This window comes from Cobetia sp. PS-4MA, from assembly GCF_057670765.1.
In genome coordinates this window covers 2820437-2934973 of the sequence record NZ_CM173107.1, presented here as the reverse complement: position 1 = coordinate 2934973, position 114537 = coordinate 2820437, and the positions used below count along the sequence as shown (strand labels likewise).

Sequence of the window (114537 nt, the reverse complement as noted above, 5' to 3'; positions counted from 1 at the left end):
ATGATGAGGGAGGCTTTCAACCCGCGCGGGAAAATCTTTTACCGATTCGAGACATGGCCTTGACTTTACTTGTATTGATTACCATCTTCACATGGACAAGGTGATCAAGCGGTCTGTCGTGACTCCGCCCTCTGGCAATCACGTCAGCAGCCACACCTGATGAGCGAAGGGCGAGCGCGTCGAATGAGGCGCCACATGCAGAGGCAGTCGTCGTGCCGCTGCGGTCGTCGCCCACTACCGGTTCTCCATGACATAAGGAATTGCCATGCTCAACTATGCCATCATCTTTCTGATCGTTGCCGTGATTGCCGCCGTACTCGGCTTTGGCGGTATCGCAGGTACTGCGGCCACCATCGCCAAGGTACTGTTCGTCGTCTTCCTGGTGTTGTTCCTGGTGTCGTTCTTCAAGGGGCGTCGCAAGCCCTGATATGGACGGCTTTCATCACGACGCAAACGCCCGCAGACGGTAGCGACCGCTGCGGGCGTTTGCGTGTCACCAGGCCATCAGGCCTTCAGGTCAGCAAGCCATCAAGTCATCAGGCCAGCAGCAAGTCATCAGGCCAGCACGTCACCACGGGGTACCTGGCAGCGTCAGACGATGATGCCCGGCCTTGAGGCCCTGCTCGATGAAGCGCCTGTCCACCTCGAACTGTGCCTGGGCAAGGATGGCCTCCACCACCTTGTCGGCATGTTGTTGCAGCAATGCCAGTTGCGCGTCATCGCTGCCCAGCAGTGACAGTGTCTTGAGCAGCGAGAGCAGCGCCAGACAGATCGAGAGGTCATCACGACCATAGTGCAGGATGGGGGAGATGCTGCGGTAGAGCAGACTGTCGAAGCTCTCCATCTCCCAGCTGACCCGTATGTGATCTTCCTCATCCACGCAGCAGTTGCACAGGGGCAGCTGCATGCGCTCACTGAGCAGTTCGGTGAGTTGATGCAGGCACAGGCGTGCGGTGCCCGGATCATTGATGCCGGGGGACAGCGCCTTGATGGCGACTTCCATCAGCTGGGTCAGGCCGTGCTCGTGAAGGTCATCGACGGATTCCCCATCCAGATAGCCCAGTGCCGCGCGCAGCTTCTTGATCAGTCCTGCCTGATGATGCTCATCGAGCTCATCACCCGCCGAGACGCCTTCGGGCAGGCCCGCAGGCCATTCGATGCGCATCAGCGGCATGCCACTGACGATGAAGGCCCCGAGCGCGAAGTCCAGGTGCACGATCATGTCGTGGTCGATGGCCAGCTGGCGAAGGGCCGCGAAATCGACCTGCTGCACATAGCCGCGTCGCTTTGCTCTCAGCAGCTGGCAGCGTGACGTGTCGCGAGTGATCTGGCGCTCGCCGAAACCGTCATGGCGATTGCGCTCTCGCAGTCGTTCAAGCGAGACCCGCGTGCGCCCGGACAGGCGGCGAGCCACGGCATTGATCTGCACGGACTGTGATGCCTGGTGGATGAAGTAGATGAACATCCCCAGGCAATTGACCATCATCAACACGCCCAGATAGACCGCGATGGAGCGCCATAGCGTTGGCGAATCGCCGGTATTGGGTACCATCAGGTTGATGAGCAGGAACAGCAGACTGCCCAGATAATGTCCCAGCACCAGCTGATGGTGACGCTCGGTCACCAGCCCCAGCAGCAGCTTGTGGGAGAACTGTGCGCCCGCCTGGGTCAGCACGCTCATCACCATGGTGAAACTGAAGACCATCAGCGAAATGAGCCCGCCGACCAGTGCCGCCAGCAGAGTGCGCGGCGTGTCGTGCTCCTTGAAGGTCAGGGCATTCAGCATCTCGCTGGCTGGCAGTTCATGTGGCTCGGGGAGGCCGGAAGGCAGCACCGAGATCAAGCCAAGCAGGATATAGAGCGTCGCCAGCAGGCTTGGCAGATAGGCGATGCTGGTGGTGAAGGTGCGTAACCACATCAGCGGCTGTTGCAGCCAGCGATTCATGGGCAATTCCTGATCCTGTGAGTGGCGCGACGGCGTGTGCGACGGACGGCCGTGAGTGACGGCAAGCATTCGCTCCGTTATCTCCCGTGTTCGGCCTGACTGCAAGTGCCAGAGGCGACGCGGGAGCGCCCTTGTGAGGCTTGCCTCAAACGCAGGACGCCCTTGCGGCGTCAGCGGCAAGGGCGTCCTGGTCAATCCAGCGGTTCAGATCACCGGATCAGGCATCGATACGCTTGTACTTCATGCGCTTGGGCGCATCGTTGCCGACACGCGCATGGTAATCCTCTTCGTACTCGCTGTAGCTGCCCTCGAAGAACACCACGTTGGAGTCCCCTTCGTAGGCGAGGATGTGGGTCGCGATGCGATCCAGGAACCAGCGGTCGTGCGAGATGACCAGTGCACAGCCCGGGAAGGCGAGCAGCGCCTCTTCCAGTGCACGCAGGGTCTCGATGTCCAGATCGTTGGACGGCTCATCCAGCAGCAGCACGTTGGCGGCCTGCTTGAGCGTCTGCGCCAGCTGCAGACGACCACGCTCACCACCGGACAGATCAGACAGACGCTTCTGCTGATCCGTGCCCTTGAAGTTGAAGCGGCCGACATAGGCGCGTGACGAGACTTCATGGCCATTGATGTTGAGCATGTCCTGGCCACCGGAGACGGCTTCCCAGACAGTCTGATTGTCTTCCAGGCCATCACGCAGCTGCTCGACGTAGGCGATCTTGACGGTCTCGCCCAGCACCACTTCGCCGCTGTCCGGGGTTTCCTTGCCGGTCACCAGCTTGAACAGCGTGGACTTGCCCGCACCGTTGCCGCCGACGATACCGACGATGGCACCCTGGGGAATGGTGAAGGACAGGTCGTCGAACAGCAGCTTGTCCTCGAAACGCTTGGTGACGTTGTGCAGCTCGATGACCTTGTCGCCCAGACGCGGTCCCGGCGGAATGTAGATCTCGTTGGTCTCGTTGCGCTTCTGGAAATCACCGGACTGCATTTCCTCGAAGCGGTTGAGACGCGCCTTGCTCTTGGCCTGACGGCCCTTGGGATTCTGGCGAACCCACTCCAGCTCTTGCTGGATGGCCTTGTTGCGTGAGGCTTCCTGCTTGGCTTCCTGCTGCAGGCGAGCGTCCTTCTGCTCCAGCCACGAGGAATAGTTGCCTTCGAAGGGAATGCCCTGGCCACGGTCGAGCTCGAGAATCCAGCCCGCGACATTGTCGAGGAAGTAACGGTCGTGGGTGATGGCGACCACGGTGCCGGCGTAATCGTGCAGGAAGCGCTCCAGCCAGGCGACGGACTCGGCGTCCAGGTGGTTGGTCGGCTCATCCAGCAGCAGCATGTCGGGGCTCGAGAGCAGCAGGCGGCAGAGGGCGACACGGCGGCGTTCACCACCGGACAGCACGCCGACATTGGCATCCCACGGCGGCAGGCGCAGCGCTTCGGCGGCCACTTCCAGCTTGCGCTCGAGGTTGTGGGCGTCGGAGGCCTGGATCAGGTCCTCGAGCTTGGCCTGACGCGCGGCGAGGGCGTCGAAATCGGCGTCCGGCTCGGCGTAGGCGGCATAGACTTCATCCAGCTCCGCCTGGGCATTCTTGATGTGGGCCAGAGATTCCTCGACGCACTCGCGCACGTTCTTGGAATCATCGAGCTCCGGCTCCTGGGGCAGGTAGCCGACATTGAGGCCCGGCATGGGACGCGCTTCGCCGTTGTAGTCCTGATCCACGCCGGCCATGATGCGCAGCAGCGAGGACTTGCCCGAGCCGTTGAGACCGAGCACACCGATCTTGGCACCCGGGAAGAAGGACAGCGAGATGTCCTTGAGAATCTCGCGCTTCGGGGGGACGACCTTGCCCACCCGGTTCATGGTATAGACGTATTGCGCCATGGAATCCCAATTTGGTTGGAGAATGGAATGACGCGCTGATGATAGTGCCCGTGGTCACGCTTGACCAGTCAGGGCCATCGTTGGCGTGACGGCGGCCATTCCATGGCCGGTTCGCTGACGGGGCTGCAACCCCCTGGCCTTCACCGGGAAGCGGTGTGGCGAACCTTCCCTGAAGGGGCATCTCGAGGCTAGCCCCGGCCTCATCGCGAGGCGCTCACTCCTCCTCTCCCCAGTCACTGGCGTCCAGCAGGTCATCATCATCCGCTTCATCGTCCCAGCCTTCACGGATGGAGCGTGCCAGCGCACGTTCTTCCAGCAGGGCTTCGAGACGCTGGCGCGAGTCGCTGCGCTGGGGCCTGGCGGGGGTGGAGCTGGAAGACAGTTCGAAGTCCACGTCGTTGGTGGCTTCCTCCGCCAGGGCGGTAGCATCGATATCGTCGAGGAATTGTTCGCGGGCCATGGGCGGACCTCCCGATCATGAATCAGTCTGCCAGACGCGAGGCGTCAGACACCGCCTGCGGCGACCTGCCGAAGGCTCCTTCGCTATATAGCGCTGGAGAAGTTCGATGACAAGTCCTGTGTGCGTGGAAGCATGCTCTGGTGGGTCGCGGGGAAGTTTTCGTCTGCGCACGAACGCCAACGCCCACCGGGTGGTGGGCGTTGGCGAGTGGTTCATGGCCGAAAGGAGGGGAGCGTGTCAGTGATCACTCGACATCGCTCTTGCGGGCTTCCCGCAGGCGCTCCAGCTCCTCATGCGCGGTCATCAGGCTGGTGACATCCTTCTGGACACCGACGAAGTACTGGAGATTGTCGTGCTCGTCGAAGACCGGTGTCATGGAGAGTTCGTTCCAGAACAGGCTGCCATCCTTGCGATAGTTGCGCAGTATCTCGCGGCACGGGCGCTTGTCGCGCAGCGCGGCACGGATGTTGTCCAGCTGTGGCTGGTCACGGTCGTCATTCTGCAGAAAACGGCAATCGCGGTAGAGAATCTCGTCGGCGCTGTAACCGGTAAGGCGCTCGAAGCCCTGATTCACGTAGATCAGGATGTTCTCGTCACCTTCCTGTTCGGCCACCACGATGCCATCGTCCGAGGCATTCACCACTCTCTCGAGCAGCTCGGGGCTGATCATGTGGGGTCTTTTCATCTGGCACTGATCCTTGCGGCTAAAGAACCCGGCCCTTGTGACCGAGCCCGAGAGTACGGGTATCGGGTGCCTGTCCGTGTGCCCGGACATTCCAGCACCATCATCGGTTTCACTATGGCGGGGAGACGCGGCTTATGCAATCGCAGCCGCTAATGTGTCGGGGGTTAGCGCCTGTCCCGGGCCCCCGTCGCGAGGTTTGGCAGACCGCTCTGTCCGGTATCAGTCGTCTTCCACTTCCGGCAGACGTTGCGCACACAGGGCGGCCGCCGTGGCGACACCAGCCAGAATCAGCAGCAGCCACTCGCTGCCCAGCCATTGGGCCAGACCGCCGATGGCCAGACCCAGCACCAGCATCAGCACGCCGGTGAGGGTGTTGGACAGAGCCACGTAGAGCGCGCGATTGTCAGCGCTGGCGAGATCCACCACGTAGGTCTTGCGTCCCAGACGAATGCCGGAATGTGCGATCACCAGCAACCCGTAGACCACGGCATAACTCCAGACGCTGTCGGAAAGCGCTCCGGGCCACCACACCATGCTGCCGGCCAGCGCGCAGCACACGGCGGCACCGGCGCCGGCGTTGCGCATCACGCGCCGACTCGATGTATCGGCAAGCTTGCCCCAGATGGGGCTGGCGACCATGCCCGCCAGGCCTGACACGACCACCAGTACCCCGAGTCCGCCGAGGCTTTCGCCACTCTGCTGCTGGCCCAGCAGCGCGATGTAGGGGAGGGCCAGGGCACTTGAGAGCAACAGCGCACGCGCCAGATTGAAATTGCGGAAGGCGGCGTCATGGCGCAGCTGGCTGAACCCCTGGCGCACGGTGTTCCAGGCATTGGCACCGCCGCTGGTGGCGCCGCGATCTTCCTTGATCAGCGCCGCGCAGAAAGCATTCAGACTCCAGCCCAGTGCCGCAATCGCCATCAGGGTGGCAAGCACCTGTTGACCGGGCTGCTCGCCCAGCAGCATCAGAACACCCCCCGCGAGCAACGTCATGGCGCCGGCCAGGCTGCCACTCCATCCCATCAGGCGGCCACGGCGCTGCTTGGCGATCGTCTTGCCCAGCACGTCCTTGGTGGCGATGGAGGCCACGCCACGCCCCAGTGACAGCACGACCAGACACCCCAGCACCAGGCCACCGGCCAGGCTGCCGCCCAGGCCACTGTCACCGTCGCCTCGAGAGAGCAGCGTGATGATCACCAGGCTGAAGGCCATCAGCGCTTGCAGCACGGACCCCGCGACCCAGACCCATTTGCGCCGCGGGAGCGGGCGGATGAAGCCCGCCACCACCAGTTGCGGCAGCAGGGCGCCGGCTTCACGAATCGGCACCAGAAGCCCCACCATCCACACCGGGGCGCCGATCAATCCCAGCAGCCACGGCAGCACCAGGCGTGCACTTGCCAGCTCGTCGGCCAGCTTGGTCCCCAGCGAGGCCAGCAGATGGCGCCAGACATTGCCGGGCTGCTGATGGCAGGCATCCTCGGAGATATCCTTGCACATGCGCGAGTCTTCATCGCCGGTCATGCGCTCGAAGAAGCGGCTCTGGGCGCCGCTGGTGGTGTCCTTGTCCTGGTCCTGCTCCGGGCGTTGTCCCGTGGCGTGCTCCTTCTGGGGGTCAGGCGTCCCTGTCGTCGTGGCCTCCGTCGAGGCATCTGACGAGGGGCTTGAGGCCGAGCGTGAGGCCGAGCGCGAGGAGGGAGACGATGGGGACGAGGACGATGACGGGTCTGACATGCATGGCTCCGAAGGTCAGCGGCTGAATCCTCATTATTCCGTGCCCGTGCGGGGATGCCCAGTGCCAGTTGTCGACGCTCTCATCCCTGCACGCATTTCGGCATTGACCCGGACGCCTCGCTGCAGTGAAGTGGGAACGGAAACTCATCATTCACGATTGGAACGCTCGCTCTCATGGATCAACCGTCCACGCTCAAGATTCGCATTCACTATTGCACCGGCTGCAACTGGCTGCTGCGCGCGGCCTGGTATGCCCAGGAACTGCTCTCCACCTTCGGGGAAGCGCTGGATGAGGTCGCTCTCGCGCCCAGTCACGGCGGGCACTTCGAGGTGCTCTGCCAGCCTGCGCCTGACGCCGAATGGCAGGTGCTCTGGGAGCGCAAGCGGGATGGCGGCTTCCCGGACAGCCGTGACCTCAAGCAACGCGTGCGTGATGTGCTCGACCCGGAGCGCGATCTCGGCCATATCGACCGCGCCAGCCGCGAACAGGGCTCGTAAACAGCCCACCTGCGCCATGAGTGCGCTCACCACCATTTCTTGCGCTTGAGCAGCCACATCTGCATCGCCACCACGCCCAGCGTGATTCCGACGAAGGCAGCGAAGCCCCACTGGCTGTCGCTGCCGGGAATCCCGCCGACATTGACGCCCAGCAGGCCGGTGAGGAAGCCCAGCGGCAGGAAGACGGCGGTGATGACCGACAGCAGATACATGCGCTGGTTGAGCTGTTCGTTGTGCTCGCTCATGCGCTGCTCGTGAAGGATCAGGGCGCGTTCCTGCATGGCCTGAAAGTCCTCCACGTAACGCGACAGCTGGTTGGCGATCTCGCGCAGGTCCAGTCGCGCCTGCTCATCGATCCACAAGGGCCCCTGAGCCAGCTGGGCCAGGCAGTCGCGCTGAGGCCCCATGAAGCGCCGCAGGGTGATCAACGGGCGGCGCAGCCGCGTGATGTCGTCGGGATCGATCTCCACGTCATTGAGCTGATCCTCCTCGAGGATCGCCAGTTGATCGTCAAGACGGTGGCTGAGCTCGGCGACGCGATCGACCAGCGCATCGCTGATCATCGCCAGCAGCCAGGAGATGTTTTCGGCTCCCTGGCCGGCTTCCAGCAGCTCGCGTACCTGGGTGATCGACTGGAAGGGGCGTCGGCGCAGGGTGATCAGGCGAGTCGGGCTCATCCACAGGCGCAGGGACAGCAGGTCTTCCGGCGCGGCACCCGGGTTGAGATTGATGCCGCGCAGGGTGGTGACGATGCCGCCGCCGAAACGTGCGACGCGTGGGCGTGTGTCCAGCTCGGTGAGGGCCTCGATGCTGGGATCATCCAGCTGCGCGATGCCGGCGAGATAATCATTGACGTCGCCTCGCGTGTAATCGAGGTGCATCCAGATCAAGGCCTCCGGCTCCTGCCAGGCCTGGCGCAGCTCATCATCGCTCAAGAGGGTCGCGCTGCCCTTGCCGTCGAGACGGTAGGCGCTGACCAGCGCCGTGGAGGGGGGATCGGGCTGCGGGTTGGCGTGCGGTAGCTGCGAGGAGGGGCTGGTGGTCATCGTAAAGCGTCCTTTGCGTACACGGGCTTGCAGCTGCACGCCACGCGCGCGATGCTCAAGCCTGCGACGCGCATGGCGGGCATGGGCGTCAGGTCGACACCGCCAGGATGGCGGTGTCCGAATTGCGAGGAAGCATGCCATGAGTCAGGACAGGGAGGCCATGCTCTATGGTCTGGGAGCGGTCGGGTTGTGGTCGACCGTGGCAACGGCCTTCAAGCTGGCGCTGGCGCAGATGTCGCCGCTGGAGCTGGTGTGGCTGGCAGCGCTGGTCTCCTGGCTGTTGATCGGCGTGCTGATGTGGCGTCAGGGTCGGCTGCGCGAGGCGCTCGCCAGCGGCTGGAAAGGCGGCTGGCGGACAGCGGCCTGGGCCGGACTGATGAACCCGGTCGGCTACTATCTGGTGCTGTTCGGCGCCTATGCACGTCTGCCGGGGCAGGAGGCCATGGCGCTCAACTATACCTGGGCACTGGCGATGGCCTTTCTTGCCGTGCCGATCCTCGCGCAGCGCCTGACGCGCATCGATGTCGCGGCAGGGCTGATCGCCTACGCCGGGGTGTGGACCATCGCCACCCGCGGGCAGGTGTTCGATGTCGCCTTCGCCGACCCCCTCGGCGTCGGACTGGCGCTGGGCTCGACCCTGCTGTGGGCCCTCTACTGGCTGCTGAACGCGCGGGATGCCCGCGCCCCGCTGGTCGCCCAGTGGCAGAACTTCAGCGTCGCCTTGCCGGTCCTGACCTTGCTGGTGGCCATCGGGCCGGGGTTTGGCAACTTCATCGGGGACAACGCCAATCCTCAGGCGCTGATGGCCGGGCTCTATGTCGGCCTGTGCGAGATGGGCATCGCCTTCGTGCTCTGGCAGCTGGCGGTCCACAAGGTGTCGCGTACCGCCAAGGTCTCCAATCTGATCTTCCTGTCTCCCCCCGTGTCGTTGACGCTGCTGCACTTCATCGTCGGCGAGCCGATCCTGACCTCGACACTCGCGGGGCTGGTGCTGATTCTGGCAGGCCTGGGCCTGCAGCAGCTGCAGAAGGCGCCGGAGGCACTGTCACACACGACATGAGCGCGCTCCGCCCGCGTCTGCATCCTCAGGGCGTGCTAGTCCGTGGGCAGGATCAGACGGCCGGCATCCACCACGATCAATGGGTCCGGCGTGCCGATCAGCCGTGTGTCCTTGCCGGGGTAATCGAGCTGGCTGAGCACATGGCGCAGTGCGCCGATGCGAGCGCGACGCTTGTCATCGGAGCGAATCAGCGTCCAGGGCGCGTGGCGACTGTGGGTACGCGCGAACATCGCCTCGGCCGCGGTGGTGTAGTCGTCCCACTTCTCCTGGGCCACGGCATCCATCGGTGACAGTTTCCAGCGCGTCAGCGGGTCGGCGGCGCGCTTGGCGAAACGATTGGACTGCTCTTCCCGGGAGACCGAGAAATAGAGCTTGACCAGATGCAGGCCATCCTCGACCCACAGGCGCTCCTGCTGTGGCACCTGGATGAGAAACCGCTCGACCTCGCCAGGGCTGGCGAAGCCCATCACCGCCTCGACTCCTGCACGGTTGTACCAGCTGCGATCGAACAGCACGACCTCACCACTGGTGGGAAAGCGCGAGACGTAGCGCTGGAAGTACCACTGTCCCTTCTCCGTCTCGTTGGGCTTGTCCAGTGCCACGATGCGCGCGAAACGCGGGTTGAGATATTCCATGAAACGCTTGATGGTGCCGCCCTTGCCGGCGGCGTCACGCCCCTCGAACACGATGGCCAGCCGCTCGCCACTGTCACGCAGCCAATGCTGGACCTTGAGCAGCTCGATCTGCAGGGCCCGCTTCTCGGCCTCGTAGACCTTGCGCTTGAGCCGCTTGTCGTAAGGGTAGGCGTCGCTGGAGACCGGCCCGAGCGTCATGTGGGGAGTCTCGGGGGCCGACGGGGGCTGCCCGGTTGCCGCATGCGCGGGTGTCGCTGTGGGGGCGGACTTGCCGGGGACTACCTTGCGGGACTGGCTCATGGTGGAATCCTCAGTGCTCTGAAGGGCGAAGCGCCCCGGGCGGGGCACGATGGACGAGCGTGATGAAAAGCGTGGCGGCAGGGCATGACAAGAGGGCTTGTCGGGAGGACGTATCGAGAGGGCGTATCGAGAGGACACGCCCTTCGGGAAACCACCGTCACCTTTGATTCTGACCGGGATGCCCCATGTCATGTTCAGGCAAGGTAGACACGTGCAGGGTCATTGTGTGGCAGGTAGCGCGAGTGGCTCGAGCGTCGGCCAGATGTTGTCCAGCAACCTCGGCTGGGCCTTGGCCGTCGGGTGGATACGGTCCTGTTGCATCAGTTTCTGGCCGGCCGGTGCCGTGGCGATGCCCTCGAGAATGAAGGGCACCAACGGCACGGAGTATTCGTCGGCCAGCGCCCGATAGACCTGGCGGAAGGCGTCGGTATAGGCCGGGCCATAGTTGGGCGGGATCTCGATCCCCAGCAGCACGGGCTGGGCGCCGGCATCTTCCACGGCATCGATCATGCTGGCCAGATTGGATTGCATGCGCGCAGGTGGAAGGCCGCGCAGGCCATCGTTGCCGCCCAGTTCGATCATCACCAGCGAAGGGTCGTGTCGGTCGAGCAGTGCCGGCAGGCGATTCAGGCCGCCTTCGGTGGTATCGCCGCTGATGCTGGCATTGATGACCTCCGGCGCATCGTTGCCCAGGGTGTCCTCGAGGCGCTCGTCGAGCAACGCGACCCAACCCCGGCTGCTGTCGATGCCGTAGCCGGCCGAGAGGGAGTCGCCGACCACCAGCCAGGGAGCCGGCGCATCTGCCAGCGCCACCTGAGGCGCCAGCACGGCCACGAGGGTCAGTGCCGTACTGGCAAGCGCATTGCGCAGCCGCGTGAGTCCGGCAGTCTTGCGCGTGACGCGCGGTTCGGCGACTCGGGACAGACGTTGCGTTTCACGGCGATTCACCAGCCATCTCTGCATTCCTCATCTCCATCATCTGCACACGTTTCACATCCGTTTCGGGGACTGGCGTTCATGGCCATCCCGTTCACTACCATAAGCGAGCAGACACGATGTCACATAACGCCTCCATTAACGACGCCCCCTTTGCGTCGGATCATGCGTCAGTCGCGGCACCGTCAGCAGCGAATCCGCAGGCGCCGACGGCAGTCCTCAATGTCACGGGTCTGACCCAGCGTGTCGCCAGCGGTGACGGCCAGTTGACCATTCTTGAAGATCTAGAGCTTGCCGTGGCAGCTGGCGAGAGCGTGGCGATCATCGGGGCCAGCGGTTCCGGAAAATCCACGCTGCTGGGGTTGCTGGCGGGGCTGGACAGTCCGACCCAAGGCGATATTCGCCTGTTCGGCACCTCGCTTGCCGGATTGGATGAAGACGGGCGTGCGGCGCTGCGCGCGGGGCAGGTGGGCTTCGTGTTCCAGAACTTCCAGCTGCTGCCGACCCTGACGGCGTTGGAGAACGTGCTGATGCCGCTGGAGCTGGCGCCCCGGGGCGATATCGAGGCCAAGGCACGTGACTGGCTGGCGCGGGTCGGGCTGGGAGAGCGTCTTGATCACCTGCCGCGTCATCTGTCTGGCGGCGAGCAGCAGCGGGTGGCGATCGCCCGCGCCTTCGTGGCGGGACCGGGGCTGGTGTTCGCCGATGAGCCCACCGGCAATCTGGATACCGCTACCGGTGATCGCATCGCGGAGCTGCTGTTCACCCTCAACCGTGAGCGCGGCACCACGCTGATTCTGGTCACCCATGATCTGACCCTGGCCAGGCGCTGTGATCGCTGTCTGACGCTGGAAGCCGGCAAGCTGGTCGAATGGCAGGACGATGCCTCGGCACCTGCGGTGGCCACACCGCAAGGAGGGCAGCATGACTGATGCCAGCATGACATCTGACGCGCGATCGCCGCGCGGGGGCGCCATGCGTCTGCCGCTTGCGTTGCGTGGCCTGCTGCGGGACCTGCGTGCCAGTGATGTGCGGGCGCTGTTTCTGGCGTTGATGCTGGCGGTGGCCGCGACCACCATGATCGGTTTCTTTCTGGATCGTCTGGATCGTGGTCTCACGCGCCAGGCGGGACAGCTGCTGGGGGGAGATCTGGTGCTGGAGTCCAGCAACCCACTGGACCCGCGTTTCCGGCAGGCCTTCGAGGAGGCCGGGCTCGAGATGTCGCCGCAGCTGGGCATGGTCTCGATGGCCTCGCATGGCGACAGCTTCGTGCTCTCGAGCCTCAAGGCAGTCTCGCCGGGGTATCCGCTGATGGGGCAGGTCGAGCTTGCCTCCGATACGCCCGAGACCCGAATCGCGGGGGCGGACGGCAAGCCTGCCGACGGCGGGTCGGCTGACGGTGAGAGAGCCGCCACGCGCCCCGCCATCCCGCCACCCGGGGAGGCCTGGCTGGTGCCACGCCTAGCCACGGCGCTGGGAGTGTCGCCGGGGGATACCCTCACCGTGGGACGCAAGACCCTGACCCTGAGCGGCCTGATCACTCGTGAGCCGGACCAGCAGGGCGGTTTCTCCGAATTCAGCCCGCGCCTGATGTTCAACATGGCGGATCTCGAGGCGACCGGTCTGATCCAGCCCGGTTCACGCATGGAATATCGCCTGCTGGCCGCTGGCGATCCGGCGGCGGTGCAGCAGGCGCGCGATGCCATCGCGCCGCTGCTGGCGAGTGCCGACAATGCCGAGGTGCGCCTCAAGGACGTGCGTGAGGATCGCCCGCGACTGGGGCGCTCACTGGAGCGTGCCGACAAGTATCTGAGTCTGGCCGGGCTGGTGGCGGTGCTGCTGGCCGGGGTCGCGGTGGCGATGTCGACGCGCCGCTATGTGGAACGCCATCTGGACAGTGCCGCGCTATGGCGCTGCTTCGGGGCTTCCCAGCGTCAGCTGTCACGGTTGTTTGCCGCTCAGCTTGGCTGGCTGGCGCTGCTGGCCAGCACCCTGGGGGCCGTGTTGGGGCTGCTGGGGCAGATGGGGCTGGTGGCACTGCTGGAGCGCTTCCTGCCGCTGGAGCTGCCGGCGCCGGGCCCCTTGCCGCTGGCATTGGGGATTCTGACGGCACTGGCGGTGCTGGCCGGCTTCGCCGGTCCGATGCTGCTGCGCCTGCGTCAGGTCAGTGCGCTCAAGGTGCTGCGGCGTGAACTGGCCCCGCTGCCGGCCTCGGCCTGGGTGGTGGTGGCGATGGCCAGTCTGGTGTTCGGCGCCTTGATGTGGCTCTACTCGGGCGATCTCATGCTGGCGGCCGGGTTGCTGGTCGGCGGCATCATCGGGCTGGGTCTGTTGCTGGTGGTGGGGCAGCTGCTGCTGTCACTGATGGTCAAGGTGGTGGCGCGTACGCGGGGACAGGGCGGTTGGAGTCGCCCGGTCCGTCTGGCGGGCGGGCTGCTGGCGAGGCGTCGCGGCGCCAGTCTCGGTCAGCTGGTGGCCTTCGCCGTCACCTTCGCGGCCGTGGCACTGATCGCGCTGGTGCGTGGTGATCTGATCAGCCGCTGGCAGGCGCAGATTCCGGCCAATGCCCCCAACCACTTTGCCATCAACATCCAGCCGGGCCAGCAGCAGGCCTTCGGCGAGGAGCTGTCGGCCATCGTGGAGGCGCAAGGGGCGGAGTCGACCCAAGACGGCCTGAGTGAGCTCTATCCGATGGTGCGGGGGCGCATCACCGCCCTGAAAGGCGAATCCTTGCTGGGTCGCTCACAGCAGCGGGCGCTGGAAAATGCCGCTACCCGTGAACGTCAGCCGGACACGGAACAGGCGGCCGGTGGCATGCAGGAAGGCACCGGGGAGGCTGAATCCTCACGCGGCGTGCCCCAGCGTGAGCTCAATCTCACCTGGCATCGTGATCTGCCTGATCACAACCGCGTGACGGCAGGTGACTGGGCGCCGCTTGAGGACTTCGCGGATGCCGAACCCTCGCGCCGTCAGGCCATCGCCGAGGCGCAGGGGGTGCCGGTCTCGATGGAGGAAGACCTGGCGCAGCGCATGGGACTGTCCATCGGCGATAGCCTGTCGTTCACCATCGGCAGCGAGACCCTCAAGGCGCAGGTGGTCAATCTGCGCCATGTGGACTGGGACAGCTTCATGCCCAACTTCTATGTGATCTTCCCGCCCGGGGCGCTCGAGAGCTTCGCCCACAGCTACATGACGGCGTTTCATCTCGAGGATGAGGGAGCGCTGGCACCGCTGGTGCGCGATTACCCCAGCGTGTCCCTGATCAACATCGACGCGATTCTCACGCGGGTGCAGGAGCTGATCGCCCAGGTCTCGCGGGCCGTCGAGCTGATTCTCGGTCTGGTACTGCTGGCCGGTGCCAGCGTGCTCTACGCGGCCCTGGTGGCCAGCCGCCCCGCACGAGAACACGAAGGCGCGCTCTACAAGGTATTCGGTGCCGGGCAGAGCCTGCTGGCCCGCCTGCAGGCTGCCGAGTTCGTGCTGCTGGGGGCGTTGAGCGGTCTGCTGGGTGCGATGCTGGCGGAAGGCGCGGCGGTCGGGCTCTATTCCGGCTGGCTGGGCCTGCCGGTGGTGCTGCATCCTTGGCTGTGGCTCGGCCTGCCGCTGATCGGCGCTTTGCTGGTCGGCGGGCTGGGCTTCTGGCTGTCGCGGGAAGTGCGCCGCCAGCCGCCCATGGCAGGGCTGCGCGCCCTGCAGTGAGCATGGAAAGGCAGCGTCAGCGCAGTGCATGACGCCGCCGCAGGATGGCCTCGGGATCGTCGTGTCGATCGTGAGGCCATCTTGCGTTAACAATGATGCTGATTCATGTGAATCGGACCGCCGGCTGAGGTATCATGCTGGTCCTGATCTTACCCCTAGATGGCGATCCGGCCGCGCCGGAATTCGCTGTCGTCATCACCCTTCAGGCGAGGACACCCGATGTTCACCCGTGACATGCAGATTGCCGGTTTTGATGATGCGCTCCTGAGCGCCATGGACGACGAAGTCGTTCGCCAGGAAGCTCACATCGAGCTGATCGCCTCCGAGAACTACGCCAGCCCCCACGTCATGCAGGCGCAAGGTTCCCAGCTGACCAACAAGTACGCGGAAGGCTACCCGGGCAAGCGTTACTACGGCGGTTGCGAGTTCGTCGACAAGGTCGAGCAGCTGGCCATCGATCGTGCCTGCGAACTGTTCGGTGCCACCTACGCCAACGTTCAGCCGCACGCCGGTTCCCAGGCCAACAGCGCTGTCTTCCAGGCGCTGGTCTCGCCGGGCGACACCATTCTGGGCATGAGCCTGGACGCGGGTGGCCACCTGACTCACGGTGCACGTCCGAACTTCTCCGGCAAGCACTACAACGCCGTGCAGTACGGTCTGGGCGAAAACGGCCTGATCGACTACGCCGAAGTCGCGCGTCTGGCGCGTGAGCACAAGCCGAAGATGATCATCGCCGGCTTCTCCGCCTACTCCCAGATCATCGACTGGGCCGAGTTCCGCAAGATCGCCGACGAAGTCGGTGCCTACCTGCTGGTCGACATGGCCCACGTGGCCGGTCTGGTCGCCGCCGGTGTCTACCCGAGCCCGCTGCCCCACGCCCACGTCGTCACCACCACCACGCACAAGACCCTGCGCGGTCCGCGTGGCGGCCTGATCCTGTCTGCCGAAGGCAATGCCGACATCGAGAAGAAGCTGAACTCCGCCGTCTTCCCGGGTGGTCAGGGTGGCCCGCTGATGCACGTCATCGCGGCCAAGGCGATCTGCTTCAAGGAAGCGATGGATCCGTCCTTCAAGACCTACCAGCAGCAGGTCGTCAAGAACGCCCAGGCCATGGCGTCCGTGTTCCTGGAACGTGGCTTCGAAGTCGTCTCCGGCGGCACCGAGGATCACTTGTTCCTGCTGTCACTGGTCAAGCAGGGCCTGACCGGCAAGGACGCTGACGCTGCCCTGGGCCGTGCCCACATCACCGTCAACAAGAATGCCGTGCCGGGCGACCCGCAGTCGCCGTTCGTCACCTCCGGTCTGCGTATCGGCACCCCGGCCGTCACCACGCGCGGCTTCAAGGAGCAGGAGTGTCTGGATCTGGCGGGCTGGATCTGCGACATCCTCGAGGCGATGGTCGCCGGCGATTCCGCCGCTGCCGAAGCCGAGGTACAGGCCAAGGTCTCCGAGGTCTGTGCACGTCTGCCGGTCTACGCCTGAGTTCCTGACGGATGGCGCTCGCCGACACATGATGTTCGCATCATGAGGGAGCTGGCCATCGGTTCGGAGTGAGGTGCTCGAGAACGCCTGTCGCGAAAGCGGCAGGCGTTTTTTTGTGCCCGGCTCACGTCCAGACGGGGCGACATGTCGTTGATCCGTGGTCCACAAGCGCTCAGAAAGATCAGTCCTGATGCTCGCGGGGACACGCTAGGCTTCTTGATGCGTGATCCATCTCGTGGTGAGGAGACTTTCATGGCCGTGAAGACGCACGACGTTATGCACCATGCCTTCCTGATTCTGGTCGAGCACAGTGGCAATACCTCGCTGAGCAGCCAGGGGAGCGGGGAGATGCGACTCTCCGTCGCGACACTGGGCTCGCTCAAGGCGGCCGAGCGACTGGTCAGTGAGCTGATCGCCCAGGGGGTCAGTCAGATCGAGCTCTCGGCAAGCTTCGGCGCGGCAGGCGAGGCCGCGGTGAGAACGGTGGTGGCCGACAGCGGCGCCGAGCGAACGGTGATGATCGGTCGTGTCCGGTTCGCGACATGAGCGAAGATGGCGCGAAGTCTGGTGAAGTTGAATAATCCTTGCGCAACATGGAGTTGCGTAAAGGTGTGACCAAAGTCGGGTCTCACCCTTGGTCTAAGGTGTCTTGTTGGCATGTCTGACATGGGCTATTCCTTGACGGACAAGAGCGCACCGCGACCCATCCTGCGAGGGAGGTGAGCGAGCCACAATTGACGCGCCACGCCATCAAGGAACGTTCGATCATGCCCACGCCCCCCAGGAGTGCTGCAGGCGGCCACCCGCGCGCCGGCACGTCATCCCCTACGTCAGCGACCGCCAGTGAATCGTCGACCACCTCCCGTGTCGATGTGGCGGAATGGCTGGCGCAGGCCATCTTCGAGAATCGTTATCCGCCGGGCAGCCTGATCCCTCGTGAGCTGGATCTCTGCGATCAGCACGCCCAGAGCCGTGCCACCGTACGCACCGCGATCCAGAGTCTGGTCAATGCCGGCATCCTGACCCGCACCACCGGGCAGGGCACGCGCGTCAATCCGCTCAGCGAGTGGCATCTGCTCGACCCACGCGTCACCGGCTGGATGACACGCTATGCGATGCCGCATCCGCAGCTGGCACGGGATATCTACGCCTTCCGCATTTCCATCGAACCCTTCGTTGCCGCACTGGCGGCCACCGAGGCCACCGCCCAGGACCTGTCCGCCATCGAGCAGGCCTACGACGGCATGGCGGCGGCGGTGCATGGCGGCAGCGCCATGGAAGAATTCGATCGTGCCGATATCGCCTTCCATGACGCCATCTTCGCCGCGACCCACAACGTCATCTGGGCGCAGCTCGGCCATGTGCTCAAGCCCTCGATCAGCCTGCTGGTGGCGACTTCCAATCACAATGCCTCGGAGCTGGGCGACAGTCTCGGTCGCCATCGTGCGGTGATGGAGGCGATTCGTCTGCGCCAGCCGGAGGCGGCCCATGCCGCGACCCTGCATGTGCTGGATCGCACCGGGCGCGATCTCGGACTCGCCATGCCCGAGGTGGCTGATGGGCCGCACGGTGTCGGGCGTGCCCAGGAGCCGCTGGAGCTGCTGCGTCGTTTCGGTCAGCTGCCCAGTCTCTCCGCCCCCCTGTCAAGAGATTGACCCGCGCCCTGGGCGTCGCCACGCCGGGAAGTGTCTGCACGTCTTCCCTCCGCCAAAGAACGTCATAACACGTCATAACAACACGCCAGGAGTTCCACCATGCCGCATTCCACCACGTCCCACCGTCCGTCCCTCGCCTCCGGGCGTTTCGCGCTCAAGGCGCTTGCCCTTTCCACGGCGCTGGCCGCCAGTGCGATGGCCGCGCCCAGCTGGGCGGCCGAGTACGAATGGACCTTCCAGACCTCGGAAACGGCCGGTGAGCCGCAGTTCGAGGTCAAGAAGGCCTGGGCCGAGAACATCAAGACCATGTCGGATGGGCGCATCGCCATCGAGATCCTGCCGGTCAATGCCGTGGTACAGGCCAACCAGACGCTGGACGCCGTCAGCGCCGGCATCCTGCAGGGCCACTTGACGGACCCGTCCTACTTCTCGGGCCAGAATCCGGCCTTCGGCATGCTGGGCAACCTGGTGGGTGCCTGGGGGGATCCGCTGGAATATCTCGAGTACATGCAGCACGGCGGCGGTGAGGCGCTCTACAACGAGCTGGTCGAGCCCTACGGCGTGCATCTGATCGGCGCAGGCGCCACCGGGCTTGAGTCCTTCGTCTCCAAGAAGCCGGTGCGTACCGTCGATGACCTCAAGGGCCTCAAGGTGCGTGCGCCGGAAGGCATGGTCTACAACATCTTCCAGAAGGCCGGTGCAGCCCCCGTCAACCTGCCGGGCTCCGAGGTCTACACCGGTCTCGAGAAGGGCGTGATCGACGCGGCGGATTACACCGTGTTCGCCACCAATGATGACCAGGGCCTGCACAGCTTCGCCAAGTACCCGTCCTATCCGGGCTTCCACTCGCTGCCGATGGTGGCGGTGTCGATGAACAAGGACATCTGGGACGGCCTGCCGGCGGATCTCAAGGCGATCATGGAGACCGCGACTGACTCGATGGCCTACGACATGGTCTTCACCCTCAAGGCGCGTGACCTCAAGGCGGTGAGCGCGGCGCGAGCCAATCCGGATATCGAGGTGATCGACATGGCGCCGGAAGAGCGCGCCAAGTTCCGTCGCATCGCCCAGCAGGAGTGGAAGGTATGGGCCGAGAAGAACGAGCTGACCGGCAAGGTCTACGAGTCCGTGGTCACCTTCCTCACCGACCGCAACCTGATGTAAGCGTCCACTCGCTGTCATCGGCCGCGTGACAAGAGTCGCCGGGGCGAGACGTCGACAGGATCAAGACGATCAGGAAAGACGCGGGAGATGATGATCGGCGTGCTCACTGGGCGCGCCGATCCTCCTTGAGCAAGCCAGTTAGCAAGGAATTCGATATGGCAGAACATGATGTGGCGTCGCCGGGCCTGCCGGAGGCGTCGGATGACCACGACCCGAATCTGGGCACGCGCACGCCGCTGGACCGACTGGTCGGCAAGGGCACGCGCGCCGCGGCGTGGCTGGTATTGCTGGCGATGGCGATCAGCGTGTTCGAGGTGGTGATGCGCTATGGCCTCGACTCGCCGACCTCCTGGGTCCACGAGACGGTGATCTTTCTGGTCGCGACCAGCTTCGCGCTGGGCGGGCCGGCGGCGCTGGCCAACAACCGCCATATTCGCGTGCGTGTGCTCTACGACCTGGTCGGCACGCGCTTTCGCTACGTGCTGGACTGCTTCAATGACGTGATGACGCTCGTGTTCTGCATGGCGATGAGTTACGCAGGCTGGGTGATGTTCTGGCGCGCCTCGCACAGCCCGCTGGGCGAATGGCAGCTGGAGCGCTCCGGTACCTCGTGGAACCCGCCGTTTCCAGCGCTGACCAAGGGCGTGATCCTGTTCGCGCTGGCGGTGATGACCCTGCAGGCGCTGTGGCATCTCTACCAGACCTTCTTCTCTCCCCGTCCGCCCGAAGGGGAAAGTGACGCCGCTGCCCACCCGGCACAAGAGACGCGTACCACGTCAGACAAGGAGCAGCGCTGATGGATATCGCAACGGCTACCATGCTGCTGGTCGGCGGCATCTTCGCGCTGCTGGTCACGGGCCTGCCGCTGGCCTTCGTCACCGGCCTGGTCGCGCTGGCCTACACCTTCGGCTGGTTCGGCCCGATGGCGCTGCCGCTGGTCACCAGTCGTGTCTATGGCTTCGTCACCGAGTATTCGCTGGTGGCGGTGCCGATGTTCGTGTTGATGGCCTCGCTGCTGGATCGCTCGGGGATCGCCAAGGACCTGTTCAATGCCATGCGCGTGATGGCAGGTCGCCTGCCGGGTGGCGTGGCGATCCAGACCATCGTGGTGGCGTTCTTCCTGGCGGCGATGTCCGGCATCATCGGCGGCGAGATCGTGCTGCTGGGGATTCTGGCGCTGCCCCAGATGCTCCGGCTCGGCTATGACAAGCACATCGCCATCGGCGTGGTGTGTGCCGGGGGCTCACTGGGCACCATGATGCCGCCCTCCATCGTGCTGATCATCTATGGCCTGATCGCCAACCAGTCGATTGCCGATCTGTTCACCGCGGCGATCACCCCGGCCATCGTGCTGATGGCAAGCTATATCCTCTATGTGCTGATCCGCTGCCTGCGCAATCCCGCGCTGGGGCCGGTGATGCCCGAGGAGGAACGGCGTGCCAGCTTCCAGAGCAAGCGTGAGCTGCTCAAGGCCGTCGGCGTGCCGGCAATCATCGCGGGACTGGTGCTGGGTTCCATCTATGGCGGGGTGGCCTCGGTGACGGAGGCAGCGGCGATGGGCAGCTTCGGCGTGCTGGTGGCGGTGATGCTGCGGGGTGAATTCTCCATCACCCTGATGCAGCGTGCGCTGTCCCAGACCATGAACACCTGCGGCATGATCATCTGGATCGGTATCGGGGCGGCGGCGCTGGTCGGGGTCTACAACCTGATGGGCGGCAACCGCTTCGTGTCGAGCATGATTCTCGGCCTCGATATCCCGCCGCTGGCGATCATCATGGTGATGATGGCGATCCTGCTGCTGCTGGGGCTGTTCCTCGACTGGATCGGCATCGCGATGCTGACCCTGCCGATCTTCGTGCCGATCATCATCCAACTTGGCTATGACCCGGTATGGTTCGGCGTGCTGTTCGCGGTCAACATGCAGGTGTCCTTCCTGTCGCCTCCCTTCGGGCCTGCCGCCTTCTATCTGAAAGGCGTGGCACCGGAAGGCATCAGTCTCAAGGATATCTTCGTCTCGCTGCTGCCGTTCATCGCCATCCAGCTGTGCGTGCTGGCGATGTTGCTGCTGTGGCCGCAACTGTCACTGTGGCTGGTCTAGTCTCAACAGATGTTGCTGATGGCCGAAGACTCGACGCCCTCGCAGATGCGAGGGCGTCGTCGTTCGTGACGACAGACTTGCGCTGTAATGTGGCGACGCGACATGCATCAGGGGATTAGTGCTTATTGTTGGTGCAAGCAAGCCGGCAGTGAATCAGAGTTGAGAGATGAGAGGCCAGACTGTCATTGCGACTGCACCATCTTGGCACATTCCCTGCAATGCTCTTGGCAGGCTTGCCTGGCGCAACGAGACCGCACCGCAGGGATGCCTGGCACGCTGCAGCACTTCATGAGGAGAGTTCACATGTCAGAGACTCAAGCACCGCTGTTGTTGCTGACCGACCTGGATGGCTCGCTGCTGGACCATCACGATTACTCGCCGGGTCCGGCGCGCAGCTGGCTGACCCGCCTGCGTGCTCGCGGCGCCTGGGTCGTGCCCAATACCTCCAAGACCGCGGCTGAACTCACGCCCTTGATGCGCTCGCTGGGGCTGGCGGGTCAGCCCTGGATCGCCGAGAACGGAGGCGTCGTGGCGCTGCCGGCCTCCTGGCTCAGTGCCTATCCACTGGAGGAGGCCAGTGCCCCGGATGCGCACGGCCTGTGCCGTATCGCGGTGGCCATGCCGCGCCGCGCGATTCTCGAGGTGCTGGAGGGATTGAGGGAGGAGTTCGCCTTTGAAGGCTTTGCCGCGATGTCGGTGGCAAGAATCAGCGAGCTGACGGGGCTGGGGGAGGCGGATGCGGCGCTGGCGGGGGAGCGTGATGCCAGTGAACCGCTGGTATGGCAGGACGCGCCGGAGCGCCTCGAGGAGTTCCGCACGTGCCTGGCCAGCCATGGCCTCAAGCTGACGCGGGGCGGGCGTTTCCATCATGTGACGGGCGACACTGACAAGGGGGTGGCGGCGCGCTATCTGATCGCGCGCTACCGGCTCTGTGAGCGGGTGCGTCCCTGGACACTGGGCTTCGGTGATGGCGCCAATGACCTGCCATTGCTGGCCGCGGTCGACAACGCTGTCCTGATCCCCGGCGTCGGTGATACCTCACAGCGCGATCGGGAGCTTGCCGAGTATCCGCTACTGGCGGATGAACGCCGCTGTTTTCGTGCCAATCACCCCGGGCCGCAGGGATGGGTCGAGGGATTGCGTCACTGGCTGGCCAATGGCCAGCCGGAAGAATGGACATCCAGAGGCCTGCGCGCCTGACGCCTGCCTGATGCGTGTCTTCGGTATGACAAGGAGCTGACATGAGCGATTTTTACCAGAATGGCATCATCACCAACTTCCATAACCTGACCGACCGTCCGGTGGAGGACCTTGAAGCGGATCTGATGCGCTTCTCCCGCAAGCGGCCGATGAGCCTGATTCTGCCGTCGCTGTATTCCGAGCTGGAAGGCCCCGCACTCAAGCACATCGTCGATGAGCTGGCGCAGGTGCCGTATCTCAGCGAGATCGTGATCGGGCTGGATCGTGCCGACCGCGACCAGTTCGAGCATGCCAAGGAGTTCTTCTCTCACCTGCCACAGCATCACCGTATCCTGTGGAACGACGGGCCGCGCCTGCGTGCACTGGATGAAGAGCTGACCGAGCATGGTCTGGCACCGATGGAGGCCGGCAAGGGGCGCAACGTCTGGTATTGCTCCGGTTACGTGCAGTCATCAGGCATCGCCGAGGCGGTGGCACTGCATGACTGCGATATCGTCACCTATGATCGCGGCCTGCTGGCGCGCCTGATCTACCCGGTCGCCCATCCGCAGTTCAACTACGAATTCTGCAAGGGCTACTATTCGCGCATCGCCCAGGGCAAGCTCAATGGTCGCGTGGCACGTCTGATGGTCACGCCGTTGATCCGTGCGCTCAAGAAGGTCTATGGCCCGCTGCCGTATCTGGATTATCTCGACAGCTATCGTTATCCGCTGTCCGGTGAGTTCTCGATGCGCACCGACGTGCTGGCGGACATTCGCATCCCCAGCGACTGGGGGCTGGAGATCGGCGTGCTTTCCGAGGTGCATCGCAACTATTCCACCAAGCGTCTGTGCCAGGTGGACATCGCCGATGCCTATGATCACAAGCATCAGCCGCTGTCCGAGGAAGATGCGCTGGGCGGCCTCAATCGCATGAGTCTGGATATCGCCAAGGCCATGTATCGCAAGCTGGCGACGCTGGGGGTCGAGATCCACGGCGAGACTTTCCGCACCATCAAGGCGACCTACTATCGCATCGCGCTGGATCTGATCGAGACCTATTACAACGACGCCGTCATGAATGGCCTGACGGTGGATCGTCACAGCGAGGAAGCGGCAGTGGAGCTGTTCGCCGCCAACATCATGGATGCCGGCAGCGCCTTCCTCGACAACCCGCGTGACAAGCCCTTCATTCCGAGCTGGAACCGGGTGCAGTCCGCGGTGCCGGACCTGCTCGAGCGCATGCATGAAGCGGTGGAGCTGGACAACCAGTAACGACACCTTTCACCAACCGCTTTCATGGGTCACGCACGTTGCGGCAGACACGGGAAGGTAAAACGACAACGGGGCTGCCACTGGCAGCCCCGTTGTCGTTGGCGGGCACGTCGTCAGGTCAGACGACCTCGATGGCCGGTGGGCGCACCGACTGCTCCATCAGCCAGGCTGCCTGATAGGGGCGGCGCGCCATGGCGGGGTCGAAGGCCTTGTCATGACACAGGTGGTCGGTCAATGCGAGGCCCTGCCAGCTTTCCGGCAAGGGCAGCACACGCGGCTGGTCGGTGACATTGAGAGCGAACAGCAGGCGGCGTCCCTCGTGGGTGACGCGCTCGAAGACGAAGAAGTCCGGCCCCAGGTCGAACACCTGCTGATGGGCATCGGGGTGGAAGCACGGCTCCTCGCGGCGCAGCGTCATGCGACGCTTCAAGGCATGGAAGACCTCATGGGTCGCGGTGTTGGGGCTGGACAGCAGGGCTTCCAGTTCATCGCGCTGCCACTTGCGGCGGTTGATGGCGCGCAGATGCCCGTCGCGTTCGACCCCTTCCTGGTGATTGGGGGTGGCGGTCAGTGAATGAAGATAGAGGCCGGGAATGCCCTGCAGGCTCAGCATCAGGGTCTGACTGGCGATGAAGCGCTCGATCTGCCACGGGTCCCGTCCACGCCGCGTGCCCTTGAGGGCATCGAAATAGCTGATGTTCAGCTCATAGGGGGTGTCGGCGCGTCCCGGGTTGGCGCGCATGCTGACGTAGCCACCGAAGTCGTGCACCAGTCGCACGAGGGTATCGCGCTCATGGTCCGGCAGCAGGCCTTCCAGCGCACGCACGCCGATGCCATCGTGGCTGGCCGTGAAGTTGAAGTAGCTGCATCCCGCCGGCAGAGAGGGCAGGCTGGCGGCCCACTCGGTCAGCGCACTGGCATCCCCGGAGGTCAGGGTATGCAGAGTCAGCGGCGGCAGCGTGAACTGATAGATCATGTGGGCTTCATCGGCCTGGGCGCTGCCCTCGAGGGAGGTCAGGTCCTGCTCGGAAAGGCGGTCGAGGCCGAAATACGACATGTTCTCGGCGTGGGGCACGTTGGTTTCCGTGATCAGCAGGCTGCCGGGGGCCAGATGATCCACGATGGCGCGCAGCAGGCGGACCACGGCATGCGTCTCCGGCAGATGCACGCAGGAGGTGCCCAGACGCTTCCACAGGAAGGCCACGGCATCGAGGCGGATCATGCGCGCGCCCTGCTCGAGGTAATAGAGCAGGATACCGATGAACTCCAGCAGGACGTCGGGATTGGCGAAGTTGAGGTCGATCTGGTCATCCGAGAAGGTTGCCCACAGATGACGCAGGCCACGACGGGTATGCACCGGCGTGAGCAGGGCCGAGGGGCGTGGTCGCACCACGCTGGAGACGTCCGTTTCCGGGTCCATCTCGATGAAGTAATCGCGGCCGGGTTGCACGCCGGCCAGATAATCGGCGAACCACAGCGATTCCCGCGAGCAGTGGTTGATGACGAGGTCCGCCATCAGGTCACGTTGCTCGCTCAGACGCTGGATGTCCTGCCAGTCGCCGAGGGCCGGATTGACCTCACGGTAGTGGATGACGCTGAAGCCGTCGTCGCTGCTCCAGGGGAAGAAGGGCAGGACGTGCACCCCGGAGAGGCAGTCACCCAGACGGCTCGCGAGGAAGTCATTCAGGGTGGCCAGCGGAGCCTCGCCTTCCTGTTGCACGCTGTCGCCGTAGGTGATCAGCCACTGATCGCGTTCGCTCCACAGCGGTTCGCCCTCGGGAACCCGGGGGGCAAGACGCGAACGATGCAGCTCCATCAGTGTCTCGAGACGCCGCAGCACCTCATCCTTGCGCTCGGGATAGATCACCGCCAGCAGCGTCTCGGCGTGGCGGGCGAAGGCATCGTTCGAGAGCGGGTGTGACAGGGAGCGTGGGCCCGGTCGAGCGGCGTGTGAGGAAGAGGTGGAAGGATCGGGAGGTGGCATGTCGGGCATGAGCGGTCCTCGAAGTCATCAGTGCATGTGACTTGACCATGCAAGACGACGGCCAGCCCACTGGTGCAGGCTGGCCGTCGTCGAGTCATGGCGGGTGAAACCGGCGGGGAAAGCCATGTGATCAGCTCCTGTCAGGCCATGGAGCCGATCAGGCCCACCCGCATTGCTTGCGAAGTGCTCGCGAATCGCTCGCGAAGTGCCTGCGAGCGGGTCGCGGGCTACCTGCGAACGACTCGATACAGGATCAGCAGGATGATGGCACCGAGCACGGCGATGACGAAGCTTGCCAGATTGAAGCCGGTGACATCTCCGAAGCCGAGCTGCGTGCCGATCCATCCCCCTACCACGGCACCCAGGATGCCGATGATGCTGGTGACGATGATGCCACCGGGGTCCTTGCCGGGCATGATGACCTTGGCGATGATGCCGGCGATCAGTCCGAAGATGATCCAGGCGATGATTCCCATGTCGCGTCTCCTTGCGTCATTAGTAAGCACTTGGTCGTGAAGATCATTCACTCATGTGGCGAGCATCCTTGTGGGAGTTTCTCGCCGGCCTCGGTTCTCGGGAGTCTATGCGGATTCCTCTTCCACTCCTCAAGGCTAACGCAGATAGGATCTGACTGACATAGGCTCCCGTGCACGAGTCTTAACGGTTACAATGGCGCCCATTCCATGTCTTTCGGCTGTGCTGCCGTGGCCCGACGCTGCTCGGCAGTACCGGAAGCCGAAGTACGCAACGCCGCCACCTCGCACTCAAGCAGGCTCCCAACAATGCACTGTCCCTTCTGTGGAACTCATGAAACCAAGGTCACGGATTCCCGGCTGGTGGTCGAGGGTGACCAGGTGCGTCGTCGTCGCCAGTGCGCGGCCTGCGGCGAGCGTTTCACGACCTACGAGACGGCAGAGCTGGTCATGCCGCGAGTGGTCAAGGGTGACGGTTCCCGTGAGAGCTTCGATGAGCACAAGCTGCGGGCAGGCATGTTGCGCGCGCTGGAGAAGCGTCCTGTCTCCTCGGAGCTGATCGAGGCGGCTGTCGAGCGTATCCGTCAGCGTCTGCGCGCCACGGGGGAGCGTGAGATCGAGGCGCGCCGGATCGGCGACGAAGTGATGCAGCAGCTCAAGCGGCTGGATCAGGTCGCCTATATCCGCTTTGCCTCCGTCTATCGCCGGTTTCAGGATCTGGACGAATTCCGTGCCGAGATCGACCGCCTCGCCCAGGAGCCCAGTTTCCTGCCCGGCGAGGAAGACAGCCGCTCCTGATCCGCGCATCGCCCGACCGTCCTGCGGTCCGACTGTCGGGGCGGTCCATGTTGTCGTCACACGCCGATAGGTATTGCATGTCCCTCACCTCTCATGACACCGCAGTCGGCCAGGAGCCTGGTCGCGATATTCGCCACATGGCGCATGCCTTGCGCCTTGCGCGCCTGGGAAGCTACACCACCCATCCCAATCCACGGGTCGGGTGCGTGCTGGTCGACCCCGTCACTGACAAGGTGATCGCCACCGGCTTTCATGTGCGCGCCGGGGAAGGGCATGCCGAGGTCAACGCCTTGGCCGCCGCCGGTGAGCAAGCCCTGGGCTGCGTGGCCTACGTGACGCTGGAGCCCTGCTCGCACACCGGGCGAACCGGACCATGCTCACGCGCCTTGATCGCGGCGGGCATCTCGCGAGTGGTGATCGCCATGCGGGACCCGAATCCGCAGGTGGCCGGGCGTGGCATCGCCATGCTTCAGGGCGCTGGCATCGCCGTGACGGTGGGCGTGCTGGAGCAGGAGGCGCGTGCGCTCAATCCCGGCTTCCTGTCGCGCATGGAGCGCGGGCGCCCCTTCGTGCGTCTCAAGCAGGCCATGAGTCTGGACGGTCGCACCGCGATGGCCTCCGGTGAATCCCAGTGGATCACCGGCCCGGAAGCGCGCAGCGCCGTTCAGCGACTGCGCGCACGCTCCAGCGTGGTGATGAGCGGTATCGAGTCGGTCATCTTCGATGATTCGCGCCTCAACGTGCGCGCCGAGCAGCTGGGGCTGGAGTCGCATCCGCTGGGGCTCGAGGCGCTGGTGGCGCGTCAGCCGTTGCGCGTGGTGGTGGATACGCATCTGCGTCTGCCACTGGCGGCGCGAATCCTTGAGCAGGACGGCAGAACCCTGGTGGTCTGTGTCGCGGATGAGACAGCGGCTCAGGCAGAACGGCGCAGACTGTTGGAAGCGGCCGGCGCCGAGGTGCTGGCGCTGCCGGCGGGCCCGGAGGGACGTGTGGATCTCGAGGCGCTGTTGCGCCATCTGGCCGAGCACGAGCAGGCCAATGAGGTCCTGCTGGAGACCGGTGCGGTGCTTGCCGGTGCCATGCTCAGTGCCGGACTGGTGGATGAGATGCAGCTGTTCATGGCGCCGACGCTGCTGGGCGGGGAGGCGCGTCCGTTGCTGGCCCTGCCCGGACTCGAGCACATGGCGCAGCAGCGGCGGGTCGAGATCCGCGAGATTCGTGCCGTGGGGCGCGACTGGCGCATCACGGCAGTGCCCGACAACGGCGAGCCTGTCGGCTGAACTGACTGAGAGAAATTGCCAGCCAGCGCAAGGACTTGCCGCTGTCTGGCGACAGTGGCGTCGCGGGGCGCTGGCGCAAAACCGGGTGGCGGGGTACCCTGACGCCCGACTTTTTGATAACACGCGTGGGCCGGGCAACCGTCGGCGCGGTCCGAAATGTGGAGCAAGCATGGCGCTATCAGGCATCGCAGCACTCGTCGAGGATATCCGGCAGGGCAAGATGGTCATCCTCATGGATGACGAGGATCGTGAGAACGAAGGCGACATCATCATCGCCGCGGAAGCCGTGACAGCCGAGCACATCAACTTCATGGCGCGTCATGCGCGTGGCTTGATCTGCATGCCGATGTCGCGTGAGCATTGCGAGCAGCTCCAGCTGCCCTTGATGGTGCAGGCCAACGGTTCCGGCTTCGGCACCAAGTTCACGCTCTCCATCGAAGCCACCGAAGGCGTCACCACCGGTATCTCCGCTGCTGATCGCGCACGTACCGTGCAGGCGGCTGCCGCCCGCAACGCCCGTCCGCAGGATATCGTCCAGCCGGGGCATATCTTCCCGCTGATGGCGGAACCGGGTGGCGTGCTGCGTCGTGCCGGCCACACCGAAGCGGCCTGTGATCTGGCCTCCATGGCGGGCTTTGGCGCGACCGGCGTGATCTGTGAGGTCATGAACGACGACGGCAGCATGGCGCGTCGTGAGGAGCTCGAGCGCTTTGCCGCCGAGCATGATCTCAAGGTCGGCACCATCGCGGACCTGATCGAATACCGCATCCACAACGAACAGACCGTGGAAGTGCTGGACAGCGAGCAGGTCGAGACGGCCTTCGGCGAGCTGACGCTGCACTGCTTCAGCGATCGCATCCAGGGCCGTCATCATCTGGCGCTGGTCAAGGGCACGCCGACGCCTGACGCCTTGACCACCGTGCGTGTGCATGTGGAGGACCCGATGCGTGACCTCCTGACCCTGCGTCAGCCGGGCAGCAGCAGCTGGGCGCTCCATGATGCACTGTCACAGGTCGCTGCCGCTGATGCGGGCGTGCTGGTGCTGCTGGATACCGGCAGTGATTCACAGGATTACAAGGAACGTCTCGATGTCTTCCTCGGACGACGTCGTACGCCGCGCACCAACGAATCCGATGGTGCGGGCAACTATCTGACTACCGGTACCGGTGCCCAGATCCTCAGGGATCTCGGCGTCGGCCGGATGCGTCTGCTCAGCTCGCCGTGGAAGTTCTCTGCGCTGTCCGGTTTCGGCCTCGAAGTGGTCGAGCTGATCGGCAGTGATGACGCGGCCAGTGGCACAGACACCGTGGGTGCATAAGGCCCCGGCACTACCCAAATGGCGGGAGTGGGGACCAGTCGCGGTCGTCGCTCCCGGTATGATTGATATCTCCGCCCCGGTTCGCCGGGGCGCTAGCATTGTGGACTGACCATGCAACCGATTGCTCAACTCGAAGGCACCTTCACCAATGTCGATGGCCGTTACGTCATCGTCGTCGGGCGTTTCAACCACCACGTCGTCGATAGCCTGGTGGAAGGCGCGGTCGATTCCCTCGTACGCCACGGCGTCGATGAGGAAAACATCGACCTGATCCACGTGCCGGGCGCCTGGGAAATCCCGCTGGCCGTCAAGGCCGTGCTGGCCAAGGTCAAGCCGCACGCCGTCATCACGCTGGGCGCGGTGATTCGTGGTGGCACACCGCACTTTGAATATGTTGCCGGTGAATGCAACTCCGCCCTGTCTCGTCTGCAGCTCGAGTTCGACACGCCGGTGGCCAATGGCGTGCTGACGGTCAACTCCATCGAGCAGGCCATCGAGCGTGCGGGCACCAAGGCCGGCAACAAGGGCACTGAAGCCGCGATGGCCGCCATGGAAATGGTCTCGCTGCTCAAGGCCATGGGAGGTGATGCATGAGCGAACGTCAGCAACGTTCCGAGCGTGAGCCGTCCAAGCAGCAGCAGGCACGCCGTGCCGCGCGCGAGCTGGCGGTCCAGGGCATCTACCAGTGGCAGATGACCGGCAAGAGCATGACCACCATCGAAGCCGAGTTTCGCGGTCAGCAGGTCGATGACGATGTCGAGCTGCACGAGAACTGGGTCGAGGTGATGCGCATCGCTGACCAGGCGCTGTTTCATGAGCTGCTGCACAACGTACCGCGTTTCCAGAAAGAGCTGGATGCCAGCATCAGCCCGCTGCTGGATCGTCGTCTTCAGGATCTCGACGAGATCGAGCTGGCCATCCTGCGTCTGGGCGCCTACGAGCTCTCCAAGCGCATGGAAGTGCCGTACCGTGTCGCCATCAACGAAGGGGTCGAGCTGGCCAAGACCTTCGGTGCCACCGATGGTCACAAGTACGTCAACGGGATCCTCGACAAGCTGGCAGTCAAGCTGCGCAGCGCCGAGGTGACCCAGGCCCGCCTGCGCTGACATGCCGGGCGAATTCGAGTTGATCGCCCGCTACTTCCAGCGCGATCTGTCCGGGGCACCGGGCGTGCTGCTGGGGCCGGGTGACGACTGTGCGCTCCTCGCCGCCGGTGATGGCATGCAGCTGGCGATCAGTGTCGATACCTCCGTGGCGGGCGTTCACTTCCCGCCGGATGCTCCGGCGTCCTCGATCGGGCATCGCGCCCTGGCGGTCAATCTTTCCGATCTGGCCGCCATGGGGGCGACGCCGCGCTGGGCGTTGCTGGCCTTGACGCTGCCGGAGGTCGACGAGGACTGGCTGCATGGCTTCGCTGCCGGCTTCCATGCGCTGGCCGAACGTCATGGCATCGCCCTGGTCGGGGGCGATGTCACACGCGGCCCGCTCTCCATCACGATCACCGTGCATGGCGAGCTGCCGCTGGTGCTGGAGGATGCAGGCCACCCGGATAGCGTATCCCGCCCCATCCTGCGACGTGATGGTGCCCGTGAAGGCGACCTGGTGGTCATCACGGGCGCACCGGGAATGGCGCATGCCGGTCTGAAGGTATGGCAGTCCGGCACGCGGGATGTGCTGGACCCGTGTCTGGCCGCCTATCTGCGTCCGGAGCCGCGTGTGGAGGCGGGCCTCGCACTGCGCCAGCTGGCCAGTGCGGGCCTGGATGTCTCCGATGGCGTGATGGGTGACCTGGCACACATCTGTCGTGCCAGTCAGCTGTCGGCGGTGCTGGAGCTTGGCGAACTGCCGCTGGCGCCGGAGCTGATGGCGGCGCTTGGCGAGCAGGGCGCGCGCGAGGCGGTCCTCAATGGCGGTGATGATTACGAGCTGCTGTTGACGATGCCGGAAGAGCATCTCGAGAGCGCCATCAACGCGCTGCGCCCCCTGAATCTGTCCTTGAGCGTCATCGGGCGCATGCAGGCAGTGGAGGGAAGCGAGCCGCGTGTCATCCTCGAGCAGGAAGGGGTCGAGCAGGCCGCCGCGGGACGCAGCTGGCAGCACTTCCCGCCGGCGGATGCCACGGAGGTGAGCTCATGAATCGTGCACCTGCCAGTGTCTGGCGTCGTCCCGTCCATTTCCTGGCCTTCGGGCTCGGCAGTGGCACGGCGCCCTTTGCGCCCGGCACCTTCGGCACCCTGGCCGCCATTCCGTTCTATTGGATGATGGCGGGACTGGGGCTCTGGCCCTACATCGCCATCGTGGTGGCCGCCTCCGTTCTCGGGATCTGGATCTGTGATCGCACCTCGAAGGATCTGGGCGTCCACGATCATTCCGGCATCGTCTGGGATGAATTCGTCGGCTACTGGATCACCATGGTCGCCGTGCCGTTTTCATGGCAGGCTGCCCTCTGGGGGTTCGTGGTCTTCCGGGTCTTCGACATTCTCAAGCCATGGCCGATCCGCTGGGCTGACCGTCGTGTGGCGGGGGGATTCGGCATCATGCTCGATGACATCTTCGCCGGCATCTTCGCCTGGTCGACCATGCATCTATGGCTGTGGCTGCATTGAACAGGAAGCGAGGCACTGCGTGGTGGGTGTGACGCTTCAACAATGATAAACAAGGGATAACAACGATGGGCAAGGGACTCGTAACTGCGGCGGCTGTCGTCGTCATCGGTGCTGCCGGCTATGTCGGTGGCGTGGCGTATTCCAGTCAGCGTTTCGAAGACGAGATGGCGCGAATGGTGGCGGAGCTCGACAGCAGCGCCGACATCAAGGCCAGCCGCGATGACGTGCAGAGCGGCTGGTTCGACTCGAGCGGTCGACTCAAGATGGAGCTTGCCACGGGGGAGCAGCAAGGGCCCGTGCGTGTCGTGCTGCCTTATGAAGCCGGTCATGGCCTGCTCTCCACCAGCATGAAGGGCAACATCAAGCTGCAGTACGGTACACCGGCCCGCGATGTGCTTTCCGAGGTCATCGGGGATGGAAAGGCCATCGCCTTCGACGGCAGCGTCGACAATTTCAGCGGTGCCAGTGATACCACGGTGACACTGCCTGTCTTTGAATGGCAGGACCCGGAAAGCGGCACGCGCTTCAACTTCAAGGGCGGCGAGCTGACGGCGTCACATGATGGCGGTGATACTCCCGAGATCACCGTCGACGGCGAGGTCTCTCCCTTCGAGATCACCAATGGTGACGAGAAGATCAGCGTCGGTACCCTGAGCCTGAACGGTCTTTATCGTGGTGCGGACAACGACTTCCGCCAGGATGACAAGATCGAGCTGGATACGCTGACCATCGACAATGGCATGGGGCAGCCGCCGGTGGTGGCGACCGATATCAGCTATTCCGGCGAGACGCGGCTCGACCCGACCGAGCTTCGCTATCTGATGAAGCTGGCCGTGCAGGACGTGAGTGCCGGTGATCAGCAGATGGCCAGCGGCAGTCTGGCGCTGTCGATCGACCGTCTTCAGGGCGCGGCGGTCTATGATTTCATCACTCAGCTGCAGGGCCTGCTGGAAGAAGCCGGCAAGCCGTTTGAAGAGCTGACGGAAGATCAGCAGGTCGCCATGCTCGAGAAGGTCGAGGCGCCGCTGTTCACCATGCTGAGCACGTCTCCTCGTCTGACGCTGGAGTCCCTCAAGGCGCGCAGCGAAGTCTTCGGTGTCGACATGCAGGGTGAGGGGCAGCTGATTCTCGATGGGGCCGGCATGACCGATCTGAGCATCGCCGAACTGCAGACCATCGAAGGGCAGCGTGCCTTCCTGGATCGCATGAGTGGACGTTTCGAGTTCCGCAATGTGCCGCCGATGCTGGCGATGATGGCGGGCATCCCGCCGGACTCCGCTGACAAGAACCTGGTGCTGACCATCGATGGGGATGCGCTGCTCGTCAATGGCAAGCCGATCTATTGAGCCAGCCTGACTGAGCCGGTCAGATTGAGCCGGCCAGACTGAGTCGGCCAGACTGAGCCGGCCTGTCTTTCACAGTTGGCTGAGCCACCTTCGGATCTGACCGTACCCTTCTGTCTGCCATCGTGCTGGACAGCTGACAAGGCCCGCCTTCTGGCGGGCCTTGTCGTATCCGTCGGCAGGTGGTGAACCGGTGCCGATAGACAGGCATCCCGTCAGACAAGTGCCCGACAGTACTTGATAAAGTGCCCGACAGACCACATTGGTGAAGATGATCGCCTCAACCGAGGCCCGGTTTCACGAGGGTTGCATGTCACGTCACGAAGATACCTCCGATCACGACAACGTTCTGTCCGGTTTTGAAGATGCCAGTCAGGAAGAGCCTGAGCATTCCCCGGGGGCTGGTGGGCTGGTACCCAGTGGTGATCAGCTGCCTGAGCGCCTTTACCTGCTGCCGATCCACAATCGTCCCTTCTTTCCGGCTCAGGTCCAGCCGCTGGTCATCAACAAGCAGCGCTGGGCAGAGACCATGGAGCGGGTCGGCAACACGCCACACCATGCGGTGGGGCTGGCCTTCGTCGGTGATGTCGAAGTCGACGAGATGGGGGCAGAGCATTTTCCCGAGATCGGTTCGGCAGTGCGTGTCCACAAGCCCGAAGATGGCCAGGATCAGGTCCAGTTCATCGCGCAAGGGTTGCGCCGCTTCCGGATCACCCGCTGGTTGTCACGCAAGCCGCCCTATCTGGTCGAGGTGACCTACCCGCGCGAGCCGGTGGATGCCGAGAGCGATGAGGCACGTGCCTACGCGATGGCGATGATCAATGGCATCAAGGAGCTGCTGCCGATCAATCCGCTGTACGGCGAAGAGCTCAAGCAGTACCTCAATCGCTTCAGCCCGCATGAACCCGGCCCGCTGACCGACTTTGCCGCTGCCATCACCTCGGCCAAGGGGCCGGAGTTGCAGGAGGTGCTGGAATCGTTGCCGGTGATGGAGCGCATGCAGAAGGTACTGCCGCTGCTGCGCAAGGAGATCGAGGTCGCCCAGCTGCAGACCGAGATCTCTCAGCAGGTCAACGCGCAGATGGAAAAGCATCAGCGTGAATTCTTCCTGCGTGAGCAGCTCAAGGTCATCCAGCGTGAACTGGGCATCTCCAAGGATGATCGCGAGAATGATGTGGATACCTTCCGCGGTCGCCTCGATGAGCTCAAGGTTCCCGAACGGGTGCAATCGCGCATCGACGACGAACTCGACAAGCTCTCGGTGCTGGAGACCGGCTCGCCGGAGTACGGCACCACGCGCAACTATCTGGACTGGCTGACCTCGCTTCCCTGGGGCATCACCTCCACCGACCAGCTGGATCTCGCCCATGCGCGCAAGGTGCTCAATCGCGACCATGACGGGCTGGATGACGTGAAATCACGCATCATCGAGTTCCTGGCCGAAGGCACCTTCAAGGGCGATGTCGGTGGCTCGATCCTGCTGCTGGTGGGCCCGCCCGGTGTGGGCAAGACCTCGATCGGGCGCTCCATCGCTCAGGCACTGGGGCGCGAGTTCTATCGCTTCTCGGTCGGCGGCATGCGCGATGAGTCGGAGATCAAGGGCCATCGCCGTACCTACGTGGGTGCCATGCCCGGCAAGCTGGTGCAGGCACTCAAGGAGGTCAAGGTCGAGAACCCGGTGATCATGCTGGATGAGATCGACAAGCTGGGGCAGTCCTTCCAGGGCGATCCGGCCTCGGCGCTGCTCGAGGTGCTGGACCCGGAGCAGAACGTCGACTTCCTCGATCACTACCTCGACGTGCGCCTCGATCTGTCCAAGGTGCTGTTCGTGTGTACCGCCAACACGCTGGATAGCATCCCGGGGCCGCTGCTGGACCGCATGGAGCAGATACGCCTCTCCGGTTACATCGCCGAAGAGAAGATGGCGATCGCCAAGCATCACCTGTGGCCGAAGCTGCTGACACGCGACAACATTCCCAAGAAGCGCATCAATCTGAGTGACGCCGCGCTGCGTCAGGTGATCGAGGGCTATGCTCGCGAGGCGGGCGTGCGTCAGCTGGAGAAGCAGCTGCACCGCATCGTGCGCAAGGCGGCGGTCAAGCTGCTCGAGGAGGACCTGCCGACGGTCAAGGTCTCGGTCAAGAATCTCGAGGAATTCCTGGGGGCGCCGATCTTCCGTCGCGAGAAGGTCCTGGCCGGCGAAGGCGTGGTGACCGGGCTTGCCTGGACCAGCATGGGCGGCGCGACCCTGCCCATCGAGGCCACTCGGGTGCACGGCCTGACGCGTGGCTTGAAGCTGACCGGCAAGCTTGGGGAAGTGATGCAGGAATCGGCCAATATCGCCTATTCCTATACCCTGGCGAATCTTGAGGCCTACGATGCCGAGGCTGACTTCTTCAATGAATCCTTCATTCACCTGCACGTGCCGGAAGGGGCGACACCCAAGGATGGCCCGAGCGCTGGCGTGACCATGACCACGGCGTTGATGTCGTTGGCCAGGCATCAGGCGCCGCGCAAGGGGCTGGCGATGACCGGTGAGCTGACATTGACCGGACAGGTGCTGCCGGTGGGCGGTATCCGTGAGAAGGTCATTGCCGCACGCCGCAGTGACATCTTCGAACTGATCCTGCCACAGGCCAATCAGCGGGATTATGATGAGCTGCCGGACTATCTGAAGGAGGGCATGATCGTCCACTTCGCGGCCCGCTACGCGGATGTGGCACGAGTGGTCTTTGACAGCGACAACGCGCAGCGCCACTGACAACGCACGGCGCAGAATGGATGGCGACATCCGACGAAAAGCAGAAGCCCCGCCAATCGGCGGGGCTTCTGCTTTTCCGTGGGGCGTCGTGTGCATGCAGACGTCACGCTCGCGGGCATTCAGGCGGTATCGAGCTGTTCCAGCACGGCGGCTTCCGGTGCATTGCGTCCGACACTGGCAATGCCGTTGTCGCGGCCGGATTCCGACTTGTACATCTGGCTGCGGCCGATCTGCTGGCTGTTGGCGGCCAGCAGCGTGAAATAGAAGCGACCATCCTTGGCGACTTCCTTCGTGAAGCGTTTTTCCTCGGCGGCGTTCTTGCGCACGGATTCCACGCCGTTCAGGCAGCCGCGCTTGTCGGCATAGCCTTGGCTCTGGAGGATCTTTTCACCGTTGCCGGCCTTGAGCGCAAAATAGAACTTGCTGTCCTTGCCGCGGGTGATGACGAATTTTCCGGCCATGGGTGACTCCTGTTCCTTGAGGGATGTCTGACACTGCCTGATATGTCGTCTTCCAGTGTAAACAGCGCCTCTCGGGGGAAACCCACGCTAGGAGTTGCGGCATTCAACGTTCGGGAGCCATCGCGGCGTCTTTCACGCTGCCGCCGCGTACATGCGATGCTATCTGGTAGGCAAGCAGGGGCGGGACATGACAGAATTGAGCTCAGGCAGATAGCGGTGGCTCACATGTCCCGCATCTCCACTGGACACCAGGTCTGCGTCTTTTCACAAGCGAAGCGCAGCCTGATCAAAACAGAAGCCACTCCCGTGCGAAGGATCACCCGGACAAGCCCCGCGCTAGGGGATGTTCTCCGTCGATCGTTCTGCACAGGAGAGTGGCCAAGCATCATTGACGAGGACACCATGCCAGAGTATCGCTCCCGTACGACCACCGCAGGTCGTAACATGGCCGGCGCCCGCGCCCTGTGGCGCGCCACCGGCATGAAAGATGGTGACTTCCAGAAGCCGATCATCGCCGTTGCCAACTCCTTCACCCAGTTCGTGCCCGGCCACGTCCACCTCAAGGACATGGGGCAGCTGGTAGCGCGCGAAATCGAGAAGGCCGGCGGTGTCGCCAAGGAATTCAACACCATCGCGGTGGACGATGGCATCGCGATGGGGCACGACGGCATGCTGTATTCGCTGCCGTCGCGTGACCTGATCGCCGACAGCGTCGAATACATGGTCAATGCCCACTGTGCGGATGCGCTGGTGTGCATCTCCAACTGCGACAAGATCACCCCCGGGATGCTGATGGCCGCCATGCGCCTCAACATCCCGGTCATCTTCGTCTCCGGCGGCCCGATGGAAGCCGGCAAGACCAAGCTGCTGGACCACGGTCTCGACCTGGTCGATGCGATGGTCATCGCGGCCGATGACAGCGTCGACGACGAGACGGTCGCCGAGATCGAGCGCAGCGCCTGCCCGACCTGTGGCAGCTGCTCGGGCATGTTCACGGCCAACTCCATGAACTGCCTGATGGAAGCGCTGGGTCTGGCGTTGCCGGGCAACGGTACGGTGCTGGCGACTCACTCCGATCGTCGTCGTCTGTTCGAGAACGCCGGGCATCGTATCGTCGAGCTGGCACGCCGTTACTACGAAGGCAACGAAGAGCACCTGTTGCCGCGTGCCATCGGTTCACGGGCGGCGTTTGCCAACGCGATGACGCTGGATATCGCCATGGGGGGCTCGACCAACACCATCCTGCACCTGCTGGCCGCCGCTCAGGAGGCCGGTGTCGACTTCACCATGTCCGACATCGACAAGCTGTCCCACAGCGTGCCGCAGATGTGCAAGGTGGCGCCGAACACCCAGAAGTATCACATCGAGGATGTCCATCGTGCCGGTGGCATCATGGGGATTCTGGGCGAGCTGGACCGCGCCGGCGTGCTGGATACCTCGGTGCCGACCGTCTATGGCGACTCGTTGTCTGCGGCGCTGGAAGAGTGGGACATCATGCGCTCGCCCACCGATGAGGTGATCGAGTTCTATCGTGCAGGTCCGGGGGGGATCCCGACCCAGACCGCCTTCTCCCAGAGCGCGCGCTGGCCGAGCCTGGATGGTGACCGCGCCCAGGGCTGCATCCGCGATTACGATCACTGCTTCTCCACCCAGGGCGGCCTGGCCGTGCTCTACGGCAACATCGCGCTGGATGGTTGCGTGGTGAAGACGGCAGGCGTCGATGATTCCATCCTTGTCTTCGAAGGCCGTGCCTATGTCTGCGAATCTCAGGATCAGGCGGTGGAAGACATCCTGGCCGACAAGGTCAAGGAAGGCGATGTCGTGATCATCCGCTACGAAGGGCCGAAGGGCGGTCCGGGCATGCAGGAAATGCTCTACCCGACGTCCTATCTCAAGTCCAAGGGACTGGGCAAGGCGTGCGCGCTGCTCACCGACGGTCGTTTCTCCGGCGGTACCTCTGGCCTGTCCATCGGCCATGCGTCTCCGGAAGCGGCGGCGGGTGGCGCCATCGGCCTGGTCGAGCATGGTGACACCATCCTGATCGACATCCCCAATCGCACCATCAATGTCCAGCTGAGCGATAGCGAGCTACATGCGCGTCGTGAAGCGATGGATGCGCGCGGCAAGGATGCCTGGAAGCCGAGCATCCAGCGCAATCGTCGTGTCTCCGCCGCGCTCAAGGCCTATGCCTTGCTGGCGACCTCGGCTGACAAGGGCGCCGTGCGTGATCTGAGCAAGCTGGATTGATTCCGTCCGCTCCGTCCCCGTCCGCCAGTGCCGCCGTGAAGGTGCTGGCGGTCAGTGCCTGTTGAAGACCGGCAGCACTGATCACAAGGCAGGATGCCAATCACATGCAAACGGCCACCCCGAGGGGTGGCCGTTTGCATGTCTGGCATTCGAAGTGATTGCTGCGCATTTCAGCCGCTCCGGGCCCTGAGTCAGTCAGTACCGGCAGGCTTTGGCGGCAGGGTGGTCAGCGTACCGGCGTCAAGCGGCATGACTGGGTCTGGATCGAGAAACCGTACCCGGTTGCATCCCTGGCGCTGGGCTTTCTTGAGCGCCTGATGGGCACGATCCATCAACTCGAGTCGATTGGCCAGTCTCATGGTGTCGGGGGCCGGATGATAGCCGGTCAGGCCGACACTGCAGGTGATCGGCCGATCCAGCCCTGACAGTTCGGCGGCGGCATGGCGGACGCGTTCGGCGAGGATGATCGCGCCGCTGGCATCGGTGCTGGTGAGGATCGCCATCAAGGAGTTGTCCTCACGCATGCACAGGAGATCGCTCTTGCGGCTGGCGTTGCGCAGGATGGATGCCACCTGCTGCAGAGGGCGTTCTCCCGCCACGTGGCCATATTCGCGCGTGTAATCCTCAAGGTCATCCACGCTGAGGATCAGGATGCACAATGGCTGGCCATGGCGTGCACTGCGCGCGATCTCGTTGTCCAGCTGTTGCTCGATCAATTCGAACGGCATCAGCTTGTCGAGTGTCGAGCCGGGGAGTCGGCCAGCGGCAGGCGAGCGAGTTTCCAGTTGGTGGCGCAGCTTGGTCAGGCTCGCTTCATGAGCACGGCGCTCGCTGATGTCTTCATGCTGGGAGAGAATGATCCCGGCGCGACTGTCGATCACCTTCAGCTCCAGCATCACGTCGATCATCTGGCCATGACGCCCGAGATAACGGTGTGGCTGCCGATATTCGCTGATGTCGCCCGTCCGCATGGCGCTCAATGCCTCGCGGCACGTCAGCATGTCCTGTGGGTGCGAGATGTCTTCCAGGGCACTGCATGTCAGTTCCTTTGGCTCCATGCCCAGCAGTCGGGAAAAGGCCGGATTCATGCGGGTCCAGTGGCCATGAAAGTCCATCAGGGCCATGGGCAGGCTGCAATGGGAGAACAGTCCTTCCATTTTCTGGTAGGCGAGACGCAGGTTGTCGAGCTCACTGCGTGTGCGCTCTTTCGCGCGCTGGACATCCAGCAGCTGGCCCAGTGCCGTGGCAAGCGTCTCCACCAGGGCTCGCTCACTGGCGGTGAAGTCCTGTTGGCGCGGTGTTTCATCGCCGAAGCACAGCGTGCCGGTCAGGCGACCTTCAGACCAGAGTGGCGCTGCCACATAGCTTTCAAAGGGCATGCAGGAATAGGCAGCGTGGGCGCGAGTGTCTTCTTCAGCGCTGATGTGGCGATGAGCCACGCAGGCAGCCTGCGCGATGACGCTGGAACACCAGGTCTCTTCCAGTGGGCATTCGCCTCCGACTTCTCGCCCAGCAGGGGGATTGACCGCCGCCATGATCTCATAGCGACTGGATTCTGCATGTCCGAGGATGGCGGTGGTCATGCCAAGCAGACGGCAACCGGCATCCAGGTGGGCTTCCACGTGGCGTTCGTGGGAGGGCTCAGGTGTCAGGCTGAGCGCCAGCAGTGCCTGCAGGTGCTCTGGCAGCAGGGAATCATGGGGGTGTCCGGCGTTGCCCGAAGGCAAGGGCACGGCAGAGAATGAGCTTGGCATCATGCGATATCCTTATCTGACATGCTGCAGGAGAGGGAGGGCTTTCCATACCACACCTCAATATACGACTTGCCGGGAGGCGTGACAGGCGAGGAAATCGATTGTCTCAACTTTTCGCAAACGCAGCGGGCAGTCTGTGCAGGCTGACAAGGGCAGAGCCCCTCAGCGAGGGTCTCGATGAGGGGCTCCGAAATGAGGGCTCCTTGCCTTCGCCATGGGTTGGCGTGTCTTCGCAAGGACGTTGATGGCGGTCTGCTGGTACTGCTCACGAGTCGTGGGCGGGAATCAGGCCGCCTCGGCCAGCGGTGGTGCCGGCTGCTGCTGAGCTTCCAGATCTTCCAGTGCCAGTTCGATACTGAACCAGTTGCTGTCAAGCCAGTGATCGATCACTTCTTCGTTCATGCACATCGTGAAGCCTCCCCGAGAGTGTTGGCGGGCCATTGAGTGTATGGGTGTGCTGCCGGTAAGCAGCACTCTCCAGTATGGCTGGTTCCGGGAAGACGCGAGTGAAGATCGTGTGATGCCTTGATGTCAGTCAAAGACAGGCAAACCTGCAGGACATTGACCATGTATGCCTACCCATGCCGAAGCGTGGGCAGCCCTTCGTGGCAGCTGGAAGGGCGAGGCGGTCATCGTCTTGCCCGGTCAGCGCGTCAACGACGTGTGAATGAGCGAAGGAGGCTGCGAATCAGGGAGCGTCCCAGCTGCGACCCCAGCGCGCGCATCACCGATTTCAGCAAGGTTTCCATGACGCCCTGGCGCTTGCGGCCACCTCCGGTGTCCCGAGAGGGCCTGGCGGCAGCGGGCGGCCGGGTGGCTTGCGCCCCTTCAGACCGGGCGTCTTCAGAATCAACGTTTTCCGATGGACGCTGGCTTGGATCACGGTCTGCCTTCCCGGGCCTGGTCTTGTCAGGCTCACGGGGATTCGTGGCATGTGAGGCTTGCGCCTGGGCGGCAAGTCGCGCCTCCAGTCGCTCATGGGCGGACTCACGATCCACGCGCTCGTCGTAGCGCCCGGCCAGGGAGGAATCGGCCAGCAGCGTGGCACGCTCCGCGTCGCTCAATGGACCGATGCGTCCTCGCGGCGGGGCGATCAGCGTGCGTTCCACCTGCGTCGGTGTGCCGTTGGCATCGAGTACCGAGACCAGAGCTTCGCCTACGCCCAGTTCCGTGATCACCTGCGCCGTATCGAGTTCCGGATTGGGGCGGAAGGTGTCGGCGGCCGTCTTGACGGCCTTCTGGTCACGCGGTGTGAAGGCGCGCAGCGCATGCTGGATGCGATTGCCCAGCTGACCGAGCACCTCATCGGGGATGTCGGCGGGTGACTGGGTCACGAAATAGACACCGACGCCCTTGGAGCGAATCAGGCGGACCGTCTGCTCCAGACGCGTCAGCAGTGCCTTGGGGGCTGAATCGAACAGCAGGTGCGCTTCATCGAAGAAGAACACCAGTACTGGCCGGTCGGCATCCCCGCGCTCGGGAAGCTCGCGGAACAGGGTGGACAGGAACCACAGCAGGAAGGTGGTGTAGAGGCGAGGGCTCTGCATCAGCTCGCGACCGTCGAGCAGATTGATATAGCCACGGGCCTGCTCTGCATGCCCGCGCGTCGCCAGCATGTCGTGGATATCCAGTGCCGGTTCGGCAAAGAAGCGTTCGCCGCCCTGCGTGGCCAGGACGTGGACCCGACGCAGCATCGCCCCCAGGCTCTGCGGACTGACGCTGCCGTAACGTGCCTCGAAGCTGTCACGCTCGCGCTCGATGTGCTTCAGCAGGCTGATCAGGTCCTTGAGGTCGACCAGCTCCAGACCCTCACGCTCGGCGTGATCGAAGGCCAGATGCATCAGGCCGCCTTGGGTCTCGTTGAGCTCCAGCAGACTAGCCATCAGCTCGGGCCCCATCGATGCCACGCTTGCGCGAACCGCGTGACCGCTCTTGCCATGGAGGTCCCATAGTCTGACGGGGGCGGCGTGCGGCTGCCAATCATCGATCCCCAGGCTGTTCAAGCGCTCATCGATGCGAGGATGGGGAGTGCCGGCGGCAGCGATGCCGGAAAGATCGCCCTTGATGTCGGCAGTGAACACCGGCACCCCCATGCGCGAGAATTCCTCGGCCAGTACCTGCAGGGTGACGGTCTTGCCGGTGCCCGTCGCGCCCGCCACCAGCCCATGGCGATTGGCCAATGCTGCGTCCAGCGTGATGTGGCCTGCCGAACCTTGTCCCGCGCGGCCCCCTATCAGCACATCTGGCATGTGATTCTCCTGTCGTGGTCAGCATGTCGGTGGCGGTGCCCGTAGAGAGGATGATGCTGTGCACTGCGAGTGGCCGCGAGGAAGTGTCCTTGCTTCTCAAACAGAGTTACAAAATGTTTCGTTGAGTAAAATACTGCAAGCGAATCCTGGGCATCCGATCGCACTGGATGGCTGCATCGTCGGGCTGGAGCCTGCTGCCGTGCTGTCCTGGAGCGGGGTAGGCGCTAATTAAACGCGACGCGACAATTCACTCTTGTACAAGTAATTCTCTGGCAGATCATTTTTCTTTCCTTCCTGTGCTTGAAACTCAGCCCAAGTAGTTCCATATCTTTAGGCATCAGACGCTGTGTGATGGAACACGCTCAATTAGATCAATGTCATCACTCGCCAGCTCGTCACGCTTTCACGGTACAACTCTAGTGACGGTTTTCGAGTGATCACGAGCTCTGACGATGTCACGACAGGATGTCTTGGCAACCCTTATCCGCAAGACGCAGGTGAATCGCTCGCCCGTCGTCTTGCCTGGCCCGGATGACAGAGGATCACTTCGATCCCGATGCATGCCGCGGCTCAACGGCAACGGTCGAGTGAATCATCTGCTCGCCTTTTGCATCAGACCGCTACTGGAGGATGGATCATGAACAAGCTGACTGCTGCACTCATCGCAACTGCCTTTGCACTGCCGACCGCCGCTGCCTATGCCGATCACCACGAATCCAGCAATACCGGTTCCGCCAATACCGGTGCTCACTCCACCAAGGTAGAGGGTGGCACAGCCGCTGGCCATGAAGGTGGCATGGTGCAAGACGATGCCGAACGCAATACCGAAAGTGGTTCTGCCAACACCAAGAAGGATTCCATGATGGTGGAAGGCGGGACCGCACAGTCTGAATCCGCCAAGCACGGCAAGGTGATGGACGAAGGCGAGGACCACATGGGTGTGAGCCCGGAGTCCGGCTCGGCCAACACTGCCGATGGCAGCATGAAGACCGAGTGAACGTCTTCTGATCCCGAGGATGACTCGGGTACGGCATGATCTCGTGGTGTGTCCGGGCAGGTCGCCAGCACGATCCGTCCACTGACATCACGGGTGAAACGACAAGCCCCCGCCATTGGCGGGGGCTTGTCGTTGTCTGAAGAACAGCGCGAGAGGGCAGGGCCAGGGCCAGGGCACGCCCGACGCCTTACCACCAGTCGGGGCTATGGAGCTCCTCGCCGGCCAGCAGGCGTTCCCTGGCCATGAAGAGGGCGGCGATGGCCCGCGCCTCGTGGAAGTCCTCGCGTGCCAGCAATGCCGGCAGCTCGTCGAGGCGATGGCGCTCGACGACCAGAGGTTCCGGCTCATCCCCCGGCAGACGCTTCTCGTACAGGTCACGCGCCAGCATGACGTTCATGCGGTGATCCATGTAGTTGGGTGCCAGGCTCAGTTCGGCCAGCGGCTCGATGTCGTGAGCGCCGAAACCGCACTCCTCCATCAGTTCACGGTTGGCGGCGGTCACCGGGTCTTCGCCGGGGTCGATCAGCCCCTTGGGCAGGGTCAGCACGTACTGCTCCGGCCCGGCGGCATATTCACGGATCAGCAGTACGTGATCCGGGTCTGGCATGGCGACGATCATCACCGCACCATGGCCACCACTCTTGAGACGTTCGAAGCTGCGCGTCGCGCCATTCGAGAAGGTCAGTTCCAGCGCCTCGACGGTAAACAGCCGCGAGCGAGCCACCTCGCGTCGCGAGTCGATACGGGGGGGTGTCAGCGCGTCTCCATCGGCGTAGTGCCCGATGGTCGAGTGATCGGGGCGTGGCGCATCATCAATCGGAAGTCCTCAAGGCAGAGATCAAGAAGCGGGCGCCGGGCAGGCTGTCATGCCCGAGCATCGAGCTGTCGCGCCCATCGTGGCAGGCTGTGCCGGGCAGGGCAATTGTCGTGAGCTTGCCGGCATCGCTGATGTCCCATGTGGGCACATGCGCAGCGCAGGACCATGCTTTACACTATACAACCCCAAATTCCCCGCCGGCTGACAGACTACCGATGATTGACTGGACCACGATCGACACCGTGCTGCTCGACATGGATGGCACCCTGCTGGACCTGCATTTCGACAGCCACTTCTGGCTGGAGCACCTGCCACGCCGCTACTGTGAGCTGCATCGTCTCGATAGCGCACTGCAGGCGGACCTCAAGGCGCGCATCATCAGCGAATCCGGCACGCTCAACTGGTACAGCCTCGATTACTGGAGCCGCGAGCTGAAGCTGGATGTCGTCGCGCTCAAGCGTGAGGTGCAGCATCTGATCGGGTATCGCCACGAGGCAGAGGACTTTCTCGCCTGGCTACGGGATCAACCGCAGCGCGTGGTACTGGCGACCAACGCGGACCGTCACGGGATCGAGCTCAAGTTCGGTCTGACCGGCATGGGCGATTACTTCGATGCCGTCGTCTCCTCGGCGGATCTCGGACACGCCAAGGAGGAGCAGGCCTTCTGGCATCGGCTCAACGAGATCGAGCCCTTCGAGCCGGCACGTACCCTGTTCATCGATGACAATCCCCAGGTGCTGGAGAGTGCGCGCACCTACGGTATCGCGCATCTGCTGGGCGTGCGTCAGCCGGACTCGAAGCGCGAAGCGCGTGACTTCGAGCATGTGCACGGACTGGACGGCTTTGCCGTGCTGACGGCGGGTGGCGGCCTTCATCTGGAACACGAGGAGCGCAAGGAGTCTTGATGAGTGACCAGGTACGCATCGACAAGTGGCTGTGGGCGGCGCGATTCTTCAAGACGCGCGGCATGGCCAAGAAAGCCATTGAAGGTGGCAAGATCCAGTACAACGGCAGCAAGGTGAAGACGTCCAAGACCGTCGAGGTCGGCGCCTTGATCGAAGTGCCGCAAGGTTGGGATCGGCTGGTGGTCGAAGTGCTGGCACTCAGCGACCAGCGCCGTGGCGCGCCCCAGGCGCAGACACTCTATCAGGAGACGCAGGAGTCGCGTGCGCGCCGCGAACGGGAGGCCGAGGTGCGTCGCCTTGGCAATCAGGGCATGAGCCCGCCCGTGGGACGTCCCGACAAGAAGCAGCGGCGCAGCATCCACCGCTTCCAGCGCCAGGATTCCGAAAGCTGACGACACAGGCTCTCGCCACCCTTGCGGGGGGAAAGCCTGTGGACGTCACGTTGATACTTACCCAATTCATGACGCACGGCCCGGCCTTCGGTGCCGAAGCCGAGGCAGGCCTGCGTCGTCGCCGAGGTTCATCGCGGTCCGTTGCTCGTGGTCCACGAGCTGATGGCCGCGATGGCTCGGTTCGAGGAGCCCCCAATGAGTGATCACGACATGCAAGACCCTGACAAGCAAGCCGGCGACGCCCACGAAGAGACGGCGCCGAATTTCGATCAGATCCAGCGATTCCTGTTCGACGCCACCAATGTGCGCGGCGAGATCGTCACCCTGGACAAGGCCTATGCCGAAGTCCTTGATCGTCATGCCTATCCCCAGGCCATCTCGCGCCAGCTGGGCGAGATGCTGGCAGCGGTGGCGCTGCTGACCGAGACCATCAAGCTGGATGGCACCATGACACTGGAAGTGCGTGGCACGGGGATCGTGCGTCAGCTGATGGCCGAGTCCAATCCCGGCGGTGAGCTGCGTGCCATTGCCCGTCTCAGTGACGAGGACGTGCTGCCGACCGATGAAGCCACGCTGCAGGCTCTGGTGGGGCAGGGGCAGATCGTCATCACGCTGGACCCGCGTGACGGCAAGCGTTACCAGGGGATCGTGGCGATCGATCAGGACAGCCTCGCCGGCTGCCTGGAAAGCTACTTCAGTCAGTCCGAGCAGCTGCCGACGCGTCTGTGGTTGATGGCCGATGCACAGCGTGCCGGTGGCGTGATGCTCCAGCAGCTGCCTGACGACGATGCCAACAAGGACCCCGATGCCTGGGAGCGAGTCGTCCATCTCGCCGACACCCTCAAGGCCGAAGAACTGCTGGTGCTTGATCAGCAGGACGTGCTGCACCGTCTCTATCACGAAGAGACCGTGCGCATCTTCGAACCCAAGGCGCTGCGTTTCGGTTGTACCTGTTCTCGTGAGCGTCTCGGCGCGGCACTGCACAGCATCGCCGCGGACGAGTTGCGCCAGATCGTCGCCGAGCATGGTGAGCTGGCCACGCAATGCCACTTCTGCCATACCCGGTATTCCTTCAATGCCGCGGAAGTTGAAGCCATCATCGAAGACCCGGCTGCAGGCAGCCCGATCGTCCACTGAGTCCAGCAATCGCGCTGGCGCCAGCGTTGCCTGTTGGCCTGCCTTGCGTCAGCTCGGGCAGTGTTGGCCGAAGTCTCGGGCGGAGACTGTCGATGCGCAGCAGCTGTCGATGGGCAGGCGCTGTCGACGATGGGCAGGAGGGGCAGGAGTGCAGGAGGGACGCCCATCATGAGGCCAGCGGCAGGGGTGGGCAGCGAGCGAGGTGAAATTGTCGGACATTTCACGTCTCGAGTGTCAGTCAATGCGCTGTCGGGCGTTGCAGCAATCAGCGTTTCCGCCCGAGTCCCTTTTTGCCATAATGCCTTGCCAGTACGGGGCTGGACGCTCCGTTGCGGCAACATGGCCTGTAGGCCATGGTCGATTCCGGCAGCATCGTTCGATACCCCAAAATAAGCCTGCGGCATGTACCGCCGGCATCTGGCAAGAGCCATCAAGAGAGAGGGCGGCCCTGAGCCGCGGAGACGCGAATGAGCAAGCATCAAGACAGTGCGGTGACCACTCACACCAATCTCAGCAGCGCAGAGCTGATCGAGCTGGCAGTGGCTCGCGGCGAAGGACGTCTGGCCGACAACGGCGCGCTGGTCGTGGAGACGGGGGCTCGCAGTGGTCGCTCCCCGAACGACCGCTTCATCGTCGATGAGCCGTCCACCTCGGACGCCATTGACTGGGGAAGCGTCAACCGCCCGTTCAGCCCTGAGCGTTTCGACGCGCTGTGGGACCGGGTCGAGGACTACCTCGGTGCGCAGACAAGCTTCGTGTCCGAACTGCACGTCGGCGCCGATCTCGAGCATTACCTGCCGATTCGTGTCACCACGGAAACGGCATGGCACAACCTGTTCGCGCGTACCATGTTCGTGCGTCCGGACAGCTTCAATGCCAAGGACAAGAGCGAGTGGACCATCCTCAACGCGCCGCACTTCGTGTGTGAGCCCGAGCGCGATGGCACCAACTCCGATGGCGTGGTGCTGATCAACTTCGCACGTCGTCGCGTTCTGCTGGCTGGCATGCGCTATGCCGGCGAGATGAAGAAGGCCATGTTCTCGGTGCAGAACTTCCTGCTGCCGGAAAAGGACGTGCTGCCGATGCATTGCTCCGCCAATGTCGGTGATGACGGCGAGACCACGCTGTTCTTCGGTCTTTCCGGCACCGGCAAGACCACTCTGTCCGCCGATCCGGCGCGCCATCTGATCGGCGATGACGAGCACGGCTGGGGCGAAGGCACCGTCTTCAACATCGAAGGGGGCTGCTACGCCAAGTGCATCGACCTCTCCGAGAAGAACGAGCCGGTCATCTGGAATGCCATCAAGTTCGGCGCCGTGCTGGAAAACGTGGTGCTGGACGACCGTCGCGGTGCGGATTACGGCGACGACACTCTCAGCCAGAACTCGCGTGCGGCCTACCCGCTGGAGCACATCGAGAAGCGCGTGCCGGAAAATCGTGCCGGTGAGCCGAATGCCATCGTCTTCCTGACCTGCGACATGTCCGGTGTGCTGCCTCCGGTGTCCGTGCTCAGCAAGCAGGCGGCCGCCTATCACTTCCTGTCCGGCTACACCGCCAAGGTCGGCTCCACCGAGATGGGCTCCACCGCCGGTCTCGAGGCGACCTTCTCCACCTGCTTCGGCGCGCCGTTCTTCCCGCGCCCGGCGCGTGAGTACGCGGATCTGCTGATCAAGCGCATCGAGGCGTTCGGCTCGCGCGTCTATCTGGTCAACACCGGCTGGACCGGTGGTGCCTACGGAGAGGGCGGCTCACGCTTCTCCATCCCGACCACCCGCAGCATCATCAGCGCGATCCAGAACGGCGCACTCGCCGATATCGAGACGCGTCACATCGACGTGCTCAACCTGGATGTGCCGGTGCGTGTGCCGGGCGTCGATTCCAGCCTGCTCGACCCGCGCGAGACCTGGGAAGACCGCGCTGCCTATGACAGCAAGGCGCGTGACCTGTCCGCCAAGTTCGTCGAGAACTTCAAGAAGTTCGCCGGTGTGGATGAGGCGATCATCGCGGCGGGCCCGACGCTGGTCTGATCGACCGCCGTTCTCGCGATACGCCAGATGAAAACGCCTCGCTCGGGTGACCGAGCGAGGCGTTTTCATGTCCGGACAGCGATGACACCGCCTTCGGATCACGGCTGCGACATGGCGTGGCTCAGGGGCTGCCACCGGCGGCCAGAGAGCGACTGGCAGGCGCATCCAGCGCCTCTTCGTCTGACAGCGGGTTGCCGGTGGTATTGGCGCTCAGGATGGCCTCCGTCGCCAAGGCGTCCTGTGGTGCCACCCTGCGCTCGTCGTGGGCCGTATCAGGAAGCTCGGGCGTGTTCTCTCCGGGCATTTCACTGTCCGGCAGGCGCTCGGCGACGAAGGGAGCGGGGGCCTGATACCACCAGCGGGTGGTCCAGGCGCGCATCACCCGTTCCGGGTACCAGGTCTTGCCGAGGCTGCCATTGTAGCGGGCCAGTGCATCGGTGATGTCGCCCTTCTCACGCTTGAGGTAGTGGGCGAGGATGGTGGCGCCGTAGCGCAGGCTGGTGTCCTGGTCGAGCAGGTTGTCGCCCGGCTCGCCGATCTCGCGCTTCCAGAATGGCATCACCTGCATCAGCCCTCGTGCGCCGGCATGGGATACCGCCGTCGGCTTGAAGGCGCTTTCCACCTGGATCACGGCCAGAATCAGCTCCGGCGCCAGCCCCGTGCGGGTGGCTTCGCGGCGGATCTTGCGCAGCAGGTCGATCCGGGCGGCGCGATCGGGCATGTAGCGCTCCAGACGCTGCTGCATGCTCAGCACCCAGTGCAGGGCATCGATGGGGTCGTCGAAGGCTTCAGGCTCTGCCAGCGCTTCTCTCAGGCTTTCACGCAGTGCCGGAGAGAGGCCGTGCTCGGGGATGGCGGCCGCAGCATGGAGGGGCGCGCTCTGCAGCATGGCTACCATGCTGCCCACCACGAGACAGGCTGCTCCCGCCAGGTGGCGGAGCAGGCGTTGGTGGTGTGGAGTACGAGCGCCTTCGGGGCGTGGTGTGGTCATGCGCAGTCCCTGCGTATCGGTCATGCCGGCATTATGCCGTGTTCGCGGCGTTGACGTTAATGACCCAGTCAATCAGCCGCCTGAAACGACGACAGCCCGCCCCCCCCGAGAGGGAGGCGGGCTGTCGTGCTTCGCGTCAAGGAAGCACCCTGGGCGGCGCCTGAGGCTTACTTGCCGCTGCGCTCGGCCAGGAAGTCCATCAGGTTGTCGACGGGGACCATGGTCGCGTCCGCGTCCGTGCGGCCCTTGTACTCATACTCGCCGTTGTCGAGACCGCGATCACCGATCACCAGACGATGCGGAATGCCCAGCAGTTCGCCATCGGCGAACTTGTTGCCCGGACGCAGGTCACGATCATCCAGCAGGACATCGTAGCCTGCGGCGGTCAGCGCCTGATAGACGCGCTCGGAGGTCTCGCTGACGCGCACGGACTTGTGGGCATTCATCGGCACGATGGCGATCTGGAAGGGCGCGATGGCTTCCGGCAGCACGATGCCGCCCTTGTCGTTGCCCTGTTCGATGGCCGCGGCCACCACGCGGGTCACGCCGATGCCGTAGCAGCCCATCCACAGCGGCTTGGCCTTGCCGTTCTCGTCGAGCACGGTGGCGTTCATGGCATCGGAGTACTTGGTGCCCAGCTGGAAGATATGACCCACCTCGATACCGCGCGCGATGTCGATCACGCCGTGACCGTCCGGTGACGGGTCACCCGCGACGACATTGCGGATATCAGCGACTTCCGGCAGCGGCAGGTCGCGCTCCCAGTTGAGGCCGAAGTGGTGCTTGCCTTCGATGTTGGCACCGGCACCGAAGTCGCTCATCAGAGCGACGCTGCGATCGATGATGATCGGCATCTCGAGCCCCACCGGACCCAGCGAGCCGAAGCCGGCGCCGACGGCGGCACGCACTTCCTCGTCGCTGGCCATGGTCAGCGGCACGGCGACCTGTGGCAGGTGTTCGGCCTTGATCTCGTTGAGCTCGTGATCACCGCGTACCATCAGCGCGACCAGCCCTCCCTCGACACCTTCGGCCGCCTTGACGATCAGCGTCTTGACGGTCTTCTCGATGGCCAGGCCATGCTGCTCGACGAGGGCGGCGATGGTCTTGGCATTCGGCGTATCGACCAGCTGCATGTCCTGAGTCGGTGCGGCGCGTTGCGGCGTCTCGCCCAGCGGTGCGGGCAGAGCCTCGCACTTCTCGATGTTGGCAGCGAAGTCGGAGCCGGTAGAGAAGGCGATGGCGTCTTCTCCGGAATCGGCCAGCACGTGGAATTCGTGGGAGCCGGTACCACCGATGGAGCCGTTGTCGGCAATGACGGGGCGGAAGTCGAGACCCAGGCGCGTGAAGATGCGCACGTAGGTGTCGTACATCACCTGATAGGTGTCCTTGAGCGAGTCTTCGCTCAGGTGGAAGGAATAGGCATCCTTCATGATGAACTCACGGGAGCGCATCACACCGAAGCGCGGACGAATCTCGTCACGGAACTTGGTCTGGATCTGATAGAAGTTGGCCGGCAGCTGCTTGTAGCTGTTCAGCTCGCGACGCGCGAGGTCGGTGATGACTTCCTCGTGGGTCGGGCCGACGCAGTAGTCGCGCTGATGACGATCAACGACACGCAGCAGCTCCGGGCCGTACTGTTCCCAGCGACCGGATTCCTGCCAGAGCTCGGCAGGTTGCACGGCGGGCATCAGCACTTCCTGGCCGCCGGCGCGGTCCATCTCTTCACGGACGATGCGCTCGACCTTGCGCATGGTGCGCAGACCCAGCGGCATCCAGGTGTAGAGCCCGGAGGTCAGGCGACGAATGAAGCCGGCACGCAGCATCAGCTGGTGGCTTATGACTTCAGCATCGGACGGGGTTTCCTTGAGAGTGGAAATCAGCAGTTGACTGGCACGCATGGGCTCAGCGATCCCTCGACTTGTCGCTTTGATCGGTACGCTTCGCAATCGCGAAGCAAGAACAGGCAGGACTTCGGCACGCCAACGGCGGGCGTATCAGCGAAGCAGACTGGGGGCATTGTACTGCCGCGAGGCTTTGTGGGGCAAAGTGCTGCGACAGACTGGAAAAAAGTGCGCCGGCCTGCCGATACTGGTGCAGGGCGCAGGGCGTCCTGGGTCAGAGGCATGAGGGCACTGCAGGACGAAGACTGCCTCGTCAGGTGACGGGGAGGGTCGCACAAGGAGAGGTGGACATGGCGTCACAGGATCATCACGCAGGATGCGCGCCCGTCAGACGACACCCGCGGTGGCGGACCGCTCTGGTGCTGATGGTGCTGGTGTCATGTCTGGGGCTATCCCTGTGGCTGGTGAGCCACCATCTGCCGATTCCCTTCGTCGATGAGGGAGTCCATTTCGCGCAGATCCGCCAGTTTCTGGAGGGCGACTGGCATCAGCATCCCAAGCTGACCACGCTGACGCTCTATCACGCCAGCATGGCGCTGGTACTGATGACGCTCCAGACGCTCGGGGACTGGCTGAATCTGCCGCTGGCGACAGCCACCATGACGGGACGCTGGCCACAGATGCCGTCGGTGGACTGGGTGCGCGGTCTTTCGCTGGTGGGCTTCAGCGTCATGGCGTTCCTCCTCTGGCGGGCATTGCCGCAGGGCTACCGGCGTCTCGCTCCTTCGCTGGAGGCGCACGACGCTCGTCACCAGGCCAGCCGTCAGTGCTGGCAGTGGCTGTGGCTGCCGATCATCTTTCCCTATCTGGCGCTGGTGTATACCGACCCCTGGATCATCGCGCTGGTCGCGTTGCAGCTCGTCGCACTGGTGCGAGAACAGCGTCTGCTGCTGCTGGTATTGATCATGGCGGGATTGGGGTTGCGTCAGGACAGCATCGTGCTGCTGGGGTTGTGGGGCGGCCTGCTGCTGTGTCTGACCCATCACAAGGCCGTGAGCGAGGCGCGGATGGCAGGACTGGCGACTCCCTTGCGCGCGCCGCTCTCTCGGCTCTCCACCTGGTGGACACTGTTCATCAACTGGTGGTGGGTGCTCGGGCTACCGGTGGTCGCCTTTCTCGGCTTCCTTCTCTGGAATGGCGGCATCGCCATGGGAGACACCACGCGCCATCAGGCCGGTTGGCACACCGGCAATCTCGGCTATTACCTGGCGGTGATCGGCATGGTGTTCCTGCCGCTGTGGCTTTCGGACCTGCCGCGTCAATGGCAGGGGATGAAGCGTGCATGTTCGCGGGAGGGATGGCGGCGAGGAATGCCGTTGCTGCTGCTGGCGGTCGGCCTGTGGCTGGTGCTGGCAATGAGCTTCGAGCTGACCCATGACTACAACTTCCAGCGCTGGACGATTCGCAATGTCTGGCTGATGTGGTGGAACGAGCACCCGGTCGCGCGCTGGATCACCCTGCTGATGTCCACCAGCGTGGCCTTCTGGTGGCTGAGAGCACCGTTGAGACTGGGGCATGGTGGGCTGCTGCTGGTGATGCTCGCGCTGATGATCTGCACGCGGGAGCTGATCGAGACGCGCTACATGCTGCCGTTGATCACCGTGTACCAGCTGCTGCGTGTGCCTGAGCGTCCCGCCGTGGAGCGCGCAATGACGCTGTGGGCCATGGCGATGGGAGTGATGCTGCTGGCGGGACTGGTGCTGACCCGCACCTTGCCCTGAAAGCCGCAGGGGCGAGGGAGCAAGGTGCGGACTGGAGGCTGTCAGGCCTCGTCGTGCTGATGGCGGGCTTCTGCCGAGGCGTGCGGATCGGTGCTCGGAGTGCTGCCACGGGGTGACTCGGCCACCCAGGCATAGGCGGCTTCTCGCTCGGCAGGCGAGAAGTGGCGGACTTCGATGGAGCGCACCAGATGCTTGCTGAATTCGGTGACGTGACGCAACCACTCGGCCTTGCTGATGATGGCCTCGCGTTCGAAGTCGCCAAGATGACGCAGGGCGTAGCCGATATCGTTGAGCAGCGCTGCCGGCGTGATCAGCCCGAAGCGCTCGATTTCCACCAGCAACGAGATGCGCTCATGGCGCGCGAGGCGCTCATCACATTCGCGGATCACGGGAGCGAGCGACGCCTGATCGATGCTGCCTTCCAGCCGCAGGGCGACGACGTGATCAGCGGGACTCTTGAGCAATGTCAGCATGTTGGGCTCCTGCACGTGAGCGTGGTGGGGGAGTGGGTCACACAGCCACTCTGACAGCGATGTGACACATTTCAGTGTAGTCGCATGTAGCCATCGCAGCAGGCGCATCTGCGCGCCAGCATCACGGGGAGAGCGCCATGACGGCGTACCCCGGCCTGTCACTCACACCGTTTCGGACGCAGTCCGTACCACAATGGCAGCGCGACCAGCAGGCTGCCGCCCAGCAGGTTGCCGATGCCTGCCGGCAGGATGTTCCAGCGCATGGCGTCCCACCAGCCGGGGCCTTCTCCCGTCGGCATGATCATCGAGAAATAGGCCATGTTGGCCGGGCTGTGCTGGAAGTTGCCTGCCACGAACAGACTGACGGCCAGCACGATGGGCACGAACTTGTCGATGATGGTCCTGCCCATCATGGCGAGAAATGCCGCCATCCCGACCATCCAGTTGCCCAGCATTCCCGACAGCACCAGCGAGAACCAGCCTTCGGCACCTCCTGTCTGTTGATAGTGCATCTTCTTCGCCACCAGTTCGGCCAGCAGCTGATAGTGCTGGGGGGAGTAGACCTGTGCCACCGAGATCACCCAGCCTGTCAGCATCGTGCCGAGCAGATTGCCTATCCAGGCCAGTACCCAGAACTTCAGGCCGCGCCGCAGCATGTCACTGCGGGAGCAGTTGAGCGCACTGACCGGCAGAATGACATTGGCCTCGGTAAAGAGGGCGGCGCCGGTCAGGATGACGAGGAAGAAGCCGACCGAGAACCCGACCCCCTGAAGCAGCAGCTGCAAGCCATGTGTCTCGACCCCGGTCGACAGCAGGATGGAAAACAGCGCCCCCATGGTGATGAAGGCGCCGCCCAGCATGGCCAGTACCAGAATGCGGGGGGCTGACAGGGTATGAATGTGTTCGCAGGCTTCTCGACAGATTTCCTGTGCCACATCACGGGAAGCGATGAACTGGGCGGCAGGGCGGTGGGGCGAATCGTCGGACATGGGGAGTTCCTTCGGCCATTTCATGAGGCGTCAATGAGGTGGGCGGCAATGAGGTGGGGCGGCAATGAGATAATGCACACTCACGTGGGCTCAGAGGAAATAGACCTTGGGGAGCAGAGAAGCCAATTCAATCGCACAGGGCACCTGGCGGTGAGTATCGAGCAGGTAATGGCAGCTCAGCAGGGGGTGGCATCTGGCGAGGTTTCTGGACGACAGGCATGAAAAAGCGCCGCCCGGACATGATGAACATGACATGGCGACGCTCTTGAATGCTGCTTGAGTCTGTCCTGCTTGGCGTGGTGCTGCCTGAAGCGATGGTACGGCCAGCCGGACTCGAACCGGCACGCCCGAAGGCAGGAGATTTTAAGTCTCCGGTGTCTACCGATTCCACCATGGCCGCGCAGACTGGCGCATAACTTAGCATATTTCAGAACAAGGTCAACTTTAATGCGTGACATACGAGGGTTAACTGTTTGTTCTGCAATCCCTTTGCCTCATCACTGAGGGCAGTGGTGCACATGACGCGCGTTCGGGCATCAGAGCGGACAGGCGCAATGAATCCTCTGCGCAAGACGTGTGCGACAGGGGCTCAGGCAAGGATGAGGGATGAAAAGACCAGCGGGAAATGATGCAGGTACTGAAGGCGAAAATCAGAGAAGACCGACAGGGAGTGTCAGTGATTCAACAGATGAAACGAGATGGATAAAGTAGAAAAGCAAGACGACCAGGAGGTAAGGTGTCTTGTCCATTTCAGTGCAGGACAGGGGATGTCAGGCGTTCTGAAATGGAGGCTGGAGTCGGAATCGAACCGGCGTACACGGAGTTGCAGTCCGCTGCATGACCACTCTGCCATCCAGCCTCAATGATCGAGATGTCAGTCGAAACTGATGTCTGATCCGAGGTTTCTCTGCGCATTGCACAAGAGAATTGAGTCAATGTCGAAGTGCCGTCAAGGCCACCTGTTTCATTGGAGCGGGAAACGAGATTCGAACTCGCGACCCCAACCTTGGCAAGGTTGTGCTCTACCACTGAGCTATTCCCGCTGAACTCGAGGTCGAATTATACGGATAATTCCCATGCTGTCAAACAGTTAATGAAAAAATGTCTCGCAGACCTGGTGGCCGGAAACGACGACGCCCACCTGCCGAAAGGGCGGGTGGGCGTCTCGAGAACTGGCCTCTGCCAGTCGGGCAACTTGCTGGGCCCGTGTCGTACTGAACTTTCGTCGTGCTGAGCATTCGTCATGCTGAACATGTGCCACGTGTCAGACGGAACGTATCAGTTCTGGCCATGCCGCACGCAGGTAACTGATCATCGACCACAACGTCAGGGCAGCGGAGATATACAGCAGGCCGAGGCCGGCATCGCCCCCGAGACTGCCTGGGGAGAAGTACAGCAGCATGAACAGGGCGAGCATCTGGGCAGCGGTCTTCAGCTTGCCGACCCATGAGACTGCCACGCTGCCGCGCTTGCCGATCTCGGCCATCCATTCGCGCAGTGCGGAGATGACGATCTCGCGACCGATGATGATCAAGCTGGGAATCGTCATCCACAGGCTGTCGTAGCGTTCGATCAACAGTCCCAATGCCACGGCGACCATCAGCTTGTCAGCCACCGGGTCCAGGAAGGCGCCGAAGGGCGTCGTCTGATTCCAGCGTCGCGCGAGATAGCCATCGAACCAGTCGGTCACTGCCGCCAGGGCGAACAGCAGGGCGGTGACGGGCAGGCTCCAGTCATATGGCAGATAGAAGCACACCACCAGCAGCGGAATGAACAGGATGCGGATCAGAGTCAGGATATTGGGAATGCTCATCGTGACGGCACGAGTCCTTGCATGAAGCGTCGGGTGGCTGGGCGAAATCAAGGGCGACGCCCCGAAAGGGCAGATCGCTCCGCTAGCGCCGCACAAGTCGTCTATTCTAGCCTGCCGGTGAGGTATTCAGCCATGCCAAACCGCAGGATATTCAAGCCGACTTCCGTTACCCCTGCCTGTGCGGCAGGCTGAGGGTGACAGAGGTCGGCGTGGGGTGTCGATGTATCCCCTGCTGCATGATCGGTCAGCCGTGCAGTGCCTGATGGATCACCTCGGCAAGGGATTCGCTGATGCCGGGCACCCGCGCCAGTTCCGGCTTGGAGGCCTGCTTGACCCCCTGGAGTCCCCCGAAGAACTTGAGCAGTTCCCGGCGGCGCTTGGGCCCGACCCCCGCGATGCCCTCGAGGCTCGAGGTGCGGCGCGCCTTGTCACGCTTGGCGCGGTGGCCGGCGATGGCGAAGCGGTGCGATTCATCGCGGACATGCTGGATCAAGTGCAACGCCGGCGAGTGGCTGTCGAGGTCCAGGGTGTCATGCACCGTCTCGATGAACAGCGTCTCGAGCCCTGCCTTGCGCGTGGTGCCCTTGGCGACCCCGAGCAGGATGATATCGGTCACCCCGAGTGACTCGAACACCCCGCGCGCCATGTTGAGCTGCCCCTTGCCGCCATCGACCAGCAGGATATCCGGGCGTTTGCCTTCGCCTTCCTGCAGGCGCTTGAAGCGCCGCGTCAGTGCCTGTTGCATGGCGGCGTAGTCATCGCCGGCCGTCACGCCTTCGATATTGAAGCGCCGGTAATCCGACTTGATCGGCCCGTCATGATCGAAGACCACGCAGCTGGCCACGGTCGCCTCGCCATGACTGTGGGAGATGTCGAAGCATTCCAGGCGCTTGGGCACCTCATCGAGTCCCAGCGCGTCGCGCAGCGACAGGAATCGGTTGGACAGCTGCTGGCGGCTGGCCAGCTGGGTGGCCAGATGTTGCTCGGCGTTGGTCTGCGCCAGTGTCAGCCACTGGGCGCGATGGCCACGCACCTGATGCGCGACCCGTACCCGGCGTTCGGCCTTCTCGCTCAAGGCGCCTTCCAGCAGATTGGCGTCTTCGAGGGCCAGCGAGGTCAGCACCTCATCGGGCATCTCCCTGTCCTGGCCGAGGTAGTACTGGCTGACGAAGCCGGTCAGCAGCTCGCTGCTGGTCAGGTCCAGACCATTGCCGGGCGAGAAGTGGCGCGCGCCGAGCATGCGCCCCTGACGGACCGAGACCACGCTGATGCACAGTCCACCCGGGCGCTCGGCCAGTGCCAGAATGTCCGCGTTGCCGGTACCGGTATCGACGTATTGCTTCTCCTGCATGCGGCGCAGCTGGGCGACCTGATCACGCAGGCGAGCCGCTTCCTCGAATTCCAGGCGCATGGCGGCATCTTCCATCGCCCGACTCAGCTCATCGGTGACCTGATCGCTCTGGCCGTTCAGGCACATCACCGCGTGTTCCATGTCGCGACGATAATCCTGCTTGCTGATGTAATCGACGCACGGCGCAGTGCAGCGGTTGATCTGATATTGCAGGCACGGACGCTCACGATGCGCGAATACCGAATCCTCGCAATTGCGCAGCCGGAAGATCTTCTGCATCAACGTCAGCGATTCCCGCACTGCCACGCTGCTGGGATAGGGGCCGAAATACCGGCCATCGTTGCGCTTGTGGCGCACGCGCTTGAACTCCAGCGCCGGATAGTCGTGATGCTGGCTGATGAAGACGTAAGGGTAGGACTTGTCGTCGCGCAGCAGGATGTTGTACGGCGGGCGCAGCTCCTTGATCAGGGTCTGCTCAAGCAGCAGCGCTTCCGTTTCGCTGCGGGTGATGGTGACCTGGACATCCGCGATGCGCCCGACCAGTGCCTGGGTCTTGGCATTCAGACCGGTATTGCGGAAATAGCTGGAGAGGCGTGCCTTCAAGCGCTTTGCCTTGCCGACATAGAGCACCTCGCCGGCGGTATCCAGCATGCGATAGATACCGGGCGCATCACTGACATGCTTGAGGAAGTGGCGCGGATCGAAGTCATTCGCCTCGGCCGCCGGGGCGGAGGCATCGCTGGTGATCAGACGACTGGACACCCGAGCGGCGTCACTGCGCTCGCGGTTCGCGTTGGACTCGTTGGCGGATTCCGGTGGCGTGGAATCGGGATGCTGCTTGGCCATGGGGTTCCTCGTTCGGAGATGTCGCCAGTCTATCAAACAAGCCGAAGGCCCGATCAAGGGAGCTGCATGTCCATCTTCAGGTGCCGTGGCTGTCTTCAGGGGCAATGCGCATCGGCAGGCAAACAGATCAGATTGGGGCGGGTGTCCCGCGCAGCAAGGGGGCAGGAGACGCGGCGGGGTGGGATGCCCGGCGATGTCGGGCGCCGCCATGCCCATCGAGAGATGCCAGGCGAGCGATGCCAGTGGAGAGATGTCAGTGGAGAGATGTCAGTGGAGAGAAGGAAAGGCCAGCAAGACGATAAGAAAAAAGCCCACGGCCCGATGATGCCTCCCCTGAGGGATGGTGTCATCGGGCCGTGGGCTTTCCCGTCAGCGAATCACTTCGCTGTCGCCTGCGTGGCTCAATCCGACAGCGGCCGAGCCTCGAGAGCATAGTCGTCGAGCAATTGATGGCGCATGGCCAGATGCGTCATCTCGACGTCACTGGTCACGCCCAGCTTCTCGAAGATGCGATAGCGATAGGTATTGACGGTCTTGGGGCTCAGGTGAAGGCGGTCGGAGATCTCGTTGACGCGATGACAGTTGACGATCATCAGCGCCACCTGCATCTCGCGGGTCGAGAGTTGCTCGAAGGGATTGCTGCATCCGGTGTCCATGCCCGAGAACACCAGGCGTTGCGCGATCTCCGGGGTCAGGTAGCGTTCGCCACCGGCGACTCGGCGAATGGCGCGAATCATTTCATCGAAGGGCGTGCCCTTGGAGATGAAACCGAAGGCCCCTGCTTCCAGCAGGCGTTTGGCGAAGGATTCCTCGAGATAGGCGGTCAGGACGATCACGCGAACTTCCGGCAGGCTGCGAACGATCTTGCGCGTGGCTTCAAGTCCATCGACGCCGGGCATGCGAATGTCCATCAGCACGATATCCGGACTGTGCTCACGGCAGAGTTTGATCGCGGTTTCGCCATCCGAGGCTTCTGCAATCACCTTGAGCCCATCCTCTAGCTCAATGGTACGGACGATGCTGGTACGCACCAGGTGGTGGTCATCAGCGACAAGAACCTTGATCAAGGCGGCTCCAGTAAAGATGTCATCAGGCGTGTTAGTTAGTATGGCTTTCAATGTACCCATTGGCCATGGGCTTGTCGATGCCACTGTCATCCCGTGCGTCGCATGCAAGATGACCACCCTTCATCAGCGTGCTTCGTGACGGTGAACGCGGGAAATCGCTGCAAAAATAAGGGGTTGACGGCTTGTAATGTGGTCTGTAGTATTCGCTGCATCGTGAGCACGGGGCCTTAGCTCAGCTGGGAGAGCGCAACACTGGCAGTGTTGAGGTCAGCGGTTCGATCCCGCTAGGCTCCACCATGTCACGAGATGCCAGCATACCGGCATGCAGGGTCAACTCTGCGAAGTATGGCGCGCAACCTTTAGCGCGCAGTGGGGCCTTAGCTCAGCTGGGAGAGCGCAACACTGGCAGTGTTGAGGTCAGCGGTTCGATCCCGCTAGGCTCCACCAGAATTCTTGAAAAAGCGGTCATCCTTCGGGGTGGCCGTTTTTTTGTGCTTGGCTTTCCGCTCGTCCCTGTCAATTTCATCCCTATAGTTGCCAGTGCCCGGGCCTGCCAATGCTGAGGGAGATGGGTAAGAAATCTCACCCAGGCTCGTGATTGGCTGAAATGTCTGAAAATAATTGCCTGATCATCTCAATGGATTGATGAGAGGCAGGCTTGGCGCTAGATTGGCGACATGAGCAGACAAGAGATCACACGACTCGTGGAGAGCCTCGCCCACGAGGAAGGTATTCGAGAGACCGCAGTGAAGGGCGTGCAGCTCTTTCGCATGACGGAGCCCGTGCGCTGCGCGCCGGCCATCTATGAGCCCGCCGTGGTGGTGATCGTCAGCGGTGCCAAGGAGGCGATACTGGACGGCGAACGGCATGTCTATGACAGCCGCCAGTATCTGTGCTGTCCCATCTCGATGCCGGTCGAGGCGGGCGCCCCCATGGCGTCGCCAGAGACACCGCTATTGGGCGTCTACCTCTCGCTGGACACGCGGGTGATGACGGAGCTTGCCATCGAGATGGAAAGCGCCGCGGGGCTTGTGCACAAGCCGGGCAGGGGTCCGCTGCCGCCGGGGCTTGCCCTGGCGCATTGGGACGCCGCCTTCAGCGATGCCTTGTTGCGACTGCTGCAGGTGGTACAGAGCCCTAGCGATGCGGCGATATTGGGAGAAGGGCGGCTGCGGGAGCTTTACTACGCCGTCCTGAAGGGCGAGGCGGGGGAGTCGGCGCGGCGCGCCTTCGGCGTGGGCAATGAGATCGCGCGGGTAATCGATTACCTCTCCAGCCGCCTGGATGAGCCGGTCAGCATTGACGACATGGCCGGGCGGGTCGGCATGAGTCGCGCCGTCTTCCACCGCAAGTTCAAGCAGGCGACCACGATGTCGCCGATCCAGTTCGTGAAGTCCATGCGCCTCAATACTGCCGCCATGCAGATCGCCACTGGCAAGACCGTCAGCGAGGCGGCCATGGCCGTGGGTTATGTCAGCTCCTCGCAATTCAGTCGCGAATTCAAGCGTCTGTACGGGCAGTCTCCCAAGCAATGGAGTCAGTTCAAATAGCGATACGCCACGAGCGGGACATGAAAAAACGGCCATCCGAAAGGAGGCCGTTTTTTCATGGCTGGTGATCATCCTGCGCGTGGGGCGCTAGAGCACCGCTTCACTCTCCTCGACACGCTCGAAGAGGATCAGATGATCGGCCTGGATACGCAGCATGACCTGCTCGCCGGGCTGATAGTCGTGATGGCTGTTGAAGGCCGCCTCGACTTCCCGCCCGGAAGGCAGCGCCAGCCGGTAGAGGGTGCTGGTACCGGCGAAGGTCGCGCTGAGCACACGCGCCTTGAGGTCGGTGGCTTCCGAATCTCCTTCGGCCAATACCAGGTCATCCGGGCGCAGCAGCACGTCCACCGGCGTGCCGGGTGCATACGGATAGGCACGGTTGCCGCGAATCACCCCGAGTTCGGTGGAGACGCTTTCGTTGTCCGCCAGCGTGCCGGGGATGAAGTAGCCCTGACCGATGAAGTTGGCGACGAAGCGCGTGGCCGGCTCGTGATACAGATTGAACGGCGTATCCCATTGCTGCAGGTGCCCGGCATGGATGACGCCGATCTGGTCCGCCATCGCGAAGGCTTCATTCTGATCATGGGTGACCAGTACCGCGCTGATGCCGAGGTGCTTGAGAATCCGGCGCACCTCCTGGCTCAGCTGACGGCGCAGCTCCACGTCCAGATTCGAGAACGGCTCGTCGAGCAGCAGGATGCGTGGCTCCGGCGCCAGCGCGCGTGCCAGGGCCACGCGCTGCTGCTGTCCGCCCGAGAGTTCATGCGGAAAACGCTCGCCCAGATGCCCCAGACCGACCAGCGTCAGCAGTTCCGCTACCTTGGCATTGCGCTCGGCCTTCGGCATGCGGCGTACGCCAAACCCCACGTTGTCCGCCACGCTCAGGTGCGGAAACAGGGCGTAATCCTGAAAGACCATGCCGACGTGTCGCTCTTCCGGCGCCGTCAGCTGGGTGGCGCTGGAGAGCACTTCTCCCTCGAGGCGAATCTCACCGACCGCCACCGGTTCAAAGCCGGCGATCGCGCGCAGCAGGGTCGTCTTGCCGCAGCCGGACGGGCCGAGCAGGCAGGCGATATCCCCCTTGTTGAGAGAGAAATTGATGTCACGGGTCACCACGGTGGTGTCGTAGCGACATTCCAGAGAATCAATCTGCAGGAGCGGTTGCATGATGGCGGGTCGGTCCAGAAAACGAGAAGGGCAGCGAGTGGAACAGCCGGCGAGGGCATCAGGGGCGGGCGCTGAGCTCACGCGCCCGCCTGTCTGTGCATACGATGTCGCCGCCGGCATGGATGCAGGCGGCGACAGGCAGGACTGATTCAGTCCTGACGACCCAGCATCAGGAATTCGAGCAATGCCTTCTGGGCGTGCAGACGGTTGCCGGCTTCCTGCCAGACGACGGCGCGCGGGTCATCCAGCAGCCCCATGCTGATCTCTTCGCCGCGGTGTGCCGGCAGGCAGTGCAGGAAGATGACGTCATCGGCGGCCTTGTCGAGCATGGCTTCATCGACCTGGTAGCCGGCGAAGTCGGCTTCGCGCTTGAGCTGCTCCTCTTCCTGGCCCATGGAGGCCCAGACATCGGTGGTCACCAGATCCGCGCCCTGGACGGCTTCCTGCGGGTCGCGGTGGATGCTGACGCGCTGACCGGCTGCCGCGACGATCTCGCTGTCCGGCTCGTAGCCTTCCGGGCAGCAGATGCGCAGGATGAAGTCGAACTGGCGTGCGGCGTTGATCCAGGAATGGCACATGTTGTTGCCATCGCCGATCCAGACCGCTGTCTTGCCCTTCACGGAGCCACGGCACTCGGTCCAGGTCATCACGTCAGCCAGCAGCTGGCACGGGTGGTAGTCATCGGTGAGTGCATTGATGACCGGCACGCTGGAGGCATCGGCGAAGGCTTCGATATCGGAGTGCGCGAAGGTGCGGATCATCACGCCATCCACCATCTCGGAGAGCACGCGCGCGGTGTCACCGATCGGCTCGCCACGGCCCAGCTGGGTATCGCGCGGCGACAGGAACAGGGCATGGCCGCCGAACTGGGCCATCGCCGTCTCGAAGGACACACGGGTGCGCGTGGAGGACTTCTCGAAGATCATCGCCAGGGTACGGTTGGCGAACGGCGTGTAGACCGGACCTTCCTTCTTCAAGCCATCCTTGATGGTGATGGCGCGCTGAATCAGGTAATCGAGTTCTTCCGGAGAAAGGTCAAGCAGAGTCAGAAAGTGCCGGGTGGCCATCGAGCGGGCTCCTGTCAGGGTCTCGGGCAGCACCATCGAAAAGGGCGCCATGCGTCGGAGGGAAGGAAGTCGCCGACGATCACGGCGCCCGATTGGCGCTGCCTGTCAAAAGAGCCATCCTAGCCAGCTGAGCGGGCGGGCGCAACGCCGAGGCGTCTCGCGAGGCATCGAGAGCCCTTGCCTCGCCCCGCGCGTGCGCCGGTCAGCCTGCCGACAGCGACATCGCCGGCCTGCCCTGCAGACACCAATCTCGCCCTGGGGCAATATCGGGGGCTGAATTCGTGGCTCACCCTCAGTAGAATGAGGGAATGACACTCACGGGCCTTGCGCCCACCGTCCGAGGATTGCACATGAGCACCACCATCGAATCGATCGAGAAGCAGATTGGCGAGAACCCCATCCTGCTGTACATGAAGGGCACGCCGCAGCTGCCGCAGTGCGGTTTCTCCGCCCAGACCGTCCAGGCCGTGATGGCGTGCGGCGAGCGTTTCGCCTTCGTCAACATCCTGGACAACCCGGACATCCGTGCGGAGCTGCCGAAGTACGCCAACTGGCCGACCTTCCCGCAGCTGTGGATCAACGGCGAGCTGGTCGGCGGCTGCGACATCGTGGTCGAGATGTACCAGAACGGCGAGCTGGAGCCGATGATCAAGCAGGCCGCTCAGGAAGCGGCTGCCGAGTGATCGGTCTCCCCGGGTCAGGCATGTTCTGATCTGAGCGGAGCCTGTCAGACAAAACGCCCCCGCAGCCAGGCTGCGGGGGCGTTTTCGTGTGGCGATTTCACAGGAGTGTCTTGCGCGGCCGGGCCGGGCAAGCCCCTGGCTGTCAGGTGGCAGGCGTCTCGAGCGAGGCGGGCACCTCGTCGTTCATGCCCTGTTCCTTCATCGCCAGATCCCAGCCGCCCAGGTCCTTGAAGCGATTGACCATCGCGCAGAACAGCTCCGCGGTGCGCTCGGTGTCATAGCGCGCCGAGTGGGCGGAGGCGTTGTCGAACTCGATGCCGGCGGCGCGGCAGGCGCGGGCCAGTACCGTCTGGCCGTAGACCAGACCCGCAAGCGAGGCGGTATCGAAGCACGAGAACGGGTGGAACGGGTTGCGCTTGATACCGCAACGCTCCACCGCCGCGTTCAGGAAGCCCTGATCGAAGGCCGCGTTGTGACCGACCAGCACCGCACGCGTGCAGCCGTGTGCCTTGATGGCCTTGCGTATCGGGCTGAAGATTTCGCCCAGTGCCTGATTCTCGGCCACGGCCACCTGCTTGCGTACCGGGTTGTCCAGATCGATCCCGGTGAAGTCCAGTGCCGACTGCTCGATATTGGCCCCTTCAAAGGGCGCCACGTGAAAGGCGTAGGTGGCATCCGGCACCATGTTGCCGTCGTCATCCATGGTCAGCGTGACGGCAGCGATCTCGAGCAGTGCATCTCCGGCGGCATTGAATCCACCTGTCTCGAGGTCCACCACCACTGGCAGGAAGCCACGGAAGCGTTGTGCCATCAGCGTGCGCTCGCTCGCCTGGGTCATCAAGATCTCCAATCCCGTCATTGCGTCTCGTGCTGCGCCGTGCGTCTCGCCGGCGCTCAAGGAGAGCAATTGTAGCAGGGCGATACGGACACGTCGCGGCGCAGGCGTCAGGGCGGCCCCGGCAGGGGGACGCCAGGTCCCGTTCTGCCCATGACAGCGCCTGTCAGCAGTATCGGTGAGGTGCCAGCCTCGCTATAATCGGCCCCACATCGTGATTCGAGTGGCAACGGGCGGCCACCTGCTGGGCAGGCCTTCCTCGCGACCGTACGATCCATCCCCACCTGCGTCCCCGTCCTCGGGCGGTGGCATCGCGGGAACTACAAGCATCAACTCAGGAGTCAAGCATGTCCGACGTGCAAAAGGTCGTTCTCGCCTACTCCGGCGGCCTGGACACTTCAGTCATCGTCAAGTGGCTGCAGGAAACCTACAACTGTGAAGTCGTGACCTTCACCGCTGACCTCGGTCAGGGCGAGGAAGTCGAGCCGGCGCGTGCCAAGGCGGAAGCCCTCGGCGTGAAGGAGATCTACATCGAGGATCTGCGCGAGACCTTCGTCCGCGATTACGTCTTCCCGATGTTCCGTGCCAACGCCATCTACGAAGGCGAGTACCTGCTGGGCACCTCCATCGCACGTCCGCTGATCGCGCGTCGCCTGGTCGAGATCGCCAACGAGACCGGCGCTGACGCCATCTCCCACGGTGCGACCGGCAAGGGCAACGACCAGGTGCGTTTCGAGCTGGGCGCCTACGCGCTGAAGCCGGGCATCCAGGTCATCGCGCCGTGGCGTGAGTGGGACCTGAACTCCCGCGAGAAGTTGATGGAATACTGCGAGCAGCACGGTATCGAAGTCGACTACGCCAAGAACAAGAAGAAGTCGCCGTACTCCATGGACGCGAACCTTCTGCACATCTCCTATGAAGGTGGCGTGCTGGAAGACCCGTGGACCGAGTGCGAAGAAGAGATGTGGCGCTGGAGCGTCAGCCCGGAGCAGGCGCCGAACGAGGCGACCTACATCGACCTGACCTACACCAAGGGCGACATCACTGCCATCGATGGCAAGGAAATGGCCGCTCACGAAGTGCTCGAGTACCTGAACAAGGTCGGCGGCGCCAACGGCATCGGCCGTCTCGACATCGTCGAGAACCGTTATGTCGGCATGAAGTCCCGTGGCTGCTACGAAACACCGGGCGGCACCATCATGATGCGTGCTCACCGTGCCATCGAATCCATCACCCTGGACCGCGAAGCGGCTCACCTGAAGGACGAGATGATGCCCAAGTACGCTGAGCTGGTGTACAACGGTTACTGGTGGAGCCCGGAGCGTCGCATGCTGCAGGCGGCCATCGATGAGTCCCAGAAGGTCGTCAACGGCGTCGTGCGTCTCAAACTTTACAAGGGCAACGTCATCGTCGTGGGTCGTCAGTCCGAGGATTCACTGTTCGACGCCTCCATCGCGACCTTCGAGGACGATGCAGGCGCCTACGACCAGAAGGACGCTGCCGGCTTCATCAAGCTGAACTCTCTGCGCCTGCGTATCGCGGCCAGCAAGGGACGTGGCATCGAGTAAGGCATCACCGGATGCGCATGCTGAGAGATCGCCTGCCCATCTGACCCGATGACGATGTCTGTCGGGTCATCAAGACGCCGGCCCTGGTGGCAGTCCCCGGACTGCTGACGGGGCCGGCGTTCTGCCATCTGTGCCATGCAAGTCGTGCCATGCAAGCCGCGCCATGCAAGCGGCCAGCGCGACGCCCGTACGCGTGCCCCGGATGGCATGCGGCTTAGTGTCTGGTGGGAAGGTCGCATTTCCCCCGGCACGGGGGCGTGGCATGCTGAGGGTCTCATCATAAACTCTCATTTCTTTCACTTTTTCCAGGTGAATGCCGGTGACACTAGAGGCCGGCCACCGAAGGATCCTTCAACATGCTGGGAATGCTCAAGAAACTGTTTTCCGCAGGCGAGCCTGCGCCGGTCAAGGAACCGGAGGCCGTCGAATACAATGGTTACCTCATCGTCGCCATGCCACAGAAGCACGAAGGGCAGTACCGGGTCTCCGGCGTGATTCGCAAGCCACTGGAAGGGGGCGAGACGCTGGAGCATCGCTTCGAGCGCTCCGACACCGTGCCGGGAGAAGACGGCGCCGTGGAGCTGACCGTGCTCAAGGCGAAACGCACCATCGATGATCTGGGCGACACGATCTTCGAACGCTGAGCCGACGTGATGGGTACCCGGCGGGTATCCTCGTCGAACTCGGCATCGAAGCCTGCGTTCAGGAAGCACGATTCAGGGAGACGACATGATCACGGTGCACCATCTGGAAAACTCACGCTCGCAGCGCATTCTGTGGCTGTTGGAAGAGCTGAATCTGGAATACCGCCTGGAAATCCATGCCCGTGACGCCGGGAGCATGCGTGCGCCCCGGGCACTCAAGGACATCCACCCGCTGGGCAAGGCGCCGGTGATCACCGACACCACGCTGTCCGGTGACACGGGAGCGCCTGTTGTGGTCGCGGAGTCCGGTGCCATCATCGAATACCTCATCGATGTCTATGGCTCACAGGGCAGTGGGGAGAGTGCCCACCTCAGGCCAGCCCCCGGGACTCAGGCCGAGCGCGATTACCGTTTCTGGCTGCACTTCGCCGAAGGCTCCGCCATGTTGCCGCTGATGCTCAGGCTGGTGTTCTCGCGTCTCGACAAGCCACCGGTGCCGTGGTTGATCCGTCCGATCGCCCGCCTGCTGGCCAAGGGAGTCAATGACAAGTTCATCAGCCCGGAAATCAAGGCGCACCTCACCTACATGGATACCTGTCTCGAACGTCGCCCCTGGCTTGCCGGTGACGCCCTGACCGGTGCCGATATCCAGATGAGCTTCCCGATCCAGGCGCTCGATACGCGTCAGGGGCTCAAGAATCATCCGAACATTCAGGACTGGCTGGCGCGCATCCGGGCGCGCGCCGCCTTCCAGCGCGCCGTGGACAAGGGTGGCGAACTGGCCCTCTGATCCCCGAGCGACCGGAGCGACACGTCGCCCCTGCACCCCCCTGCGCAGACAGGGCATGTGAACAGGGCGTGTGCACAGGGCGTGTGAACAGGGCGTGTGAACAGGGCATGCAGACCGGCATGCAGGCAGCAAAGGCCGAGGTGGTGCGACATCGGGATGTCGCCTGGGCCATCACGCGGGGGATCGGGAATGTGATTCCCCCGCGAGGCTATCCGGGTGGGTGACGGGTAGCGGGACAGGGAGTCAACCGGGGACGAGGGAATGACACGCAAGAGTCTACGTGAGCAGTCGCTTGAGGCCACGATCCAGCAGATGGAGCGCGACAAGGCACGTCTGGAGCGCCGTGTCGCGAGTCTGGAGGAGAAGTTGTCGTCGACCCTCGACGGCACGGGCCTGCGTCTCTGGCAGCTGGAAGTTCCCACCGGCAAGCTCACCATCTTCAACTATCGCTGGGGGCGCATGCTGGGTTATCAGCCCGGCGAGTTGAACGCTCACTTCGATGTCTGGCGAGATCACCTCCACCCGGAAGACCGCGACGAGGTGCTCGCCAATCTCGAGGACCATCTCGCCGGGCGCACCGAAGTCTATCAGGTGGTGCATCGCATGCTGGCCCGAGACGGCAGCATCACCTGGGTCGCGGACAGGGGGCGAGTCGTCGAACGTGACGCGAATGGCAAGGCGCTGCGGCTGCTGGGCACCCATACCGACATCAGCCACGAGAAGGATTACGAGACTCGCCTCAATGCCCTGGCCAGCACCGATGCACTGACGGGGCTTTCCAATCGCCAGGCCATCAATGGCTGGTTCAAGCGCCAGCTGGCGGACGACAGTGCGCTGTTGTTCATCGACGTGGATGGCTTCAAGCAGGTCAATGATGCGCTGGGACATCGTGCTGGCGATGAAGTGCTGGTATTGCTCGCCCACGGTCTCAATGAAGAGCTGCATCATCTGGGCGTCCATCACCACCTGGCCGCGCGCTTCGGCGGGGATGAGTTCCTGTTCCAGCTGCCGCGCATGACACCGGCGCGTATCGAGATGATCGTGCGGCGCTGGCTGGCACGCTTCGGCCAGCCCCTCGAGATCAGCACGGGACAGGCCAGCATCGGCCTGAGCATCGGGGTCTGCTTCGGCCGAGACGCCAACGGCAACTTCGCGACCGCATTGGAATATGCCGATCAGGCGATGTATCGCGTCAAGCGCAGCGGCAAGCACGGCTACCATCTGCATGCCCCCTTGCGGCACGGCGAGGCGCCCCGCATCAGCGCTTTGCAGGACTCTTCCTCCAGAGCGCGTCACGCCGCCGGCACCTCCCCACGGCTGCCTCCCGAGATCCCCGTCGCCTCGCCGCTGGACACCCTGGCCCAGGCCTCCGCCGCGACACGTGCAGACAGCGCCATCCCCCTCACGCCTGCGCGTGACCCCGCCACCCGCCCGGTCATCGACGGGTGACAGCGCGGATGGCAGGCTGACGCCGCATTGCCATGTGCTTGTGCTATCACTGCCTCTCAGAACTTCTGACATCTCGGAGCTTCTGTCATCTCGGAGCTTCTGACATCTCGGAGCTTCTGTCAGCTCGGTATCGCCCTGTCGTCTCTGTCTGCCTCGGGACTGATCGTCATGTCGGATGGCAATCCCGCATGGGCAATGGTTGACTGACACTGGCAGAGAGATGACAGGCGTCATGTCACCAGCAGGGCGAGGGTCCTCAAGGAGTGAAGGATGAGTCACAACGAGACAGGCCGACAGTGCGTCAATCAGTTCTTCCATCAGTCGGGCGATATCATCGGCGCGGCGCTTTCCGGCAGTGCCCAGTTGCAGCATCCCGATGGCAGCGGCCTGCGCCTGTCCGCGCCGGACAGCGGCATGCGCCTGGTGGTGCGCGATGACTGGCAGCGCGATCAGGTCGCGCTGATTTCCGGCGGCGGTTCCGGGCATGAGCCCGCGCATGCCGGCTTCGTCGGGGCCGGCATGCTCACCGCGGCGGTATGTGGCGAGCTGTTCGCCTCACCGACGGTGGAGGCGGTGCTCGCGGCGCTCAGAGAGGTGACCGGTGACGCGGGGACCCTGTTGATCGTCAAGAACTACACCGGAGACCGCCTCAATTTCGGTCTGGCGGCCGAACGGGCACGTCAGGAAGGACTCAAGGTCGAGATGGTCATCGTCGCCGATGATGTGGCGCTGCCTGACAACCCACAGCCGCGCGGGCTGGCTGGCACCTTACTGGTCCACAAGATTGCCGGGGCACTGGCGGCAGGCGGCGCGGATCTCGAGGAGGTCACCGCCGTGGCGCGCCGGGTGGCGGACAGCTGCTCGACCCTGGGCATGGCACTCGATGTCGGGCGTCATCCCGGCAAGCCGCGTGAGCCACGCGCGCCGGAGCTGGGGCTCGGCATTCATGGCGAGCCGGGCGCCACCACGCTGGAGTTCGGCAGCCATGCCGGAGACTGCGACGTGCATGCCCTGATGGATCAGGTAGTGGCGGCGCTGATACAGGGGCATTCGCGCAAGGAGGCCGGGGGTGACTTGCCCGCCACCGGCCATCTGTTGATGATCAATGATCTGGGTGGCTGCTCGGCATTGGAGCGCGCGGTCCTGCTCGACGAGGCGCTGGGGCATCCGTCGCTCAAGGCGCTGGGCATTCACGCCGTGGTGGGGCCGCAGCCGCTGATGACCTCACTGGACATGCACGGCTTCTCGCTGACGCTGTTGCCGCTGGACGGCTTGCTGGAAGAGGCACTGGACGCCCGCTGTGCGCCGCGTGCCTGGCCCGGTGTTCAGCGGGTGGTGCCGCTGGCGCATTTCACGCCTCGTCAGGAGGGGGGGCGCGCTGTTCAAGACGCCTCCACGCTTGCCGAGCGCGCCCGAGCCAAGGCCGATTGCCAGGCGCGTGCTGCCCGGGAAGGCCGGGCGAGGGTAGCGCTGCCGGGCGACCCTCAGGTCGAGCAGCGGCTGCGTGCTGTGCTGGAAGTCCTGCTGGCCAGTGAGGTGGATCTCGATCGTCTCGATGCCATCAGCGGGGACGGGGATACCGGCACCACCTTTGCCGGCGGTGCCCGTGCCGTGCTGGAAGCGCTGGAGGACTGTGAGCTGGCCTGTGGTGACAGTGGCGAGTTGATGACCTCCATCGGCAAGCAGCTGGCCTACGGCATGGGCGGTTCCAGTGGCGTGCTGCTCTCGACCCTGTTCACCGCGGCGGCGACGCGGTGGAAGACGCAAGCCAGCGAGGCAGACGCCCGTGCACCTGCCTCGCTGGGGCAGCGCTGGCATGAGGCGCTCGATCACGGTGTGGGGCGGATGCAGCATTACGGCGGCGCCGTGCGCGGGGACCGCAGTCTGCTGGATGCGCTGTTGCCGGCGTTGGACGCACTGCAGGCGTCGGTGCAGGGCGAGCGCATCGACTGGGCCGCGATGGCACGCGCCGCCCGCCAAGGGGCGGATGCCACCGCGGAGATGGCCAAGGCACGGGCCGGACGCTCCGCCTATGTGCCCGCCGCCCATCTGGTCGGCCACAACGACCCGGGCGCGGAAGCCGTGGCGCGTGTCTTTGAAGCGCTGGCGGATGCCGCCGAGGAAGCGGCGGGCTGATTCGATTGACCGGCTGAGCCGGTTGACCCGAATGACTAGTGTCTGAGCTCTCCAGCCCCAAAAAGCTCTAAAACCAAAGCCCCATAAACCAAAAGGCCCGCCCATGAACCTCACGTTCAGGGGCGGGCCTTCTGGCATTGCGCGGCAGCCGTCAGGCGACTTTCTGGCGAGTCGGCAGGCGAATCAGACGGGTGGCGATGGCGGTGCCCAGCAGGGTGATGCCCATGCCGGTGAGGATGCGCGCATCGATCACCTCATCGAGCAGCATGTTGCCCCACAGCAAGGCGCTGACCGGTACCAGGAAGGTGACGGAAGTGGTCGCGGTGGCGCCGGCGCTGGCCAGCAGGCGGAAGAAGATCAGGAAGGCGAGGCTGGTGCTGAGTACCGCCAGCGCGATGGCGCTGCCCCAGGCCTCCAGGCTGACGCTGGTTGTCGGCCACATCCACAGGCCCGGAATCAGCAACAGCAGGGACGACATCAGCGAGCTACCCGCGGCCAGCACCGGTGAGGGCAGGTGACTCAGGCGCTGGCGCGAGAAATTGGAGGCGAAGCCGTAGCAGAAGGTCGCCCCCAGGGCGGCGAGGATGAACCAGCCATCGCCGCCGAGCTGGAAATCGAGGCGGTCACTCGACAGCACATAGACCCCGCTGAAGGCCACGGCCAGTCCCAGATACTGTTGCTTCTGGATCGGCGTGGCGAACAGCGCCATGCCCAGCAGCGCGGTGAACAGCGGCGTGGTGGCGTTGATCAGCGAGGTGAAGCCGGCCTCCAGCTGGGTGGTGGCCAGCGCCAGCAGGCAGAAGGGCAGTGCCTGACTGGTCAGGCCCAGCACCGCAAGCGAGCCCTTGTGTTCCCACAGCATCTTCAGGCGGCCCGCGCCCAGCAGCAGCGGGGCCAGCACCAGCGCGCCGATGCCCATGCGCAGCAGAATCAATGTGGTCGGGCCGAATTCCGGCGCGGCCACGCGCATGAAGATGAAAGACATGCCCCACAGGGTGGACAGCAGGACAAGACGCAAGGCATCGCTGGCGGACATGGTGTTCTCGACGTGGCGTGTAGAAGGCAGTCCGCTAGGCTAGCCCCTCACGCGCATCACGGGAAGCACGACCTTGTGTCTGTCGCTGTCCAGCTTCTGCCGAGCTTCAGCCCAGCCCAGCCCCAGCCCGCTGGCCTCAGGAGGACGGAATCGCCCCACGCTGGATGGCGGCGATGTCCCGGGCGGCGCGCTCGAGTGCCGGCAGATGCTTGAGCATGTCCTCGCGCGACTGACGCATCACCGGCGCCTGGATCGCCACGCCGATGTTGGACGGCCCGTCCGGGTTGGGTGCCAGCACCGCGATGCACACCAGCCCGGGCAGGAATTCCTCATCATCCAGTGCATAGCCCTGCCGGCGAACCTGCTCGATCTCGGCCTCGACGGAGTCGATGTCGGTCAGGGTATTGCGCGTCATCGCGTTCAGCGGTGTGCCCTTGAGCAGGCGGCGGCGCTGGGCGGGCGGCATCTGGGCCAGAAACAGCTTGCCGCTGGCGGAGCAATGCACCGGCACCCGTGAACCGGGATGCAGATAGAAGCGCAGCGGCGCCTGGGTCTCGACGCGATCCAGATACAGCACCTCGCTGCCCGACAGCGCGGTGATGTTGCAGCTTTCCCCCACTTCTTCCATCAGCCGGCTGAGCACGCCGTGGCGCGCGCCCTGCACGGTATCGTTGAGCAGCAGATTTTCCGCCAGACGGCGCAGCCGACTGCCCTTGCTGTAATGGCGGTTGTCCGCCTCGCGCTGCAGCATGCCGCTGCCTTCCAGCTGCTGGAGCATGCGATGCAGCGTCGGCTTGGGCAGGCCGGTCTCTTCCACCAGTCCTTGCAGCGTGAAGAACTGATCCTTGGCGGCGATCACTTCCAGCAGCGCCAGCAGACGCTGGGCGGGCGTATCACCCTCTATCTTGCTGCCTTCCTTGCCGGTGTCCTTGTCAGCGTCCTTGCTGGCACGCGGCAGGCTTGCCTGGGGCTGGGTGGCACTGTTCATGGGCTGTTCCCTCCTTCAATCCGTGCGCTGGGCAGTGTGGCGCCGAAACGCTCGGCCTGTCAGTGCCTTGCGTTGCTGTGCCTACTTTAACAGTACTCCATAGGACGGAAGAAGTTTCTAAAAAACACACGTTTTCTATCATTTTATGAAATCTAGCTTGACGAGCGCCATGGCGGGGGCTAATTTTGGTCACATGTTTCGGTAATCGGAACTAAATGTACCAATAAACATAAAATTGATAGTTGGAGACGCCATGAGCACTCAAGACAGCGCAGACAACCGCAAGGTCGTGCAGGGCAAGCAGAAGATGACGCCCTCCGAGGCTTTCGTGGAAACCATGGTCGCCAATGGCGTCACCGACATGTTCGGCATCATGGGTTCCGCCTTCATGGATGCGATGGACATCTTCGCGCCGGCCGGCATCCGTCTGATCCCGGTGGTGCATGAGCAGGGCGCCGCTCACATGGCCGACGGCTATGCGCGTGTCTCCGGTCGTCATGGCATGGTCATCGGCCAGAACGGCCCGGGCATCTCCAACTGCGTCACCGGCATCGCGGCCGCTTACTGGGCGCACAGCCCGGTAGTCATCGTCACCCCGGAAGCCGGCACCACCGGCATCGGCCTGGGCGGCTTCCAGGAATGCAAGCAGCTGCCGATGTTCCAGGAATTCACCAAGTACCAGGGCCACGTCACCCACCCGTCGCGCATGGCGGAATACACCGGTCGCTGCTTCGACCGCGCCATGTCCGAGATGGGCCCGACCCAGCTCAACATTCCGCGTGACTACTTCTACGGCGAGATCGAGTGCGAGATTCCCAAGCCGGCACGCGTGGACCGTGGCCCGGGTGGCAGCAAGAGTCTGGATGAGGCAGCCGAGCTGCTGGCCAGCGCCAGGTTCCCGGTCATCGTCTCCGGTGGCGGTGTGGTGATGGCGGATGGCGTCGAGGAGTGCAAGGCACTGGCAGAGCGTCTCGGCGCGCCGGTGGTCAACAGCTACCAGCACAACGATTCCTTCCCGGCCAGCCACCCGCTGTGGTGTGGTCCGCTCGGCTATCAGGGCTCCAAGGCGGGCATGAAGCTGATCGCGCAGGCCGATGTCGTCATCGCGCTGGGCACGCGTCTCGGGCCGTTCGGTACCCTGCCGCAGCACGGCATGGACTACTGGCCGAAGGACGCGAAGATCATCCAGATCGACGCCGACCACAAGATGCTGGGCCTGGTGAAGAAGATCTCCGTCGGCATCTGCGGTGACGCGCGTGAAGCGGCCATCGCCCTGACCGAGCGCCTGTCCGGTCGCAATCTCGAGTGCGATGCCACCAAGGATTCGCGCCTCAGCACCATCCGCGAAGAGAAGGCCGCCTGGGAAGCCGAGCTTGACGAGTGGACCCACGAGAAGGACGCCTTCAGCCTCGACGCCATCGACGAGGCCAAGGACGAGAAGCCGTTCTCCGGCGGCGAATACCTGCACCCGCGTCAGGTCCTGCGCGAGCTGGAAAAGGCCATGCCGGAAGATGTCATGGTCTCCACCGATATCGGCAACATCAATTCCGTGGCCCACAGCTACCTGCGCTTCGACAAGCCGCGCAGCTTCTTCGCCCCGATGAGCTTCGGCAACTGCGGTTACGCCCTGCCGACCATCATGGGTGCCAAGACCGCCGCGCCGGAACGTCCGGCCATCGCCTACGCCGGTGACGGCGCCTGGGGCATGAGCCTGATGGAAATCATGACCGCTGTGCGTCACGACATTCCGGTCACCGCCGTCGTCTTCCACAACCGCCAGTGGGGCGCCGAGAAGAAGAACCAGGTCGAGTTCTACAACCGTCGCTTCGTCGCCGGTGAGCTGGACAACCAGAGCTTCGCCGAGATCGCGCGCTCCATGGGGGCCGAAGGTATCACCGTCGACCGTCTGGAAGACGTGGGCCCGGCGCTCAAGAAGGCCATCGACATGCAGATGAACGACGGCAAGACCTGCGTCATCGAGGTGATGTGTACGCGCGAACTGGGCGACCCGTTCCGCCGCGACGCCCTCAAGAAGCCGGTGCGTCTGCTCGAGAAGTATCAGGATTACGTGTAACGCCCGGCCCTTGCGCGCCTGAGTGGACAGGCGCGCAAGCGAACATGGCGCAACACGCAAGCTAGACGGAACCTCTCCCTTGCCCCGGCCATTTCTGATGTCCGGGGCTTTTTGGATGTGTCGGCTGCCTGCAGGGGCAGCGAGGAGACAGACATGAAGGCACTCAACAACATTCTGGCGCGGGCCAAGGCTGACCCGCGTCGTATCGTGCTCTGCGAAGGGCAGGACATGCGGGTGGTGCAGGCGGCGGTGAGCGCGGCGGAGCAGGGCCTGGCGCAGGTGATGCTGGTGGGCGACCCGACCGTCATCGCCGCCACTGCCAGAGAAGCCGGGCTCGAGGATGGCTCGCTGGGAAGCTGTGAGCTGATCGACCCCGCCATCTCCGAGCACACCGCCAGGCTTGCCGAGGCGCTGCACGCCCATCGCGCGGCCAAGGGGATGACGGCGGAGCAGGCCGCCGAGAAGATTCGTGATCCGCTGACATTCGCCAACATGCTGGTGCGCGAAGGGCTGGCGGATGGCTCGGTGGCGGGGGCGGTGAATACCACTGCCGATGTGGTGCGCAGCGCCATCCAGTTACTGGGCCTGGCACCGGGCAGCAAGCTGGTCTCCAGCTTCTTTCTGATGATGCTGTGCAAGCCGTTCCACAACCTGAAGGGCGGCATGATCTTCTCGGACTGTGGGCTGGTGATCGACCCCGACGCGGAAGAGCTTTCGCAGATCGCGCTGGCCGCCGCCGACAGCGCCCAGGCCCTGCTCGGGGAAGACCCACGGGTGGCGATGCTGTCGTTCTCCACCAATGGCAGCGCGCATCACGCGTCGGTGGACAAGGTGGTTCAGGCCGCGCATCTCGTGCGGGCGCAACGTCCGGAGATCGCCATTGATGAAGACGTGCAGCTCGACGCCGCCATCGTGGCGGAAATCGCCGAGCGCAAGCTGCCCACCTCGCGCGTCAAAGGCACCTCCAACGTGCTGGTGTTCCCCAATCTGGAAGCCGGCAATATCGGCTACAAGCTCGCCGAACGCATCGGCGGCGCAGAAGCCATCGGCCCGCTGCTCCAGGGCCTCGCCAAACCCGCCAACGACCTCTCTCGCGGCTGCTCCACCGCCGACATCATCAATGTGATTGCCGTCACCGTCGTCCAAGCGCAGCAGCGATGTTAATAGAGTCTAACTAGACCTTTATTGCATGCCGTAATTTTTTCATCTTTACGGTATGTTTTTAGTGTTTTTTTATTTGATATTGTATTATAAGGGTTGTGGTTTCTTAGGCAAACTTTATTTCGAAGGAATGACTTGTGAAATTTAGGCGATTAGAAAAATGGGATGATGTTGAACATTCTCAATCATTGATTTTTTTCTCTCAAGTTTTAGATGAATTGATATTTGACTTCACATTAGATTCTTATAAGCCGCTGGCAATGAATTCAAGCTTGCTAATACATGAGGCGATGGAGGTTTTTTATTCAATAAGAAGGGGTGTGATTAAGAAGCCTAATTTACGACATGTACTGGATGAACTGTGTGAAACTTTAGACGATGATATAATTATTGAATCTATTTTATCTGATGATTTAAGAGAGATTGCGAATGTATTAAAAAACCGAAACTCCCCCGACGTTGATGTTGAATCCTGTTTAAGTCTCTTAAAGACACAAGTGCCAATAGATTTGTATAAGAAAAGAAATGAAGAGCTATTGATCTCTTGCATTACGTCGGGAGATAGCTTTTATAAAATAAATAAAATTGCCAAGTCTTATGTGACTACTCTCCTTAATAGTGGTTATACATCACACTATATTAGAAATGTTACTCATGGTTATTTTAATTACGGCGATAATCGTATCGCTGGAAATTCTGCGATAAAGGATTTTTTGTCTTTTTTCTCATGTGATGAGGAAGACTACGTTGTTATTTATAAGGCGCCGAAGTATTTTAGTCAATTTGAAGATTCTGCAAGAAAGTTCAATATAGTTATAAGTGGGCAACTGAGTGACTTTAATGAAGCCATAATAAATGGCAACTTTAATTTAGATAGTAGTAGTACCTATTTGTGTGTGAAGTGTAAGGCTAAGTGTAGGGTGCCGGATGATCGGATTTCACAACGAAGCTATCCTTTGTTAGCCTCGCGTGAGCTCATCAAGCAATTTATTCAGGAAAGGCTTCATGGACATCAAGCTGCATAAGCAAGCGACGACGACACCGAAAATTCGTGCCGACATCCAAGCAGCTCCTGCCGGTATGACCAACAAAGATCTTGCTCGTCAGTTTGGGGTCAGCGTCTCAACTATCCAGCGCTGGCGTCATCGTGATGATGTCCTGGATCGTTCCCACACACGTCATAACCTACTGGCGACTCTGACCTCAGAGCAGGAAGAGATAGTCATCGCCGCTCGTGAGTTACTACGGCTGGGACTCGATGATCTACTTGTCGTTGCTCGTGAATTCCTGAACCCAAAACTGTCACGTTCCGCGCTTCAGCGCATGCTCAAACGGTGTGAAGTGCCAACTCTCGCCAAGCTGGCACGTCGAGACGCGGAAGGCGACGAGAAGCCTAAGCATCGGCCTTTCAAGGATTATGAGCCCGGGTATATGCACATAGATATCAAGCATCTGCCCCAAATGCCTGACGAAGATCACAAGCGTTATCTCTACGTCGCGATTGATCGTGCCACTCGGTGGGTGTATCTGGAGGTCAGATCAAGTCAATCTGCAAAGGATGCCCGGGCGTTCATGAAGCGTGTGGAAGAGGAGGCTCCCTTCACGATTCGAACCGTGCTCACGGACAATGGTAAATCCTTTACCGATCGCTTCACCGTGGGCGGCGAGCGTAAGCCCAGTGGGCATCATCTTTTCGATCAGGAATGTCAGAACCATGGCATTGAGCATCGACTGATCAAGCCAGGCAGACCCCAAACGAACGGAATGGTGGAGCGCTTCAATGGGCGTATCAGCGATGTGCTGGCGACTCGGCGCTATGACTCAAGTGAGGATTTAGAACAGACTCTCGAGCGGTATTGCTGGTTATACAACCACCATATTCCTCAGAAGGCACTACACCACAGGGCACCTGTTGCAGCAATGAAGGAGTGGCAGGCCGAACGGCCGGAGCTGTTTACACAGTCTGTAATCAATCAGGCGGAACCCGACAGCTAAGGAGCATCATGCAGCAAAAAAAGAAGCAGATATCAAATTCGATCAATTACAAACTTTGATTGGATTATATCATCATAAAAAGTCGCCTAAGCCAATAGCTAAAGCGTTAGTAATATGCGGGAGAACCAATGCTTCTAAGGTTTTATCTGTTCATCAGAATCCGATGCATAAATGCAAAGATTTTAAGACAGAGGCAGCAGCATATAAGCTAAACTTATTCATAGATGGGTTTTCTATGAAAAAAGCCTCATTCCTTAAATTCAATCGTAGTGCAGAGCTACATGCATTAGCTCTAGATAGTGATTCAGTAGAGAATCAAATAATTAACTTGTGGATAGCACTTGAGACTATTGTGCCTAGTAGTAATGAAGAGAAGATATCTCAAATAGAAAATATTTCTAATTCAGTAATGCCATTTCTGACAATTGGTTATATTAGTAAAATTGTTAAGCGATTCGTTAAGGATTGTCTGTTGTGGAAAGCAGGATTATTTAAAGAAATAATTAGACATGTCAACGGTGATTCATTTGTCGAGAAGGTCTATAATCTTCTTGCACTTGATGGATACAAAGATGAGAGGGAGCGTTTAGTTGCTTCTTTCGATGATTTTCACTTACTTCATTATAGGTATAATTGTTTGTTAGAGTTGTTTTCGTCACCTACTAAAATCGTGCAAGTTTTAGACTCTCATTCCAGAAGAATTGAGTGGCAAATTAGGCGTATATACCGTGCAAGAAATACGATAGTTCATGATGGCACCACTCCATCATATGCACATATTTTAATAGAGAATATTCATGATTATCTTGATTCTGTTTTAAATACATTAATGGAGTTGGCTTCAAAGGAATTTACCTTAAATACTATTGAAGAAGGGTTTATGTTAGTTAATATGAGGTACTCAGCATATATTAGAGAGCTTAAGAAAAATAATGTTGTTTTTAAAGAGTGTAATGTCAAAGAATTGCTCGTGTCTCGTCAAATTTAGTGACTAGTATTCTATGGCTGTACTTTATTTTTAATTTTAATGCAACATACCGATGCTATACGATGAACGATTTCATCGACGAGGATGTTGTCGAAGGAATTCAAGATCGGTGATCCGCTGGTTGGGGTAGTAGGCGCTGAGGTCCAGCCCGACGCCGAGGCTGAGAATGACCTGGCGGCCGGAGCGAGGCAGTTGGGCAATCACCCGCTCACGCGGGTGATCGAGGAGTGATATGTCGTGGCTGGTAGAGCACCGTGTGCTCGCAGCAGCTCACATCCCCTGATGCCGACACGCCAGCGCCATGTGATGAACAATCTCATCGGCGAGGGCGTTGTCGAGGGTGCGTTCAAGATCGATGATCAGCTGGTGGGGGTAGTAGGCGCTGAGGTCCAGCCCGACGCCGAGGCCGAGGATGGCCTGGCGGCCGGAGCGGGTCTGTTGCGCGACGACCTGCTTGAGGTGGCTGTCGAGGTATTGCTCGTCATTGGCGGTGTTGGTGGCGCTGTCACAGGGGCTGCCATCGGAGATGACGACCAGCAGACGGCGCGCGCCTTCGTCGGCAGCAGTGTTGTCCGCGAGCCGTGAGCAGGCCCATTGCACGGCTTCACCATCCACACCTTCGCGGTAGAGATCGGCCTTGAGCAGGGCGCCGAAGTGGCGCCGCGCACGTCGCCACGCCAGTGAGGCGGGCTTGAAGATCAGATACTGCACTTCATTCAGGCGGCCCGGTCGTGCGGGTTTGCCGGCGCGTCGCCAGTCCTTCAGGGCGCGGCCACCATTCCAGGCGCCAGTGGTGAAGCCGAGCACCTCGGTGGGCACACCGGCCATGTCCAGCGCGCGGGTGAGAATCTCGATCAGCATCGCCACCGCCTCGCCATGCACCTTCATCGAACCGGAGCAGTCGATCAGGAAACTGACCTGCGCACTGGCTTCGGGCACCCAGCGCTCGCGCTGGAAGACCCGCCGCTCGGCCGGCGAGGAAATCACCTGACTCAGCCGCCGCCCATCGATGATTCCTTCCTCCTCCCCGAAGTGCCAGCCCTCACGCTGTGGCGAGCTGAAATGCCGCGCCAGCTGACGTGCCAGGCGCCGCACGTTGATCTTCTGCTCCGCCAGACGCGTATCCAGCGCCTGACGATACTCATCGAGCAGGGCCGCGCGCATGCGCCTGGCCGGTTCCAGCTCGCGGTCATAGGCCGTGGTGAACACCTGATAGGGCAGCAATTCCTCCGGCGCGCCACGCCGATGACTCGGCAGCTGCGATGCCGCCTGCTCCTCGAGCAGACTTGCTTCTTCATCCTCGTTTTCCAGAAACAGCGCGAAGCGTTGTCTGGTATCCAATTCGTCATCTTCCTCGCCGTCCTGCTCCTCCAGCGACTCGGCCAGTTCCTGCTCCAGCCACAGGCTGATGTTCAGCGCGTGCTGCTGATAGGCCGCCTGATCGAAACGCGTGCGTCTCAGCCCCGCCATGTCAGCGCCCAGCGCCTGATAGAAGGAGGCGCGCGTCGTCTCGATGTAATCCTCCGTCTCGTGGATCACCGCGCAGGCCATCAGGCGCGACCAGCACGATTGGATGACGCTGTAGATGAGGATGCCGCTGCTCGTCTCGGTCAGGCCCGCGTGATAGAAGGCCAGGCACCAGTCGGTGAAGCGCCGCGCCAGATTCTCCTTCACGCCGGGCATGTCAGGATCGACCAGTGCCTCGACGCGCAGCTGCTCCAGCAGGTCATAGATCAGGCGGGTTTCCGGCAACGCCGGACGCGCCGCCAGATGCAGCGCCTCGTCGGTGTGGAGCAGGCGCAGCGCGATGGCATCGCTGACCGCGCGATAGTTGTCGAGCGTGCAGTCATCCTCCTCAAGGCGCAGGTGCGGCGTGCGCAGTGGCAGCGTCTGAGCATGCCGACTCAGGCGCCGCCCTCGATAGGCCCAGCCGGCCTGACCGCTGAGTGCCCCGAGACTCGCCGCCGCAAGCTCCTCGAGATACTGCTGACGACGGCGTACCTGCTGGGCCGCACTCATGCCCGGGATCCCTTGTCGCTGTCCTGTTCATCCATCAGATCGCTCTCCATCAGCGCCGCGGATTCCTCAAGCTCCCTGGCGAAGCAGCGCTGATAGAACTCGGCGACCAGCGGACGCTCATGCTCATCGCACTTGTTGAGATAGGAGAGGCGGAAGGCCAGCGCCGGGTTGCGGAAGATCTCGCAGTTCTCCGCCCAGGTGATCACGGTACGCGGCGACATCAGGCTCGACAGATCACCATTGGCGAAGCCCTTGCGGGTGAGGTCCGCCACCGCGACCATCGCGCGAATCAGCGCCTGGCCACGCTCGTTGTCCTTGGCGGGCACGCGGGCCAGCACGATCTTCACTTCCTCATCACGCGGCAGGTAATCCAGCTTGGCGACGATGTTCCAGCGGTCGATCTGCGCATGGTTGAGCAGCTGGGTGCCGTGATAGAGCCCATCCTGATTGCCCAGCCCCACGGTATTGGCGGTGGCGAACAGCCGGAACTGCGGGTGCGGGCGAATCACGCGGTTCTGGTCCAGCAGGGTGAAGTGGCCATCGCGCTCCAGAATGCGCTGGATGACGAACATCACGTCCGGGCGGCCGGCATCGTACTCATCGAAGATCAGCGCGATGGGGCGGGTCAGTGACCAGGGCACGATGCCTTCCTGGAATTCGGTGACCTGCACGCCGTCGCGAATCACGATGGCGTCCTTGCCGACCAGATCCAGTCGGCTGACATGGCCATCGAGATTGACGCGCAGGCACGGCCAGTTGAGGCGCGCGGCGATCTGCTCGATATGGGTCGATTTGCCGGTGCCATGCAGGCCCTGAACCATCACGCGGCGGTTGTTGGTGAAGCCGGCGAGGATGGCGAGGGTGACATCGGGATTGAAGCGATAGGCGTCATCAATTTCCGGCACGTGAGCGTCGCGCTCCAGAAAGACCGGCACCTTGAGATCACTGTCGATGCCGAACAGCTCGCGCACGCCGCGCAGCTCAGTGGGCTGCAACTGGCCGGCGGGCAGGGGCTGCTCGGCATTGGCCTGGTCATTGCGCGGGTCGGCGCTGGCATGATGCATCGTGGTGGCGTCGCTCACGGGGTGTCTCCCTCGTCATTCTTGTCGGTGGCTGCCAGGCAGACCTGTATCGGGGAGGTCGGCAAACCTGTCGCGGAGACGCAGGAAAACCGGGCAGAGGCAATGGCTTGAATATAGCTTTGTTTCTAAAAATAATGCAAATCGTATCGAAATATGAGATTTGTGATTATTCATTCCCCCGCAGGAGCAAGGCAGATGAGCGATACCCTGATCATTGGTGGCGGCGTGATGGGCATGATGATGGCGTGGCAGCTGGCCGAGGCCGGCCAGATGGTCACGCTGCTGGAGCGCGGCCAGTGCGGACGCGAGGCATCGTGGGCCGGTGGCGGCATCGTCTCGCCGCTGTATCCGTGGCGCTATTCGAGCGCCATCTCATCACTGTCACGCTGGTCAGAAGGCGAATACCCCAGGCTTGCCGAGGCGCTCAAGGAGGCCACCGGCATCGACCCCGAATACCGCCAGAAGGGCTTGATCTACCTGCGGGTGGAGGATGAGGCGCTGGCGCTGGACTGGGCGCACACCCAGCACAAGCCGTTGGAGGTGATCGGGCGGGAGGCGCTCTACGCGCGTGAACCGCATCTGGCGGCGGGCCATCAGCAGGCGCTGTGGATGCCGACGCTGGGCAGTATCCGCAATCCGCGCCTCGGACAGGCGCTGCGCGCGCGTCTGCTGGCGCATGTGCGTGTCGAGGTGCGCGAAGGCTGCGAGGTGCAGGAGCTGATGATCGGCGCGGATCACCGCGTCACGGGCGCACGGCTGGTTGATGAGGCCGTCAGTGCAGACAACGTCGTGGTATGTGGCGGTGCCTGGAGCGGCAGGCTGTTGGCCGCGGCCGGTGTACTGCTGCCGGTGCGCCCGGTGAAGGGCCAGATGATGGTGTTCAATCCGGTGGCGGCGGGGCTTTGCCGCGTGGAAGACCCGCTGCTGTCGCGGGTGGTGCTGTGCGATGGCCGCTACGTGATTCCGCGTGCCGATGGGCGGATTCTGATCGGCTCGACCCTGGAGCATCAGGACTTCGACAAGAGCACCACCGCGCAGGCGCGCGAGTCACTGCATGCCAGCGCCGCGAGCATTCTGCCAGCGCTGGGTGAGCTTGAACCGGAGCATCACTGGGCCGGCCTGCGTCCGGGCACGCCGGATGGCACGCCCTTCATCGGCGCGGTGCCGGGGCTTCACGGCCTCTACGTGAATGCGGGCCACTACCGTAACGGCCTGGTGCTGGCGCCGGCTGCCACGCGTCTGCTCAGTGACCTCCTGCTGGGCCGTGAGAGCTTCATGTCGGCTCATGCCTTCACGCCACCGGGAGGTGAGATCGCCACCGCTCTGGCGAGTTGACCCCGCTGTCTCGCGCGGGCTTGCGGGGACGATGGGTCCAGTGGGCACCAGGCACGCCGCAATGGCGTCAACTGGCCCAATCGCTGGCCGCCAACTGGTGCTAAAGGGCAGTGATGGCAGGGGCGTAGTCTCGGGGCATGGCGCAGCGATCGCTGATGCCCTTGCTCAAACGACACGCTCGAACCACAAGCCCAACAACAAGACTGCGGAGCCCGACCCATGACCCACCAAGCCACCATCGAACTGCTGAGTGCCTTCTGCGATGCCCTCAACCGTCACGACATCGACGACTGCCTGTCGATGATGACCGATGACTGCGAATTCCTCGCCATCGCCGGGCCGGAACTCGAAGGCAAGACCTTCGCCGGTCAGGACGCAGTGCGCGCGGGCCTCTCCGCTGCCTGGCAGAACGCGCCGGATGCCCAGTGGATCGACGCGGAAATCTTCGCCGATGGCGAGCGTGGCTTCGTCATCAGCACCTACACCGGCACCACCGCCGATGGCGCGCGCAGCGAAGCGCGCATGATCGATGCCTTCACGCTGCGTGACGGCAAGATCGCGATCAAGAACGCCTTCCGCAAGAATCGTCCGCCCGTCAATGTCTGAGCGCCAGCGGCGCATCGATCAGGGAAACGGTTTCTGAAGCTGTCTTTGCCCCGGGGGCAGCACGTCATGGCGTGCGCGCCCTGCGGGTGAGAGGAGGTGTTCGAGATGGAAACTATCGTGCAGCACGGCGCCCGGCCAGATGAGGTGGGCAGCGAGTCAGAGCAGCGCCCGGCCACTCAGGCTTCTCAGCCGTATGACCCGGCCTATGACCCGCTGGTGAGCGCCACCCCCGGCGAAGGACGCGACTACGCGCCGACCTACTGGGTCGCCACCGCCGGTGAGCCGCCGCAGGATGATGGCCCGGTGATGGGTGATATCGACGCCGATGTGGTGATCGTCGGCTCCGGCTTCACCGGACTCACCGCCGCCATCGTGCTGGCCGAGAAGTACGGCATCAAGGCCACCGTGCTGGAGGCCAATCGGGTCAGCTGGGGCTGCTCGACCCGCAATGGCGGCCAGGCGCAGTGCGCCACCGGTCGCCTCAAGCGCTCGCAGTGGATCGAGCGTTACGGTCTCGAGGCCGCCCATGGCCTGCATCGCGAGTGCGTCGAGGGCATGGAGAATTTCAAGGAACTGATCAAGGACATCGACTGCGATCCGCAGCCGGGCGGTCACCTGTACATCGCCCACCGCGAGCGCATGATGCCGGGGCTGGAGAAGGAGGCGCGCCTGTTGCGCGAGACCTTCCACTACGATGCCCGCATCATCGATGGTGCCACGGTGCGCAACGAGTGGGTCGGGGATGAAGAGGCCTGCGGCGCGATGCACGAGCCGGAAGGTATCGGCGTGCACCCGGGCAAGTTGGCCTTCGGCTATCTGCGCAAGGCGCGACGTCTGGGGGTGAAGGTACACCCGGCAAGCCCGGTGGAGAGCTGGGAGACCCGCGATGGCGTTCACTATCTGAGAACGCCGGGTGGCGTGGTCAAGGCGCGTTCGGTGGGTATGGCTACCGGCGGTTACACCTCCGGCAAGCTGCATCCGGAGCTCGACAAGCGCCTGATGCCGGTGCTCTCCAACTCGCTGGTGACGCGCCCGCTGACGGCGCAGGAAATCGAGGCGACACGCTTTCATACCCACCAGGTGCTCACCGACACTCGCGTGCTGCGCCATTACTACCGCCTGCTGCCGGACAACCGCCTGCAGATCGGCAGTCGCAGTGCCGTGTCAGGCCGTGACGCGCCCAAGGCGCAATACGAGCAGCTGCTGATCGCCGACATGCATCGCAAGTTCCCGGCGCTGACCGGCATCGAGGTCGATTACTCCTGGTGGGGCTGGGTGGATGTCAGTCACGACATGATGCCGCGCATCCATCAGCCGGACCCGAAGCAGAGCGTCTATTACGCCATGGGCTATGGCGGCAACGGCGTGATGTATTCCGCCCAGGCGGGCAAGCGTCTCGCCCAGTGGATCGCCAGGGACGCGGCGGATCTGGTGCTGCCGATCTTCCAGTCACGTCTGCCGTATCCCAATGTGCTCAACAAGGTGGAGTCGCCGCTGTTCGCGCCGTTCCGTCGCACCGGCCAGCGTTGCCTGTATCGCTGGTACGCGATGAAGGATGAGGCGCAGTAAGTCTGCAAGTGCGATTGTCTGCAATTGACATGGTCTGCAAGCGCGATTGCCTGAAGGATAAGAGGCTCCCTGATTGCCACGTCTTGTTGGTCGGTCAGGGAGCCTCTTTTTTAGCTATAGGGTAATCATTCGCCGTTAGTGCCTGTCGAGAATCAGGCGCTCATGTCAGTGACTCTTTCGGGTGCCTGCATCGCCAGTGGTACCAGCTCGGCCAGTTTCATGATGCCGGCTTCGATACGCGATTCCGGAATCGCCGAGAAGCCGAGGCGGAAGTAGTGGCGATGACGATCGCGATCGCAGAAGAAATGCAGATCGCCCACCTCGATCAGAATGCTCTGCTGGCGGGCGAGGGCGGCCAGTCGATGGGCATCCAGGCTGGCCGGCCCGTGCATCCAGAAGCAGGAACCGCCATAGGTGGAGGGCGTGCTCATCATCGGCAGGTGACGCAGGATGGCGTCGCGCATCACCAGGAAGCGGCGCTGCATCACCTGATGCATCTGGTTGAGCAGGCTGTCGTGATAGCCCCGCGCGATGAAGAGTCCCACCGCGCGCTGATTGTTGGTCGGCGGATGGCGCAGCATCAGGCGGCGCAGTGCACGCGCCTCACGAATCAGCGTGGGGTGCGCGACCATGTAGCCCAGGCGCAGGCCGGGGGCGAGGGTCTTGGAGAGGCTGCCGACATAGATGACCCGCTTGTGGCGGTCGAGGCTCTTCAGTGCGGGCGTCGGGTTGTCGGCGTAGTTGCTCTCGCTCTCGTAGTCGTCCTCGATGATCAGGAAATTGCCCGTCTCGGCCATGTCCAGCAGCTGGCGGCGGCGCTCCAGCGGCAAGGTCACGCCGGTGGGTGACTGGTGACTGGGCGAGACGAACACCAGCCGGCAGTCCTTGAGCGATTCCACCGGCTGCAGGCCCTTGCCGTCGATGGGCAGCAGCTGGATGTCGTCCGTGAAGGTACGCGCGATGTTGTACATGTCGACGTAGCCCGGGTTTTCCATCGCGAACCGCTGGCCCTGCTTGAGCAGCAGCATGCAGCTGATCCACAGCGCCTGCTGCGCCCCCACCGTGATCAGGATCTCCTCCGGGCTTGCCCAGACTCCCCGGCGTGGCAACAGCCGCTGGTGAATCTGCTCGACCAGCAACGGGTCATCATGATTGATGTGGTCCACCGACCAGCTGCGAATCGACGGCACGCTCATCGAGTCCCGGCTGCATTCCCGCCAGTGCTGGGTGGGGAAGAATTCCGGGTCCAGCTGGCCATACAGGAAGGGGTAGTCGTACTGGTGCCAGTCGCCGGGTTTCTCGATGGCACGTTGCACGGAGGGCTTGATGGCCAGGCGCTCATCCCAGTCGAGGCTGTCGGCGTCGATGTCATTGAGGCGTACCGGCGTGTCGGCGCGGCCCTTGAGAATGTCGGGGTTGATGAAATAGCCGCTGCGCTGGCGCGCGATCAGGAAGCCGTCATCCAGCAGCTGGTCATAGGCCAGCATCACGGTATTGCGCGCGACATTCAGCTCGCGGGCCAGCTTGCGGCTGGAGGGCAGTGCCTCATCGCGGGGCAGATGGCCCTCGAGAATGGCTTGCGAGATCTGCTCGCGTATCTGGAACTGCAGACTTTCCTTGCGCGAGGCATCGAGGTGAAACAGCGGGTGGCTCATGCATCTTCTCTGTTGTTGTCGCGGGGATCTTCGTGGAAGTCCCCGTTTTTCATGCATTTTTCATACCTGCCTGTCCCGTCATGTCCAGGGCGAGCGGTGAGCTTGATCGCCTCGTCATGCGTCGGGAATGCCCTCATTGAGGCAGACGGCGCGGGGCAGGGCAAGCGCCTGGCGAGACTGGCCCCATCGATGGGAGTGGACTGGTTCTATGGAGGTCTGGCGCAGGGGAAGAAAGTGAAGTGGCAAGCACAGTGACAGCACGACGCGACTTCCCACTCCCTCTCTTGAGGGCTGCAGATGAGTGTGTGATGGACCTCGTGAATGACAGACCGACACTGCTGGAGGTGGGAGGCAGAGAGGGCGTCATTGACGAGTGCCGGTGCAGTGCCACGCTCGCGGTCACACGCAGCCGTCAGGAGCCCGCAACAACAATAACGACGGGACAGACAAGATGATCGACTCGACACAGACCCAATCAGCAGACCTTCGCGACTTCTCTGGCGCCAGCGCGCTCAAGGCGTCATTGGCCGTCGCGGTGACGGCCGCGAGTCTGGCCATGGCCGGGGGCGCCAATGCCGCGACCTGGAAGATGGCCCTGGGGGATGCCGCCGGTGGCACCCAGTACGAGCTGGGCAAGACCTTCGCAAGCCTGGTGGAAGAGAAGTCCGGCGGTGACATCAAGGTTGACCTCTTCCCCAACGGCCAGCTGGGCAGCGAGCAGGACACCGTCAACAACGCCAGCATGGGCCTGGTGGATCTGTCGGTGGTGGCGATCAACAACCTGACGCCCTTCTCGCCGAGCGTCGGCGTGCTGACCCTGCCGTATGTCATCCACGGCCCTGACGATGCCAAGGCGCTGACCCACGGCAAGATCGGCGATGAGCTGCGTGACAATACCCTGCGCGATTCCGGTATCCGCATTCTGGGCTGGGCCTATTCCGGCTGCCGTCGTCTGACCAATTCCAAGCAGGCCGTCGCCTCACCCGAGGACCTGGCCGGCATGGTCATCCGCGTGCCCAAGAACGAGATCATGATCTCCTCCTACCAGTCCTGGGGCGTCAATCCCAACCCGCTGGCGTGGTCCGAGACCTTCACCGCCCTGCAACAGGGTGTCGTCGATGGCCAGGACAATCCCTACATCACCATCGATGCCATGAAGTTCTACGAAGTGCAGAACCATGTCACCGACAGCTGTTACGTGTTCTCGATGGAACCGCTGATCATGGGCGAAGGCACCTTCCAGAGCTTGAGTGAAGAGCAGCAGACGCTGGTACTGGCGGCGGGTGAAGAGGCGACGTCCCACAGCTACGACTACCTGCTGGCCACCGAGGATTCCATCAAGAAATCACTGGTGGAAGAGCACGGCATGACCATCACCCAGCCCGCCAATGACGAAAAGGAATGGATCGCCAAGGCATCCAGCATCTGGCCGGACTTCTACGACAGCATCGGTGGGCGCGACAAGCTGGTGGAAGTGCTCGAGACACTCGGGCGTGATCCGTCCACCGCTCCCTGATGACGCGCTGAGCTGCTGAGGCTTTCAACGGCCCGTCCGCCACTCCCCTGTCTGTCGTCCTGCGAAGGGCGCCAGACAGGGGGTGGCGAACGCCATCGATGTCAGGAGACGTATCTGCATGCGGATATTTCTGAAGTGTCTGGACAATCTCGAGAATTATCTCTGCCAGTGCCTGCTGGTGGTGTTCGTCATCATTCTCTTTGCGCAGATCATGCTGCGTAACCTTTTCAGCTACTCGATTCCCTGGGGAGACGAGCTGGCGACCTATGCCTTCGTGTGGTTTGCCTATCTCGGGGCGGTCTATGCCACCCGCATGTCGGCGCACAACCGCGTGACCTTCCAGTTCCGTTTTCTGCCGCGCTGGGTGGAAACCGCCTGTGGCGTGCTCACCGATATCATCTGGATCGCCTTCAATGCGGTGTTCATCTATTACAGCTACGACTTCGTGTTCAACAAGATGAACCTGTTCTGGAAGTCGCAGACGATGGGCGTGCCGATGAAGTACTTCTATCTGATTCTGCCGCTGGCCTTTACCGCCATGACGGTGCGCATTCTCCAGACCAACTATCTCAAGTTCGTGCGCAAGGAAGACATCGTGGACCCGGATTCCCAGGCAATGCAGGAGCTGAAGCAGACAGGCCCATCCGTCAATGATGACGACAAGCGCGGGAGCGGGACACCATGATCGATTCCACCATCATCTATATCCTGTTTGGCGTCTTCTTCCTGCTGCTGGTGCTTGGCGCACCGATCACCGTCTCGCTGGGGGTCGCGGCACTGGCGACCTACCTGAGCATCGGCGAGAACCCGATGGCCTTCGTGCAGATCGCCTTTACCTCGGTGGGCGCCTTCCCGCTGATGGCATTGCCGGCCTTCATTCTGGCCGGGGCGCTGATGGAGGCCGCCGGCATCTCGCGGCGTCTTGTCGATATCGCCGAGGCCTTTGCCGGCCCGGTGACCGGGGGGCTTGCCGCCGCCACGGTGTTTGCCTGCATGTTCTTCGGCGCGATTTCCGGCTCCGGACCTGCCACCACGGCGGCGGTCGGCATGCTGATGATTCCGGCGATGGCCAAGCGCGGCTATGACCGGGGATATGCCTCGGCGGTCACGGCGTCTTCCGGTGGACTGGGCGTGGTGATTCCGCCCTCGATCCCGATGGTGATCTTCGGGATTTCCGGCATGGGGCTGCAGCCACCTCCCGAAGCGGTGGCGCTGCATGGCGATTTCCAGACACTCTCCATCCCGAAGCTGTTCATCGCGGGTGTCATGCCCGGCGTGGTGATCGCCGGCTTCCTGCTGATGATCAACTACGTGATCTCGAAGAAACGCGGCTATCGCGGGCTGACCAACAGCTGGTCGTGGACACATATCCGCGCCACCTTGAGGAAGGGGATCTGGTCGATGCTGGCGCCCTTCATCATCCTCGGCGGCATCTACAGCGGCCTGTTCACGCCGACCGAATCCGCCATCGTCGCCATCGTCTACACCCTGATCGTCGGCATCTTCCTGCACAAGGAACTCAAGTGGAAGCCGACGCTGCGCACTCTGGAAACCACCACCTGGATCACCGGTCGCGTGCTGCTGATCCTGTTCACGGCGACGGTGTTCGGGCGGCTGCTGGTCGAGCAACGCGTGCCGGCCCATATCGCCGAGGGCATGCTGGCGATGACCGACAACCTCTATCTCATCTGGGCGATGATCATCGTCTTCCTGCTGTTCGTCGGCATGTTCATGGAGACGCTGGCCGCGATCATGATTCTCACCCCGGTGCTGCTGCCGATCATGTACATGCTGGGGATGGACCCGGTGCACGTGGGCATCGTGGTGGTCTGTGCGCTGGCCATCGGCTTCCAGACGCCACCGCTGGGGGAGAACCTCTTCGTGGCCTCGGGGATAGGCGGGGCCTCCATCGAGGAGATTTCGCTCAAGGCATTGCCCTTTGCGGCAGGGTCGGTGGCGGCCATCTTCCTGATCGCCTATGTGCCTGAGATCTCGCTGTGGCTACCCAGGGTGATGGGTTACTGAAAGGCCATCGGCACCTGATGCCTCTCATCAACGGCAAGGAGAGTGGATATGCCGGCAGTCAGACGAATCCTGTGTTGTGTGGGCCTGCGCGGAGACTGTGAGCGGGTACTGGCGCGCTCGGTATGGTTGGCGGGCGCGACGGGCGCCGAGCTGCATGTGCTGCATGCGGTGAAGGCGCTGTCGGATGACGTGATGAACACCCTCAAGGTCAACATCCGTCACAAGCCGACGCTGGAGGGCCTGATGCAGCAACGGCTCGATCAGGCGAGGGAGAACCTTGAAAAGATGATGGAGGACTTCTGGAGCACCCATGACGACGGCGATCCACGTCCGGTGATCGCCGGGTTGAATGTGGTGGAGGGCTATCCGGCCTCGGAGATCATCCGCTACGCCACGCGCCATGACTGCGACATGATCATCATGGCCACCAACAAGCGCGGCTTCGTGGCCTCCTATGCGGGCAAGGTCACCAAGGGGGTGATCAAGCGCGCCAGCATTCCGGTGGTGGTGGTACCGACGCCCTGAGCCCAGGGGGAGAGACGCCCCTAAAGAGACGCCCCGAAAGAGACGCCTTGGAAACAGGCGGAGGCAGCAAGACGGCATATGAAACAGCTCGCCCCCACAGGACAGTGACTGTCTGCGGGGGCGAGCTGTTTGGGTGTCATGCAACTCGAGCGATGTCTTTCAGGCGATGCAGCGGGGAAGCCACGGGCTAGAGCGTGCCTTCCAGTTCAGTGGCGATCTGGCGCATCAGCGGTGCCCACTCCAGCAAGGACTCGATGGAGTGGCGCAGGCGCGGTGCATGGATCGCCAGGGTGGCCTGGATCTGGCCGACCTCATCGAAGACCGGCACGGCAATCGCCACCATGCCCTGGATGAACTCCTCGTCGTCGGTGCTCAGCTGATTGCGCACCACGGTGTCGAGTGCCTCTTCCAGCGTAGCCCGCGAGGTCAGCGTGCAGGGTGTATGGGCCTCGAGCGCGAGACTCTGCAGCAGCGCGCGGCGACGGTGCAGCGGCATCAGTGCCAGAAACAGCTTGCCGCTCGCGGTGCAGTGCAAGGGCAGGTGCGAGCCGGGGGCCAGCTGGATACGCACCGGCCAGTTGGTTTCCACGCGGTCGTAGTACATCACCTCGTGGCCATCCAGCAGGGTCAGGTTGCAGGTCTCGCCGACCTTCCCGGCCAGCTTTTCCAGCAGCACGCGGCGCGGCGCCTTGAGGCCCTCATTGGCCAGTGCGCCCAGCGACATGCGCCGGAAACGCTGGCCGGGCAACAGGTGACGGCCATCCAGATCCCGGCTGATCAGCTGCTGTTCTTCCAGCTGCTTGAGCAGACGGTGCACGGTGGGCTTGGGAATCTCGAAGCGCTTCTCGAGATCCGCGGCGCTGATGGGGTGCTGAGCGGTGACGACCTCTTCCAGCAGGCCCAGCGCGCGAAAGAGCGTCGAATTCGTGGGAGTGTCCTTGCTCATCTAGTGTCCTCATCCTGCCTGTCGGTGCATGTCGCGGAAGGTCTCAAGGGACATGTCGGCCGTCAGGTGCAGGTCGGCAGGGCGTCAGTGCATCGATTCATCACGTCAACCGGGAACGGGGGTGTCCGCAGCGGCAATGAGACGAAGACAGCCCCTCGCGGGGCTGTCGATGAGGCTAGTGTTACAGGTTTACCAGGAACAGGGAAAGAGACGGAATCAGACAGATGGCCAGCCAGCAGGCCATCAGGGCGATGAAGTAGGGAATCACGAACTTCACCAGTCTGACGTAGGAGATGCCGGTGATGCTGCTGGCGACATACAGATTGAGCCCGAAGGGGGGCGTGACGAAGCCGATGGCCGCACCGACCAGGAAGATGACCGAGAAGTGGATCGGGTCCACGCCGGCCTGCTGGGCGATGGGGGCGAGAATCGGCGCCAGGATGATGGTCACCGGCAGGCTTTCCAGAATCATGCCGGCCAGCAGGATGATCAGCATGCAGGTGCCAAGCGTCAGATAGTAGTTGTCGATACCGCTGAGCATGTCGCTGAGCGCCTGACCGGCCCCCAGTACCGACAGCAGCTGCTGCATGACCACCGAGATGGCGATCAGCGGTGCCAGCATGCCGGCTATCTGGCCTGAGCGCAGCATGATGGTCGGCAGCTTCTTCAGGCTGATTTCCCGTGTGATCAGCAGTCCCGCGATCATGGTGAAGCCCACGGTGATGGCGGCGGCTTCCGTCGGCGAGAACTTGCCCGAGTAGATGCCGTAGACCACCACGCCGATGGTCGCGAAGCCCAGATAGGCCTTGCGTGCCAGCCTCGCGCTGACGCCCGCCTTGAAGGGTTGCAGCTGGCCCCAGCCATTTCGGCGGGCCACCAGATAGCAGGCGACCATCATCGCGATGACCATCAGGGCGCCCGGCACCATGCCGGCGATGAACAGGTCGCTGATCGACAGATTCATCATGAAGCCGTAGACGATGAAGATGATGCTGGGCGGAATGATGATGCCCACGGTCCCGCCGGAGGCGGCCGTGGCGGCCGCGAAGCGCTCGTCATAGCCGTTCTTGACCATCTCGGGCTGCATGATCGAGCCGATGGTGGCGGTGGTGCCGGCGTTGGAGCCGGAAATCGCCGCGAACAGGCCACAGGCGCCGAGGGTCGACATGCCCATGCCGCCGCGCATCCAGCTCAGGGTCGAGTAGGCGAAGTCGGAGAGTCGCTTGGCGATCCCCGCCGCGTTGATCAGGTCCCCCGTGAGGATGAACAGCGGCAGCGCCAGCAGGCCGAAGAAGCTCAGGCCCTGGAAGAGGGTGACCCCGACATTGGCCAGCGTGAAGTCGATCACCAGACTGGTGCCGACCACCCACAGGCCGATGACGAGGAAGATGGGCACTCCCAGCAGGAAGAAGGCCGTCACGCCCGCCGTGATCAGGGAGATCCAGATGCTGTCAGTCATGATGACCTCCTCAGTCCATGATGGACGGTTGCAGGTTGAAGGACTCGCCGCGGCGATAGCGCGCCCAGTCGGCGTAGAGATTCTGCAGCACGCGATAGATGATCATCACCCACGCCAGCGGCGTGGCGAGGTAGAACCACCACTGCATGACGTTGTCGGTGCCCGGCACGATGGCGTAGTTGTCATAGGCCAGCGTCACCTGGGTGGTGGTGAAGTAGATCACCATCAGCCCGAAGCCGATCCACAGCACGGCATCCAGAATCAGACAGGCGAACTGGCCACCGCGGGGCAGCTTCATGCGGATCTCGTTGAGGCTCAGGTGAGTGCGCTTCTTGACGTTGAGCGAGGCGCCGAACCAGGTCAGCCACAGGAACAGCAGCACCGGAATGCTGGTGCTCCAGGGGGCCTGCAGGCCGAAGAAGAAGCGCCGGATGACTTCGACGAAGATGATGCCGGCCATGCCGGAATAGGCGATCAGGATGACGACCTGTTCCAGATGGGCATCCAGCCACAGGAAGGGACGCGCCCAGGGCGCGGCCTTCTTGATGGCGGGGTGCTTGGTCGGTTGGCTGAAGATGGTGGTATCGCCCATTACCCCCTCCACCAGCGCTGCGGCTTGACGTTGACGGCGGCAGTGTCGCGGGAGATCTCACGCGCGACGGCATGGATTTCCTGATAGATGTCGAGACCGCCGGACCACTTGTTGAGGCGCTCACGCCATTGCTCCCACGGCTCGGGATTGAATTCCGGCGAGCACATCTGTTCGGCACGTGAGCGCTCGGCATCCGACAGCGGTGCCACGCGCACGTTGTTCTCGGCGAAGACGGTGCCGGGGGCGGGGTGCTCGGTGGCCCCGACGATCTCGAAGCGCCCGGCCTCGTTCATGCCCTGGGTGAAGATCTGTGCGCAGTAGGCGGACTCCATCACCTGGTCCTGCAGTTCTGCGCCGAGGCTGTCGAACTTGGGCAGGCTCATGCCGGTGTGCTCGGTGCCGGCGAAGAAGCGCAGGTCGACGGCCTGGGAGACCACCGGGGCCATGCCGGCGTAGGCCACGGCGCTCATCCAGGTCTCGGCGCCATCCAGCAGGCCCTGACGCAGGCCATCGAGGGTCTCTTCCCAGGCGACCGGCACCGGATTCAGGCCCAGCTGCTCCATGGCGATCCGTCCCATCTGGGTGCCGGTGACGCGGTTCTTGGTGCCCTTGAGCTGGTCGATGCTGGTGACCAGCGGTTTGTCCTGCCACTTGAGGCCGAGCATGATGCCGCGCAGGTCACAGTGGGTGAACAAAAACTGTAGGTTGTGGCGCTGGCGCAGGGGTTCACGCAGCAGCTGCTCGCTCTTCCTGTGATAGAAGAAGTGGAACATCGAGGCGACGGTGGGGAACAGATAGGCGAAGTCGAGCACGTTCAGGTAGGGCGCGCTGCCCGAGGAATTCTGGGTGGAGGCCGAGTAGATGTCGACGATGCCCTGCTGGGTCTTGGCCACGCAGTCCAGCTGGTTGCAGACCTCGTTGCTGCCCATGAATTCGACGCGGATGGCGCCGTTGGTGCGTTCTTCCAGATCCCGCGCGAAGAACAGCTGGCCGGACTTCTGGATATCGAGATTGCGCTCGTTGAAGCCCGAGGCACCGAAGCGCAGCTGGAACTTGGGCGCAGTCTTGTAGCGTTTCTGCTGCTCCTGATCGGCGGCACGCGCCAGCGTGGACGCGGTAAGACCTGCGCCGAGGCCGGTGGCGGCCAGCAGGGTCGAGGTCAGACCGAAGCGGCCCGAGATGTCGAGAAAGTCACGGCGTGACAACTTGCTGAGTGGCGATGGCATGGTAGTGCTCCCGGTGTTGTGTTTGCTTTTGTGGTGGGATGCAGTCTGGGCTGAACGCAGTGGGAATCTGGTGTTCCCTGGCGTCATGACACCTGTTGGCGTCTTTTTCTTGTGGTGTCTTTTCACACGTGACGAAAGCGAGCGTGTGACTGGGTTCCGCTTCGGCTTCGGGGGCGTTTCACATCCCTTACCGGCGCGAGACAAATCTCAATGTAGGGCAGTTCTTGTGCTTTGGCAAAATAAACGAGACGTTTTGTTTCGTATTTGACGAAACATGCTTTCGATACCATGATTACGAGACAATATGTCTCAATATGGTTGAGAAAATAATGAAAACAACACGTTACGCCAATGCAGACGCCAAAGCCTTCTATGACTACATCGTGATCGGGGCGGGTTCCGCCGGTTGCGTACTGGCCAATCGTCTCACCGAAGACCCTTCCATCAAGGTGCTGCTGCTCGAAGCCGGTGGCTCAGACTGGAATCCGTGGATCCATGTGCCGGTCGGGTATTTCAAGACCATGCACAACCCTGCCACCGACTGGTGCTACCTGACCGACCCGGATGCCGGCATCAATGGTCGTCGGCTGCAATGGCCGCGCGGCAAGGTGCTGGGGGGGTCCAGTTCGCTCAATGGGCTGCTGTACATTCGTGGCCAGCGCGAGGATTACGACGACTGGGCCGCCGAGGGCAATCAAGGTTGGGACTATCAGTCTGTCCTGCCATATTTCCGCAAGTCGGAGTGCCAGGCGCGGGGGGCCAACCAGTGGCATGGGGCGGATGGTCCACTGCATGTCTCGGATCTGCGCCTCAAGCGAGAGGTCGCCGAGCGCTTCATCCAGGCAGCGGTAGAGGCGGGGATTCCGCTCAACCAGGACGTCAATGGCGAGCGTCAGGAGGGGGTGGGCTATTTCCAGCAGACCACGTATCGGGGCCTGCGCTGCAGCACGGCCAAGGCATTCCTGCGTCCGGCGCTCACGCGCAGCAATCTGACGCTGGTCAAGCATGCTCACTGCCGTCGGGTATTGCTGGAAGGCAAGCGCGCGGTCGGGGTCGAGTACGAGGTGAAGGGCAATGTCTGCTCGGCGCGGGCGGAGCGCGAAGTGGTGCTGTCCAGCGGCGCCATCGGCAGTCCGCAGATCCTGCAGTGCTCCGGCATCGGGGACCCTGAGCATCTGGCCAGTATCGGGGTGGAATGCCTGCATGCGCTGCCGGGCGTCGGGGAAAACCTGCAGGACCACCTGCAGGTGCGGCTGGTGTTCAAGACCCAGTGCCGCACCCTCAATGATGAAGTGCGCAGCCCGATCAAGAAGCTGGCGGTCGGCACCCAGTACCTCTTCACACGCACCGGCCCGCTGACCCTGGCGGCCAGCCAGGTGTGTGCCTTTACCCAGTCACGCGAGGGGCTGACACGCCCGGATATCCAGTTCCACATGCAGCCGCTGAGTGCCGACAAGCCCGCCGATGGCGTGCATCCGTTCTCGGCATTCACCTCGTCCGTATGCCAGTTGCGCCCGCACAGCCGCGGCCATGTGCGCATCACCAGCGCGGATGCCAGCGTCTATCCCTCCATCCAGCCCAACTACCTCAGTGCCGAGGAAGATCGCCGCGTGGTGGTGGACGCCATCAAGGTGGCGCGGCGTATCGCCCGGGCGGCACCGCTGGCCGCCGTGATCAGCGAAGAGTACGTGCCCGGCGTGCAGTACGAGAGTGACGAGGAGTTGCTGGAGGCCGCGCGCCAGTTCAGCCAGACCATCTATCACCCGGCGGGGACCTGCAAGATGGGCCACGACCCGCTGGCGGTGGTGGATGACGCGCTGCGAGTGCATGGCCTGCACGGATTGCGGGTGGTCGATGCCTCGATCATGCCGGTGATCGTCTCGGGCAACACCAATGCCCCGACCATCATGATCGCCGAGAAGGCCGCTGACATGATCAAGGCGGCTCAGCGCGAGATGGCGCAGGCGAGCTAGCAGGTACCGGCATCTGTCATCTTCCAGGGCAGGGCTCAGGCCCTGCCATCCTTCTTGCCTTTTCATGGGATATTCGCGTGGCCAATCACGACAGCTCATCACTTCACGACACATCGACACCGCCTGCCCGTCTGTTGCGGAATCTGGAAGGGCGCGTGCGCATCATCATGCCGGGCCTGCTGATCTGCATCCTCATCGCGCTGGCGACCACCTTCATCGCTGATCATTACGGCGGCCCGACGCTGCTGTATGCCTTGCTGTTCGGCATGTCGCTGCACTTTCTCTCCGAGGACGGGCCCTGCAAGGCGGGGATCGAGTTCGCCTCCAAGACGGTACTGCGCCTCGGCGTGGCGCTATTGGGCGTGCGCATCACGCTGGAGCAGGTCGCAAGTCTCGGTGTTGGCCCGGTGATCACGGTAGTGCTCGGGGTGGTGGCCACCATCGTGTTCGGCGCGCTGCTGGCGCGCGTGATGGGGCTGGACCGTGACATGGGGCTGTTGACCGGTGGCTCGGTGGCCATCTGCGGAGCCTCGGCGGCGCTGGCGCTCTCGGCGGTGATGCCGCGCAACGCCACCAGTGAGCGTCACACCATCATGACCGTGGTCGGGGTGACGACCCTCTCGACCGTGGCGATGATCACCTATCCGCTGATCGTCAGACTGCTGGGGCTTGAGGATACCGAGGCCGGCATCTTCCTCGGCGGCACCATCCACGACGTGGCCCAGGTGGTGGGGGCGGGCTACATCATTTCCGAGCACACCGGCGATGTCTCCACCTTCGTCAAGCTGCTGCGCGTGGCGATGCTGGTACCGGCGGTGATGGTCTTCATGCTGCTGTTTCGCAGTGCACGCCAGGCCAATGGCGATGAGGGGGGCAAGGTGCCGATGTTTCCCACCTTCCTGATCGCCTTCGTGGCTCTGGTGCTGATCAACAGCCTCGGCTGGGTGCCCAGCGTCGCCGTGGAAGGCTTCACCGACCTCTCACGCTGGTGTCTGGTGGCGGCGATTGCCGCGCTGGGCGTCAAGACGTCGTTTCAGAAGCTGGCGGTGGTGGGCTGGAAGCCGGTGATCCTGATGGTGGTGGAAACCCTCTTCCTGCTGGTGCTGGTGACGCTGTGCATCAAGTTCGGGCTGGCCAGCGTGTGACCTGACGGCATGGGGCGCACGGGGGATGAACGACACGGGCCCTGCCATGACTGGCAGGGCCCGTGTCGCCGATGAGGGAATATCCCGAGGGGGCAGATGCCAGCCCGTGAGCGGCTGATACAGCCAGCCAATCAGGGCGATAAGATGCCTCAATTGCTTATCGGCCCACGAGTCGTATGATCTGCGCTATCAGTACGTGTCTGACGCTGAGTCGTCAGCGCAGCGCGCCGCATCCCCATTCTTCTGGAGTCCGATCATGTCTGAATCCCTCGTGCTGGCCTGTCCGCAATGTCTTGCCCTCAATCGTGTGGCCACCGCGCGTCTGGATGACAATCCCGTCTGCGGCAAGTGCAGCGCCGCCGTGCTGCCCCAGGAGCCGCTGGAACTGACCAGCGCCAACTTCGAGGCACTGGTCACGCGCAGCGAGATGCCGGTGGTGATCGACTTCTGGGCCAGCTGGTGCGGTCCGTGCAAGATGATGGGGCCGATCTTCAATGAGGTCGCGGCGCAGATGGGTACCCGCGTGCGTTTCGCCAAGATCGACACCGAAGCCCAGCAGGCGCTGGCCGGTCGTTTCGGCATCCGCAGCATTCCGACGTTGCTGGTGATGAAGCAGGGCAAGGAGCTGGCGCGCGAATCCGGCGTGATGCAGGCCGGTCAGCTCAAGCAGTGGCTGGCACCGCACGCGGTGTGACCACGGCCCGCGCGCGAGAAGTCCGCAGTTGAGCGTTCAGGGAAACCCGGACGCAGCTCAAGAACTGACAACGCCTGACGTGCAATCGCGTCAGGCGTTGTCGTCTCAGTCGGCCTTGTCGTATCAGTCGGCGTTGTCTTATCAGTCGGCGTAAACCATCTTGCGGGTCATGCCGCCATCGACGACATGATTCTGACCGGTGATGAAGCCGGCCTTGTCCGAGATCAGAAAGGCCACCAGCGCGGCGATGTCATCGACATGGCCGACGCGTCCGACGGGATGCTGGGCGTGGTCTTCGTCACTCAGCGACTCCGCCTCACCGTCCTTCTGCAGGCGGCTTGCATCGATCCAGCCCGGACTGACCGCATTGACGCGAATCTCCGGCCCCAGGCTCATCGCCATGGCGTGGGTGAGGGCGACGATGCCGCCCTTGCTGGCGGCGTAGGCCTCGGTATCCGGCTCGGATTGCAGGGCGCGGCTGGAGGCCAGATTGACGATGCTGCCGCCGGTCTCGCGCAGATGGCGCGCGGCGTGCTTGGCGGTCAGGAAGCTGCTGGTCAGGCTGGTATCCAGTACCTGATGCCAGCGTTCAAGGGACAGTCCCTCGAGCTTGCCCTGGAAGGGGTCGGCGATCGCGGCGTTGTTGATCACGGCGTCCAGGCGCCCGAAGGCCTGGCAGGTGGTCGCGATGCTGGCGGCGACGGCGTCTTCATTGCGCACATCCACGGCCTCGACGCGCAGGCTGTCCGGCTCGCCGTGGATCGCGGCGTGACTCGCCAGATACTGCTCGCCCGCCCGGACGTCGATATCCACCACCGCGACTCGCCAGCCATGGGCGAGCAGGTAGTCACTGATGCCGCGTCCGATTCCCTGGGCACCGCCGGTGATATAGGCCACTTTGCGTGTCATCATCGTGAAGTCTCTTGCGTTCTGGGTGGGGAATGTCCTTCATGGTCTCTCGTCCTGCCGGGTCTGCCACGTCGTTTCCGACGTGGCGCCGGCCTTCGACATGGCGACCCTGACCTGTGTCCTGATCGAGAGGATGACAAGCGGGGCATGCGAAAGCATGACGTGACGAGACCTTGCCATCATGCCAGCTACTGGTCGAGTGCCCCGTGGCAGACGCGACGACCTGATGAGACTGGCTGATTCTGTTGGTCTGTCCGCCTTGGCGACTTATCGCTTCGTCTAACAGCTGTCACACTTGGCACTGAAGTATTCGGAACTTCGCATTTACCCCCTCGCGAGTGGTGATCCGTCGTCTGGCCGTGTCAGGGGACGGGAACCCCTGCGCGACAGGATTGCCTGAAAGACGCCATCCCCGAATTTTCAGGAGCGCTGCCCATCACGGGAAATGGGCAGCGACATGAGGAACGAACATGAAGGATCACAGGCAACGCGGACTGATGGTGGGCGTGGCGATGCTGCTGGCGCTGGCGAGCGGCTGTGACGAGCTGGGTGCGCCGCGTCCTGCCAGTGTCACCACGCTGCTCGAGCACTCGGAGGCCTGGCAGGGCGAGCAGGTGGCCGTGCAGGGCAGGATACGCAGTGAGCAGGTGCCGGAGCGCTATTGGCTGGAAGGCGCCGGGCAGCAGCGTATCGAGCTGCATCCCCCCGAACGCATCGGTGCCTATCTCGGGCGCGAAGTCCAGATCAGCGGTCGTTTCGAATTCAAGGTGGGTGGGCAACGGCTGATCGAGATTTCCAACGTCACGCCCCTGGACAAGCCGACTCCCAAGCAGTGAGTGCTCACGGCCCCCCGGCGAGAGCGGGTGTCTTGGAGCATCAGCGCATGAAGCCCCGCCAGAGCAGACTCTGGCGGGGCTTCATGGTTCATGGTTCATGGCTCATGGCTCATGGCTCATGACGCTTCTCTGGTGTCACCAGAGGCACTCGAACCGCTCAGGCCTTCTTCACGAACATGGACTTGAGCTTCATCGGGCCGACGCCATCCACCTTGCAGTCGATGTCGTGGTCCCCTTCGATCAGGCGGATGTTCTTGACCTTGGTCCCGACCTTGACCACGGAGGAGGTGCCCTTGATCTTCAGGTCCTTGATCACGGTGACGGTGTCGCCATCCACCAGCTCGTTGCCGTTGGCATCACGATAGACCGGCCCGGTGTCCTCGACGACGGCCTCCTTGGACCACTCGTGGGCACACTCCGGGCAGACGAACTGCATGCCGTCGTCGTAGGTGAATTCGGAATTGCAGGCCGGGCAGTTGGGGAGGGCGCTCATCTCGGTGTCCTGAAGTCTGTCCCGCTTGTGTCGTGCGCCTGCGGGGTGCGCGGCGCTCAAGGCAAGGACATGCGATGGAAAGGCGCGCATCGGGCTCAAGCGGTGCGCGGAAGCCGGCAAGCCTACACCGATTGCGGGCAGATGGCCCACTGCTGCGGCGCTTGGTCGCAATTCCGGCGGCAACCTTCCCCGCTCGCCATCAGCCGTTCGCCATCAGGGCCTGGCCGACGCGTGAGCCATTGGGGCGCCCGAGCTTGCGGCTGATCCAGTCGCCGGTCGCGGCCAGGCGTGCCAGATCCACGCCAGTGTCGATGCCCATTCCCTGCAGCAGATAGAGCACATCCTCGGTGGCGACATTGCCCGAGGCTCCCTTGGCATAGGGACAGCCCCCCAGCCCGGCCACCGAGCTGTCGATCACCGCGATGCCTTCTTCCATCACCGCGTAGAGGTTGGCAAGCGCTTGCCCATAGGTGTCGTGGAAGTGGGCGGCGAGGCGTTCGACCGGCACCTCGCGGCTGACGCGTTCCAGCATCTGCTTGGCCTTGAGCGGGGTGCCGGTGCCGATGGTGTCCCCCAGCGAGACTTCATGACAGCCCATGTCACGCAGTTCACGCGCGACCGCCGCGACCTGCTCAGGGGCGATCTCGCCCTCATAGGGGCAGCCCAGCACGCAGGACACGTAGCCGCGCACACGCACGCCGGCTGCCGCTGCACGCGCCATCACGGGGGCGAAGCGCTGGAGAGATTCCGCGATCGAGCAGTTGATGTTGCGCTGCGAGAAGGACTCGCTGGCCGCACCGAACACCGCCACCTCACGCACGCCACACTCAAGCGCCGCCTCCAGCCCCTTGAGATTGGGAGTGAGGGCGGAGTAAGTGGTCACTCCACGGGTGTCATGCTCAGCCAGCGCCAGCATGATCTCGCGATGGTCCGCCATCTGGGGTACCCAGCGGGGGGAGACGAAACTGGCGGCTTCGACATGGCGCAGGCCCGAGTCGGCAAGGCGCCGGATCAGTTCCAGCTTGGTCGTCGTATCGACATGGGTGGGCTCGTTCTGCAGGCCATCACGCGCGCCGACCTCGACGATGCGTACGCTGTCAGGAAAGTGCATGCTCACTCACTCCTTGGCGTCGTCAGCCGTGAATTCCAGCAGCACGTCACCCTGGGTGACGCTGTCGCCGGCACGGAAGTGGAACTGCGCGACCTGACCATCGGCGGGCGCGTTCATGGTGTGCTCCATCTTCATGGCCTCCATCACCATCAAGGGCGTGCCGGCCGTCACCGCGACGCCGGCCTCGACCAGCTGGGCGACCACGGTGCCATTCATCGGGGCGTTGAGGGTTGCCTGGGTCTCATGCTGCGCGTGGTCGACGGCGTCCGCGCGGCGCCACAGCAGGCGCGACTCGGACGGGAGTGCGTCGCTGCTCTGCGCGCAGGTCAGCACCAGCAGCTCGCCGCCACGCGCCGGGGCGTGACTGGCCTGATAGCGACGACGGTGCCCGTCCAGCGTCACGGCGATGGCATTGCCGGCAAGACGCGACAGGTGGCCATCAAGGCTTGTCGTCTGGCGCTTCCCGTGAGAGTGGGTGATCACTTCCAGCTGCCAGCCCGAGGCAGGCAGAGGGGCGTCGTTCACGCTCGCGGGCCCGCCCGAGGCACGCGGGCGGCGGGCGATGACCTGGGCCACCTTGTCGCTGTGTTCCTCGCATTCGGCGTCCCCGGGCAGGCAGAACGCCAACGTCACCTGGTGGGGCGTGCCATTGCGCCAGCCATCACGGCGCTGCCAGGGGCTGGCGGGCTGGGTCGGCGCGGACGAGCCAGACGCGTCATCGCTGTCATTGAGGCGTGCCAGGGCCAGCAGGGCACTCGTCGCCAGCGTGCCGGGGTCCAGCTCCGGCGTCGGAAAAAGGCTGGCGTGGTGACGCTCGATGAAGCGGGTATCCAGATGGGCGGCGCGGAAATCCGGATGCGCCGCCAGTCGCGTCAGGAAGGCACGGTTGGTGGTGACACCACGGATCTCGAGCGCCGCCAGGGCACGCAGCAACGCATCGAGTGCCTGTTCACGGCTCGGGCCGAAGGTGATCAGCTTGGCCAGCATCGGGTCGTAATGCATCGAGACGTCATCGCCCTCGGCGACGCCGCTGTCCAGACGCACCTTGAGGGCCGTCGAGCCGGAGGCCTGTTGCGCGCTCTCGACCTCGGCACCGGCAAGTCCGGCGCCGATGAGATCCAGTCGGAAGCGTTCCAGCAGACCGGTGGCCGGCAGGAAGTCGTTGTCGGGGTCCTCGGCATAGAGCCGCGCCTCGAAGCTGTGACCCTTGAGCTCAAGCTCATCCTGCTGGCGGGGCAGTGGCTCGCCACGCGCGATGCGCAGTTGCCATTCGACCAGGTCCTCGCCGGTGATCATCTCGGTGACGGGATGCTCGACCTGCAGACGAGTATTCATCTCCATGAAGTAGAAGGCGCCATGGCTTTCGCTGCCGGGCTGCGGGGCATCGAGCAGGAATTCGATGGTACCGGCGCCGACGTAGCCGATTTCCCGTGCGGCGCGTACCGCGGCCTCGCCCATCTCGCGGCGCAGTGCCGGTGTCAGGCCGGGTGCCGGGGCTTCTTCCAGCACCTTCTGATGACGACGCTGGACACTGCAATCGCGCTCGAACAGATAGACGCCACTGCCATGACTGTCACAGAACACCTGAACCTCGACGTGGCGCGGCTGGGTCAGGTATTTCTCGATCAGCATGCGCTCGTCGCCGAAGGCCGCGCGGGATTCGCGTCGGCAGCTGTCCAGCGCTGCCTGGAATTCCCGAGCCTGCTCGACCACGCGCATGCCCTTGCCGCCACCGCCGGCGCAGGCCTTGATCAAGACCGGGTAGCCCATGCGGTCGGCTTCGGACTGCAGTAGCGCGTCACTCTGGTCATCGCCGTGATAGCCGGGCACCAACGGCACGCTGGCGGCCTGCATGCGCGCCTTGGCGGCCGACTTGTCGCCCATGGCCGCGATGGCACTTTCCGGCGGGCCGACGAAGATCAGTCCGGCCTCGGCCAGGGCGCGCACGAAGCCGGCATTCTCGGACAGGAAACCATAGCCCGGGTGCACGGCATCGGCGCCACATTGGCGGGCTGCCGCGATGACCTTGTCGACATCCAGATAGCTCTCCCTGGCGCTGGCAGGGCCGAGGCGCACGGCTTCGTCGGCTTCCCGCACGTGCAGGGCATTGGCATCGGCATCGGAGTAGACCGCAACGGTCTGGATGCCCATGGCGCGAGCGGTGCGCATCACGCGGACCGCTATCTCACCTCGGTTGGCGATCAGCAGCTTGCGGATCTCACCGCAACCGGTGGGCAGTCGCTGTTCAGTATCGCGATTGACGTTCATGGCAAGATCCCGTGGCGAAGTGGAAAAAGGGGGCGGTCGCAAGGCGCGTCTCAGCAGAAGACCGAGGGTGGCTCAGGACGTTGTCCGCGAGTCGATGAAGGGCGCGTCATGATGATGCGCTGTCGTCGTCGGATGGCGCCCAGGGCGGGCGAGTCCCGGCGAAGAATGCCGCCAGTCCAGCCTGTCCCTGTTCACTGACCCTCAGCTGACTGATCACCTCACAGCAGCGTGTCTGACGCCGGGTGTCGTCCTCGACGACGGCCACCTCGGCGAGCAGGGCCTTGGTGGCGCGGCTGGCCTCGGGCGAGGTCGCCAGCAGCGTGCTCACCATGTCGGCGACGCGCGCCGCCAGCAATTCATCACTGCACACGTCATGCACCAGCCCCAGCTGGTGGGCGGTGTGGGCATCGATGACTTCCGCGGTCAGTGCATAGCGGCGCATCTGGCGCATGCCGATGGCGCGCTGCACGTAGGGGCTGATCACCGCCGGTGCCAGGCCGATGCGCACCTCGGAGAGACAGAAGCGTGCGCGTTCGGCCGCCAGCACGATGTCGCAGCAGGCCGCCAGACCCACGGCGCCGCCGAAGGTGGCCCCCTGCACGCGGCACACGCTGGGACAGGGCAGTTCATCGAGCAGCTGCATCAGGCGGGCAAGCTCCCGGGAATCGGCAAGGTTATCCTCGCGCGAATACTCGACCATGCGCTGCATCCACTTGAGGTCGGCCCCGGCCGAGAAGCTCTTGCCTTCGGAGGCCAGCACCATCACGCGTACCTCGCCCTGACTCGCCAGGGCGTGCAGGTGCGTCAGATGGCCGTTCAGCGCCTTGATCAACCGGTCATCGAAGGCGTTGTGCACCTCGGGGCGCGCCAGGGTCAGAGTGGCGACACCGCGCTTGTCGATCTCGAGTCGGCAGAATTCAGTCATCGTCACCTTGTCCAATCAGTTAGCCAATGGATCATCATTCACCCAAAGAGTCGGCTGTCAGTGCGTTTGTCTGGTTGGGCGAATCACATGCGAAAGACTCCGAAGCGACTCTCCTCTATCTCGGCATTCATCGCGGCGGCCAGGGACAGGCCGAGAATGTCGCGGGTCTGCAGCGGGTCGATCACGCCATCGTCCCAGAGTCTGGCGCTGGCATAGCAGGGGTGGCCCTGATGCTCGTATTGTTCGCGCACCGGTGCCTTGAAGTCCTCCTGTGCCTGTTGCGGCCAGTCGCGGCCCTCCCGCGCATGCTGCTCATACTTGACCTGGGCCAGCACGTTGGCCGCCTGCTCGCCGCCCATCACCGAGATGCGTGCGTTGGGCCACATGAACAGCAGGTTGGGGTCGTAGGCGCGGCCACACATGCCGTAGTTGCCGGCGCCGAAACTGCCGCCGATCAGCACCGTGAACTTGGGGACCCTGGCACAGGCCACCGCCGTCACCAGCTTGGCACCGTGCTTGGCGATGCCCTCGTGCTCGTAACGTGAGCCGACCATGAAGCCGGTGATGTTCTGCAGGAAGACCAGCGGAATCTTGCGCTGGGCGCACAGCTCGATGAAGTGGGCGCCCTTGACGGCACTTTCCGAGAACAGCACGCCGTTGTTGGCGATGATGCCCACCGGATGGCCGTGCAGGTGAGCGAAGCCGGTCACCAGTGTCTCGCCGTAGTAGCGCTTGAATTCATCGAAGTCCGAATCATCCACCAGCCGACCGATCACTTCGCGCACGTCATAGGGCTTCTTGAGGTCCGTGCCGACGATGCCGTAGAGCTCGTTGGGGTCCAGCCGAGGTGGGCGGGATTCGCGCAGCGCGAGCTGCCCCTTGCGCTGCCAGTTGAGGCGCGAGACGGCTCGCCGTGCCAGTTGCAGGGCGTGGGCGTCATTGTCGGCGAAGTGATCGGCCACGCCGCTGATCTTGCAGTGCACCTCGGCACCACCGAGTGCCTCGGCGCTGATGTCCTCGCCGGTGGCCGCCTTCACCAGCGGCGGGCCGGCGAGGAAGATGGTGCCTTGCTCGCGCACGATGATGGATTCATCGGCCATCGCCGGAACGTAGGCGCCACCGGCGGTGCACGAGCCCATCACCACGGCGATCTGCGGAATGCCTTCGGCGGAGAGTGTCGCCTGGTTGTAGAAGATGCGGCCGAAGTGATCGCGGTCCGGGAAGACCTCGTCCTGATGGGGCAGATGCGCGCCACCGGAATCCACCAGGTAGAGGCAGGGCAGGCGATGCTTGCGGGCCACTTCCTGGGCGCGCAGGTGCTTCTTCACCGTCAGCGGAAAATAGGTGCCGCCCTTGACGGTGGCATCGTTGGCGACGATGACGCATTCCACACCGCTGACGCGGCCGATGCCGGTGACCAGCCCCGCGCCGGGCACCGGGCTGTCATAGACGTCATGCGCCGCCAGCGCCGACAGCTCCAGGAAGGGTGATCCCTCATCGATGAGGTGGTCGATACGTTCCCGCACGAACAGCTTGCCGCGCGATTCGTGGCGTTCGCGGGCCTTGTCGCCACCACCGGCGGCGACGCCGTCCAGCAGCTGGTGCAGGCGCTCGACCTCGGCCTGCATCGCGGCATGATTGGCACGGAACTGGTCGCTACGCGGATTGATCAGGGAGGTCAGAATGGCCATGCGGCAGCTCCATCAGCGAAGGGAAACGGATGGTGTGGGGCGTCATGCGCTTTCATTGAACAGCTCGCGGCCGATCAGCATGCGGCGTATCTCGCTGGTGCCGGCACCGATCTCGTAGAGCTTGGCATCGCGCAGCAGACGGCCGGTGGCGTACTCGTTGATGTAGCCATTGCCGCCCAGCAGCTGGATGGCATCCAGCGCCATCTGGGTGGCCTTCTCGGCGCAATAGAGAATGACGCCGGCGGCGTCCTTGCGCGAGGTCTGGCCGCGGTCACAGGCGCCGGCCACGGCGTAGAGATAGGCGCGGCAGGCATTCAGCGTGGTGTACATGTCGGCAATCTTGCCCTGTACCAGCTGGAACTCGCCGATCGCCTGGCCGAACTGACGGCGCTCATGCAGATAGGGCACCACGATGTCCATGCAGGCCCGCATGATGCCGATGGGGCCGGCGGCGAGCACGGTGCGCTCGAAGTCCAGTCCACGCATCAGGACCTTCACGCCGCGATTGACCTCGCCGAGCACGTTCTCGGCCGGCACCTGACAGTCCTGGAAGACCAGTTCGCAGGTGTTGGAGCCGCGCATGCCCAGCTTGTCGAGCTTCTGCGCGGTGGAGAAGCCGGGGAAGTCGCGTTCGATGATGAAGGCGGTGATGCCCTTGGAACCGGCGTCCGGGTCGGTCTTGGCATAGACGACCAGCGTGTGGGCATCCGGGCCATTGGTGATCCACATCTTGTTGCCGTTGAGCACGTAATGGTCACCGCGCTTCTCGGCCTTGAGCTTCATCGAGACCACGTCCGAGCCTGCGCCGGGCTCTGACATCGCCAGGGCACCGACATGCTCACCGCTCATCAGCCTGGGCAGGTAGCGCACCTTCTGCTCCGCGCTGCCGTTGAGCTTGATCTGGTTGACGCACAGGTTGGAGTGGGCCCCATAGGACAGCGCCACCGAGGCACTGGCCCGCGAGATCTCTTCCATGGCGATGCAGTGCGCCAGATAGCCCATGCCACTGCCGCCATCTTCCTCGGGGACGGTGATGCCCAGCAGGCCCATGTCGCCGAACTTCTGCCACAGGTCATCGGGGAAGGCATTGCTGGCGTCGATCTCCGCGGCGCGTGGTGCGATCTCGTCGCGGGCAAAGGCATTGATCTGCTCACGCAGCAGGGTGTGTGTCTCGTCGAGTCCGAAATCCAGCGGCGTATAGAGGCTGTGCATGAGCGGGCATCCTTTGCAGCGATGAGGTGAGAAGCGCTTCGAGCGTCTTGACTGTGCGCGCAGCCACGCGACAGGCGAGGCAGTGTTCATGGCCGGTGCAGGCGGTGGGAGATTCGTCAGTGACAGCCCGCCTGAGGTGGCTCTGGAATCACTCTAGAGTAAAGTTGACGTTAACGTAAAGGTTATCATCGTGCGCTTTGACCAAGGTCGCAGGCAGTGTCAGCTGACGTGTGCTGGCTCTTGGGATCGCGCGGGCACTCGCGCCGCCACTCTGGCCGGCACTCACGCCGTGACCAGAGTCGCCTGACCTGCGTGTCACTGTTAATCTGAATGGCAGGCAAAAGGCCTGACCGACGGGCAGGCGCCGTCATCGTTGCCCACCTCTCACCTGCAAGAAGGATCTTCTCGATGAGTGATGCTCGCGCCCCGGCGGTTCGCTTTCGCGATCTGCACAAGGGCTTTTCGGGTCAGCGATTGTTCGAAGGCATCGACCTCGAACTGCCGCGTGATCGTATTACCGCGCTGGTCGGTGCCAGTGGCTGCGGGAAGTCCACCTTGCTGCAGCTGATCAACGGGCTGATACGCCCAGACAGCGGTGAGGTACAGGTCTTCGGCAAGGGGGTGGACTACGCCAATCTGCCCGCCATGCGCAGACGCATCGGCTACGCCGTCCAGCAGATCGGCCTGTTTCCGCACCTCAGCGTGCGCGACAACATCGCCATTCTGGCGGACCGCGAAGGTTGGACGGCGGACAGGGTCAAGGCGCGCATCACGCGGCTGTTCCAGATGATGGACCTGGATCTGGCGCTGTTGACGCGTTATCCGCATGAGATTTCCGGCGGGCAGGCGCAGCGGGTCGGCCTGTGTCGCGCGATGATGCTGGAGCCACCGTTGCTGCTGCTCGATGAGGCCTTCTCGGCGGTGGACCCGATCACGCGCATCGAGGTGCATGCCCAGTTCCAGCGCATGCAGAAGGAAGAGCCGCGCAGCGTGGTGATGGTGACCCATGACATGAATGAGGCGCTGAGTCTGTCCGACCACATGGTGGTGATGGCACCCGGCGTGGTGCTGCAGGCTGCCAGTCCCGAGACGATCGCCAGGGCGCCAGCGGATGAGCGCGTGGCCCGACTGCTGGAGGCACGCGCATGAAGACGCTGATGACGACTCCCGTCCTGCAACGTTCGCGCCGCGGGCTGTCCGGCGCGCTGATGATCGCCGGCCTGGCGCTGGCGAGTCTGGGGGCCCTGGTGAGCAGTCCGCTTGCCAGCGCGGAAGAGGAAGCCGCGGCATGGCCCGAGGACAAGCCTATCGTGGTGGGCTCCAAGGCGGATCGCGAAGGCCATCTGCTCGGCGAGATCTTCGCCCAGGTACTCGAGGATGCCGGCTTCACGGTCGAGCGTCGCCTCGGGCTGGGGCAGACCATCATCACCTATCAGGGGCTGGCGGAGGGGGAGCTGGATGTCTATCCCGAGTACACCGGCACCCTGGCGCACGCCATCCTCAATCTGGACAGCGTGCCGCCGCTCGACAAGCTCGATGCTCTGAGTCGTGAACGGGGGCTCAGGGTGCTCAAGCCATTGGGCTTCAACAATACCTATGCCGTGAGCATGCGGCGTGAGCAGGCCGAGTCGCTGGGGATCAGGACGATCGGTGATCTGGCGGATCACCCGGAGCTCTCGATCGCGATGTCGCATGAGTTCATCAAGCGCTCGGATGGCTGGCCCGGGCTGGCGGATGCCTACGCGCTGCCGCAGGTGCCCCGTGGCATCGAACACGGCATCGCCTATCAGGCGCTGCGCGAGAGCAAGATCGACGCCACCGATGCCTACTCCACCGAGGGTGACATCCAGCGCTTCGACTTCGTGCTGCTCGATGACGACCAGGGCTATTTCCCCGAGTATCTGGCGGTGCCCTTCGTGAATGCCGCCTTGCCGGAGAAGGCTGTCGCGGCGCTGGATCAGCTGGCGGGCAGTCTCGATGAGGACAGCATGCAGGCGCTGAATGCCGAGGTCTCCACCGAGGAGCAGAGCTTCGCCCAGGTGGCCAGCCGCTTCATTCAGGAACAGGGCATCACCACCGAGCAACGCGAAGTCAGTGGCGCCAAGTGGGACAAGCTCGGTACCAATCTCATCGAGCATCTGCAGTTGACGCTGTCCGCGCTGCTGCTGGCGTGTCTGGTCGGTCTGCCGCTGTCACTGCTGGTCTACCGCAATCCGAAGGTCTCGCGGGTCGTGCTCTACGTCACCGGCCTGCTGCAGACCATCCCCTCCATCGCGCTGCTGGCGTTGATGATTCCGCTGTTCGGGATCGGGGTGGTGCCGGCGGTGATCGCGCTGTTCGTCTACTCCCTGCTGCCGATCATCCGCGCGGCCATTACCGCACTGCTGACGGTGGACCCGCTGCTGGTCAAGGTGGCGCGCGGGATGGGGCTGACGCGCCGTGAGCAGCTGCGTCACGTCATCCTGCCGCTGGCGACGCCCAATCTGCTGACGGGGATCAAGACCGCCGCCATCATCAACATCGGTACCGCGACCCTGGCGGCCTTCATCGGCGCGGGCGGGCTGGGCGAACCCATCGTCACGGGACTTTCGCTCAACGACTATGATCTGGTGCTGTACGGCGCGATTCCGGCGGCGCTGCTGGCCATCTGCGCGGAGCTGTTGTTCGAGTTGTTCGAGCGCATGGTGATTCCGGCGCATATGCGCGGGCTCAAGGCGCGTTGATCTGGACCGGGGCCGGAAAAACCCAGACAGGCCCGTCGCGATTGTTGTACACGGTGTGCAGCAATCAAGGAAAGGCGTTGCGCAGGATTATCGTTGGCCGCCGATGTGAGTAGAGTGAACGCCATAGTGAAGACTCGCTGACGGGAGTCTTGTGTAGCGAACCTTGAATTGGAGACGTCTCATGCGTATCAAGAATCTGTTCCCGATCGCGCTGGTCGCGGCCACCCTGGCACTCGGCGGTTGTGGTCTGTTCGATCATGGTCATGGCGGCCACGGCGGCGGTCATGGTGGCGGCCAGCAGCACGGCATGATCGACACCGGCTCTCAGGCCTCTCACCTGTCCTGAGTCTGCGTGAGGGCTGATGGCCCCGTGAAGAACCGCCCCCGACGCATGCGTCGGGGGCGGTTTTTTTTGTCTTCGCCAGAAGGCAAGAGGCGGCTGGCCAAGAGCGCTTGCGAACGCGACGCGCCTGACAGAACGCAAAGCGCCAGAAGGGACGGGAAGAGTCGGCAGGGCTGGAAGAACGGGAAGAGCTGGCAGGCCTAGAGTGCGCGAAGGGCCACGATGGCGGGCGGGCTGCCATCCTCTGGCCAGTCGACCCGTGCCTCGATGGCGTAGACCTCGCGCAGTCGCTCGGCGCTCAGTACCTCGCGCGGCGGGCCGCTGGCCGCCAGACGCCCGCGATCCAGCAGCCAGAGCTGGGCGGCATGCCGCGCGGCCAGGCTCAGGTCATGCAGCGCGACGATCACGATGCGCTGACGGTCGCGGGCATCGCGGCCAAGCCAGTCGAGCACCGCCAGCTGGAAGTGCAGGTCCAGGGCGCTGGTGGGTTCATCCAGCATCAGCAGCGCCGGCTCGCGTACCAGCGCCTGCGCGATGGCGACACGCTGGCGCTGTCCGCCGGAAAGCTGCCCGAGTCGTCGGGAGGCCAGCGGGGCCAGCTCCAGTGCGCTGACCAGCGCCTCGCAGTGGCGCAGATTGGCCTGCTCGTCCAGATGGCCGGCCAGGCGTCTCGCCAGCAGCAACGACTCGAAGACCTCAAGCATCGCGCCGCCTTCACTGAGCTGCGGCAGGTAGCCGATACGTGCCGCGCGCTGGCGTGGCGTGAGGGACGCCAGTGCCTCCCCGTCGAGACACAGCTGGCCGCTGGCCGGCAGTAGCCCGGCGATCGTCTGCAACAGGGTCGATTTTCCGGCACCGTTCGGGCCGAGCAGGGCGGTCAGCTCGCCACGGTGTGCGCGCAGCGTGCCCGGCATGTCCAGCACCGGATGCCCCCCGCGCAGGACGCTGAGATCCTGAAGCACGAGCCCCTGGTCATCGAGAGCGCCTTCGTCGCGAGACTGCGCGAGGCGGGCTGGCGCGTCGGATTCGGCGGTGGGCGCGTGATGTCGCTGGTTCATCCGTCGTGTCCTCGGCGCTTGAGCGTCAGGCTGACGAAGAAGG

Annotated in this window: 98 protein-coding genes and 5 tRNA genes (2 of these 103 only partly in view); 58 read left to right on the top strand and 45 right to left on the bottom strand. The window is 63.2% G+C overall.

All coding sequences use genetic code 11. From position 1 onward, the window contains the following. Both AC26AR_RS12505 and AC26AR_RS12500 read left to right on the top strand, forming a co-directional pair. Positions 1 to 104, top strand: partial view of a hypothetical protein gene (locus AC26AR_RS12505; RefSeq protein WP_488107138.1) — the end only. 154 nt of this gene lie to the left of the window's left edge; only the last 104 of its 258 coding nucleotides appear in the window; its start codon lies off the left edge, out of view; the stop codon is at positions 102 to 104. Positions 105 to 265: 161 nt separating this feature from the next. Beyond that, the gene (locus AC26AR_RS12500; protein WP_084208047.1) at positions 266 to 427 is read left to right on the top strand and encodes a DUF1328 domain-containing protein; all 162 of its coding nucleotides are present in this window, start codon (positions 266 to 268) and stop codon (positions 425 to 427) included. A 141-nt stretch (positions 428 to 568) separates the two neighbouring features. Here AC26AR_RS12500 and AC26AR_RS12495 read toward each other — a convergent pair whose 3' ends face one another. From AC26AR_RS12495 to AC26AR_RS12475, 5 genes are all read right to left on the bottom strand, one after another. Beyond that, entirely contained in the window at positions 569 to 1945 is a 1377-nt protein-coding gene (locus tag AC26AR_RS12495; protein WP_127734649.1) for a DUF2254 domain-containing protein, read from the bottom strand. A gap of 217 nt (positions 1946 to 2162) precedes the next feature. Further along, on the bottom strand, positions 2163 to 3824 hold the full coding sequence (gene ettA / locus AC26AR_RS12490) for an energy-dependent translational throttle protein EttA (RefSeq protein WP_077375059.1): 1662 nt from the start codon (positions 3822 to 3824) through the stop codon (positions 2163 to 2165). Positions 3825 to 4038: 214 nt separating this feature from the next. Further along, positions 4039 to 4284, bottom strand: coding sequence for a PA3496 family putative envelope integrity protein (locus tag AC26AR_RS12485; protein ID WP_077375056.1), 246 nt, complete (start codon positions 4282 to 4284; stop codon positions 4039 to 4041). Positions 4285 to 4528: 244 nt separating this feature from the next. Continuing rightward, positions 4529 to 4969, bottom strand: coding sequence for a PAS domain-containing protein (locus tag AC26AR_RS12480; protein WP_077375053.1), 441 nt, complete (start codon positions 4967 to 4969; stop codon positions 4529 to 4531). Between the two features lie 219 nt (positions 4970 to 5188). Then, complete coding sequence (locus AC26AR_RS12475; protein ID WP_404625313.1) at positions 5189 to 6490, bottom strand: MFS transporter; 1302 nt, start codon at positions 6488 to 6490, stop codon at positions 5189 to 5191. 384 nt (positions 6491 to 6874) lie between these two features. Here AC26AR_RS12475 and AC26AR_RS12470 point away from each other — a divergent pair, with 384 nt between their 5' ends. Beyond that, complete coding sequence (locus tag AC26AR_RS12470; protein ID WP_488107137.1) at positions 6875 to 7198, top strand: Rdx family protein; 324 nt, start codon at positions 6875 to 6877, stop codon at positions 7196 to 7198. 26 nt (positions 7199 to 7224) lie between these two features. On the opposite strand, the gene AC26AR_RS12465 is transcribed toward AC26AR_RS12470, so the two are convergent. After that, positions 7225 to 8244, bottom strand: a complete 1020-nt coding sequence (locus AC26AR_RS12465; RefSeq protein ID WP_488107136.1) for a zinc transporter ZntB — start codon at positions 8242 to 8244, stop codon at positions 7225 to 7227. Positions 8245 to 8383: 139 nt separating this feature from the next. On the opposite strand from AC26AR_RS12465, the gene AC26AR_RS12460 reads away from it, so the two are divergent. After that, complete coding sequence (locus AC26AR_RS12460) at positions 8384 to 9304, top strand: DMT family transporter (protein WP_404625012.1); 921 nt, start codon at positions 8384 to 8386, stop codon at positions 9302 to 9304. A 35-nt stretch (positions 9305 to 9339) separates the two neighbouring features. Here AC26AR_RS12460 and ppk2 read toward each other — a convergent pair whose 3' ends face one another. Together ppk2 and AC26AR_RS12450 are read right to left on the bottom strand one after the other, a co-directional pair. Continuing rightward, a complete protein-coding gene (ppk2, locus tag AC26AR_RS12455) occupies positions 9340 to 10239 on the bottom strand; it encodes a polyphosphate kinase 2 (RefSeq protein ID WP_488107135.1) in 900 nt (299 codons plus the stop codon). 219 nt (positions 10240 to 10458) lie between these two features. Continuing rightward, positions 10459 to 11202, bottom strand: a complete 744-nt coding sequence (locus AC26AR_RS12450; RefSeq protein ID WP_176503135.1) for an arylesterase — start codon at positions 11200 to 11202, stop codon at positions 10459 to 10461. Positions 11203 to 11294: 92 nt separating this feature from the next. Between AC26AR_RS12450 and AC26AR_RS12445 the strand changes: the two genes are divergently transcribed. From AC26AR_RS12445 to AC26AR_RS12400, 10 genes are all read left to right on the top strand, one after another. Further along, complete coding sequence (locus AC26AR_RS12445; protein WP_077375032.1) at positions 11295 to 12107, top strand: ABC transporter ATP-binding protein; 813 nt, start codon at positions 11295 to 11297, stop codon at positions 12105 to 12107. Between the two features lie 43 nt (positions 12108 to 12150). Continuing rightward, entirely contained in the window at positions 12151 to 14874 is a 2724-nt protein-coding gene (locus tag AC26AR_RS12440) for an ABC transporter permease (RefSeq protein WP_488107906.1), read from the top strand. Between the two features lie 219 nt (positions 14875 to 15093). After that, positions 15094 to 16356, top strand: coding sequence for a serine hydroxymethyltransferase (gene glyA, locus AC26AR_RS12435; RefSeq protein ID WP_488107134.1), 1263 nt, complete (start codon positions 15094 to 15096; stop codon positions 16354 to 16356). Positions 16357 to 16608: 252 nt separating this feature from the next. Beyond that, positions 16609 to 16902 (top strand): DUF6506 family protein, encoded by a 294-nt coding sequence (locus AC26AR_RS12430; protein ID WP_084208052.1) that lies wholly within the window; start codon positions 16609 to 16611, stop codon positions 16900 to 16902. 221 nt (positions 16903 to 17123) lie between these two features. After that, positions 17124 to 18011, top strand: a complete 888-nt coding sequence (locus AC26AR_RS12425) for a FadR/GntR family transcriptional regulator (protein ID WP_488107133.1) — start codon at positions 17124 to 17126, stop codon at positions 18009 to 18011. A gap of 99 nt (positions 18012 to 18110) precedes the next feature. After that, the gene (locus AC26AR_RS12420; RefSeq protein ID WP_136938766.1) at positions 18111 to 19175 is read left to right on the top strand and encodes a TRAP transporter substrate-binding protein; all 1065 of its coding nucleotides are present in this window, start codon (positions 18111 to 18113) and stop codon (positions 19173 to 19175) included. Between the two features lie 155 nt (positions 19176 to 19330). After that, the gene (locus AC26AR_RS12415; RefSeq protein ID WP_077375017.1) at positions 19331 to 19972 is read left to right on the top strand and encodes a TRAP transporter small permease subunit; all 642 of its coding nucleotides are present in this window, start codon (positions 19331 to 19333) and stop codon (positions 19970 to 19972) included. Continuing rightward, positions 19972 to 21273, top strand: coding sequence for a TRAP transporter large permease (locus AC26AR_RS12410; RefSeq protein ID WP_077375014.1), 1302 nt, complete (start codon positions 19972 to 19974; stop codon positions 21271 to 21273). Before AC26AR_RS12415 ends, AC26AR_RS12410 begins: the two co-directional genes overlap by 1 nt. A 303-nt stretch (positions 21274 to 21576) precedes the next feature. Further along, positions 21577 to 22473, top strand: a complete 897-nt coding sequence (locus AC26AR_RS12405; RefSeq protein ID WP_488107132.1) for an HAD-IIB family hydrolase — start codon at positions 21577 to 21579, stop codon at positions 22471 to 22473. A 41-nt stretch (positions 22474 to 22514) separates the two neighbouring features. Further along, the gene (locus AC26AR_RS12400; RefSeq protein WP_077375009.1) at positions 22515 to 23726 is read left to right on the top strand and encodes a glycosyltransferase family protein; all 1212 of its coding nucleotides are present in this window, start codon (positions 22515 to 22517) and stop codon (positions 23724 to 23726) included. A 118-nt stretch (positions 23727 to 23844) separates the two neighbouring features. On the opposite strand, the gene AC26AR_RS12395 is transcribed toward AC26AR_RS12400, so the two are convergent. Then, the gene (locus tag AC26AR_RS12395) at positions 23845 to 25719 is read right to left on the bottom strand and encodes a sugar phosphorylase (protein WP_254696543.1); all 1875 of its coding nucleotides are present in this window, start codon (positions 25717 to 25719) and stop codon (positions 23845 to 23847) included. Positions 25720 to 25937: 218 nt separating this feature from the next. After that, entirely contained in the window at positions 25938 to 26186 is a 249-nt protein-coding gene (locus tag AC26AR_RS12390; RefSeq protein WP_077375006.1) for a GlsB/YeaQ/YmgE family stress response membrane protein, read from the bottom strand. 306 nt (positions 26187 to 26492) lie between these two features. Here AC26AR_RS12390 and nrdR point away from each other — a divergent pair, with 306 nt between their 5' ends. The 9 genes from nrdR to lon all read left to right on the top strand — a co-directional run bounded on the left by nrdR (position 26493) and on the right by lon (position 36289). After that, positions 26493 to 26981, top strand: a complete 489-nt coding sequence (gene nrdR / locus AC26AR_RS12385) for a transcriptional regulator NrdR (RefSeq protein ID WP_077375003.1) — start codon at positions 26493 to 26495, stop codon at positions 26979 to 26981. A gap of 77 nt (positions 26982 to 27058) precedes the next feature. Beyond that, positions 27059 to 28261 carry a bifunctional diaminohydroxyphosphoribosylaminopyrimidine deaminase/5-amino-6-(5-phosphoribosylamino)uracil reductase RibD gene (gene ribD / locus AC26AR_RS12380; protein WP_488107131.1) on the top strand — a complete coding sequence of 401 codons (1203 nt, stop codon included), beginning with the start codon at positions 27059 to 27061 and terminating at the stop codon, positions 28259 to 28261. Between the two features lie 169 nt (positions 28262 to 28430). Beyond that, complete coding sequence (gene ribBA, locus AC26AR_RS12375; protein WP_077374998.1) at positions 28431 to 29579, top strand: bifunctional 3,4-dihydroxy-2-butanone-4-phosphate synthase/GTP cyclohydrolase II; 1149 nt, start codon at positions 28431 to 28433, stop codon at positions 29577 to 29579. A 111-nt stretch (positions 29580 to 29690) separates the two neighbouring features. After that, the gene (gene ribH, locus AC26AR_RS12370; protein ID WP_043331374.1) at positions 29691 to 30173 is read left to right on the top strand and encodes a 6,7-dimethyl-8-ribityllumazine synthase; all 483 of its coding nucleotides are present in this window, start codon (positions 29691 to 29693) and stop codon (positions 30171 to 30173) included. Next, on the top strand, positions 30170 to 30685 hold the full coding sequence (nusB, locus tag AC26AR_RS12365) for a transcription antitermination factor NusB (RefSeq protein WP_084208057.1): 516 nt from the start codon (positions 30170 to 30172) through the stop codon (positions 30683 to 30685). The genes ribH and nusB overlap by 4 nt, the downstream gene beginning before the upstream one ends. Position 30686: 1 nt before the next feature. Further along, entirely contained in the window at positions 30687 to 31715 is a 1029-nt protein-coding gene (thiL, locus tag AC26AR_RS12360; RefSeq protein ID WP_488107130.1) for a thiamine-phosphate kinase, read from the top strand. Continuing rightward, entirely contained in the window at positions 31712 to 32185 is a 474-nt protein-coding gene (locus tag AC26AR_RS12355; protein ID WP_077374989.1) for a phosphatidylglycerophosphatase A family protein, read from the top strand. The genes thiL and AC26AR_RS12355 overlap by 4 nt, the downstream gene beginning before the upstream one ends. Positions 32186 to 32250: 65 nt before the next feature. Continuing rightward, the gene (locus AC26AR_RS12350; RefSeq protein WP_271302186.1) at positions 32251 to 33531 is read left to right on the top strand and encodes a DUF945 family protein; all 1281 of its coding nucleotides are present in this window, start codon (positions 32251 to 32253) and stop codon (positions 33529 to 33531) included. Between the two features lie 307 nt (positions 33532 to 33838). Continuing rightward, entirely contained in the window at positions 33839 to 36289 is a 2451-nt protein-coding gene (gene lon, locus AC26AR_RS12345; protein WP_077374983.1) for an endopeptidase La, read from the top strand. A gap of 119 nt (positions 36290 to 36408) precedes the next feature. Here the strand turns inward: lon and AC26AR_RS12340 are convergent, their stop codons facing one another. Then, entirely contained in the window at positions 36409 to 36750 is a 342-nt protein-coding gene (locus tag AC26AR_RS12340; protein WP_077374980.1) for a YegP family protein, read from the bottom strand. Between the two features lie 402 nt (positions 36751 to 37152). On the opposite strand from AC26AR_RS12340, the gene ilvD reads away from it, so the two are divergent. Further along, entirely contained in the window at positions 37153 to 38997 is a 1845-nt protein-coding gene (gene ilvD / locus AC26AR_RS12335) for a dihydroxy-acid dehydratase (protein WP_136938759.1), read from the top strand. Positions 38998 to 39188: 191 nt separating this feature from the next. Here ilvD and AC26AR_RS12330 read toward each other — a convergent pair whose 3' ends face one another. Together AC26AR_RS12330 and AC26AR_RS12325 are read right to left on the bottom strand one after the other, a co-directional pair. Beyond that, positions 39189 to 40754, bottom strand: coding sequence for a sensor domain-containing diguanylate cyclase (locus tag AC26AR_RS12330; RefSeq protein ID WP_488107129.1), 1566 nt, complete (start codon positions 40752 to 40754; stop codon positions 39189 to 39191). 650 nt (positions 40755 to 41404) lie between these two features. Further along, positions 41405 to 43000, bottom strand: a complete 1596-nt coding sequence (locus AC26AR_RS12325) for a helicase HerA-like domain-containing protein (protein ID WP_488107128.1) — start codon at positions 42998 to 43000, stop codon at positions 41405 to 41407. A gap of 637 nt (positions 43001 to 43637) precedes the next feature. Between AC26AR_RS12325 and AC26AR_RS12320 the strand changes: the two genes are divergently transcribed. Then, the gene (locus tag AC26AR_RS12320) at positions 43638 to 43997 is read left to right on the top strand and encodes a hypothetical protein (RefSeq protein ID WP_065392586.1); all 360 of its coding nucleotides are present in this window, start codon (positions 43638 to 43640) and stop codon (positions 43995 to 43997) included. 187 nt (positions 43998 to 44184) lie between these two features. Here AC26AR_RS12320 and nudE read toward each other — a convergent pair whose 3' ends face one another. Then, positions 44185 to 44781 (bottom strand): ADP compounds hydrolase NudE, encoded by a 597-nt coding sequence (nudE, locus tag AC26AR_RS12315; RefSeq protein ID WP_488107905.1) that lies wholly within the window; start codon positions 44779 to 44781, stop codon positions 44185 to 44187. A gap of 248 nt (positions 44782 to 45029) precedes the next feature. Here nudE and AC26AR_RS12310 point away from each other — a divergent pair, with 248 nt between their 5' ends. From AC26AR_RS12310 to AC26AR_RS12295, 4 genes are all read left to right on the top strand, one after another. Next, complete coding sequence (locus AC26AR_RS12310) at positions 45030 to 45719, top strand: HAD-IA family hydrolase (RefSeq protein WP_077374965.1); 690 nt, start codon at positions 45030 to 45032, stop codon at positions 45717 to 45719. Next, positions 45719 to 46111, top strand: a complete 393-nt coding sequence (locus AC26AR_RS12305; RefSeq protein ID WP_488107127.1) for an RNA-binding S4 domain-containing protein — start codon at positions 45719 to 45721, stop codon at positions 46109 to 46111. The genes AC26AR_RS12310 and AC26AR_RS12305 overlap by 1 nt, the downstream gene beginning before the upstream one ends. 210 nt (positions 46112 to 46321) lie before the next feature. After that, positions 46322 to 47248, top strand: coding sequence for an Hsp33 family molecular chaperone HslO (gene hslO, locus AC26AR_RS12300; RefSeq protein ID WP_176493583.1), 927 nt, complete (start codon positions 46322 to 46324; stop codon positions 47246 to 47248). 467 nt (positions 47249 to 47715) lie between these two features. Next, positions 47716 to 49275, top strand: a complete 1560-nt coding sequence (locus AC26AR_RS12295; protein WP_077374959.1) for a phosphoenolpyruvate carboxykinase — start codon at positions 47716 to 47718, stop codon at positions 49273 to 49275. Positions 49276 to 49396: 121 nt separating this feature from the next. Here AC26AR_RS12295 and AC26AR_RS12290 read toward each other — a convergent pair whose 3' ends face one another. Together AC26AR_RS12290 and AC26AR_RS12285 are read right to left on the bottom strand one after the other, a co-directional pair. Beyond that, the gene (locus AC26AR_RS12290; RefSeq protein WP_488107126.1) at positions 49397 to 50266 is read right to left on the bottom strand and encodes a lytic transglycosylase domain-containing protein; all 870 of its coding nucleotides are present in this window, start codon (positions 50264 to 50266) and stop codon (positions 49397 to 49399) included. Between the two features lie 167 nt (positions 50267 to 50433). Continuing rightward, positions 50434 to 52164: a proline--tRNA ligase gene (locus AC26AR_RS12285; RefSeq protein ID WP_271302192.1), complete on the bottom strand. Its 1731-nt coding sequence runs from the start codon at positions 52162 to 52164 to the stop codon at positions 50434 to 50436. Between the two features lie 293 nt (positions 52165 to 52457). Here AC26AR_RS12285 and AC26AR_RS12280 point away from each other — a divergent pair, with 293 nt between their 5' ends. Continuing rightward, positions 52458 to 53888 (top strand): Dol-P-Glc:Glc(2)Man(9)GlcNAc(2)-PP-Dol alpha-1,2-glucosyltransferase, encoded by a 1431-nt coding sequence (locus tag AC26AR_RS12280; RefSeq protein ID WP_488107125.1) that lies wholly within the window; start codon positions 52458 to 52460, stop codon positions 53886 to 53888. A gap of 41 nt (positions 53889 to 53929) precedes the next feature. On the opposite strand, the gene AC26AR_RS12275 is transcribed toward AC26AR_RS12280, so the two are convergent. From AC26AR_RS12275 to uvrY, 8 genes are all read right to left on the bottom strand, one after another. Further along, on the bottom strand, positions 53930 to 54361 hold the full coding sequence (locus AC26AR_RS12275; protein WP_167592971.1) for a SpoIIAA family protein: 432 nt from the start codon (positions 54359 to 54361) through the stop codon (positions 53930 to 53932). A gap of 158 nt (positions 54362 to 54519) precedes the next feature. Further along, positions 54520 to 55350: a formate/nitrite transporter family protein gene (locus AC26AR_RS12270; protein ID WP_488107124.1), complete on the bottom strand. Its 831-nt coding sequence runs from the start codon at positions 55348 to 55350 to the stop codon at positions 54520 to 54522. A 315-nt stretch (positions 55351 to 55665) separates the two neighbouring features. After that, positions 55666 to 55750: transfer RNA gene (locus AC26AR_RS12265), tRNA-Leu, on the bottom strand. 385 nt (positions 55751 to 56135) lie between these two features. Continuing rightward, positions 56136 to 56209: transfer RNA gene (locus AC26AR_RS12260), tRNA-Cys, on the bottom strand. Positions 56210 to 56318: 109 nt separating this feature from the next. Then, positions 56319 to 56393: transfer RNA gene (locus AC26AR_RS12255), tRNA-Gly, on the bottom strand. Positions 56394 to 56614: 221 nt separating this feature from the next. Then, the gene (gene pgsA / locus AC26AR_RS12250) at positions 56615 to 57163 is read right to left on the bottom strand and encodes a CDP-diacylglycerol--glycerol-3-phosphate 3-phosphatidyltransferase (protein ID WP_077374945.1); all 549 of its coding nucleotides are present in this window, start codon (positions 57161 to 57163) and stop codon (positions 56615 to 56617) included. Between the two features lie 244 nt (positions 57164 to 57407). Then, a complete protein-coding gene (gene uvrC / locus AC26AR_RS12245; protein WP_488107123.1) occupies positions 57408 to 59360 on the bottom strand; it encodes an excinuclease ABC subunit UvrC in 1953 nt (650 codons plus the stop codon). A 401-nt stretch (positions 59361 to 59761) separates the two neighbouring features. Further along, positions 59762 to 60427, bottom strand: a complete 666-nt coding sequence (gene uvrY / locus AC26AR_RS12240; RefSeq protein ID WP_077374938.1) for a UvrY/SirA/GacA family response regulator transcription factor — start codon at positions 60425 to 60427, stop codon at positions 59762 to 59764. 221 nt (positions 60428 to 60648) lie between these two features. Between uvrY and AC26AR_RS12235 the strand changes: the two genes are divergently transcribed. The 3 genes from AC26AR_RS12235 to AC26AR_RS12225 all read left to right on the top strand — a co-directional run bounded on the left by AC26AR_RS12235 (position 60649) and on the right by AC26AR_RS12225 (position 61977). Continuing rightward, a tRNA-Ala gene (locus AC26AR_RS12235) sits at positions 60649 to 60724 on the top strand. A 74-nt stretch (positions 60725 to 60798) separates the two neighbouring features. Then, positions 60799 to 60874, top strand: a tRNA-Ala gene (locus AC26AR_RS12230). Between the two features lie 230 nt (positions 60875 to 61104). Then, complete coding sequence (locus AC26AR_RS12225; protein ID WP_279874533.1) at positions 61105 to 61977, top strand: AraC family transcriptional regulator; 873 nt, start codon at positions 61105 to 61107, stop codon at positions 61975 to 61977. 87 nt (positions 61978 to 62064) lie between these two features. On the opposite strand, the gene AC26AR_RS12220 is transcribed toward AC26AR_RS12225, so the two are convergent. Together AC26AR_RS12220 and argF are read right to left on the bottom strand one after the other, a co-directional pair. After that, positions 62065 to 63144, bottom strand: a complete 1080-nt coding sequence (locus AC26AR_RS12220; RefSeq protein ID WP_488107122.1) for an ABC transporter ATP-binding protein — start codon at positions 63142 to 63144, stop codon at positions 62065 to 62067. Positions 63145 to 63293: 149 nt separating this feature from the next. Next, complete coding sequence (gene argF / locus AC26AR_RS12215; RefSeq protein ID WP_077374935.1) at positions 63294 to 64211, bottom strand: ornithine carbamoyltransferase; 918 nt, start codon at positions 64209 to 64211, stop codon at positions 63294 to 63296. A 350-nt stretch (positions 64212 to 64561) separates the two neighbouring features. Between argF and grxD the strand changes: the two genes are divergently transcribed. Then, entirely contained in the window at positions 64562 to 64894 is a 333-nt protein-coding gene (grxD, locus tag AC26AR_RS12210; protein WP_077374932.1) for a Grx4 family monothiol glutaredoxin, read from the top strand. A gap of 142 nt (positions 64895 to 65036) precedes the next feature. On the opposite strand, the gene rnt is transcribed toward grxD, so the two are convergent. After that, on the bottom strand, positions 65037 to 65732 hold the full coding sequence (gene rnt, locus AC26AR_RS12205) for a ribonuclease T (protein ID WP_077375652.1): 696 nt from the start codon (positions 65730 to 65732) through the stop codon (positions 65037 to 65039). Positions 65733 to 66034: 302 nt separating this feature from the next. On the opposite strand from rnt, the gene AC26AR_RS12200 reads away from it, so the two are divergent. The 5 genes from AC26AR_RS12200 to AC26AR_RS12180 all read left to right on the top strand — a co-directional run bounded on the left by AC26AR_RS12200 (position 66035) and on the right by AC26AR_RS12180 (position 72316). Continuing rightward, positions 66035 to 67297 carry an argininosuccinate synthase gene (locus AC26AR_RS12200; protein ID WP_255303132.1) on the top strand — a complete coding sequence of 421 codons (1263 nt, stop codon included), beginning with the start codon at positions 66035 to 66037 and terminating at the stop codon, positions 67295 to 67297. 356 nt (positions 67298 to 67653) lie between these two features. Continuing rightward, on the top strand, positions 67654 to 67941 hold the full coding sequence (locus AC26AR_RS12195; RefSeq protein WP_307722815.1) for an HlyU family transcriptional regulator: 288 nt from the start codon (positions 67654 to 67656) through the stop codon (positions 67939 to 67941). Between the two features lie 85 nt (positions 67942 to 68026). Continuing rightward, positions 68027 to 68731, top strand: coding sequence for a glutathione S-transferase (locus AC26AR_RS12190; protein WP_077374926.1), 705 nt, complete (start codon positions 68027 to 68029; stop codon positions 68729 to 68731). A gap of 261 nt (positions 68732 to 68992) precedes the next feature. Beyond that, positions 68993 to 70180 carry a diguanylate cyclase domain-containing protein gene (locus tag AC26AR_RS12185; protein WP_488107121.1) on the top strand — a complete coding sequence of 396 codons (1188 nt, stop codon included), beginning with the start codon at positions 68993 to 68995 and terminating at the stop codon, positions 70178 to 70180. Between the two features lie 270 nt (positions 70181 to 70450). Then, positions 70451 to 72316: a dihydroxyacetone kinase subunit DhaK gene (locus AC26AR_RS12180; protein ID WP_488107120.1), complete on the top strand. Its 1866-nt coding sequence runs from the start codon at positions 70451 to 70453 to the stop codon at positions 72314 to 72316. A gap of 151 nt (positions 72317 to 72467) precedes the next feature. Here the strand turns inward: AC26AR_RS12180 and AC26AR_RS12175 are convergent, their stop codons facing one another. Together AC26AR_RS12175 and AC26AR_RS12170 are read right to left on the bottom strand one after the other, a co-directional pair. Then, positions 72468 to 73352 (bottom strand): DMT family transporter, encoded by an 885-nt coding sequence (locus AC26AR_RS12175; RefSeq protein WP_271302199.1) that lies wholly within the window; start codon positions 73350 to 73352, stop codon positions 72468 to 72470. 136 nt (positions 73353 to 73488) lie between these two features. After that, positions 73489 to 74340, bottom strand: a complete 852-nt coding sequence (locus tag AC26AR_RS12170; protein ID WP_077374914.1) for an IclR family transcriptional regulator — start codon at positions 74338 to 74340, stop codon at positions 73489 to 73491. 253 nt (positions 74341 to 74593) lie between these two features. On the opposite strand from AC26AR_RS12170, the gene xsc reads away from it, so the two are divergent. From xsc to AC26AR_RS12145, 5 genes are all read left to right on the top strand, one after another. Then, on the top strand, positions 74594 to 76414 hold the full coding sequence (xsc, locus tag AC26AR_RS12165) for a sulfoacetaldehyde acetyltransferase (RefSeq protein WP_176503121.1): 1821 nt from the start codon (positions 74594 to 74596) through the stop codon (positions 76412 to 76414). A gap of 153 nt (positions 76415 to 76567) precedes the next feature. Beyond that, positions 76568 to 77578 (top strand): phosphate acetyltransferase, encoded by a 1011-nt coding sequence (gene pta / locus AC26AR_RS12160; RefSeq protein ID WP_488107119.1) that lies wholly within the window; start codon positions 76568 to 76570, stop codon positions 77576 to 77578. A 134-nt stretch (positions 77579 to 77712) separates the two neighbouring features. Further along, on the top strand, positions 77713 to 78600 hold the full coding sequence (locus AC26AR_RS12155) for a hypothetical protein (protein ID WP_488107118.1): 888 nt from the start codon (positions 77713 to 77715) through the stop codon (positions 78598 to 78600). Beyond that, on the top strand, positions 78581 to 79570 hold the full coding sequence (locus AC26AR_RS12150; protein WP_488107117.1) for an IS481 family transposase: 990 nt from the start codon (positions 78581 to 78583) through the stop codon (positions 79568 to 79570). Before AC26AR_RS12155 ends, AC26AR_RS12150 begins: the two co-directional genes overlap by 20 nt. 163 nt (positions 79571 to 79733) lie before the next feature. Further along, positions 79734 to 80558: a hypothetical protein gene (locus AC26AR_RS12145; RefSeq protein ID WP_488107116.1), complete on the top strand. Its 825-nt coding sequence runs from the start codon at positions 79734 to 79736 to the stop codon at positions 80556 to 80558. Positions 80559 to 80828: 270 nt separating this feature from the next. On the opposite strand, the gene AC26AR_RS12140 is transcribed toward AC26AR_RS12145, so the two are convergent. Both AC26AR_RS12140 and AC26AR_RS12135 read right to left on the bottom strand, forming a co-directional pair. Continuing rightward, a complete protein-coding gene (locus tag AC26AR_RS12140; RefSeq protein WP_488107115.1) occupies positions 80829 to 82577 on the bottom strand; it encodes a cobaltochelatase CobT-related protein in 1749 nt (582 codons plus the stop codon). Then, on the bottom strand, positions 82574 to 83659 hold the full coding sequence (locus AC26AR_RS12135) for an AAA family ATPase (RefSeq protein WP_488107114.1): 1086 nt from the start codon (positions 83657 to 83659) through the stop codon (positions 82574 to 82576). The genes AC26AR_RS12140 and AC26AR_RS12135 overlap by 4 nt, the downstream gene beginning before the upstream one ends. A 195-nt stretch (positions 83660 to 83854) precedes the next feature. Between AC26AR_RS12135 and thiO the strand changes: the two genes are divergently transcribed. The 3 genes from thiO (at position 83855) to AC26AR_RS12120 (ending at position 87169) form a co-directional block, all read left to right on the top strand. Continuing rightward, a complete protein-coding gene (thiO, locus tag AC26AR_RS12130) occupies positions 83855 to 84994 on the top strand; it encodes a glycine oxidase ThiO (RefSeq protein ID WP_488107113.1) in 1140 nt (379 codons plus the stop codon). A 219-nt stretch (positions 84995 to 85213) separates the two neighbouring features. After that, positions 85214 to 85600 (top strand): nuclear transport factor 2 family protein, encoded by a 387-nt coding sequence (locus AC26AR_RS12125; RefSeq protein WP_077374898.1) that lies wholly within the window; start codon positions 85214 to 85216, stop codon positions 85598 to 85600. Between the two features lie 105 nt (positions 85601 to 85705). After that, entirely contained in the window at positions 85706 to 87169 is a 1464-nt protein-coding gene (locus AC26AR_RS12120; protein ID WP_084208080.1) for an NAD(P)/FAD-dependent oxidoreductase, read from the top strand. A 152-nt stretch (positions 87170 to 87321) separates the two neighbouring features. Here AC26AR_RS12120 and pdxR read toward each other — a convergent pair whose 3' ends face one another. Further along, positions 87322 to 88824 (bottom strand): MocR-like pyridoxine biosynthesis transcription factor PdxR, encoded by a 1503-nt coding sequence (gene pdxR, locus AC26AR_RS12115; RefSeq protein ID WP_136938741.1) that lies wholly within the window; start codon positions 88822 to 88824, stop codon positions 87322 to 87324. A gap of 451 nt (positions 88825 to 89275) precedes the next feature. On the opposite strand from pdxR, the gene AC26AR_RS12110 reads away from it, so the two are divergent. From AC26AR_RS12110 to AC26AR_RS12095, 4 genes are all read left to right on the top strand, one after another. Next, the gene (locus AC26AR_RS12110) at positions 89276 to 90340 is read left to right on the top strand and encodes a TRAP transporter substrate-binding protein (RefSeq protein WP_488107112.1); all 1065 of its coding nucleotides are present in this window, start codon (positions 89276 to 89278) and stop codon (positions 90338 to 90340) included. 118 nt (positions 90341 to 90458) lie between these two features. After that, a complete protein-coding gene (locus AC26AR_RS12105) occupies positions 90459 to 91025 on the top strand; it encodes a TRAP transporter small permease (protein WP_176503115.1) in 567 nt (188 codons plus the stop codon). After that, positions 91022 to 92365 carry a TRAP transporter large permease gene (locus AC26AR_RS12100; RefSeq protein ID WP_205632734.1) on the top strand — a complete coding sequence of 448 codons (1344 nt, stop codon included), beginning with the start codon at positions 91022 to 91024 and terminating at the stop codon, positions 92363 to 92365. The genes AC26AR_RS12105 and AC26AR_RS12100 overlap by 4 nt, the downstream gene beginning before the upstream one ends. A 48-nt stretch (positions 92366 to 92413) precedes the next feature. Beyond that, on the top strand, positions 92414 to 92890 hold the full coding sequence (locus AC26AR_RS12095) for a universal stress protein (protein WP_136938739.1): 477 nt from the start codon (positions 92414 to 92416) through the stop codon (positions 92888 to 92890). A gap of 187 nt (positions 92891 to 93077) precedes the next feature. Here AC26AR_RS12095 and AC26AR_RS12090 read toward each other — a convergent pair whose 3' ends face one another. The 4 genes from AC26AR_RS12090 to AC26AR_RS12075 all read right to left on the bottom strand — a co-directional run bounded on the left by AC26AR_RS12090 (position 93078) and on the right by AC26AR_RS12075 (position 97113). Continuing rightward, complete coding sequence (locus AC26AR_RS12090) at positions 93078 to 93836, bottom strand: IclR family transcriptional regulator (RefSeq protein ID WP_084208082.1); 759 nt, start codon at positions 93834 to 93836, stop codon at positions 93078 to 93080. Between the two features lie 181 nt (positions 93837 to 94017). Beyond that, complete coding sequence (locus tag AC26AR_RS12085) at positions 94018 to 95295, bottom strand: TRAP transporter large permease (RefSeq protein WP_488107111.1); 1278 nt, start codon at positions 95293 to 95295, stop codon at positions 94018 to 94020. Positions 95296 to 95305: 10 nt separating this feature from the next. Beyond that, the gene (locus tag AC26AR_RS12080) at positions 95306 to 95887 is read right to left on the bottom strand and encodes a TRAP transporter small permease (protein ID WP_077374878.1); all 582 of its coding nucleotides are present in this window, start codon (positions 95885 to 95887) and stop codon (positions 95306 to 95308) included. Beyond that, positions 95887 to 97113, bottom strand: coding sequence for a TRAP transporter substrate-binding protein (locus AC26AR_RS12075; protein ID WP_191237517.1), 1227 nt, complete (start codon positions 97111 to 97113; stop codon positions 95887 to 95889). The genes AC26AR_RS12080 and AC26AR_RS12075 overlap by 1 nt, the downstream gene beginning before the upstream one ends. Positions 97114 to 97442: 329 nt before the next feature. Here AC26AR_RS12075 and AC26AR_RS12070 point away from each other — a divergent pair, with 329 nt between their 5' ends. From AC26AR_RS12070 to trxC, 3 genes are all read left to right on the top strand, one after another. Then, the gene (locus AC26AR_RS12070) at positions 97443 to 99086 is read left to right on the top strand and encodes a GMC family oxidoreductase (RefSeq protein WP_488107110.1); all 1644 of its coding nucleotides are present in this window, start codon (positions 97443 to 97445) and stop codon (positions 99084 to 99086) included. 155 nt (positions 99087 to 99241) lie between these two features. Beyond that, positions 99242 to 100231 carry a YeiH family protein gene (locus AC26AR_RS12065; protein ID WP_255303127.1) on the top strand — a complete coding sequence of 330 codons (990 nt, stop codon included), beginning with the start codon at positions 99242 to 99244 and terminating at the stop codon, positions 100229 to 100231. A gap of 256 nt (positions 100232 to 100487) precedes the next feature. Beyond that, positions 100488 to 100925, top strand: coding sequence for a thioredoxin TrxC (trxC, locus tag AC26AR_RS12060; protein WP_077374872.1), 438 nt, complete (start codon positions 100488 to 100490; stop codon positions 100923 to 100925). A 141-nt stretch (positions 100926 to 101066) separates the two neighbouring features. Here the strand turns inward: trxC and AC26AR_RS12055 are convergent, their stop codons facing one another. Then, positions 101067 to 101837: an SDR family oxidoreductase gene (locus tag AC26AR_RS12055; RefSeq protein WP_488107109.1), complete on the bottom strand. Its 771-nt coding sequence runs from the start codon at positions 101835 to 101837 to the stop codon at positions 101067 to 101069. Between the two features lie 467 nt (positions 101838 to 102304). On the opposite strand from AC26AR_RS12055, the gene AC26AR_RS12050 reads away from it, so the two are divergent. Further along, complete coding sequence (locus AC26AR_RS12050) at positions 102305 to 102670, top strand: hypothetical protein (RefSeq protein WP_077374866.1); 366 nt, start codon at positions 102305 to 102307, stop codon at positions 102668 to 102670. A gap of 157 nt (positions 102671 to 102827) precedes the next feature. On the opposite strand, the gene AC26AR_RS12045 is transcribed toward AC26AR_RS12050, so the two are convergent. From AC26AR_RS12045 to AC26AR_RS12020, 6 genes are all read right to left on the bottom strand, one after another. Beyond that, on the bottom strand, positions 102828 to 103163 hold the full coding sequence (locus AC26AR_RS12045; RefSeq protein ID WP_077374863.1) for a zinc ribbon domain-containing protein YjdM: 336 nt from the start codon (positions 103161 to 103163) through the stop codon (positions 102828 to 102830). 199 nt (positions 103164 to 103362) lie between these two features. Continuing rightward, positions 103363 to 104274 carry a hydroxymethylglutaryl-CoA lyase gene (locus tag AC26AR_RS12040; RefSeq protein ID WP_488107108.1) on the bottom strand — a complete coding sequence of 304 codons (912 nt, stop codon included), beginning with the start codon at positions 104272 to 104274 and terminating at the stop codon, positions 103363 to 103365. Between the two features lie 6 nt (positions 104275 to 104280). Continuing rightward, positions 104281 to 106542, bottom strand: a complete 2262-nt coding sequence (locus AC26AR_RS12035; RefSeq protein WP_488107107.1) for an acetyl/propionyl/methylcrotonyl-CoA carboxylase subunit alpha — start codon at positions 106540 to 106542, stop codon at positions 104281 to 104283. A 106-nt stretch (positions 106543 to 106648) separates the two neighbouring features. Next, on the bottom strand, positions 106649 to 107467 hold the full coding sequence (locus AC26AR_RS12030) for an enoyl-CoA hydratase-related protein (protein ID WP_488107106.1): 819 nt from the start codon (positions 107465 to 107467) through the stop codon (positions 106649 to 106651). Between the two features lie 83 nt (positions 107468 to 107550). Next, complete coding sequence (locus tag AC26AR_RS12025; protein WP_191237512.1) at positions 107551 to 109158, bottom strand: carboxyl transferase domain-containing protein; 1608 nt, start codon at positions 109156 to 109158, stop codon at positions 107551 to 107553. A 42-nt stretch (positions 109159 to 109200) separates the two neighbouring features. Beyond that, positions 109201 to 110370 carry an isovaleryl-CoA dehydrogenase gene (locus AC26AR_RS12020; protein ID WP_488107105.1) on the bottom strand — a complete coding sequence of 390 codons (1170 nt, stop codon included), beginning with the start codon at positions 110368 to 110370 and terminating at the stop codon, positions 109201 to 109203. A gap of 408 nt (positions 110371 to 110778) precedes the next feature. Between AC26AR_RS12020 and AC26AR_RS12015 the strand changes: the two genes are divergently transcribed. The 3 genes from AC26AR_RS12015 to AC26AR_RS12005 all read left to right on the top strand — a co-directional run bounded on the left by AC26AR_RS12015 (position 110779) and on the right by AC26AR_RS12005 (position 113439). Further along, the gene (locus tag AC26AR_RS12015; RefSeq protein WP_488107104.1) at positions 110779 to 111519 is read left to right on the top strand and encodes an ATP-binding cassette domain-containing protein; all 741 of its coding nucleotides are present in this window, start codon (positions 110779 to 110781) and stop codon (positions 111517 to 111519) included. A gap of 8 nt (positions 111520 to 111527) precedes the next feature. Further along, positions 111528 to 113093 carry a glycine betaine ABC transporter substrate-binding protein gene (locus AC26AR_RS12010; protein ID WP_205694062.1) on the top strand — a complete coding sequence of 522 codons (1566 nt, stop codon included), beginning with the start codon at positions 111528 to 111530 and terminating at the stop codon, positions 113091 to 113093. A gap of 181 nt (positions 113094 to 113274) precedes the next feature. Beyond that, positions 113275 to 113439, top strand: a complete 165-nt coding sequence (locus AC26AR_RS12005; protein ID WP_167592973.1) for a hypothetical protein — start codon at positions 113275 to 113277, stop codon at positions 113437 to 113439. A gap of 197 nt (positions 113440 to 113636) precedes the next feature. On the opposite strand, the gene AC26AR_RS12000 is transcribed toward AC26AR_RS12005, so the two are convergent. Both AC26AR_RS12000 and AC26AR_RS11995 read right to left on the bottom strand, forming a co-directional pair. Then, positions 113637 to 114494, bottom strand: a complete 858-nt coding sequence (locus AC26AR_RS12000) for an ABC transporter ATP-binding protein (protein ID WP_488107103.1) — start codon at positions 114492 to 114494, stop codon at positions 113637 to 113639. Beyond that, on the bottom strand, positions 114491 to 114537 hold the final stretch of the coding sequence (locus tag AC26AR_RS11995) for a FecCD family ABC transporter permease (RefSeq protein WP_488107102.1). It continues 1081 nt past the right edge of the window; 47 of the gene's 1128 nt are visible here — the last part of the coding sequence; its start codon lies beyond the right edge, outside the window; the stop codon is at positions 114491 to 114493. The genes AC26AR_RS12000 and AC26AR_RS11995 overlap by 4 nt, the downstream gene beginning before the upstream one ends.

Coding starts and splice junctions, on each gene's coding strand:
- AC26AR_RS12190 (WP_077374926.1), top strand. CDS start 68,027: ATGATCACGGTGCACCATCTGGAAAACTCACGCTCGCAGCGCATTCTG.
- AC26AR_RS12225 (WP_279874533.1), top strand. CDS start 61,105: ATGAGCAGACAAGAGATCACACGACTCGTGGAGAGCCTCGCCCACGAG.
- ribH (WP_043331374.1), top strand. CDS start 29,691: ATGCAACCGATTGCTCAACTCGAAGGCACCTTCACCAATGTCGATGGC.
- AC26AR_RS12350 (WP_271302186.1), top strand. CDS start 32,251: ATGGGCAAGGGACTCGTAACTGCGGCGGCTGTCGTCGTCATCGGTGCT.
- AC26AR_RS12195 (WP_307722815.1), top strand. CDS start 67,654: ATGCTGGGAATGCTCAAGAAACTGTTTTCCGCAGGCGAGCCTGCGCCG.
- AC26AR_RS12095 (WP_136938739.1), top strand. CDS start 92,414: ATGCCGGCAGTCAGACGAATCCTGTGTTGTGTGGGCCTGCGCGGAGAC.
- AC26AR_RS12270 (WP_488107124.1), bottom strand. CDS start 55,350: ATGTCCGACGATTCGCCCCACCGCCCTGCCGCCCAGTTCATCGCTTCC.
- AC26AR_RS12495 (WP_127734649.1), bottom strand. CDS start 1,945: ATGAATCGCTGGCTGCAACAGCCGCTGATGTGGTTACGCACCTTCACC.
- AC26AR_RS12440 (WP_488107906.1), top strand. CDS start 12,151: ATGCGTCTGCCGCTTGCGTTGCGTGGCCTGCTGCGGGACCTGCGTGCC.
- AC26AR_RS12085 (WP_488107111.1), bottom strand. CDS start 95,295: ATGACTGACAGCATCTGGATCTCCCTGATCACGGCGGGCGTGACGGCC.
- ppk2 (WP_488107135.1), bottom strand. CDS start 10,239: ATGAGCCAGTCCCGCAAGGTAGTCCCCGGCAAGTCCGCCCCCACAGCG.
- AC26AR_RS12110 (WP_488107112.1), top strand. CDS start 89,276: ATGATCGACTCGACACAGACCCAATCAGCAGACCTTCGCGACTTCTCT.
- grxD (WP_077374932.1), top strand. CDS start 64,562: ATGAGCACCACCATCGAATCGATCGAGAAGCAGATTGGCGAGAACCCC.
- AC26AR_RS12465 (WP_488107136.1), bottom strand. CDS start 8,244: ATGACCACCAGCCCCTCCTCGCAGCTACCGCACGCCAACCCGCAGCCC.
- AC26AR_RS12180 (WP_488107120.1), top strand. CDS start 70,451: ATGAGTCACAACGAGACAGGCCGACAGTGCGTCAATCAGTTCTTCCAT.
- AC26AR_RS12410 (WP_077375014.1), top strand. CDS start 19,972: ATGGATATCGCAACGGCTACCATGCTGCTGGTCGGCGGCATCTTCGCG.
- AC26AR_RS12445 (WP_077375032.1), top strand. CDS start 11,295: ATGTCACATAACGCCTCCATTAACGACGCCCCCTTTGCGTCGGATCAT.
- AC26AR_RS12185 (WP_488107121.1), top strand. CDS start 68,993: ATGACACGCAAGAGTCTACGTGAGCAGTCGCTTGAGGCCACGATCCAG.
- ettA (WP_077375059.1), bottom strand. CDS start 3,824: ATGGCGCAATACGTCTATACCATGAACCGGGTGGGCAAGGTCGTCCCC.
- AC26AR_RS12080 (WP_077374878.1), bottom strand. CDS start 95,887: ATGGGCGATACCACCATCTTCAGCCAACCGACCAAGCACCCCGCCATC.
- AC26AR_RS12395 (WP_254696543.1), bottom strand. CDS start 25,719: ATGCCCGACATGCCACCTCCCGATCCTTCCACCTCTTCCTCACACGCC.
- AC26AR_RS12480 (WP_077375053.1), bottom strand. CDS start 4,969: ATGAAAAGACCCCACATGATCAGCCCCGAGCTGCTCGAGAGAGTGGTG.
- AC26AR_RS12220 (WP_488107122.1), bottom strand. CDS start 63,144: ATGCAACCGCTCCTGCAGATTGATTCTCTGGAATGTCGCTACGACACC.
- AC26AR_RS12275 (WP_167592971.1), bottom strand. CDS start 54,361: ATGCTGACATTGCTCAAGAGTCCCGCTGATCACGTCGTCGCCCTGCGG.
- AC26AR_RS12450 (WP_176503135.1), bottom strand. CDS start 11,202: ATGCAGAGATGGCTGGTGAATCGCCGTGAAACGCAACGTCTGTCCCGA.
- AC26AR_RS12320 (WP_065392586.1), top strand. CDS start 43,638: ATGAACAAGCTGACTGCTGCACTCATCGCAACTGCCTTTGCACTGCCG.
- AC26AR_RS12475 (WP_404625313.1), bottom strand. CDS start 6,490: ATGACCGGCGATGAAGACTCGCGCATGTGCAAGGATATCTCCGAGGAT.
- AC26AR_RS12415 (WP_077375017.1), top strand. CDS start 19,331: ATGGCAGAACATGATGTGGCGTCGCCGGGCCTGCCGGAGGCGTCGGAT.
- AC26AR_RS12105 (WP_176503115.1), top strand. CDS start 90,459: ATGCGGATATTTCTGAAGTGTCTGGACAATCTCGAGAATTATCTCTGC.
- AC26AR_RS12460 (WP_404625012.1), top strand. CDS start 8,384: ATGAGTCAGGACAGGGAGGCCATGCTCTATGGTCTGGGAGCGGTCGGG.
- AC26AR_RS12295 (WP_077374959.1), top strand. CDS start 47,716: ATGAGCAAGCATCAAGACAGTGCGGTGACCACTCACACCAATCTCAGC.
- AC26AR_RS12025 (WP_191237512.1), bottom strand. CDS start 109,158: ATGGCCATTCTGACCTCCCTGATCAATCCGCGTAGCGACCAGTTCCGT.
- pta (WP_488107119.1), top strand. CDS start 76,568: ATGAAGGCACTCAACAACATTCTGGCGCGGGCCAAGGCTGACCCGCGT.
- AC26AR_RS12055 (WP_488107109.1), bottom strand. CDS start 101,837: ATGATGACACGCAAAGTGGCCTATATCACCGGCGGTGCCCAGGGAATC.
- AC26AR_RS12050 (WP_077374866.1), top strand. CDS start 102,305: ATGAAGGATCACAGGCAACGCGGACTGATGGTGGGCGTGGCGATGCTG.
- trxC (WP_077374872.1), top strand. CDS start 100,488: ATGTCTGAATCCCTCGTGCTGGCCTGTCCGCAATGTCTTGCCCTCAAT.
- AC26AR_RS12400 (WP_077375009.1), top strand. CDS start 22,515: ATGAGCGATTTTTACCAGAATGGCATCATCACCAACTTCCATAACCTG.
- AC26AR_RS12005 (WP_167592973.1), top strand. CDS start 113,275: ATGCGTATCAAGAATCTGTTCCCGATCGCGCTGGTCGCGGCCACCCTG.
- AC26AR_RS12125 (WP_077374898.1), top strand. CDS start 85,214: ATGACCCACCAAGCCACCATCGAACTGCTGAGTGCCTTCTGCGATGCC.
- AC26AR_RS12330 (WP_488107129.1), bottom strand. CDS start 40,754: ATGATGCCAAGCTCATTCTCTGCCGTGCCCTTGCCTTCGGGCAACGCC.
- AC26AR_RS12035 (WP_488107107.1), bottom strand. CDS start 106,542: ATGAACGTCAATCGCGATACTGAACAGCGACTGCCCACCGGTTGCGGT.
- AC26AR_RS12390 (WP_077375006.1), bottom strand. CDS start 26,186: ATGGGAATCATCGCCTGGATCATCTTCGGACTGATCGCCGGCATCATC.
- nrdR (WP_077375003.1), top strand. CDS start 26,493: ATGCACTGTCCCTTCTGTGGAACTCATGAAACCAAGGTCACGGATTCC.
- xsc (WP_176503121.1), top strand. CDS start 74,594: ATGAGCACTCAAGACAGCGCAGACAACCGCAAGGTCGTGCAGGGCAAG.
- AC26AR_RS12340 (WP_077374980.1), bottom strand. CDS start 36,750: ATGGCCGGAAAATTCGTCATCACCCGCGGCAAGGACAGCAAGTTCTAT.
- AC26AR_RS12355 (WP_077374989.1), top strand. CDS start 31,712: ATGAATCGTGCACCTGCCAGTGTCTGGCGTCGTCCCGTCCATTTCCTG.
- AC26AR_RS12310 (WP_077374965.1), top strand. CDS start 45,030: ATGATTGACTGGACCACGATCGACACCGTGCTGCTCGACATGGATGGC.
- thiL (WP_488107130.1), top strand. CDS start 30,687: ATGCCGGGCGAATTCGAGTTGATCGCCCGCTACTTCCAGCGCGATCTG.
- AC26AR_RS12030 (WP_488107106.1), bottom strand. CDS start 107,467: ATGACTGAATTCTGCCGACTCGAGATCGACAAGCGCGGTGTCGCCACT.
- AC26AR_RS12500 (WP_084208047.1), top strand. CDS start 266: ATGCTCAACTATGCCATCATCTTTCTGATCGTTGCCGTGATTGCCGCC.
- AC26AR_RS12325 (WP_488107128.1), bottom strand. CDS start 43,000: ATGCCAGATGTGCTGATAGGGGGCCGCGCGGGACAAGGTTCGGCAGGC.
- pdxR (WP_136938741.1), bottom strand. CDS start 88,824: ATGAGCCACCCGCTGTTTCACCTCGATGCCTCGCGCAAGGAAAGTCTG.
- ilvD (WP_136938759.1), top strand. CDS start 37,153: ATGCCAGAGTATCGCTCCCGTACGACCACCGCAGGTCGTAACATGGCC.
- ribBA (WP_077374998.1), top strand. CDS start 28,431: ATGGCGCTATCAGGCATCGCAGCACTCGTCGAGGATATCCGGCAGGGC.
- AC26AR_RS12100 (WP_205632734.1), top strand. CDS start 91,022: ATGATCGATTCCACCATCATCTATATCCTGTTTGGCGTCTTCTTCCTG.
- AC26AR_RS12470 (WP_488107137.1), top strand. CDS start 6,875: ATGGATCAACCGTCCACGCTCAAGATTCGCATTCACTATTGCACCGGC.
- AC26AR_RS12040 (WP_488107108.1), bottom strand. CDS start 104,274: ATGCACTTTCCTGACAGCGTACGCATCGTCGAGGTCGGCGCGCGTGAT.
- AC26AR_RS12405 (WP_488107132.1), top strand. CDS start 21,577: ATGTCAGAGACTCAAGCACCGCTGTTGTTGCTGACCGACCTGGATGGC.
- AC26AR_RS12000 (WP_488107103.1), bottom strand. CDS start 114,494: ATGAACCAGCGACATCACGCGCCCACCGCCGAATCCGACGCGCCAGCC.
- AC26AR_RS12150 (WP_488107117.1), top strand. CDS start 78,581: ATGGACATCAAGCTGCATAAGCAAGCGACGACGACACCGAAAATTCGT.
- AC26AR_RS12175 (WP_271302199.1), bottom strand. CDS start 73,352: ATGTCCGCCAGCGATGCCTTGCGTCTTGTCCTGCTGTCCACCCTGTGG.
- AC26AR_RS12020 (WP_488107105.1), bottom strand. CDS start 110,370: ATGCACAGCCTCTATACGCCGCTGGATTTCGGACTCGACGAGACACAC.
- AC26AR_RS12425 (WP_488107133.1), top strand. CDS start 17,124: ATGCCCACGCCCCCCAGGAGTGCTGCAGGCGGCCACCCGCGCGCCGGC.
- AC26AR_RS12170 (WP_077374914.1), bottom strand. CDS start 74,340: ATGAACAGTGCCACCCAGCCCCAGGCAAGCCTGCCGCGTGCCAGCAAG.
- AC26AR_RS12430 (WP_084208052.1), top strand. CDS start 16,609: ATGGCCGTGAAGACGCACGACGTTATGCACCATGCCTTCCTGATTCTG.
- AC26AR_RS12090 (WP_084208082.1), bottom strand. CDS start 93,836: ATGAGCAAGGACACTCCCACGAATTCGACGCTCTTTCGCGCGCTGGGC.
- AC26AR_RS12420 (WP_136938766.1), top strand. CDS start 18,111: ATGCCGCATTCCACCACGTCCCACCGTCCGTCCCTCGCCTCCGGGCGT.
- lon (WP_077374983.1), top strand. CDS start 33,839: ATGTCACGTCACGAAGATACCTCCGATCACGACAACGTTCTGTCCGGT.
- AC26AR_RS12290 (WP_488107126.1), bottom strand. CDS start 50,266: ATGACCACACCACGCCCCGAAGGCGCTCGTACTCCACACCACCAACGC.
- AC26AR_RS12045 (WP_077374863.1), bottom strand. CDS start 103,163: ATGAGCGCCCTCCCCAACTGCCCGGCCTGCAATTCCGAATTCACCTAC.
- argF (WP_077374935.1), bottom strand. CDS start 64,211: ATGGCCACCCGGCACTTTCTGACTCTGCTTGACCTTTCTCCGGAAGAA.
- AC26AR_RS12305 (WP_488107127.1), top strand. CDS start 45,719: ATGAGTGACCAGGTACGCATCGACAAGTGGCTGTGGGCGGCGCGATTC.
- AC26AR_RS12140 (WP_488107115.1), bottom strand. CDS start 82,577: ATGAGTGCGGCCCAGCAGGTACGCCGTCGTCAGCAGTATCTCGAGGAG.
- AC26AR_RS12280 (WP_488107125.1), top strand. CDS start 52,458: ATGGCGTCACAGGATCATCACGCAGGATGCGCGCCCGTCAGACGACAC.
- AC26AR_RS12120 (WP_084208080.1), top strand. CDS start 85,706: ATGGAAACTATCGTGCAGCACGGCGCCCGGCCAGATGAGGTGGGCAGC.
- AC26AR_RS12145 (WP_488107116.1), top strand. CDS start 79,734: ATGCATAAATGCAAAGATTTTAAGACAGAGGCAGCAGCATATAAGCTA.
- ribD (WP_488107131.1), top strand. CDS start 27,059: ATGTCCCTCACCTCTCATGACACCGCAGTCGGCCAGGAGCCTGGTCGC.
- nusB (WP_084208057.1), top strand. CDS start 30,170: ATGAGCGAACGTCAGCAACGTTCCGAGCGTGAGCCGTCCAAGCAGCAG.
- AC26AR_RS12015 (WP_488107104.1), top strand. CDS start 110,779: ATGAGTGATGCTCGCGCCCCGGCGGTTCGCTTTCGCGATCTGCACAAG.
- uvrC (WP_488107123.1), bottom strand. CDS start 59,360: ATGGCCAAGCAGCATCCCGATTCCACGCCACCGGAATCCGCCAACGAG.
- glyA (WP_488107134.1), top strand. CDS start 15,094: ATGTTCACCCGTGACATGCAGATTGCCGGTTTTGATGATGCGCTCCTG.
- hslO (WP_176493583.1), top strand. CDS start 46,322: ATGCAAGACCCTGACAAGCAAGCCGGCGACGCCCACGAAGAGACGGCG.
- AC26AR_RS12485 (WP_077375056.1), bottom strand. CDS start 4,284: ATGGCCCGCGAACAATTCCTCGACGATATCGATGCTACCGCCCTGGCG.
- rnt (WP_077375652.1), bottom strand. CDS start 65,732: ATGACCCAGGCGAGCGAGCGCACGCTGATGGCACAACGCTTCCGTGGC.
- AC26AR_RS12075 (WP_191237517.1), bottom strand. CDS start 97,113: ATGCCATCGCCACTCAGCAAGTTGTCACGCCGTGACTTTCTCGACATC.
- AC26AR_RS12285 (WP_271302192.1), bottom strand. CDS start 52,164: ATGCGTGCCAGTCAACTGCTGATTTCCACTCTCAAGGAAACCCCGTCC.
- AC26AR_RS12010 (WP_205694062.1), top strand. CDS start 111,528: ATGACGACTCCCGTCCTGCAACGTTCGCGCCGCGGGCTGTCCGGCGCG.
- pgsA (WP_077374945.1), bottom strand. CDS start 57,163: ATGAGCATTCCCAATATCCTGACTCTGATCCGCATCCTGTTCATTCCG.
- thiO (WP_488107113.1), top strand. CDS start 83,855: ATGAGCGATACCCTGATCATTGGTGGCGGCGTGATGGGCATGATGATG.
- AC26AR_RS12070 (WP_488107110.1), top strand. CDS start 97,443: ATGAAAACAACACGTTACGCCAATGCAGACGCCAAAGCCTTCTATGAC.